The 115343-nt window shown below is 39.2% G+C and carries 103 protein-coding genes and 1 other annotated feature (2 of these 104 only partly in view); of the genes, 79 read left to right on the top strand and 24 right to left on the bottom strand.

The window, feature by feature from the left end:
- The 19 genes from PO903_RS19345 to PO903_RS19255 form a co-directional block, all read left to right on the top strand.
- Positions 1 to 341 carry the final stretch of a CheR family methyltransferase gene (locus PO903_RS19345; RefSeq protein ID WP_069327918.1) on the top strand. 463 nt of this gene lie to the left of the window's left edge, so 341 of the gene's 804 nt are visible here — the last part of the coding sequence; its start codon lies off the left edge, out of view; the stop codon is at positions 339 to 341.
- A gap of 313 nt (positions 342 to 654) precedes the next feature.
- Positions 655 to 1824 carry a chorismate synthase gene (aroC, locus tag PO903_RS19340; protein WP_273594334.1) on the top strand — a complete coding sequence of 390 codons (1170 nt, stop codon included), beginning with the start codon at positions 655 to 657 and terminating at the stop codon, positions 1822 to 1824.
- A gap of 8 nt (positions 1825 to 1832) precedes the next feature.
- Positions 1833 to 2927, top strand: coding sequence for a 3-dehydroquinate synthase (gene aroB / locus PO903_RS19335; protein ID WP_273594688.1), 1095 nt, complete (start codon positions 1833 to 1835; stop codon positions 2925 to 2927).
- Positions 2928 to 2930: 3 nt separating this feature from the next.
- On the top strand, positions 2931 to 3302 hold the full coding sequence (gene aroH / locus PO903_RS19330) for a chorismate mutase (RefSeq protein WP_137220632.1): 372 nt from the start codon (positions 2931 to 2933) through the stop codon (positions 3300 to 3302).
- A 623-nt stretch (positions 3303 to 3925) separates the two neighbouring features.
- Complete coding sequence (gene trpE / locus PO903_RS19325) at positions 3926 to 5482, top strand: anthranilate synthase component I (RefSeq protein ID WP_069327921.1); 1557 nt, start codon at positions 3926 to 3928, stop codon at positions 5480 to 5482.
- 74 nt (positions 5483 to 5556) lie between these two features.
- Positions 5557 to 6597, top strand: a complete 1041-nt coding sequence (gene trpD, locus PO903_RS19320) for an anthranilate phosphoribosyltransferase (protein ID WP_069327922.1) — start codon at positions 5557 to 5559, stop codon at positions 6595 to 6597.
- On the top strand, positions 6587 to 7402 hold the full coding sequence (gene trpC / locus PO903_RS19315; RefSeq protein ID WP_137220631.1) for an indole-3-glycerol phosphate synthase TrpC: 816 nt from the start codon (positions 6587 to 6589) through the stop codon (positions 7400 to 7402). Before trpD ends, trpC begins: the two co-directional genes overlap by 11 nt.
- Complete coding sequence (locus tag PO903_RS19310; protein ID WP_273594333.1) at positions 7395 to 8066, top strand: phosphoribosylanthranilate isomerase; 672 nt, start codon at positions 7395 to 7397, stop codon at positions 8064 to 8066. The genes trpC and PO903_RS19310 overlap by 8 nt, the downstream gene beginning before the upstream one ends.
- Positions 8066 to 9259 carry a tryptophan synthase subunit beta gene (gene trpB, locus PO903_RS19305; RefSeq protein ID WP_069327925.1) on the top strand — a complete coding sequence of 398 codons (1194 nt, stop codon included), beginning with the start codon at positions 8066 to 8068 and terminating at the stop codon, positions 9257 to 9259. Before PO903_RS19310 ends, trpB begins: the two co-directional genes overlap by 1 nt.
- Positions 9256 to 10083, top strand: coding sequence for a tryptophan synthase subunit alpha (gene trpA / locus PO903_RS19300; RefSeq protein WP_371748180.1), 828 nt, complete (start codon positions 9256 to 9258; stop codon positions 10081 to 10083). The genes trpB and trpA overlap by 4 nt, the downstream gene beginning before the upstream one ends.
- A gap of 78 nt (positions 10084 to 10161) precedes the next feature.
- Positions 10162 to 11259, top strand: a complete 1098-nt coding sequence (gene hisC, locus PO903_RS19295) for a histidinol-phosphate transaminase (protein ID WP_273594332.1) — start codon at positions 10162 to 10164, stop codon at positions 11257 to 11259.
- A gap of 114 nt (positions 11260 to 11373) precedes the next feature.
- Complete coding sequence (locus tag PO903_RS19290) at positions 11374 to 12471, top strand: prephenate dehydrogenase (protein ID WP_069327927.1); 1098 nt, start codon at positions 11374 to 11376, stop codon at positions 12469 to 12471.
- Positions 12472 to 12875: 404 nt separating this feature from the next.
- Positions 12876 to 13325: an ASCH domain-containing protein gene (locus tag PO903_RS19285; RefSeq protein WP_273594331.1), complete on the top strand. Its 450-nt coding sequence runs from the start codon at positions 12876 to 12878 to the stop codon at positions 13323 to 13325.
- Positions 13326 to 13862: 537 nt separating this feature from the next.
- Complete coding sequence (locus PO903_RS19280) at positions 13863 to 14462, top strand: RNA polymerase sigma factor (protein WP_069327929.1); 600 nt, start codon at positions 13863 to 13865, stop codon at positions 14460 to 14462.
- Positions 14459 to 15085 (top strand): anti-sigma factor family protein, encoded by a 627-nt coding sequence (locus tag PO903_RS19275; RefSeq protein WP_069327930.1) that lies wholly within the window; start codon positions 14459 to 14461, stop codon positions 15083 to 15085. The genes PO903_RS19280 and PO903_RS19275 overlap by 4 nt, the downstream gene beginning before the upstream one ends.
- 162 nt (positions 15086 to 15247) lie before the next feature.
- Entirely contained in the window at positions 15248 to 15829 is a 582-nt protein-coding gene (locus PO903_RS19270; RefSeq protein ID WP_273594330.1) for a histidine phosphatase family protein, read from the top strand.
- Positions 15830 to 15926: 97 nt separating this feature from the next.
- On the top strand, positions 15927 to 16433 hold the full coding sequence (locus tag PO903_RS19265) for a gamma carbonic anhydrase family protein (protein ID WP_273594329.1): 507 nt from the start codon (positions 15927 to 15929) through the stop codon (positions 16431 to 16433).
- Between the two features lie 24 nt (positions 16434 to 16457).
- Positions 16458 to 16697 (top strand): IDEAL domain-containing protein, encoded by a 240-nt coding sequence (locus PO903_RS19260; RefSeq protein ID WP_069327933.1) that lies wholly within the window; start codon positions 16458 to 16460, stop codon positions 16695 to 16697.
- Positions 16698 to 16995: 298 nt separating this feature from the next.
- The gene (locus PO903_RS19255) at positions 16996 to 17634 is read left to right on the top strand and encodes a DUF1405 domain-containing protein (RefSeq protein WP_273594328.1); all 639 of its coding nucleotides are present in this window, start codon (positions 16996 to 16998) and stop codon (positions 17632 to 17634) included.
- 208 nt (positions 17635 to 17842) lie between these two features.
- On the opposite strand, the gene PO903_RS19250 is transcribed toward PO903_RS19255, so the two are convergent.
- Positions 17843 to 18715: a YitT family protein gene (locus PO903_RS19250; RefSeq protein ID WP_273594327.1), complete on the bottom strand. Its 873-nt coding sequence runs from the start codon at positions 18713 to 18715 to the stop codon at positions 17843 to 17845.
- Between the two features lie 210 nt (positions 18716 to 18925).
- Here PO903_RS19250 and PO903_RS19245 point away from each other — a divergent pair, with 210 nt between their 5' ends.
- From PO903_RS19245 to panD, 10 genes are all read left to right on the top strand, one after another.
- The gene (locus PO903_RS19245) at positions 18926 to 19273 is read left to right on the top strand and encodes a nucleotide pyrophosphohydrolase (RefSeq protein WP_069327936.1); all 348 of its coding nucleotides are present in this window, start codon (positions 18926 to 18928) and stop codon (positions 19271 to 19273) included.
- A 36-nt stretch (positions 19274 to 19309) separates the two neighbouring features.
- Entirely contained in the window at positions 19310 to 20113 is an 804-nt protein-coding gene (dapB, locus tag PO903_RS19240; RefSeq protein ID WP_273594326.1) for a 4-hydroxy-tetrahydrodipicolinate reductase, read from the top strand.
- A 23-nt stretch (positions 20114 to 20136) separates the two neighbouring features.
- On the top strand, positions 20137 to 20556 hold the full coding sequence (locus PO903_RS19235; protein ID WP_069327938.1) for a methylglyoxal synthase: 420 nt from the start codon (positions 20137 to 20139) through the stop codon (positions 20554 to 20556).
- Positions 20556 to 21257 (top strand): bacillithiol biosynthesis deacetylase BshB1, encoded by a 702-nt coding sequence (gene bshB1 / locus PO903_RS19230; protein ID WP_273594325.1) that lies wholly within the window; start codon positions 20556 to 20558, stop codon positions 21255 to 21257. Before PO903_RS19235 ends, bshB1 begins: the two co-directional genes overlap by 1 nt.
- A 125-nt stretch (positions 21258 to 21382) precedes the next feature.
- Positions 21383 to 22543, top strand: a complete 1161-nt coding sequence (gene bshA, locus PO903_RS19225) for an N-acetyl-alpha-D-glucosaminyl L-malate synthase BshA (protein WP_069327940.1) — start codon at positions 21383 to 21385, stop codon at positions 22541 to 22543.
- A gap of 12 nt (positions 22544 to 22555) precedes the next feature.
- Complete coding sequence (locus tag PO903_RS19220) at positions 22556 to 23878, top strand: CCA tRNA nucleotidyltransferase (protein ID WP_273594324.1); 1323 nt, start codon at positions 22556 to 22558, stop codon at positions 23876 to 23878.
- Positions 23875 to 24846 (top strand): biotin--[acetyl-CoA-carboxylase] ligase, encoded by a 972-nt coding sequence (locus tag PO903_RS19215; RefSeq protein ID WP_273594323.1) that lies wholly within the window; start codon positions 23875 to 23877, stop codon positions 24844 to 24846. The genes PO903_RS19220 and PO903_RS19215 overlap by 4 nt, the downstream gene beginning before the upstream one ends.
- Before the next feature lie 611 nt (positions 24847 to 25457).
- A complete protein-coding gene (gene panB, locus PO903_RS19210) occupies positions 25458 to 26330 on the top strand; it encodes a 3-methyl-2-oxobutanoate hydroxymethyltransferase (protein ID WP_273594322.1) in 873 nt (290 codons plus the stop codon).
- Entirely contained in the window at positions 26327 to 27232 is a 906-nt protein-coding gene (gene panC, locus PO903_RS19205) for a pantoate--beta-alanine ligase (protein ID WP_273594321.1), read from the top strand. The genes panB and panC overlap by 4 nt, the downstream gene beginning before the upstream one ends.
- Entirely contained in the window at positions 27225 to 27608 is a 384-nt protein-coding gene (gene panD / locus PO903_RS19200) for an aspartate 1-decarboxylase (protein WP_069327945.1), read from the top strand. The genes panC and panD overlap by 8 nt, the downstream gene beginning before the upstream one ends.
- Positions 27609 to 28094: 486 nt before the next feature.
- Here the strand turns inward: panD and PO903_RS19195 are convergent, their stop codons facing one another.
- On the bottom strand, positions 28095 to 31805 hold the full coding sequence (locus PO903_RS19195) for an S-layer homology domain-containing protein (protein ID WP_273594320.1): 3711 nt from the start codon (positions 31803 to 31805) through the stop codon (positions 28095 to 28097).
- Positions 31806 to 32259: 454 nt separating this feature from the next.
- On the opposite strand from PO903_RS19195, the gene dinG reads away from it, so the two are divergent.
- Genes dinG through PO903_RS19175 form a run of 4 tightly spaced genes read left to right on the top strand, consistent with a single transcriptional unit; the run spans position 32260 to position 37677 of the window.
- Complete coding sequence (dinG, locus tag PO903_RS19190) at positions 32260 to 35154, top strand: ATP-dependent DNA helicase DinG (RefSeq protein WP_069327947.1); 2895 nt, start codon at positions 32260 to 32262, stop codon at positions 35152 to 35154.
- Positions 35151 to 35798, top strand: a complete 648-nt coding sequence (locus PO903_RS19185; protein ID WP_069327948.1) for a redox-sensing transcriptional repressor Rex — start codon at positions 35151 to 35153, stop codon at positions 35796 to 35798. The genes dinG and PO903_RS19185 overlap by 4 nt, the downstream gene beginning before the upstream one ends.
- Positions 35791 to 37098, top strand: a complete 1308-nt coding sequence (locus PO903_RS19180; protein ID WP_069327949.1) for an amidohydrolase — start codon at positions 35791 to 35793, stop codon at positions 37096 to 37098. Before PO903_RS19185 ends, PO903_RS19180 begins: the two co-directional genes overlap by 8 nt.
- A 30-nt stretch (positions 37099 to 37128) precedes the next feature.
- The gene (locus tag PO903_RS19175) at positions 37129 to 37677 is read left to right on the top strand and encodes a cell wall elongation regulator TseB-like domain-containing protein (protein ID WP_069327950.1); all 549 of its coding nucleotides are present in this window, start codon (positions 37129 to 37131) and stop codon (positions 37675 to 37677) included.
- Positions 37678 to 37773: 96 nt separating this feature from the next.
- Here PO903_RS19175 and PO903_RS19170 read toward each other — a convergent pair whose 3' ends face one another.
- Positions 37774 to 39462 carry a methyl-accepting chemotaxis protein gene (locus PO903_RS19170; RefSeq protein WP_069327951.1) on the bottom strand — a complete coding sequence of 563 codons (1689 nt, stop codon included), beginning with the start codon at positions 39460 to 39462 and terminating at the stop codon, positions 37774 to 37776.
- 24 nt (positions 39463 to 39486) lie between these two features.
- Complete coding sequence (locus PO903_RS19165; protein WP_273594319.1) at positions 39487 to 40512, bottom strand: sugar ABC transporter substrate-binding protein; 1026 nt, start codon at positions 40510 to 40512, stop codon at positions 39487 to 39489.
- Positions 40513 to 40859: 347 nt separating this feature from the next.
- On the opposite strand from PO903_RS19165, the gene PO903_RS19160 reads away from it, so the two are divergent.
- The 7 genes from PO903_RS19160 to PO903_RS19130 all read left to right on the top strand — a co-directional run bounded on the left by PO903_RS19160 (position 40860) and on the right by PO903_RS19130 (position 49023).
- Positions 40860 to 41387: a hypothetical protein gene (locus PO903_RS19160; protein WP_069327953.1), complete on the top strand. Its 528-nt coding sequence runs from the start codon at positions 40860 to 40862 to the stop codon at positions 41385 to 41387.
- On the top strand, positions 41387 to 42889 hold the full coding sequence (locus PO903_RS19155) for an AAA family ATPase (protein ID WP_069327954.1): 1503 nt from the start codon (positions 41387 to 41389) through the stop codon (positions 42887 to 42889). Before PO903_RS19160 ends, PO903_RS19155 begins: the two co-directional genes overlap by 1 nt.
- Before the next feature lie 263 nt (positions 42890 to 43152).
- Positions 43153 to 44025 (top strand): 3-hydroxyacyl-CoA dehydrogenase family protein, encoded by an 873-nt coding sequence (locus tag PO903_RS19150; RefSeq protein WP_069327955.1) that lies wholly within the window; start codon positions 43153 to 43155, stop codon positions 44023 to 44025.
- Positions 44022 to 45221 carry an acetate kinase gene (locus tag PO903_RS19145; protein WP_069327956.1) on the top strand — a complete coding sequence of 400 codons (1200 nt, stop codon included), beginning with the start codon at positions 44022 to 44024 and terminating at the stop codon, positions 45219 to 45221. Before PO903_RS19150 ends, PO903_RS19145 begins: the two co-directional genes overlap by 4 nt.
- A gap of 218 nt (positions 45222 to 45439) precedes the next feature.
- Complete coding sequence (asnS, locus tag PO903_RS19140) at positions 45440 to 46735, top strand: asparagine--tRNA ligase (protein ID WP_273594318.1); 1296 nt, start codon at positions 45440 to 45442, stop codon at positions 46733 to 46735.
- A gap of 51 nt (positions 46736 to 46786) precedes the next feature.
- The gene (locus PO903_RS19135; protein WP_137220615.1) at positions 46787 to 47488 is read left to right on the top strand and encodes a DnaD domain-containing protein; all 702 of its coding nucleotides are present in this window, start codon (positions 46787 to 46789) and stop codon (positions 47486 to 47488) included.
- Positions 47489 to 48591: 1103 nt separating this feature from the next.
- Positions 48592 to 49023 (top strand): LysM peptidoglycan-binding domain-containing protein, encoded by a 432-nt coding sequence (locus PO903_RS19130; protein WP_241669238.1) that lies wholly within the window; start codon positions 48592 to 48594, stop codon positions 49021 to 49023.
- A gap of 465 nt (positions 49024 to 49488) precedes the next feature.
- On the opposite strand, the gene mtnB is transcribed toward PO903_RS19130, so the two are convergent.
- The 7 genes from mtnB to PO903_RS19095 all read right to left on the bottom strand — a co-directional run bounded on the left by mtnB (position 49489) and on the right by PO903_RS19095 (position 57031).
- Positions 49489 to 50133 carry a methylthioribulose 1-phosphate dehydratase gene (gene mtnB, locus PO903_RS19125; RefSeq protein ID WP_069327960.1) on the bottom strand — a complete coding sequence of 215 codons (645 nt, stop codon included), beginning with the start codon at positions 50131 to 50133 and terminating at the stop codon, positions 49489 to 49491.
- Positions 50130 to 50807 (bottom strand): 2-hydroxy-3-keto-5-methylthiopentenyl-1-phosphate phosphatase, encoded by a 678-nt coding sequence (locus PO903_RS19120; protein ID WP_137220613.1) that lies wholly within the window; start codon positions 50805 to 50807, stop codon positions 50130 to 50132. The genes mtnB and PO903_RS19120 overlap by 4 nt, the downstream gene beginning before the upstream one ends.
- On the bottom strand, positions 50804 to 52018 hold the full coding sequence (locus tag PO903_RS19115; RefSeq protein ID WP_273594317.1) for a 2,3-diketo-5-methylthiopentyl-1-phosphate enolase: 1215 nt from the start codon (positions 52016 to 52018) through the stop codon (positions 50804 to 50806). Before PO903_RS19115 ends, PO903_RS19120 begins: the two co-directional genes overlap by 4 nt.
- Positions 52015 to 52887, bottom strand: coding sequence for a pyrroline-5-carboxylate reductase (gene proC, locus PO903_RS19110; RefSeq protein WP_502921696.1), 873 nt, complete (start codon positions 52885 to 52887; stop codon positions 52015 to 52017). The genes PO903_RS19115 and proC overlap by 4 nt, the downstream gene beginning before the upstream one ends.
- Positions 52888 to 52996: 109 nt before the next feature.
- Complete coding sequence (locus tag PO903_RS19105; protein ID WP_273594315.1) at positions 52997 to 54244, bottom strand: glutamate-5-semialdehyde dehydrogenase; 1248 nt, start codon at positions 54242 to 54244, stop codon at positions 52997 to 52999.
- A gap of 47 nt (positions 54245 to 54291) precedes the next feature.
- Entirely contained in the window at positions 54292 to 55428 is a 1137-nt protein-coding gene (gene proB, locus PO903_RS19100; protein ID WP_350339089.1) for a glutamate 5-kinase, read from the bottom strand.
- Positions 55429 to 55492: 64 nt separating this feature from the next.
- Positions 55493 to 55718, bottom strand: a binding site (T-box leader).
- 92 nt (positions 55719 to 55810) lie between these two features.
- On the bottom strand, positions 55811 to 57031 hold the full coding sequence (locus PO903_RS19095; protein WP_273594313.1) for a pyridoxal phosphate-dependent aminotransferase: 1221 nt from the start codon (positions 57029 to 57031) through the stop codon (positions 55811 to 55813).
- Positions 57032 to 57286: 255 nt separating this feature from the next.
- On the opposite strand from PO903_RS19095, the gene PO903_RS19090 reads away from it, so the two are divergent.
- The 3 genes from PO903_RS19090 to PO903_RS19080 all read left to right on the top strand — a co-directional run bounded on the left by PO903_RS19090 (position 57287) and on the right by PO903_RS19080 (position 60082).
- Positions 57287 to 58102: a carbon-nitrogen family hydrolase gene (locus PO903_RS19090; protein ID WP_273594312.1), complete on the top strand. Its 816-nt coding sequence runs from the start codon at positions 57287 to 57289 to the stop codon at positions 58100 to 58102.
- A gap of 386 nt (positions 58103 to 58488) precedes the next feature.
- Positions 58489 to 59436 (top strand): ring-cleaving dioxygenase, encoded by a 948-nt coding sequence (locus tag PO903_RS19085; RefSeq protein ID WP_273594311.1) that lies wholly within the window; start codon positions 58489 to 58491, stop codon positions 59434 to 59436.
- Positions 59437 to 59458: 22 nt separating this feature from the next.
- On the top strand, positions 59459 to 60082 hold the full coding sequence (locus tag PO903_RS19080; RefSeq protein WP_069327967.1) for an alpha/beta hydrolase: 624 nt from the start codon (positions 59459 to 59461) through the stop codon (positions 60080 to 60082).
- A 166-nt stretch (positions 60083 to 60248) separates the two neighbouring features.
- Here PO903_RS19080 and PO903_RS19075 read toward each other — a convergent pair whose 3' ends face one another.
- Positions 60249 to 60962, bottom strand: a complete 714-nt coding sequence (locus tag PO903_RS19075; RefSeq protein WP_069327968.1) for a DsbA family oxidoreductase — start codon at positions 60960 to 60962, stop codon at positions 60249 to 60251.
- Between the two features lie 179 nt (positions 60963 to 61141).
- Positions 61142 to 61513, bottom strand: coding sequence for a winged helix-turn-helix transcriptional regulator (locus tag PO903_RS19070; protein WP_069327969.1), 372 nt, complete (start codon positions 61511 to 61513; stop codon positions 61142 to 61144).
- A 116-nt stretch (positions 61514 to 61629) separates the two neighbouring features.
- Here PO903_RS19070 and PO903_RS19065 point away from each other — a divergent pair, with 116 nt between their 5' ends.
- A complete protein-coding gene (locus PO903_RS19065; RefSeq protein ID WP_273594310.1) occupies positions 61630 to 62157 on the top strand; it encodes an NAD(P)H-dependent oxidoreductase in 528 nt (175 codons plus the stop codon).
- 129 nt (positions 62158 to 62286) lie between these two features.
- Here the strand turns inward: PO903_RS19065 and PO903_RS19060 are convergent, their stop codons facing one another.
- Positions 62287 to 63210 carry a LysR family transcriptional regulator gene (locus PO903_RS19060; protein WP_069327971.1) on the bottom strand — a complete coding sequence of 308 codons (924 nt, stop codon included), beginning with the start codon at positions 63208 to 63210 and terminating at the stop codon, positions 62287 to 62289.
- A gap of 244 nt (positions 63211 to 63454) precedes the next feature.
- On the opposite strand from PO903_RS19060, the gene leuC reads away from it, so the two are divergent.
- The 18 genes from leuC to gyrA all read left to right on the top strand — a co-directional run bounded on the left by leuC (position 63455) and on the right by gyrA (position 87648).
- Positions 63455 to 64876 (top strand): 3-isopropylmalate dehydratase large subunit, encoded by a 1422-nt coding sequence (gene leuC / locus PO903_RS19055; RefSeq protein WP_273594309.1) that lies wholly within the window; start codon positions 63455 to 63457, stop codon positions 64874 to 64876.
- Positions 64877 to 64893: 17 nt separating this feature from the next.
- Positions 64894 to 65496, top strand: a complete 603-nt coding sequence (leuD, locus tag PO903_RS19050) for a 3-isopropylmalate dehydratase small subunit (protein WP_069327973.1) — start codon at positions 64894 to 64896, stop codon at positions 65494 to 65496.
- 269 nt (positions 65497 to 65765) lie between these two features.
- Complete coding sequence (locus PO903_RS19045; RefSeq protein ID WP_069327974.1) at positions 65766 to 67193, top strand: N-acetylmuramoyl-L-alanine amidase family protein; 1428 nt, start codon at positions 65766 to 65768, stop codon at positions 67191 to 67193.
- A 320-nt stretch (positions 67194 to 67513) separates the two neighbouring features.
- A complete protein-coding gene (gene nth / locus PO903_RS19040; RefSeq protein ID WP_069327975.1) occupies positions 67514 to 68227 on the top strand; it encodes an endonuclease III in 714 nt (237 codons plus the stop codon).
- A 16-nt stretch (positions 68228 to 68243) separates the two neighbouring features.
- Positions 68244 to 68522, top strand: a complete 279-nt coding sequence (locus tag PO903_RS19035; protein WP_069327976.1) for an NAD/NADP transhydrogenase alpha subunit — start codon at positions 68244 to 68246, stop codon at positions 68520 to 68522.
- Between the two features lie 209 nt (positions 68523 to 68731).
- Positions 68732 to 72454: a dynamin family protein gene (locus tag PO903_RS19030; RefSeq protein ID WP_273594308.1), complete on the top strand. Its 3723-nt coding sequence runs from the start codon at positions 68732 to 68734 to the stop codon at positions 72452 to 72454.
- Positions 72455 to 72838: 384 nt separating this feature from the next.
- Positions 72839 to 74656, top strand: a complete 1818-nt coding sequence (locus PO903_RS19025) for an ABC transporter ATP-binding protein (protein WP_273594307.1) — start codon at positions 72839 to 72841, stop codon at positions 74654 to 74656.
- Positions 74649 to 76514: an ABC transporter ATP-binding protein gene (locus tag PO903_RS19020; protein ID WP_273594306.1), complete on the top strand. Its 1866-nt coding sequence runs from the start codon at positions 74649 to 74651 to the stop codon at positions 76512 to 76514. Before PO903_RS19025 ends, PO903_RS19020 begins: the two co-directional genes overlap by 8 nt.
- A gap of 262 nt (positions 76515 to 76776) precedes the next feature.
- Positions 76777 to 77964 (top strand): formate-dependent phosphoribosylglycinamide formyltransferase, encoded by a 1188-nt coding sequence (gene purT, locus PO903_RS19015; protein ID WP_069327978.1) that lies wholly within the window; start codon positions 76777 to 76779, stop codon positions 77962 to 77964.
- Positions 77954 to 78409: a GNAT family N-acetyltransferase gene (locus PO903_RS19010; RefSeq protein WP_161594173.1), complete on the top strand. Its 456-nt coding sequence runs from the start codon at positions 77954 to 77956 to the stop codon at positions 78407 to 78409. The genes purT and PO903_RS19010 overlap by 11 nt, the downstream gene beginning before the upstream one ends.
- Before the next feature lie 144 nt (positions 78410 to 78553).
- A complete protein-coding gene (locus tag PO903_RS19005; RefSeq protein ID WP_241669237.1) occupies positions 78554 to 79081 on the top strand; it encodes a CAP domain-containing protein in 528 nt (175 codons plus the stop codon).
- A 207-nt stretch (positions 79082 to 79288) separates the two neighbouring features.
- Positions 79289 to 79561 (top strand): DUF1450 domain-containing protein, encoded by a 273-nt coding sequence (locus PO903_RS19000; RefSeq protein WP_273594305.1) that lies wholly within the window; start codon positions 79289 to 79291, stop codon positions 79559 to 79561.
- A gap of 225 nt (positions 79562 to 79786) precedes the next feature.
- Positions 79787 to 80605, top strand: a complete 819-nt coding sequence (locus tag PO903_RS18995; protein ID WP_273594304.1) for a GDSL-type esterase/lipase family protein — start codon at positions 79787 to 79789, stop codon at positions 80603 to 80605.
- A 43-nt stretch (positions 80606 to 80648) separates the two neighbouring features.
- Positions 80649 to 81668, top strand: coding sequence for an ABC transporter ATP-binding protein (locus PO903_RS18990; protein WP_273594303.1), 1020 nt, complete (start codon positions 80649 to 80651; stop codon positions 81666 to 81668).
- Positions 81661 to 82650 carry an ABC transporter permease gene (locus tag PO903_RS18985; RefSeq protein ID WP_069328538.1) on the top strand — a complete coding sequence of 330 codons (990 nt, stop codon included), beginning with the start codon at positions 81661 to 81663 and terminating at the stop codon, positions 82648 to 82650. Before PO903_RS18990 ends, PO903_RS18985 begins: the two co-directional genes overlap by 8 nt.
- Positions 82651 to 83016: 366 nt before the next feature.
- The gene (parE, locus tag PO903_RS18980) at positions 83017 to 85002 is read left to right on the top strand and encodes a DNA topoisomerase IV subunit B (RefSeq protein ID WP_069328539.1); all 1986 of its coding nucleotides are present in this window, start codon (positions 83017 to 83019) and stop codon (positions 85000 to 85002) included.
- A gap of 51 nt (positions 85003 to 85053) precedes the next feature.
- Positions 85054 to 85176 carry a hypothetical protein gene (locus tag PO903_RS18975; protein ID WP_273594302.1) on the top strand — a complete coding sequence of 41 codons (123 nt, stop codon included), beginning with the start codon at positions 85054 to 85056 and terminating at the stop codon, positions 85174 to 85176.
- A gap of 9 nt (positions 85177 to 85185) precedes the next feature.
- Positions 85186 to 87648 carry a DNA gyrase subunit A gene (gene gyrA, locus PO903_RS18970; RefSeq protein WP_502921656.1) on the top strand — a complete coding sequence of 821 codons (2463 nt, stop codon included), beginning with the start codon at positions 85186 to 85188 and terminating at the stop codon, positions 87646 to 87648.
- 677 nt (positions 87649 to 88325) lie between these two features.
- On the opposite strand, the gene PO903_RS18965 is transcribed toward gyrA, so the two are convergent.
- From PO903_RS18965 to PO903_RS18955, 3 genes are all read right to left on the bottom strand, one after another.
- A complete protein-coding gene (locus PO903_RS18965; protein WP_273594301.1) occupies positions 88326 to 89096 on the bottom strand; it encodes an RluA family pseudouridine synthase in 771 nt (256 codons plus the stop codon).
- A gap of 9 nt (positions 89097 to 89105) precedes the next feature.
- Positions 89106 to 89975 (bottom strand): class I SAM-dependent methyltransferase, encoded by an 870-nt coding sequence (locus PO903_RS18960; RefSeq protein ID WP_069328786.1) that lies wholly within the window; start codon positions 89973 to 89975, stop codon positions 89106 to 89108.
- A 192-nt stretch (positions 89976 to 90167) separates the two neighbouring features.
- Entirely contained in the window at positions 90168 to 90770 is a 603-nt protein-coding gene (locus PO903_RS18955; protein ID WP_069328785.1) for a TetR/AcrR family transcriptional regulator, read from the bottom strand.
- 156 nt (positions 90771 to 90926) lie between these two features.
- Between PO903_RS18955 and PO903_RS18950 the strand changes: the two genes are divergently transcribed.
- The 3 genes from PO903_RS18950 to PO903_RS18940 all read left to right on the top strand — a co-directional run bounded on the left by PO903_RS18950 (position 90927) and on the right by PO903_RS18940 (position 93179).
- Positions 90927 to 91616 carry an SDR family NAD(P)-dependent oxidoreductase gene (locus PO903_RS18950; protein WP_137220593.1) on the top strand — a complete coding sequence of 230 codons (690 nt, stop codon included), beginning with the start codon at positions 90927 to 90929 and terminating at the stop codon, positions 91614 to 91616.
- Between the two features lie 242 nt (positions 91617 to 91858).
- Positions 91859 to 92311 carry a flavodoxin gene (locus PO903_RS18945; RefSeq protein WP_273594300.1) on the top strand — a complete coding sequence of 151 codons (453 nt, stop codon included), beginning with the start codon at positions 91859 to 91861 and terminating at the stop codon, positions 92309 to 92311.
- Positions 92312 to 92396: 85 nt separating this feature from the next.
- A complete protein-coding gene (locus tag PO903_RS18940) occupies positions 92397 to 93179 on the top strand; it encodes a hypothetical protein (RefSeq protein ID WP_273594299.1) in 783 nt (260 codons plus the stop codon).
- A gap of 238 nt (positions 93180 to 93417) precedes the next feature.
- Here PO903_RS18940 and PO903_RS18935 read toward each other — a convergent pair whose 3' ends face one another.
- From PO903_RS18935 to modA, 3 genes are all read right to left on the bottom strand, one after another.
- Positions 93418 to 94269 (bottom strand): GNAT family N-acetyltransferase, encoded by an 852-nt coding sequence (locus PO903_RS18935; RefSeq protein ID WP_273594298.1) that lies wholly within the window; start codon positions 94267 to 94269, stop codon positions 93418 to 93420.
- Positions 94270 to 94425: 156 nt separating this feature from the next.
- A complete protein-coding gene (gene modB / locus PO903_RS18930) occupies positions 94426 to 95106 on the bottom strand; it encodes a molybdate ABC transporter permease subunit (RefSeq protein WP_069328780.1) in 681 nt (226 codons plus the stop codon).
- The gene (modA, locus tag PO903_RS18925; protein WP_273594685.1) at positions 95103 to 95945 is read right to left on the bottom strand and encodes a molybdate ABC transporter substrate-binding protein; all 843 of its coding nucleotides are present in this window, start codon (positions 95943 to 95945) and stop codon (positions 95103 to 95105) included. The genes modB and modA overlap by 4 nt, the downstream gene beginning before the upstream one ends.
- A gap of 249 nt (positions 95946 to 96194) precedes the next feature.
- Between modA and PO903_RS18920 the strand changes: the two genes are divergently transcribed.
- The gene (locus PO903_RS18920) at positions 96195 to 97361 is read left to right on the top strand and encodes a helix-turn-helix transcriptional regulator (RefSeq protein WP_069328779.1); all 1167 of its coding nucleotides are present in this window, start codon (positions 96195 to 96197) and stop codon (positions 97359 to 97361) included.
- Between the two features lie 29 nt (positions 97362 to 97390).
- On the top strand, positions 97391 to 97999 hold the full coding sequence (locus tag PO903_RS18915) for a hypothetical protein (RefSeq protein WP_069328778.1): 609 nt from the start codon (positions 97391 to 97393) through the stop codon (positions 97997 to 97999).
- A gap of 194 nt (positions 98000 to 98193) precedes the next feature.
- On the opposite strand, the gene PO903_RS18910 is transcribed toward PO903_RS18915, so the two are convergent.
- Complete coding sequence (locus PO903_RS18910) at positions 98194 to 99042, bottom strand: AraC family transcriptional regulator (RefSeq protein ID WP_273594297.1); 849 nt, start codon at positions 99040 to 99042, stop codon at positions 98194 to 98196.
- Between the two features lie 156 nt (positions 99043 to 99198).
- On the opposite strand from PO903_RS18910, the gene PO903_RS18905 reads away from it, so the two are divergent.
- Positions 99199 to 99534 (top strand): antibiotic biosynthesis monooxygenase, encoded by a 336-nt coding sequence (locus tag PO903_RS18905; RefSeq protein WP_273594296.1) that lies wholly within the window; start codon positions 99199 to 99201, stop codon positions 99532 to 99534.
- A 148-nt stretch (positions 99535 to 99682) separates the two neighbouring features.
- Here PO903_RS18905 and PO903_RS18900 read toward each other — a convergent pair whose 3' ends face one another.
- Complete coding sequence (locus PO903_RS18900; RefSeq protein WP_273594295.1) at positions 99683 to 100567, bottom strand: SDR family oxidoreductase; 885 nt, start codon at positions 100565 to 100567, stop codon at positions 99683 to 99685.
- Positions 100568 to 100710: 143 nt separating this feature from the next.
- On the opposite strand from PO903_RS18900, the gene PO903_RS18895 reads away from it, so the two are divergent.
- The 5 genes from PO903_RS18895 (at position 100711) to cydC (ending at position 107307) form a co-directional block, all read left to right on the top strand.
- Positions 100711 to 101049, top strand: coding sequence for a winged helix-turn-helix transcriptional regulator (locus PO903_RS18895; protein ID WP_241669234.1), 339 nt, complete (start codon positions 100711 to 100713; stop codon positions 101047 to 101049).
- Positions 101050 to 101335: 286 nt separating this feature from the next.
- Positions 101336 to 102703, top strand: coding sequence for a cytochrome ubiquinol oxidase subunit I (locus PO903_RS18890; RefSeq protein WP_069328774.1), 1368 nt, complete (start codon positions 101336 to 101338; stop codon positions 102701 to 102703).
- The gene (locus tag PO903_RS18885; protein ID WP_193555924.1) at positions 102700 to 103713 is read left to right on the top strand and encodes a cytochrome d ubiquinol oxidase subunit II; all 1014 of its coding nucleotides are present in this window, start codon (positions 102700 to 102702) and stop codon (positions 103711 to 103713) included. The genes PO903_RS18890 and PO903_RS18885 overlap by 4 nt, the downstream gene beginning before the upstream one ends.
- Positions 103714 to 103783: 70 nt before the next feature.
- Positions 103784 to 105583, top strand: coding sequence for a thiol reductant ABC exporter subunit CydD (cydD, locus tag PO903_RS18880; protein ID WP_273594294.1), 1800 nt, complete (start codon positions 103784 to 103786; stop codon positions 105581 to 105583).
- A complete protein-coding gene (cydC, locus tag PO903_RS18875) occupies positions 105580 to 107307 on the top strand; it encodes a thiol reductant ABC exporter subunit CydC (protein ID WP_273594293.1) in 1728 nt (575 codons plus the stop codon). The genes cydD and cydC overlap by 4 nt, the downstream gene beginning before the upstream one ends.
- 90 nt (positions 107308 to 107397) lie before the next feature.
- Here the strand turns inward: cydC and PO903_RS18870 are convergent, their stop codons facing one another.
- A complete protein-coding gene (locus PO903_RS18870) occupies positions 107398 to 108339 on the bottom strand; it encodes a HEAT repeat domain-containing protein (protein ID WP_273594292.1) in 942 nt (313 codons plus the stop codon).
- 178 nt (positions 108340 to 108517) lie between these two features.
- Here PO903_RS18870 and PO903_RS18865 point away from each other — a divergent pair, with 178 nt between their 5' ends.
- From PO903_RS18865 to PO903_RS18850, 4 genes are all read left to right on the top strand, one after another.
- On the top strand, positions 108518 to 109477 hold the full coding sequence (locus PO903_RS18865) for an NADP-dependent oxidoreductase (RefSeq protein ID WP_273594291.1): 960 nt from the start codon (positions 108518 to 108520) through the stop codon (positions 109475 to 109477).
- 271 nt (positions 109478 to 109748) lie between these two features.
- Positions 109749 to 110888, top strand: a complete 1140-nt coding sequence (locus PO903_RS18860; RefSeq protein WP_273594290.1) for an ABC-three component system protein — start codon at positions 109749 to 109751, stop codon at positions 110886 to 110888.
- Entirely contained in the window at positions 110870 to 111382 is a 513-nt protein-coding gene (locus PO903_RS18855) for a three component ABC system middle component (protein WP_273594289.1), read from the top strand. The genes PO903_RS18860 and PO903_RS18855 overlap by 19 nt, the downstream gene beginning before the upstream one ends.
- Positions 111379 to 113307, top strand: coding sequence for a DUF3732 domain-containing protein (locus PO903_RS18850; RefSeq protein WP_273594288.1), 1929 nt, complete (start codon positions 111379 to 111381; stop codon positions 113305 to 113307). The genes PO903_RS18855 and PO903_RS18850 overlap by 4 nt, the downstream gene beginning before the upstream one ends.
- A gap of 46 nt (positions 113308 to 113353) precedes the next feature.
- On the opposite strand, the gene PO903_RS18845 is transcribed toward PO903_RS18850, so the two are convergent.
- On the bottom strand, positions 113354 to 113704 hold the full coding sequence (locus PO903_RS18845; protein WP_273594287.1) for a helix-turn-helix domain-containing protein: 351 nt from the start codon (positions 113702 to 113704) through the stop codon (positions 113354 to 113356).
- A 153-nt stretch (positions 113705 to 113857) separates the two neighbouring features.
- On the opposite strand from PO903_RS18845, the gene PO903_RS18840 reads away from it, so the two are divergent.
- Together PO903_RS18840 and PO903_RS18835 are read left to right on the top strand one after the other, a co-directional pair.
- On the top strand, positions 113858 to 114181 hold the full coding sequence (locus PO903_RS18840; RefSeq protein WP_273594286.1) for a hypothetical protein: 324 nt from the start codon (positions 113858 to 113860) through the stop codon (positions 114179 to 114181).
- Between the two features lie 558 nt (positions 114182 to 114739).
- Positions 114740 to 115343 carry the 5' portion of an SDR family NAD(P)-dependent oxidoreductase gene (locus PO903_RS18835; RefSeq protein WP_273594285.1) on the top strand. The gene runs 185 nt beyond the window's last position, so the window shows 604 of its 789 coding nt (coding positions 1–604); it begins with the start codon at positions 114740 to 114742; its stop codon lies beyond the right edge, outside the window.

Genomic DNA, 115343 nt, shown 5'->3' with positions numbered 1-115343 from the left:
ATCTAGAACGTTCACTTAAAGATGTTCCTGCTGATGTAGCCAAACGTCATTTTACAGCAGATGGTCATATGTTCCATATCAGTGACTCGCTGAAAAAAGCGGTTAATTTCCGTAAAGGTAATCTACTGACCGATACGTTTGAAACAGGATACGATCTAATCGTATGTCGCAATGTTATGATTTATTTTACAGAAGAAGCCAAAAACATGCTGTATCATAAATTCGCTAACAGTCTGCGTCCTGGTGGAGTATTATTTGTAGGCAGTACGGAGCAGATTTTCTCTCCGGCACAATATGGGTTTGAGACATCAGAAACATTCTTCTATTACAAAAAAGGCTAATTATTGCCTAGACTGCAATAGAAAAAGTGCACATGATTGAGGCTAGTACTACGCGATACTTATCTATGTATAGAGTGATCTGTTATGTTCTACATGCAGAAAAACGATACAATAACTTTAAATAAAAACACGCTGCTTGTATCGTCGATGACGAAAAGGTAGCGTGTTTTTTATGATACACAGGGAGAAAGAACACTTTAAATCAATGTTTTGCGCTTTCTTGTCAAACCGCTAGATGCTGTACTATAATAAGCAAAGATAATTACGGATTTTAGCAATGCACAGTTTAACAGTTTAAAGGGGGAACGCAACAATGAGTTTACGTTATTTAACAGCAGGGGAGACACATGGTCCCCAATTGACTGCGATTATTGAAGGATTACCAAGCCAGCTTGAGCTGGATTTTGAAGCATTGAATTTCCAACTAGCACGTCGTCAGAAAGGGTATGGACGAGGTCGCCGGATGCAAATTGAAAAAGATACAGCTGATATCGTAGGCGGTGTACGTCATGGATACACAACAGGAGCGCCTGTAGCTCTAGTTGTAGCGAACAATGATTGGAAACACTGGACAAAGATTATGAATATTGAGCCGATGGAAGGTACAGATGAAGAAAAACGTCGTGTACACCGTCCACGTCCAGGTCATGCGGATCTGAATGGCGGTCTTAAATATAATCATAAAGATTTGCGTAACGTATTAGAGCGCTCCAGTGCGCGTGAAACTGCTATTCGTGTAGCTTGTGGAGCAGTAGCACGTCAGTTCCTTGAAGCATTCGGAATCAAAGTAGCTGGACAAGTCATTCGTATCGGTGAAATTGCAGCTCCACCTCACAATCTTCCACTGGATGAGCTGGTTGCTCAGACAGAAGAGTCTTCTGTACGTGTAGTGGATAAAGAAACCGAGCAAAAAATGGAAGCTTATATTGAGCAAATCAAAAAAGAAGGCGACTCGATCGGTGGCGTCGTTGAATGTATTATCGAGGGCGTGCCTGTAGGTTTGGGAAGTTTTGTTCAATATGATCGCAAGCTCGATGCACGTATCGCTCAAGCTGTAATGTCGATCAATGCTTTTAAAGGCGTAGAGATTGGCATAGGCTTTGAAGCAGGTGAACTTCGTGGTTCACAAGTGCATGATGAGATTTTATATAATGAAGAGCGTGGATATCACCGTGCAAGCAATCGTTTAGGCGGATTTGAAGGCGGAATGACAAATGGTATGCCTATCGTGGTTCGTGGTGTCATGAAACCTATTCCTACTTTGTACAAACCGCTACAAAGTGTAGATATCGATACCAAAGAAGCATTTACAGCTCAAGTCGAGCGTTCAGATGCTTGTGCTGTACCTGCCGCTAGTGTTGTGCTTGAAAGTGTTGTTGCTTGGGAAGTAGCCAAGGCTTTCCTTGAGAAATTTGGTGGCGATTCGATGGATGAGATTCGTAATAATCTTAAAAATTATTTAGCTCAAGTGGAGCAATACTAATGTCTGCGGTGAGAACCGTTGATGTCCAACTTGGCGAACGCTCTTATCCGATTTATATTGGAGAAGATTTGTTACAACAGGCAGGAACGTATTTAGACAATCATCGCATTTCCAAGCAAAGCCCGATACTGATCGTTACCGATGAACATGTGGCTGATCCTTATCTTGCTATCGTGGAGCAGTCTTTGACTGCTTCTGGATTTACAGTGGTGACAGCGATTGTAGGTGCAGGTGAACAATCCAAATCGATGTCTGTATTTGAAGAAGTGATGACCAAAGCCATTCAAGGCGGTCTGGATCGCAAATCGACTGTAATTGCACTCGGTGGGGGCGTAGTGGGCGATCTAGCTGGGTTTGTAGCTGGTTCATATATGCGCGGGATTCGTTTTATCCAAATGCCCACCAGTGTACTTGCCCATGATAGTAGTGTGGGTGGTAAAGTAGCAATTAATCATCGTCTGGCGAAAAATATGATTGGTGTTTTTCATCAGCCGGAGTTCGTATTATATGATCTGACAACACTTCAAACATTACCCAAACGTGAAGTTTATGCTGGACTTGCAGAGATGGTGAAGCATGGTTTAATCTGGGATAAAGAATTTGCTTACTGGTGTCTGGAACACGCTGACGAACTGAAATCAGTCGATATGACAGCGATGGGTTATGGTCTGGAAAAAGGCTGTTCTATCAAAGCGATCGTGGTTTCTCGTGATGAGCGTGAGAACGACTTGCGAGCTATTCTTAATTTGGGACATACGATAGGGCATGCCATCGAAGCTGTAGCAGGGTATGGCGAGATTATTCACGGTGAAGCGATCTCTATCGGTATGGTTGGTTCTGCGCTTATCGGTGAACAATTAGGTGGAGAACCGGGTCTTGTTGATACGACCCGTCATATGTTGACAGCTCTTGGGTTACCTATAGTATTGCCTCAGCGTCTAGATGTCGATCAGATTATGGAAGCAATGATGCATGATAAGAAATTCCAAGAAGGATCAATGACATTTGTGGTTCCCAAATCAATCGGTGTTGTGGAAATCAATCACAACGTAGATTATGATCTGGTACGCCGGGTTGTTGAGCAATTAAAGGAAGAGGTGTAAACGATGTACAATCGAGGAATTCGTGGGGCTACTACAGTGATCAATAACGACAAAAAGGAAATATTGGATGAAACCGTAGTATTGCTGAAGGAGATTGTAGACCGTAATCAATTTGAACCTGAAGATATCAGCTGTATCTGGATTACGATGACCCCTGATCTGGATGCTATTTTTCCAGCACTTGCTATTCGTGAGATGGAAGGTTGGAATATGGTTCCTTTAATGTGTGCGGTAGAAGCAGCGGTACAGAACAGCTTACCTCAATGTATCCGGTTAATGATTCAAGTGAATACGACGAAATCACAACAAGAAATCAGACATGTGTATTTAAACGAAGCCAAGCGATTACGTCCTGATTTGGCACTTTCAGAATAGGGATAAGATGTAAGGGTTGCGTTAGACGTTTCTTTTGCTGTATAGTAGTCGTTAAGATAAATAGTAAGAGCCGTGTAATGAGCTGAGATGCAAGTTAGAGGTAGAGAAGAGTATAGATGAGAATGAAACGTAAGCCTTGTCGGCGGGCAGAGCGGATTGATCCATAGGTGTGAAGACACTGTATGTTATTCAATTCGGATCGTGTGCCAGCAGGAAGACAACAGCGAAGACGTTTCAAGCAGTATAACGTAGTATAGCTAGAAATAGAATCATAGAAAGAACTGTATGGTGAGATAGTCATCATCGATTGGATTATTATTGTATTCATTATTTATAGATAACGAGAGGTACAAGAGTGTATCGCTGTTATGCTAAATAAACAATAAGAGATTCATAGATGCTAACTTGATCGCTAACAGATTATAAGTCAGCCGTATACATAGATATGTTATACGATTGCTACTTTCTTTATACTATTTGTAGTGTAATACTTCGGGTCTGCCAGAATCTGAGGTAGTCGATTCTGACATTTGTACATTTTGTACGTCTATTGCAGCCTTCATGCGTCAACACGCGTGAAGGCTTTTTTAGTACCCAAAATACAAATCTGAGGAGCGACTTCTATGATTCAACCTAATATCGAACAAGTGATTGCAACATCGAAAGAATATAATTTGATTCCTATTGTCAAACGTTTGCTAGGAGATATGGAGACACCGATTCGGATTTTTCAACGTTATGCTGATCATAAGCGTGCATTTCTGTTGGAAAGCGTAGAGGGCGGTAGCAAATGGGCGCGATATTCATTTATTGGTAGTGATCCATTTTTATTGATCTCCGGGAAAAAGGGCAGAATCAAGCTTGAAATCAATGGTCAGGAAGCTGAATTAGCAGGTAAGCCGATTGAACAACTCAAAACATTATTACAGCGTTATCGCAGTCCCAAAGTAGAAGGCTTACCTCCATTTACAGGTGGAGCTATTGGTTTCTTCGGTTACGATCTACAGCAATATTATGAAAAATTACCTGCTCATCGCATAGATGACATGCAGATGGATGATATTCAGTTTATGTTTTGTGATCAGATTGTCGTCTTTGATCATGTGAAGCAACATATTTTGCTAGTTGGTAATGTGCATGTACCGGATAACGCAACAGAACAACAGATTCGTGAAGCGTATATCAAAGCTAGTCGTAAGCTAGAAGCAACAGAAGATTTGTTGAAAACACAACCTTCTATAAGCACGATGGGACGTAGCCCGGTATCGGAAGATGTAGAAATGGGCGAAATTCAATCCAATATGACCAAAGAAGAATATATAGATGGTGTACATCGTGCCAAAGAATATATTCGTGCCGGTGACATTTTTCAAGTGGTGTTGTCACAACGTTTTCATATCGAGACTGAAGTTTCACCACTTGAAGTGTATCGGGTGTTACGTACGATGAACCCGTCGCCTTATATGTATTATTTGAAAATGGATGATGAGATTATCGTCGGGACATCACCAGAAGCGCTTGTCAAAGTAGCGGGTGATCGCTTAGAGACTCGACCGATAGCAGGCACACGTCCTCGCGGTAAAACAGAAGCGGAAGATCAAGCTTTGGCTGAAGAATTGCTTCAAGATGAAAAAGAACGTGCAGAGCATCTTATGCTTGTCGATCTAGGACGTAATGATCTAGGACGTGTCTCTGAATTCGGAAGTGTCAAAACAGATACGTTTATGGAAATTGAACGTTATTCGCATGTAATGCATATTGTGTCTGGAGTATCAGGTACACTGCATAAAGATAAAGACTTTTTCGATGCTTTCTTATCTTGTCTACCCGCAGGAACCGTATCAGGTGCACCTAAGTTAAGAGCGATGGAGATTATCGCTGAGATCGAAAATGAAGCACGGGGTGCATATGCAGGTGCTATCGGATATCTTGGATTCTCTGGCAATATGGATGCTTGTATCACGATTCGGACGATTATTTTCAAAAATGGTAAAGCTTATGTGCAAGCCGGAGCAGGCATTGTATGGGATTCGGTTCCAGAAAAAGAATACGAAGAGACGGTAAATAAAGCAAAAGGGATGCTCAAATCGATTCGTGTAGCGGAAGCGATGTTTTTACCTAAACCACAAGATCATGATTCTGAAATTAATCAAGATTATATGTACGGATATGATCGTTAAATAGCATTACATCAAGTTATTAAGTATTACATCGATAAATATAGAAAGATAAAAGAGTTAAAGGAGAGACAGAGATGGTTGGGAATGAACTGATGCAACAAGCGATAGCTACAATTATAGAAGGCAAGCACTTAACACGAGAACAATCCAATCAAGTGATGCATGTGATTATGAGCGGTATTGCGACACCTTCACAGATTGGAGGGTTACTGACAGCCCTTCGTATTAAAGGAGAAACGGTCGAAGAAATCACAGGTTTGGCTGAAGCAATGCGTACAAATGGTGGGAGTGTTCCTGTACTATCCGATGGATTATTAGATACATGTGGAACAGGCGGTTCCGGGATTCACAAATTTAATATTTCAACTGTATCGGCGATTATTGCTTCTTCGATCGGTGTAAGGGTAGCAAAGCATGGTAACCGCTCTGCTTCAGGTAAAGCTGGAAGTGCAGACGTATTAGAAGCTTTGGGTGTGAATATTAGTCTTAATCCGGATCAAGCAGCTAAGTGTCTAGAAGATATCGGCATCTGCTTTATGTTTGCACAGGTCTTTCATCCATCAATGAAGCATGCCGCAGCGACTCGTCGTGAATTAGGCGTACGAACGGTATTTAATATGTTAGGGCCTTTAACCAATCCAGCAGGAGCAGATCGTCAATTGATTGGACTGTATGATATTACAAAAATCGAGACCGTAGCACATACCCTTCATTTATTAGGGCTAAAACGTGCACTGGTTGTCGCAAGTCTGGATGGTCTAGATGAGATCAGTATATCTGCACCTACAAGAGTGGCTGAATTAAAAGATGGACACGTACACACATATGAGATCAGTCCTAGCGATTTTGGATTACCGACTCATCCGATTGAACATACATTAGGCGGAGACGCCATGGAAAATGCAGATATTATTCGTAGTGTACTTCGTGGAGAAGAAAGTGCTTATCGAGATGTAGTCGTAGCGAATAGCGCAGCTTGTATTTACCTTTCAGGGCAAGCAGAGACATTGGCTCAAGGAGCGATTATAGCAGCACAAGCGATAGATTCAGGTGCGGCTGCTCATAAGTTACAACAATTAATAGACACAACGGAGGGATTAAGTTATGTATCTTGATCGTATTGTAGTGACCAAACAGCAGGAAGTAGAACTATTGAAAAAAACATTTTCGGTAGAACAAGCCAAAGAACAGATTAAAGCATTGCCTGCAACTAAAGGTTTTCGCAAAGCTTTAATTCAGCATCCTCATCATTCAATGGGCTTGATTGCAGAAGTGAAAAAAGCTTCACCGTCTAAAGGTTTGATTCGTCCTGATTTTGACCCTGTTCAGATTGCTCAAGCGTATGAAGATGCAGGAGCTGATTGTATTTCTGTATTAACTGATGTTGACTATTTTCAAGGAAGTAAAGAGTATTTAACGGCTATTCATCAAGCGGTAAAGCTTCCGTTATTGCGTAAAGATTTTATTATTGATGAAGTACAGATTTACGAAGCACGCTTAATCGGTGCAGATGCTATTTTGCTTATCGCGGCTATTTTGACACCTGAACAATTGCAATCCTATTTCGATCTAGCATTATCAATTGGGCTAGATGTATTGATTGAAGTTCATGATCATGAAGAATTGGCAACCGTCCTGCAAATAAAAGGTGCTGCTGAACATGGATTGATTGGTGTAAACAATCGCAATCTCAAAACATTCGAAACTTCACTGGCGACAACGGTTGAACTGATTAATCTTGTTCCTGAACATGTTCCTTTGATCAGTGAAAGTGGTATTTCTGGTGTGGACGATATGGTCTATTTATCGGGTGCAGGAGCTAAAGGAGTATTGGTAGGCGAATACTTTATGCGTAAAGACGATATTCGTGACGCTGTAAAAACACTTATGGAACCTACCAAAAAACAAAATCATGACTGAAAAAAAATACGTAAAAATTTGTGGACTTCAAAGCGTTGAAGTGCTAAAATCTATGATACAATTACCGATTGATTACATCGGTTTCGTTTTTGCTACAAGTAAGCGTCAGGTGAATGCTGAACAAGCCTCTATTCTGATTCAAACACTTCAGGAATGGGAAGATTACCCTGCTCCTCAAAGTGTTGGCGTGTTCGTTAACCCGACGCTGAAACAACTCAAAGAGATTGTTGAGATCGCTCCACTTGATGTGATTCAGCTTCATGGTCAAGAAAGTCCTGAGCTATGCAGACAGATCAAGGAACAATTGCATAAGCAGGTATTCAAAGTGGTTTCACTCACACAGACAGACCAACCACAACCGGTAGAACAACAACTTTTACCTTACAAAGGCGTAGTCGATGCCTTTTTATTAGATACGTATGACCCTCTATATGGAGGAGGCTCAGGTAAGACATTTGCTTGGGATCAGATACAACCTTATCACCAGTGGACAGTGCAACAAGGGATTCCATTGCTTGTAGCTGGAGGATTAACACCGGAGAATATATCTTCTCTATTGGACAACCATTTGCTTGAAGGCGTTGATGTATCGAGCGGCGTGGAAACGGATGGTATCAAAGACATCATGAAAATAACAACATTTGTAGAAAGGGTGAAGGCATAATGACTACATTACCAGATGCAAAAGGACGTTTCGGCGATTTCGGAGGAAGATATGTGCCTGAGACTCTTATGAATGCACTTATCGAATTGGAGCAGTCTTATTATCAATATGCAGAAGATGAAGAATTTCAGACTGAGCTGAAATATTTGCTCAAAGAATATTCAGGTCGGGAAACGCCTCTTTATTATGCACAACGCTTAAGTGAAGAATTGGGTGGTCCTAAAATTTATCTCAAACGTGAAGATTTAAATCATACAGGTGCACATAAAATCAATAATGCGCTTGCTCAAGGGTTGCTTGCGAAGCGTACCGGTAAAAAGAAAGTTATTGCTGAAACGGGTGCAGGGCAACATGGTGTGGCGACAGCGACGGTAGCTGCATTGTTTGGACTTGAGTGTAAAGTATTTATGGGTGAAGAAGATATTCGCCGTCAGCAATTGAATGTATTTCGGATGAAGTTATTGGGAGCAGAAGTGGTTCCTGTGACTTCAGGTACGATGACACTTAAAGATGCAGGAAATGAAGCATTACGCTACTGGGTAAGTAATGTTGAAGATACGTTTTATATTCTAGGCTCAGCGGTAGGCCCTCATCCATATCCGATGATGGTGCGTAATTTCCAACGTATTATTGGAGATGAGACACGCCGTCAGATACTTGAACTTGAAAATCGCTTACCGGATACAGTCGTAGCTTGTATCGGTGGCGGTAGTAATGCAATCGGTATGTTCTATCCATTTATTGAAGATACTGAGGTTAATTTGATCGGTGTAGAAGCAGCAGGACGTGGGATTGATACGCCTTTGCATGCGGCAACGATGAGTCTGGGAACCAAAGGTGTTTTTCAAGGTTCTATGAGTTATTTACTACAAGATGAATATGGACAAGTACAGCCTGCACATTCGATTTCAGCTGGTCTCGATTATCCGGGTGTAGGTCCTGAACATTCGTATCTTAAAGATATCAAGCGTGTTCAGTACGTGCCTGTAACAGATGCAGAAGCGCTAGACGCTCTAAAATTATTGTGTCGTACCGAAGGTATTATCCCTGCACTCGAGTCTTCACATGCAATTGCCCATGTGGTTAAAATGGCGAAAGATATGAATAGTGATCAGTTGCTAGTGATCTGCCTTTCCGGTCGTGGCGATAAAGATGTAGAGTCAATTATGCAGTATGAGGAGGGCGTACAATGAGTATGACTGATCAAAGTCAGAACCGTATGGATGCTACATTTGCTAGACTCAAAGAAGAAGGCAAAACAGCATTGATTCCCTTTCTCACTGTAGGCGATCCTGATCCACAGACAACGATCGATATTATTGTAGAATTGGAAGCAGCAGGTGCCGATATTTTGGAATTAGGCGTTCCTTATTCTGATCCACTGGCAGATGGCCCTGTCATCCAGCGTGCTTCTCAGCGTGCGCTTACCCATCATGTAACAATCAACACTTGCCTTGAAGTTGCTGACGGAGCACGTCAACGCGGGGTAGAAATGCCTTTTATTTTGTTTACGTATTATAATCCGATTTTGCAATTTGGACTGGAACGCTTTTTTGAGACGATGCAAGCTCATGGCATTAGTGGCATGATTATTCCAGATCTACCAGTTGAAGAATCCGGTGAAATGAGAGAGCGTTCCAAAGCCGCAGGTGTTAGCTTAATTCCGCTAGTGGCTCCTACATCGAATGATCGAATTGCAGCCATTTTAGACGGTGCACAAGGATTCGTCTATTGTGTATCTTCACTTGGAGTGACAGGAGAGCGAGCTTCTTTTCATAACAACGTAGAGCAATTTATCCGTGATGTGAAAAGCAATACCGATCTTCCCGTTGCTGTTGGGTTCGGTATTTCAAGTAGTGAGCAAGTGAGAGAATTTTCAAAATTCTGTGATGGTGTTGTTGTAGGTAGTGCGATTGTACGCCAGATCGAATCACAAATACCTCTTCTAACTAATCCAGAACGCAAAATCGAAGGATTATTGCAAATTCGCAAATTTGTGGCAGAATTAAAAGAATAACAATAGTCATTACTATATCCAATAAAGATGGAGCCCTATATTAGTGGCTCCGCCTTTTATATGAAGGAGTCAAAAACCATGAAGCCAAAATCTCGTATTGTCAATATTCCTGTATACCAACCAGGTAAGCCTTTAGAAGAAGTAAAGCGTGAGTTAGGTCTAAGTGAAGTCATTAAGTTAGCTTCGAATGAAAATCCATACGGTTCTGCTCCATCTGTTCAGGCTGCGATTGCTCAAGAATTAACGCAACTACATATCTATCCTGATGGTGGAGCTGTAGAGCTAACTGCACAATTAGGGTCGCATCTAGGTGTTCAGTCGGATCAGATTATTTTCGGTTGTGGATCAGATGAGATTATTGCATTGATCACACGTGCTTTTTTAGAGCCCGGCGACGAGACAATTATGGCAGATCAGACATTTTCAGTTTATAAAAGTAATGCCGATATTGAAGGAGCGCTTGTTCATGAAGTGCCTTTAAAAGACGGAGTACATGATCTTGAAGGGATGATGGCACAGGTGAATGGTCGTACCAAAATCATCTGGGTATGTAATCCTAACAATCCTACGGGTACGATTGTATCTCACGAAGAATTAATTGGCTTTTTGGAACAGGTGCCTAGTAGCGTAATGGTGGTATTGGACGAAGCATACTATGAGTATGTGACCGATGCGGCTTACCCACAAAGTCTTAAATTGCTTGAAAAATATACAAATCTAGTGATCTTACGTACATTCTCCAAAATCTATGGTCTAGCTGCACTCCGAATTGGTTATGGTGTAGGACATGCCGATGTTATTAAATTGATCAATCAAGTGCGCGAGCCGTTCAATACTTCACGTATTGGTCAAGCAGCTGCACGTCAAGCTTTGGCAGATCAAGATTTCGTACAAGAATGTCATAACAAGAATAAAGAAGGTATCGAGTATCTAACGGCTGAATTTGACCGTCTAGGACTTCATTACTTCCCAACACAGACAAACTTCATTATGGTCGATGTGAAGCATCAAGCATTAGAATTGTTCCAATCGATGCTTCGTCGTGGAGTCATTGTACGTGCAGGGCATCAGAAATATCCAACGTATATTCGTGTTACGGTTGGAACAGCACGTGAAAATGAAATCTTTATTCGTGCATTAGAAGAGTCGATGCAAGAACAATCAACAACTGTTTAATTTCTTAAGCAAGTGCGTTCGTATCAGGATCAATGCAAGCAGAAAAGATCTAGCTAAGCATGGTCCTGATATGAACCATACTTGATATCAGATAAAGAATGAGTGGGATATGTGATGACAACTAAAATTGCAATTTTCGGTGTAGGGCTGATTGGTGGCTCGCTTGCACTATGTTTTAAAGGCAAGCCTGATCTATATGTAACGGGCTACACGCACCTCCCTGAATTAATACATACGTATCAAGAACGGGAAGTTGTTGACCATGCTACACTTTCGATAGAAGAGGCGGCGTTAGATGCCGACTTTATTTTTTTATGTGTGCCTGTTAGCTTGATTGGTACTTATTTGGACAAGTTAAGTCATTTGCCACTTAAAAAGGGTTGCATTATAACAGATGTAGGCAGTACCAAAGCATCTGTAATTGCTCATGCAGAACAATTGAATTTGGATTCCGTGTATTTTATAGGTGGGCATCCTATGGCAGGTTCAGAACGTGCAGGGGTAGGAGCTGCCTCAGCGCTTTTATTTGAAAATGCATATTACGTACTTACACCTCCAGAAAATGTACCACAGGACGTTGTAGACCGTTTAGGTCATCTTTTGGAACAGACAACAAGAGCACAAATTGTAAAAGTAGAACCGGTTATGCATGATGAAATTGTGGGGGCGATTAGTCATTTACCACATGTTATTGCAGTCGCACTGGTTAATCAAATTCGTCAATACAATCAGGATAATCCATTGTATCGTATGTTAGCCGCAGGTGGATTCCGTGATATTACACGTATCGCTTCCAGTGATCCGATCGTATGGCGAGATATTTTACTGAATAATCGACAGATTATATTGTCTTTGTTGGAAGATTGGAATAGCGGTGTAGCTGACTTTATTGAATTATTGAATCAACAAGACTCTCGTGGGATTGAAGAACAATTTGAAAAAGCAGGCGCTTTCCGTGATCAATTGCCTGAACGTCGTAAAGGTATGATTGCTTCGCTTTATGATCTTTATCTCGAAGTACCCGATCATCCAGGGATTATTGGTAAAATCACAACTGAAATTGGTAATCAAGGCATTAACATTAGCAATGTTCAGATTGTGGAGAGTCGAGAAGATGTACCGGGTGTAATGCGGTTATCCTTTAGACAAGAGCATGATATGGAAAAAGCGAAGATTATGCTACAAGATCAGCAATATAGTGTATTTGTATAAAATAGAATCATAAGTGTTAGATAAGATATAAAGTTAGAATAATTGAAGTAAACATTAAGGAAACCAGTCTACATCTACAATTTACTGTACCGTAAACTGGCTTCCAAAAATGGATTTTTAAATTATTTATAGAAAAATATGAAAAAAGTAACTAAGAGTGTTGACAGAATGAAAGCGTATACAGTATACTAAAAGTACAGTATGGTTTCTCTCCACTCCTATCCAATACTAGCTCCCCCTTATTAGGTGGGAACAAACCGCTAACTTATGTTAGCGGTTTCTTTTTGTGTTTTGAGGGAAAATTAGCTATGGTAATATACAATGACTAAGAATAGACACATCGAAAATATATCAATTATAATCATTGTGGATTCCAGTGTATCAATGTAACAGGAGGTCAATTCATGAGAGCCGTAACGATTAGACAACCGTGGGCAACTTTGATTGCGCTAGGAGAAAAAAGATTTGAAACCCGTAGTTGGGCAACCAAGCATCGTGGAGCCATAGCGATTCATGCAGGTAAATCAGTAGACAAAAAAGCGTGTGCACATCCAGCAATAAAAACGATACTGTCAAAGCACGGGTATTCTACACCTAACGATCTTCCAATAGGTGCAGTCATCGCTAAAGGAGTGTTAATGGATTGTTGGCAATCTTTTACACAGGAAGATCAAGTGATACTTGAATCAGCAGGTAAAATTAAAAACATTACTGCTTTTGAAGAATACGTAGGAGATTATACCGAAGGACGATATGCTTGGGAGTTAGATCAAATGAACATACTACAAAAGCCTATTCCAGCTAAAGGATACTTAAGTCTTTGGAATTGGGAAGAAAGTATAGAAGGGAACTAAAGCAATATAAGTATAATAAGTGTGAATTGAACATATACCCTTGCTAAATAACTTCATCAGATATACAGGTCTAACCGATAACTATGTATAGTCAAAAGGAGACACTACATAAAGAAGCATAAAAGTAGCCAAATTGAAGGTATTGAGTACCTGTTAGACGAACCTACTCCAAGCTTCAAATCGATTTTCAAAAATAAATTCGAATTTTTTTAAATTTTTTTGCTAAAATCAGCAACCTTTTTGGTACATGCTCCGTCTGATAATTAGATAGGTTATAAAAGGGCATTTTTCTGAGGCTTATTTTAAATCAATAAAGCTCTCTCAATCGTAACAACTGACGATCATTCATCGCTTATTATATTGCAGTTTAGTGACATTCGTAATTTTTATCATTCAAATACATTTCAAACTAGAGAAGTTGTTGTAAAGTTGTGGAAACTTGGTTTTCTACCGCAACTTTTGCCGTTCGTTTCGGTATTACATAGTATACATGGAACGGAAAGATGCGGCGGCAGCAACGAGGAGGGTCGCATTAGAATGACAGATGATTCCCTGTTGATTCAGGAAATTAAAAACGGTGATGTGGAGTTATATTCAGAGCTGATGCGTCGTTATCAGCGCAAAATTTTGGCATTTGTGTATCACATGCTCAAAAACTCCAGTCTCGAAATGATGGCAGAGGATTTATGTTCAGAGACGTTCTACAAGGCTTATAAAAGCCTTCATTCCTTCCGGGAAGTAGATGCTTCGTTCTCGACATGGTTGTATACAATTGCACGCAATACTGTACTTAGTGAACTGCGCAAACAAAAAAATGGCAGTGTACCGCTTGAAGAAAGTGGTTTTGTTCCATTAGCACCGAATAGTATGGTGCCTGAGCAAGCTGCATTGCGTAATGAACGTGTACAAATGGTACGTGAAGCAATTGATCTGTTACCTGAAAAGCAAAGATCTGCATTGATCCTCCGCGAATATGATCAGATGGATTATCAGGAAATCGCTGAAATCCTTTCTCAGAGCGTAAGCTCCGTCAAGTCTCTTTTGTTCCGGGCAAGAGCGAGTGTGAAAATTCGGTTAGAACCGTATTTTTATGATTCGGTCTATGATGAGCCTATTGAAGGGATGAAAAGAAAATGAATTGCAGAGAGGCCGAAGAGTTATTCGGGATTTATCACGATCTTCCGAAAAATGATTCGCGCCGCCAGGCACTTGACCGTCATATAGAAGAGTGTCCGGCTTGTGCGGCGGAATTTCAAATATGGCAGGAAAGTTATGATTTAATTCAAGCTCAGGTTGCAGAAGATGAAGCTGCTGAGCTGATGATGAATGCTGAGGCAGAGAAAGTAAACCTTAGCGTCATGGATCGTATTTACGCTGAATCTCCATGGGTATTACAGACCGATCGTAAGCATGGACCTATTTTGCGTTTGTTCCGCCGTCGTTTATCGGCCTGGATTCTCTGCTTGTTTGCTATATTTATATGTAGTTCGTTATATTTAACACTTGATTTTTCAGGCACATTTGATCGAGATGCGGCGCAAGAGCGTGTATCAGGGATTGTACCTACGGCTATTGCCACAAGCGATAGCGCAACAGTAGCTAATTCTTCTCTACATTTTGTAGGCTCTGAACGTGGTCTAATCGATCCTTTGGTCATTCCTATGAACCCAAGCCATCCTCAATACTGGATGATTTTGTCGGTAGTAGGTATGATGCTTGCTTTACTGTCATTACGCTGGCTTGCCAAAGCACGTCATTAATCATTTGCTGATATTCCAAACAGTTCACAATCGTAACCATGAACGGAACATGGGGATTGTGAACTGTTTTTTGTTTGGAATACATGTAAATTGTGTTAGTATAGATTATTGTTTTGTATTTAGAGTGACATGGAATAAAAATAGAAAGTAGGGTAATCACTAATGCGTATAGGCTTAATAAGACATGGACTCACTGATTGGAATGCTTTGGGACGGATTCAAGGACATAGTGATATTCCTTTAAATGATGAAGGCAGACGACAAGCGGGATTATTAGCAGAACGTCTTGTGACTGAACGTGAATCCGTACAATGGGATTTTATCGTAGCAAGTGAATTGTCTCGTGCTCAAGAAACCGCTCAAATTATAGCAGATCGTTTACATATTCCTTTGTTGGAACCGGATCAACGATTGAAAGAGCGTTCTTTTGGACAGGTGGAAGGATTAACATGGCAAGAACGAGAAGAAAAGTGGGGCGCTGATTGGGAAACATTAGAATTGGGTCAAGAAAAAGTAGAAGATATTCAAGCGCGTGGATTGGAATTTTTGAATCATACGATGGAACAATATCCAGAGCAAAATATTCTCGTTGTCAGTCATGGTGGATTTTTATCACAGTTATTTACATTACTACTAAAAGAAGATCACACCGAGCGAATTGGCAATCTTTCTTTGACGGTTTTGGAGCGTACAGAGCAGGAGTGGACGACCATTTTATATAACAATATACAGCATTTACAATAACCCTTCTTTAGACGGGTTATTTTTTATTTTATTTTTTTGTATAATTAGTGATGCGCTTACAAATAAATTGGTTAAATGCCATTAAGGAGTTAATCACATGTTATTGCCTTATCATAATCAACTACCGAATATCGATCCCACTGTTTTTGTTGCAGAAGGTGCCAAATTAATTGGTCATGTAACTGCCGGCAAAGACAGCAGTATATGGTTCAACGCTGTACTTCGTGGCGATCTTGCTCCAGTAATCATTGGAGAGCGTTGTAATATTCAAGATTTAGTTGTAGGACATGTACATGAGAAACATCCGTTATGGATTGAAGATGATGTCTCTGTCGGACACTCCGCTATCATACACGGTTGCCGAATAGGTAAAGGTTCTCTCATTGGAATGGGAGCTATTATTCTGAACGGTGCTGATATTGGAGAGTATGCTTTGATTGGTGCAGGTTCACTCGTCACTGAGAACACAATAATACCACCTTATACTCTTTCTTTAGGTTCACCAGCACGTGTAATACGCGAGCTTACCGAGCAAGATTTGGAACGGATGGCACGTACTACACAGAGCTATGTGGACAAAGGAGCAGAGTTCAGGAATCCATGAAATAGCATTATGGAGGTGCGCCCTATGTACAAGATGAAAGTAACCTATGAAGTTATGCTGGGACTAGCGGCTGAAATGGTATGGGATCAAGTACTACGTGAGCATCGGATGAATGAATTACATCTTTTAATTGATCAAGCACTTGCGGAAAGAGATGAAGATTCTTTTCAACGTCTAACCGATGAGTTACGTACTCTTGCTTCTACAGTTGTTGTGGAAGAACCGGTGTTAGAAATCGTTGAACGAAAATCATTATCTTTTTAATCAAAAAGTGTGTAAGATCCTGATCTGTTTGTAAGCGTAGCAAGCAGAACAATAATAATTCGTATGGATGCCGTTGTCGGACATAAGGAAGAAACGGAATTTGATTATAAAAAGTTAGTGTATGCTAACTGTCGGAGTCTGCCTATATCAGGCAGGCTTTTTTGTGTATATGAATCGCAAATAAAACGGTTGGCTCTAGGTATAGTACTTGCGCCTGATCTCACATCCTATTAAAATGATATAGATTCATGGCTAACCAAGAATACAGCAGAGTGGTAACAGATAAAGGGGAATGTTGATGTCGATTTCATTATTGTGGAGTAAAGCACTGTTAACAGATCGTAGAGTGCTCTGGTTACTACTTATCTGTAATGCACTGGGGACAGTGTATGGATACATATGGTATGGATTGCAATTAGAATATACATTAGAGATCAAGCCGACATGGATGATCATTTTTGTACCTGATAGTCCAACCGCAAGCTTATTTTTTACGGTAGCTTTAGCTTTTATTTTATATCCACCCAAGCAAAAAGCATGGATTGTGATTCGGAAATTGTTCGAAGCACTCGCAGTGGTCACTTCTGTAAAATATGGAGTCTGGGCAGTGGTAATGATCTTCTGGGGCGTAGCGTTAGGTGATCCATTATACTGGCAAGATTGGATGTTAACCGCTTCTCATTTAACGATGGCAGTCGAATCGTTATTGTTTGTACGCTTTTTCGTTTTTGGCTGGAAATACCTTCTGATCGCTTTGGCATGGACACTGCTAAACGATTATATGGATTACTCGCAACATATTTATCCATGGCTCAGTCCGCTTCTTGTCGACCGATTAGATCAAGTTCGGAATTTTACAGTCATGCTTACTTTCGCGTCTGCTTTGGCAGGAGCTCTAGCATTAAGACAAGCCCGTAAAATACGGTTGTTTAATTAATAGACTTTGTTATATCTGTATACGTCGAAAAAATCTGTACATGAAAGAACACGTTAAAAAGATTCACTAAAACAGTATATTCAACAAAAGAACCACAAACCTTTTTAAGGATTGTGGTTCTTTTGTTTTATAGCGACCATAAGAACAATGATTTTGATGGAGTGGATGATGCAAAAGCGACTACTTCTATGACTTGAATGGTACCAACTCAGCTATCCTCACGAAATCCTTCACCATGTACATCATTTACTTCATTAATAATCATGAAAGCACGCGGGTCCACAGAACGAACAATCATTTGCACCCGTCGAATCTCTTGCCTTGATACGACACAATACGCAATTTCTTTGGCGTGTTTAGAATAAGCGCCAATTGCTGGAATTAAAGTGACTCCACGATCCAATTCTTTCATAATAATTTCAGCAATCTCACCGGCATGATCACTAATAATAGTAAACGCTTTACCTGAATACGCACCATCTTGAATAAAGTCGATTAACTTGGAGGCAATATAGACAGTCACTAAGGTGTACAATACTAATTCTTTACTGATAAAAAATAATGAAGATCCAATAATCACAATATCAATAACTAACATAATCTGACCCATACTCCAACCGAACTTTAAATGAAGAATACGAGCAATAATATCTGAACCACCGGTAGTGCCTCCAAAGCGGAATACAATCCCAAGTCCTGTACCTAACGTTACACCTGCATAAAGCGCAGCTAAAATATAATCATTTTTGGTCTGAAATGTACCGATCCAACCCATTTTGATCATTCGTTCAAATAACCATAAGAAAAAGGTAAGCGAAGCAATCCCTACGCCAGTATAGATCATCTGACGTTTACCTAATAATTTAAGACCAATTAGAAATAAAGGAATATTCAAAATAAGTGTAGATAAGGAGGGCGATATACCAAATGCATAATTCAGCAGTACGGTGATTCCTGTGACTCCACCTTCCATCAAGGTGTTGGGAATAATAAAATAGAGCAAACCAAATGCATACAAGCCGGCTCCGAATATAATCGGAATAATCAATCGAAGTTGATTCCAATATTTGTGCTTTGACATCGCCAATACCTCCGTAAAATAAACTAACCTTTAACAGTATACATTTTTTCGTGCATAATTGCATAAAAGTTATTGCAATGAGTATAGTCACAAATATTGATTTGTGTTCAAAATCGCTTTAGGATAACATTGTAGTAACAATGAACATCGTTAATTTGTTGGAAATACAGGGTACATAAGATTGAAAATGTGTAATGGAGGCTATAATTAATGACAGAGAAATCTTTAGCAGAAATGCAGCGCGAAGTTGATGCGTATATTTCACAATTCAAAGAAGGTTATTTTTCTCCACTTGCCATGTTAGCACGCATGTCTGAAGAAGTGGGTGAGTTGGCACGTGAAGTCAATCATTCTTTTGGCGAAAAACCGAAAAAAAATGATGAAGATGATAATTCTATCGAATTGGAACTGGGTGATATTTTATTTATTACGATGTGCTTTGCCAATTCATTAGGAATCGATCTTACACAAGCACACAATCAAGTGATGCATAAATTTAACACACGCGATAAAGATCGCTGGACACGTATAGACGAAAGTAGCACTGAAGAACAATAATATCAATCAAGCATTTTAAAGTAAAAGGAGTCTGTTATGACAACATTGATCAAAGTAATCGTCGCCGGAGCTGGCGGGCGTATGGGTAAAGAAGTCTTGAAATTAGTACTAGGTGACAAACAATTGGAATTAGCAGCGGCAATTGGTCGCTCTGATGCGGGCAAAGACGCAGGCGAATTAGTAGGTCTGCCTACAGCACATATCACAGTCGTTGCTGATCTGAAGCAAGCATTAGCAGACTATCCAGCAGATGTATTAGTAGACTTTACGACACCTGAATATGCGTATGAGCATGCTTCATTAGCTATCGAAGCAGGTGTGCGTCCAGTGATGGGTACAACAGGATATACAACCGAGCAAATTCAGGAATTAGATCAGAAATGTCAGGCAGCTGGTCTAGGTGGATTGATTGCACCGAACTTTTCGATCGGAGCTATTTTAATGATGCGTTTTGCAACACAAGCCGCCAAACATTTTCCGAATCTAGAGATTATTGAATATCATGGCGATCAGAAATTAGATGCGCCTTCAGGCACAGCTGTCAAAACAGCAGAAATGATCTCAGAAGTTCGTGAATCGATGAAGCAAGGTAACCCGAATGAGAAAGAAAATATAAAAGGTGCTCGTGGTGGAGAATATGACGGATTCCGTATCCACAGTGTTCGTTTGCCAGGTGTATTTGCACAACAAGAAGTGATTTTTGGCGGTGCTGGAGAATCACTCAAAATCCGCAATGATTCGTATGAGCGTTCTAGCTACATGCCAGGTGTAAAGCTAGGGGTTCAAAAAGTAATGGAATACAGCGGTATGATCTATGGATTTGAGCGTTTTATCGATTAATTTGAAGAGTAGGGGAGATTTCGATGTTTAATATCGCTTTTATTGCCCATGACCGTAAAAAAGATGAGATGGTCAACTTTGTGATTGCTTATGAAAATGTTTTTGATGGACATCAATTATATTCTACAGGTACCACAGGAATGCGTATTATGGAACACACCCAGTTGAAAATTCATCGTTATTTATCAGGTCCACTAGGTGGAGATCAACAGATCGGTGCTATGGTTGCGCAAAATGATATGGATTTGATTATCTTTTTACGTGATCCATTGATGGCACAGCCGCATGAACCGGATATCAGTGCTTTGCTTCGTATCTGTGATGTACAAGGGATTCCTGTAGCTACCAATATTGCAACCGCTGAGATTCTGGTTAAAGCGTTAGATCGTGGCGATTTTGCATGGCGTGAGCTTGTTCATAAATACAAGCCGGAGGCACTGTAATGAGTCAGTCTGTTGATATTCTTGTATTTGGCGCGCATGCAGATGATGCAGAGATTGGCATGGCGGGTACGATCGCTAAGCATGCCGCAGCAGGTCTAAAAGTAGGCATTTGTGATTTGACCGAAGCAGAGATGTCTTCGAATGGGAATGTGGAGTTGCGTAAGCAAGAAGCAGAGGCCGCAGGTAAAGTATTGGGATTAGCTTATCGTAGTAACTTAGGATTGCCTGATCGCCGTTTGGCACGTTCTACAGAGCAATTGGATGCGATTACTGCTGAGATTCGTAAGCTATCTCCCAAAATTGTATTTGCTCCGTATTGGATCGATCGTCATCCAGATCATATGATCTGTAGTCAACTGGTAGAAGAAGCTGTATTTAATGCGAAGTTGCGTCGTTATATGCCAGAACTTCCTCCAGTAACTGTGCAGCAGACCTATTATTATTTTATCAATGATCCTGCGCCTACCGATCTGCTTATAGATGTCACGGATGTATATGAGCAGAAAGAACAAGCTTTACTTTGTTATCGTTCTCAATTTGGTGGATTAGGTGCAGATATCGATATGGTTGAGACACCGCTAACACAAGGGTATGTCGAACGAGTACGTTATCGGGATAGCTTAGCAGGTCAACGCAGTCAGATTAAGTTTGCTGAAGGATTTGTAACGAAGACTCCTTTTGTCGTTGATCTTTTTCGCTAAAATCTCTTTTTTTTGCTAACACAATTATAAAGAGTATGTATATAATATAAAGTAATGAACTTACCTGATATAAAACGTAGAGCTTACATCATGATAAATGAGGTAAGTGAAAGGAGACAGCCCTTATGGACACGATGCTCAAAATCGGCATCACATGTTATCCGTCGCTGGGCGGCTCCGGCGTCGTGGCAACAGAATTAGGCAAATTACTTGCTGAAAAAGGGCATCAAGTGCATTTTATTTCGCACAGTGTTCCTTTTCGATTAGGAACATTTCACAAAAATATTTTTTATCATGAAGTTGAAGTGAATGATTATTACGTGTTTAAATATCCGCCGTATGATCTAACACTGGCTAACAAAATGGCTCAAGTCGCTAAAATGCAACAGCTGGATGTTCTGCATGTGCATTATGCTGTGCCTCATGCAGTATGTGCTTTTCTAGCGAAGCAAATGGTTGGCGATCATCTGAAAGTCGTTACCACTTTGCATGGAACAGATATCACAGTGCTCGCACAAGATGAATCGTTAAAAGATTTGATTCGATTGGCGATCAACGAAAGTGATGCTGTAACAGCTGTATCCAAAGACTTGATTCGTGAGACGCACGAATTGTTAGATATTACACGCAATATTGATTTGACGTACAATTTTGTAGACAAACGAATGTATTATCCACGAGATACGACTGAATTGCATAAAGATTATGCTTTTGGTGATGATCGTGTACTGATGCATGTATCGAATTTTCGCCCGGTCAAACGTGTTAGCGATGTGGTAGAGATTTTTGCCAAAGTCAATGAGAAGATACCTTCCCGATTGTTACTTGTAGGTGAAGGGCCTGATCTGCCTAAAATTCAATTTCAGATTCAAGAATTGGGCTTAACCGATCGTGTGATGTTTCTCGGTAAGCAAGATGATATCCCGCAAGTGATCTCGTTAGCTGATATTTTGTTACTGCCTTCGGAAAAAGAAAGCTTTGGCTTGGTAGCGTTAGAAGCTATGGCATGCGGTGTACCCACTGTAGGTTCACAAGCAGGCGGTATTCCTGAATTGATTATTCACGGAGAAACGGGTTATCTTGCGCCGATTGGTGATACAGACAAAATGGCAGAACATGCCATCGAATTATTAACCAACCATCAGTTGATGCAGACGATGATCAAAAATTGTCTGGATCGTTCGCAACGTGAATTTAGCAACGAACGCATGATGGCTGAATATGAACAAATTTACTACCGGGTACTTGGACGTGAGTTGTCTCAGCCTTCTCCGGTATGTGGTTGAGGGGATTATACCATGCAATGGAAATGGGTAGATCCGCAAACGGCGGAGCAGGGACAATCTCTGCTCCGCCGTTTGACTGATCAGGGATATGAAGGATATTTTGTAGGTGGATGTGTACGTGATGAATTAATGGGGCGACCCGTCAATGATATGGATATTGCAACCAATGCAACACCAGAGCAGGTGATTGCTTTATTTGAACGTACCATTCCAACAGGATTAGAACACGGTACAATTACCGTTTTGATTGAAAATGAGCCTTTTGAAGTGACTACATACCGTACGGAAACGGAATACGTCGATCATCGTCGCCCAGAACAGGTACAATTTGTGCGTGAACTGAGTGAAGATTTACGCCGGCGTGATTTTACAATGAATGCTATTGCACGGGGGATAGATGGAGAGTACGTCGATCCTTTTCATGGCATCGAAGATTTACGCAATGGAATTATTCGCTGTGTAGGTATAGCGGATGAACGGTTTGAAGAAGATGCATTACGGATGGTACGAGGGATTCGATTTGCTTCGGTGTTTGATTTTGAGATTGAACAGCAGACATGGCAAGCGCTTCTCAATCATCAAGCTTTAATCAAACATATTGCTACTGAACGTATTCGTGTCGAAATGGAAAAAATGATAGCAGGTCCATATCCGTATCATGGAATTGAATTGCTGTTAAGCAGTGGATTGGTTCCTTATATGAAAGTCGGTGTACCTTGCGAAAAGTTGAATCTTGATTTACTACGCTCATTAGAATCATTACCCTCATCGCCATTGGTTTTGCGTTGGACATTGATTGCATTAGCGTTAGGTATGGATGAACAACAGATCAAGCAATATTTCAAATCATGGACATTTCCAAATACAATCACAGATCAAGCATCTAAAATCATACGAATGAATCAGCGCTTATATGATGGAATAGTAGAACAAGAATCTGTATCACTGACAGAGAATGAAGTGGTTATAGAGTCAACATCCAGCATCGATCAGTCTTATGTGAGATTTGTCAGTTGTGTATTGGATTATGGGAAAGAGATTGCTCAACACTGGCATACACTGTATCCTGTTTTACCATCAACATATCAACAACGATTATCTACCATCGGACAGCAAGCAGATAGTTGGTTAGAGCAGTTAACGATTTACAGTCTAGCTGATCTACCGATTAAAGGACAAGAAGTGTTGGAATATGTAAAGATTCCCGCTGGAAAATGGTTGGGCGAATTATTTAATGAGATTCTACTTGTTGTTGCTACAGGGCAATTGGAAAATAACAAAGAGGCTATATTACATTATGCAGATCAAGCCTTAGTAAGGAAGGGATTACGATGAATGATGAACATCTGCTTCAATTGCTGAATGAACATCCAGGACAATATATTTCAGGTGAAGAAATCAGTCGCCGCATGTCGGTGAGTCGAACAGCCATCTGGAAAGGAATTAATCGTTTGAAGGAAAAAGGGTATGAATTTGACTCGACTTCTCGCAAAGGATATCGGATCACACGTCGTCCAGATCGATTCGATGTCACAGCTCTACAATTAGCATTAAGTGAAAAAGGTTCGTGGGGTCAGCCTCTACATTTATTCGAATCTGTACTTTCTACACAGGATGAAGCACGAACTCTTGCAGAACAACAGACTGCTGAAGGGACATTAGTAATTGCTGAAGAACAGACCGCAGGTCGTGGCAGACAAGGAAGACCTTTCTTTTCCCCATCCGGTAGAGGCATCTGGATGAGTCTGGTGATGCGTCCGACACAACCATTACAGTATATGTCTCAATTAACATTACTGGCTGCTGTAGCGGTATGTAGAGCGTTACGTAACATCACACAATTAGATATCGGCATTAAATGGCCGAATGATCTATTAATAGATGGACGCAAAGTATGCGGTATTCTGATCGAATCGGCGGCGGAAGATGGACGTGTACGTTATGCGATTGCAGGTATCGGTATAGATGCTAACTTAACAGCAGAAGATCTGCCAGAACATTTACAGCCGATTGCCACTTCTCTACGAATTGAATCCGGTCAGATCGTAGATCGTACAGTTGTTGTTGCTGAAGTGATCTCTGAACTAGAAACATTGTATCAATTGTATGCAGAAGAAGGATTCACACCCATTGCAGCTTTATGGGAAAGTATGGCGATTTCAATCGGCAAATCGATTCAAGTCCACAATGCACAAGGTTCTTTACAAGGGATTGCTCAAGGTTTAGGGATGAACGGTGAACTGTTACTACGCCTTGCTGATGATCAGGTGGTTCCTATTTATTCAGGAGATATCGAATTTTAATTTAAAAATAATTGTGACCCAAACTAGTGAATTTAAGTATTTGTTCTGTTATACTATATCGGAAGACGGTATCGGCAAGACCGAACCGTACTTTTTGATGTTAACTTGATGTTACCAGCGCTTGGCAATATAAGCGCGCCCAAGTTCAATGAGAAAATGATTTTTGCGAAGCAAAATATCTTTCTACCAGCGCTTGGCAATATAAGCGCGACTAAGTTCAATGGAAAATGATTTTTGCGAAGCAAAATATCTTTCTATCAGCGCTTGGCAATATAAGCGCATTATGCAAGCCACTCTAATGTTCACTCAATTACCGAGGTTATCTGTCTGTTGAAAAGATCACTGTTATTCAGCAGAAATAAACCTACAATTTTTGAGTCGCAGATTAGAGTACTAACTGAATAGGTATCCCATCTAGGATACACATGTGAAGCGAGGTGTTGGCTTACATTCAATTCTGCTCTGAGCCGTTTTATAGGACCGAGACAGGAGAGATGATCGCAAAGTGACTCTTTTTTGGACTCAGGACCTTTTTAGTGAACGACTAGACTAAAAGGTTTTTTATTTTGTCCGAAAGACTATACCCAACTTAAAAGGAGCTTGATGTCACCATGGCAGCCAAAATGCCGCTTAATATTTTGAAAATGAAAAAAATGAAACAGGAAGGTCATCCGATTACAATGATTACCGCCTACGATTATCCAACAGCTCAGCTTGCCGAAGAAGCGGGAGTAGATATGTTATTGATTGGAGATTCGTTAGGTAATGTCGTGCTTGGATATGATTCGACGATTCCTGTAACTATAGATGATATTGTATACCATTCGCGTGCAGTTGCTCGTGGCGCAGGATCTACGTTTATCGTAGCTGATTTGCCTTTTATGACGTATCACGGAAGTATTGACGAGACATTAAAAAGTGTTCGTCGATTAATGCAAGAAGGTCATGCTCATGCAATCAAACTTGAAGGTGGGGCAGAGATTGCAGATACCGTCAAAGCGATTGTACAAGCAGGTGTGCCGGTTATTGCGCATATCGGTCTAACTCCACAATCGGTACATCAGATTGGCGGATACCGGATTCAAGGGAAAGACGAGAAGGATGCACAACGTTTATTGGACGATGCTCTGGCATTAGAAGCGGCAGGCGCATTTGGAATTGTGTTAGAGCTTGTTACCGAAGAAGCAGCGATAACCATTAGCCAAAAGTTATCGATTCCAACAATTGGTATTGGAGCAGGTCGTGGTTGTGATGGTCAAGTGCTAGTGTTCCATGATGCAGTGAAATACACATCGTCTTACCGTGAAAAACGATTTGTTAAAACGTATGCGGATATAGGCGATACCATTCGTACGGCTTTGCAAGAGTATGTCAATGAAGTGAGAAGCGGCGCATTCCCAGCAGAACAGCATGTGTTTAGTGGAGATCAAGAAGCATTAGGATCATTGTATGGAGCCAAACGGAAGGTGGAGACTCAATCGTGAAAGTAGTACGTAGCATCACCGAAATGAGAACCGAAGTCAAACAATTACGCAAACAACGTTCGACGATAGATCATGAAGCAACAGTTGGACTTGTTCCAACAATGGGATTTTTGCATGATGGACATGCTAGTCTAATGCAAAAAGCAACAGAAATGAGCGATATTGTAGCGATCAGTATTTTCGTTAATCCGATTCAATTTGGACCGAATGAAGATTTCGAACGTTATCCTCGTGATGAGAAGCGTGATCTTGCATTAGCTGAAAAAAATGGAGTCGATCTGGTCTTTATGCCAGATGTTGAAGATATGTATCCTACACCAATCAAAACCCATGTCACTGTTGCTGATCTCACAGATACACTATGTGGTGCTTCGCGTCCAGGTCATTTTGATGGGGTATCGACTGTAGTCACCAAGCTTTTCAATATTGTAAAGCCTGATTATGCGTTTTTCGGTACAAAAGATGCACAACAAGTTGCTGTGCTTCGTCAAATGGTGACTGATTTGAATATGGATGTGGACATTGTCCCTTGTCCGATTGTCCGTGAACAAGATGGACTGGCACTAAGTTCTCGTAATGTGTACCTATCTCGTGAAGAACGCGAACAAGCATTAGTGCTTTCACGTTCCTTAAATAATGTACAGCAACAGATTCGTGATCAAGAGGATATGACAGCAGGGCAAGTACGTGAATTCCTGCGTACATCGATTGCTCAATCAACCATTGCTGAGGTTGATTATGCAGATATTTTAAGTTTTCCACGGTTAGAATCGTTGGCAGAGCATACTGTTTTAGCTGAGTTGGATCATGAAGTGATTATTGCATTGGCTGTCAAATTCGGACGTACTCGTCTGATCGATAATGTTATTCTGGAAGCGAAAGGTGTTGCGCTACATGTATAGAACAATGATGAAATCCAAAATTCACCGTGCTACAGTAACGGAAGCAAACTTGAATTATGTAGGTAGTATTACGATAGATGAAGATCTAATGGATGCGGCAGATTTGCTTGAAAATGAAAAAGTACAAATTGTTAACAATAACAATGGTGCTCGCTTGGAAACGTATGTGATCGTAGGTGAACGAGGTAGTGGAGTAGTGTGCCTAAATGGTGCAGCAGCACGTCTGGTTCAACCAGGTGACACTGTGATTATTATTTCGTATGCGATGATGAGTGCTGAAGAACTAGCCACTCACCGTCCGACCGTAGTATTTGTCGATGAAACGAACAAAGCAGTTATGGAAGCTCACAAAGAAGTTCACGCAACAATTATGTGAGAATGAGAGTTGAATAAGGCTTGGTGGGGGCGTTTTTAGTTACCTCGCTTCGGGAATAGAATTGTTCTTGTCGTCGCTGATTGACTAGAATCCCTGTTATATACCGCATAGCGGTAGGGATTATAGTCAAAAGGCGATCGCTTCGCTCTTTCAGAACAATTTCCATTCCCTTCGCTAGAGCGGGTAGCTAATACGCTGTTCACAAATAGTTTATTCAGGTTGGCTTGCCAAGGGCATTCTTGGTAGAAGAACATTTTGTGGATTGAAGGATTGAAGGATTGAAGGATTGAAGGATTGAAGGATTGAAGGATTGAAGGATTGAAGGATTGAAGGATTGAAGGATTGTGTTAGTGGGAGGATCTGGTGGGTAAGGGACTAGGTTCTTTTTTGTTTTGAAATGATAGAAATGAGGTTGGTCGATAATGCAAAAAGAAGAAGTATCCTTTTTAGGATGCTTCTTCTTTTTTTATGGATAGAGGATATATGTTAATCAGTGATGGTGTAGTTAGATGAAGCGGCTATAATATCTGCTTTTGCCCAGTGAGTGGATGGAACGTCAGTCCATGGGGTTGTTGAGTTTTGAGTTTTATCTAATTTGAGTACACGGTTAAGAGTGGTTACGGCTTCAGCACGAGTGAGTGGTTGATTAGGTTTAAATGCTGTTGGCGTTAGACCTTGCATAAATCCAGCTTGATTCACTCGTTTAATATCAGCAATAGCCCAGTTGTTTTGAATATCTGTAGCATTTGATGTTCCTGTGCCACTTAGTTTTTGCCAGCGACTAATAATAGTTGCCATCTCAGCACGTGTAATGGCTTGGTTGGGCTTAAATGTACCATCAGGTAGTCCACTCATCAAGCCATTGGTTTGTACATCTTGAATCGCTTGGTGAGCCCACAGCGAACTCGGAACATCTGAGTAAGAAGTTGTAGATGGCTCAGATGTAGAATGTGTACTTAATCGAGATAGCATAGAAGCCATTTCAGCACGAGTCACTTTCTGATTCGGACGGAATGTTTGATCGCTATATCCTTGAATATACGCTTGATACACATTCTGGCTAACTGTTGATAGATTAGCTGGAACTGGAGTCGTTGCTTCCAATTTTGGAGATGGTATATCCAAAATCGTAAATGTGCTAAACGCAGTCACTGTAAATTTCAAACCTGTCTGACCGTTAGCTTCATTAACTACAGTCGGTTGAATTAACTCATGCTCTCCATTGCTATGTTCTACAAAAATGCGAAGTTGGTTTAACCATTCTGTTTTGGCAATCGCATTTTGAGGAATAGCATTAGTATCTACAGGCATAACCAGATCTACTGACTGATTTTGCAAATTCGTTTCAATATTCATCGGTGTACCAACGACTGTGATATTTCCATCTTTGGATACATTTTTAACAAGTGATTGTTGTTGTGCACGTAACTTCACAGCATTTTGATCAGTAGAAGAGGTTAAAGGAATGACTTGAAATTGCAAATCGTTTTTCAACGATTGTAATGATGCTGTTGGAATAGCCAATTGAACATGTTCTGTATTAAAATCCAAGTTCATATTAGCTTGATTTAGACTGTTTAAAGCTGTTTGCGGCATCGTCATTTTCAATGAATTAGCAGTGTTTGGAATAGTAATAGTTGCTGTTTTTTGATTATTTGCCTGTAATTTATTAATTTCTGTTTGTAATTTGTCTGTAGAAAATAAAATACTGGATTGCGGCTGTCCATTTGCTGAAGATATTTGTGTTGTGCTACTTATATTATTAGCAGATAGTACAGTTGATTTACTAGTATTGGTTGCTACATTAGAATTACCATTTGTATTCGATGAATTGGTATTTTTATCATCGGATTCTTTGACGTTCACTGTTGCAGTTGCTTTAAAATTGCCTTCTACAGTTGTTGCTATAATGATTGCAGTTCCTTTAGCGACAGGTGTAACCACTCCATCTTTCACCAGTGCTACTTTCTCATTGCTACTCATCCAAGTGATATCCGCTTGAGTTGCGTTAACAGGAGCAACCGTTGCTTGAAGAGTTACAGGTTGATCTTTCTTATTGATTGTAAGTGTAGAAGTACTTAATGTAACACCAGTAACATCTACAGTTTGCTTAGGATCTGTAAAGTCTAGTTTTTGAATAGCTGGTCTCCCATTGAAACTACGATCAAAACTACTTCCATAAGCAGTACCATCAGGTAAGAAAACAATACTATTATCATTATTTTTTTTAATTTCCTTTAAATCATTAATGTTTAACGGCAAGGTAGTTAATGATGAAGATTTGGCTTGAAATAGATACCCATTATTTGCGTTGATGTATAAATTTCCAGCAGGACTCACATCAATATCATTTGTTTGATTAGGAAAATCAATCACTAATTTTGGAGTGTCAGCAGTAGTCCCATCCATTTTCAAAATTTGACTAATTTTATTTTTAGTTACAGACATATAAAGCTGATTTTGATGATCAAAAGCTAAACCATTTATATACAATCTATCTTCATCTGTAAAATGATAATAAGGTTGGCTTAATATTGAAAGCTCTTCTTGGGTTAATGGTGTTGAACGATTTAAATATTGAGCATCTAATTTAAATATATAATGGGTAGCATACAGCGTGAAAAATAAATTTCCGTGTTGATCTACAGCCACAGCATTTGCCAAAGGTGTTGCAGCAAGTAACGATCTTTTGTAACCATTACTTGTTTTAATAACCTCATAAAATCCTTTTTCATGATTAGTAATATATAAATGATCTTTCCAAGCCGTCATAGCAACTATATGAGGAATATCTAATCCTTCTATACTTAAAGGAAGAGGTTTAACAATTACTTGTCTGGTTACTTCTAATGCTGCAACATTTGCAGGGTTAGTTGCATTATAGTGAATAATATAATGACCTGGAATAGAAGTATTTAAAGAATCCACAGGTTTGCTATCAAGTGTATAAGTGATTTTTGTTGTGAATTCAGAATATGTCGCATCCTGTACAGTTATACCTTCTTCTACATAAGTATCACCAACAAAAAGACTAGGATTATAATCTCCTTTTAATGTGATTATAGGTTTAGAGCGAGGATAAATAGCTTTAATTTTTCCGTTATCGTTATAATAGCCTCGACCATCAGGAAGGAAAACCATTCCTTTGGCATTAGGATACAATGAACCGATATCACGATATAATTCTGAAGCATCATCAGATACGGGTAATTGTTTTAATTTATCAGCAGGTATTTTGAAGAAGCCATGTTTTGCAAAGTCAGGTCGAGATACATTTCCGTTAAAGTAAAAATTATCATTTTTATCTAAAGCCATAACTTGAAAATTTTCAACATCTGATTGTATGATTGCTTCTAACTGTTGACTATTTTGATTCCATCTATACAAAACAGCATCAAAATAAAAAACAGGATTAGCAATATAAAGTTGATCTTGAGAATCAAATGCGATATTAGAAATATTTTCTATAGGTTCCTGACCAGCAGGCGCTTTGTCGCTAAGATCTAAATAAATAGAGCTATAATTACGAAGCTCTTCTGAATTTAGAGGAGAACTTTGCAAGTATTTGGCATCTACTTTGTTAATCTTTGCTTGATTTTCTAAAGTATAAAATAGGTCGCCAGCTTGGTTGAAAGCAACAGTGACAATAGTATCAGCATAGTAACCACCATATACGATAGAAGTAACTGTCCCAGAGCTTAATTCAACTTTTGATATGCCTGAACTACCTTTTGCAAGATAAACAGAACCGTTGTGATAAGTCATACCCAAGTTACTAAGGATATTCAATTGATCAATATCATTTTGATTTGCAGTAGCAACAACATCAACTGTACGTTTTGAAGGATAAGATCTTTTTCCGGCTGGATTCTCTGCAACATATGTAATGACGTATACTCCAGGTATATTAGTATCAATCTGACTTACTGGTACAGAATTTAAAGTATATGTAATATCAATTTTTAATTCATCTTTACTATATACACTATCCGATACATTCCAGCCTTCTTCAATAAAAGGTTCTCCTTGCTTTAATGTTATATCATAGTCTCCAGAAAGACTAAAGTTAGGCGTACTTATAACCTCATTACTTGCTACCAAATTACTTGTTTCTTCCTCACTTGCAAAAAGCGTAGCAGGCGCTGACCCCATTAATGTCACCACCAACACTAAAAACATCATCATAAACTTTCTCATTTTACTTTAATTCCCTCCATTTATAATTATATTGAAATCCTTTACTAATATAACAGATGCTACTCAATATGGGTAAATTAAAATTCACACAATTTAAAGCTATATGATATTTTATGTAACTCTATATATGTTCCTCATTTCCTGCTTCTTCCTAAACGAGTTATTCAAAATTATGCTTATGCACCTACACCAGCGGAGAGGAGAAAATCATTCTGAAAGAGCGAAGCGCTCGCCTTTGTAAATGAATCCTGACTGTGAAGCAGTCATTTAAAGGATTCATTTACAACAAGCGACGACAAGAACGATTTTCTCCTCGCAGCGCCACCCCTAGAAAAGCTAAAATTTAAATAACCACCCACCCTTTGATTTTCAAAACCGTCTTCTTCTGGTATGCTGATAGGTGAACATTTCGACATCAGGTTGAGACGACAGCAAGGAGAGGATTTAGACATCCATGAAATTTGCCGTACTGGATTTTGAGACCACAGGTACTCAGTCCACCGATGATATTATTCAAGTTGGGCTTGCCATTATAGATCATGATTTAAGTATTTCCACCGTATATTCTTCTATGGTGAAGCCAGGAGTGCCTATTCCTCCTTTTATAGAAGGTTTAACCGGAATTAAAAATGAAGATGTAGTCGACGCTCCAGAGTTGGATGATGTCATTTTGGAGATGATTCCTCTACTAGAAGACGCTGTGCTTGTTGGGCATAACGTTGGGTTTGATTTAGGATTTTTACAACGAGCTTTGGATCAGACAGGATATTTGGCTTTTACAGGTCGAGTACTAGACACTATGGATTTATTGCGTATTTTTTTCCCGAATCTTTCAAGTTACCAGTTAAGTATGGTCAGTAAAGATTTAGGATTTGTCCATGATCGTCCTCACCAAGCAGATAGCGATGCGTTAGCGACAGCTCATGTATTTCTGAAATGTTTGGAAGAATTGAATGACCTCCCATTGATTACGGTACAACGATTATCCGAACTATTTGATAATCAGGATAGTGATTTAGGTTGGTATTTTGATGGAGTACGGATGGAGAAAGAAGCACAACCGATTCAAGATTTAGACGAACATCGCTTTTTCCGTCAATTGGCGTTAAAAGTAGGCGATTGGAATGAGATTTTACCTGCTCATGAAGAGCGTGGAAATATGCCACTTGCCGATGTGTCATTTGATGAATTTTTGGAGCAAGTGAAACAGAATTTGCGTAATTTACTTCCTCATTATGAAGAACGTGAACCGCAGAATCGGATGTTTGAAGAAGTGATCAAAGCGATGACGGATGATAAACATCTATTGATTGAAGCAGGAACAGGAACGGGCAAATCGTTAGGTTATTTATTACCTTCGATCTATCATAGTGTAAAAGAAAACGATCGTGTGATGGTAAGTACACATACGATTAATTTGCAAGAACAGTTACGAGAACGGGATATTCCATTACTGACTCAAGTGATTCCATTTGCATTTCGTGCTGCCGTATTTAAAGGACGCCAGCATTATTTGTGTCTGCGCAAATTTGAGCATAAAATAAATACAAAAGAATTTCAAAGTCCTAAAGAAGATGTATTGATTGCTGCTCAAATGATTGTCTGGTTAAATTCGACGGAAACCGGTGACGATGAAGAGCTGAATATGGGTAACCGTGGAGCCGATTTCTGGGAAACGGTAGCGAGTGATACCGATTCTTGTCTTGGTCGTGCATGTCCGTGGTTCCGCAAATGCTTCTACCATCGTGCGAAGCATGAAGCAGGTACAGCTGATGTCGTTATTACGAACCATTCCAAATTATTTACCGATGTCAAAGCAGGGCATCAATTATTGCCTGCTTACGATCGATTGGTGATTGATGAAGCGCATCATTTAGAAGATGTAGCAGGTAAGCACTTGGGTATGCATATGAAATATTTCACATTGGTTCATCCGCTACTTCGTTTGTTCAAAGACAGTAAAAATGGTCAGCTGGCTATTTTGCGCCAACAGTTAGGTTCATCTGGTAATGAGCGTGGTATGGATTGGGCGATAGCGATAGATAATCTATATCCTGAAATTGTAGATGTCAAAGAAAATTGGGACAAATTGAGCGAATTATTATTTGCTTTATTACCTCAGCGTAGTGATGCCGCTCCAGGAGAAGCTGGACAATTTACATTACGTTTGTTACCTGAGAAGCAACCGACAGAATGGACGGTAATTACGGATTTGGAGAATCAGATCCATATCGGACTGAGTCAATTGATTCGTAAAGGCGAACAAGTAATGAATCAGATCAAAGAAAGCGATGAACAGTTGGGCACAGATAGTCTGGTGACTGATGTATCGGGTCTATTCAAAGATTTGACTGTCGTTCGAGACGATCTACGTCAATTTGTGAAGCTGGAAAGTACAGATACGGTCTACTGGTATGAAGCCAATGGAAATTACCGTAGCAAGTCTTTACAGATGTATGCTGTGCCTGTGGATGTGAGCAAGCAATTGAAAGAGTACTTTTTCGATAAAAAGAAAAGTATTATTCTAACATCCGCAACCCTATCAATAGAAAAGAAATTCCAATATATGATTGAACAACTGGGACTTGTCGAAGCGGAAAAAGAAGGCAGATTGATGACTGAACAGTTATCTTCACCTTTTAATTATCGTGAGCAATCGCTATTGTTGATTCCACGTGACTTTCCAAGTGTCAAAGGCAGTGTCGGTGATGCCTTCTTTGTAGATACATTAGCGAACTCGTTAGCAGAGACTGCCAAAGCAACGCAAGGACGAATGATGGTTTTATTTACCTCATATCGAATGCTCAAGCAGGTGTATGAGCCATTAAAAGAGAAGTTATCACATAGTGATATTGCTGTATTTGGTCAAGGCGTTGATGGAGGGAGTCGGACGAAGCTTACTCGTAGATTCCAGGAGCGTTCTGCTTCTGTATTGCTTGGAACAAGTAGCTTCTGGGAAGGTGTCGATATTCCGGGCGAAGCATTAACATGTCTGGCGATTGTACGATTACCTTTTCAACCGCCCAATCATCCATTGCTAGAAGCCAAAAGCGAACGGCTTAAAAAAGAAAAGAAAAATCCATTTATGAAATTATCTGTACCGCAAGCAGTTATCCGTTTCAAACAAGGTTTTGGTAGATTAGTACGGACATCTAGTGATCGGGGAATCGTTATTGTCTATGACACTCGTGTGATCGAGTCCTATTATGGCAAGCATTTTCTATATTCATTACCCGGTCCCAAAATGGAACATATGCCGACAGAGCAGATGGTACCCCGTATTACAGAATGGCTTAGCCAGGCCGAACCTGAAAAGGAAACTGTAAATCAAGAGGGGGAGCAAGCATGAAATCCGACAAAATATCAGAAGCAGTCGTGCGAAGACTACCTGTATACCTTAGATATCTGAACGAACTTCACACCCGTGAAGTTCCCACAGTGTCTTCGCAAGAATTGGGACAAAAATTAGATTTGAATCCAGCACAAATTCGCAAAGACTTAGCTTATTTTGGAGATTTTGGACGTAAAGGAATCGGGTATGATGTATCTTATCTGATTGAGAAAATACGTCATATTTTAAAATTAGATCAACAGATTAATGTTGCACTTGTAGGTGCAGGTAATCTAGGACATGCCCTTTCGAACTATAATATGTATTTGAAAGAAACGATGAAAATCGTAGCTGTGTTTGATTCTCTAGAACCCAAAGTCGGTTCGATGATCAATACATTAGTTGTACAACCGATCGAAGAACTTGGAGCAACAGTCAAAGCGAAAAGTATTCGTATTGGTATTATTACTGTGCCTAATATTGAAGCACAGCGTGTAGCAGATCAATTGATTGAAGCAGGGATCGAAGCCATTTTGAACTTTGCACCGATTATTTTGAAAGCTCCACCGCATATTCGTGTACACACTGCTGATTTTACAACGGACTTACTAAGCCTTGCCTATTATCTGGAAGATGGAAAGGAACATGAAACTAATGAATAACACCTCGAACAAATGGGTTATCAAAAACGGTATGTTTGCTGTAATGAGTGAAGAAAAATCGATGCTTTTCGGACATATGGTGATTGAAGATGGATGGATCACTTATCTTGGAGAAGAAGAGCCTGTGATTGAAGAAGGAACAACAGTAGTCGATGGTAATCATTTGTTCTTTATCCCGGGTCTAGTGAACAGTCATGGTCATGCGGCAATGTCTTTGCTACGTGGATATGGCGACGACCTTGCACTACAAGTATGGTTACAGGAAAAAATGTGGCCGATGGAAGCGAAGTTTACTAGTGACGATGTATACTGGGGAACATCATTATCTGTACTTGAAATGTTAAAAGGCGGTACTACAACATTCTTGGATATGTATGATCGTTCAGAGCGTGTTGCTGAAGTCGTAGAGCAATCAGGAATGCGTGCTGTATTGATGCGTGGTGTTATCGGCTTATGTTCAGAAGAAGAACAAAAGCAAAAGTTACAACAATCTATCGACTTTGCACGGGATTGGCACGGTCAAGCTGATGGACGTATTACAACGATGATGTCTCCACATGCGCCGTATACATGTCCTCCTGCATACATCGAACAATTTGTACAAGCAGCACATGACTTGGATTTGCCGCTGCATACACATATGTCTGAGACGTTAGCTGAAGTACAATTAAATGTAACTGATTATGGATTACGTCCTGTAGCTCATTTAGAGAAATTAGGATTTTTCACGCGTCCAGCCCTTTTGGCACATGCTGTTCATTTGAATGATGAAGAGATCGAAATGCTTGCGCAACATAAAGTAGCTGTTTCGCATAATCCGGGTAGTAATCTGAAATTAGCAAGTGGTGTTGCTCGTGTTCCTGATTTATTGCGTGCAGGTGTAGTCGTTTCTTTAGGAACAGATGGCCCGGCAAGTAATAACAACTTGGATATGTTTGAAGAGATGCGTTTGGCAGCTCTTATTCATAAAGGAGTATCCGGAGATCCAACAGCAGTACCTGCATTAGAAGCATTGAAAATGGGTACAGAATACGGTGCGAAATCTGTATTTTTGAATGACGTAGGTACATTTGCTGTCGGTATGAAAGCCGATATTACGGCATTAAATGTAGATCAACCGCATTTCTTGCCACGTACTGATTTTATCTCACATACCATTTATTCTGCATCAGCTAAAGATGTATTGCATGTCTGGGTAGATGGTAAGCAATTAATCAAAGATGGTATATCATTAACACTGGATGAAGAAAAAATTCGTCATGAAGCCCAAAGTGCTTTTGAAGGTTTGCTCAAACGCTAACCGGAAGTCGACAGGAAAGGATGGCGTGTTTTGCGAAATTTGGGAAGTGGAAAATGGATTGCAATCATTATTGTAGTAGTAGGATTGCTTGTATTAGGTGTTAATCAATTTTATGTTCATGTTATGGCGCAGCCATGGAGTAAAGAGCAGCTGGCGATAAACAGTGCACAGGAAAAGGCTGATATCGTATCTGTGACACGTACATTTAATTCTGTCTGGACAGATACTTCAACGTATTGGGTAGTTGAAGGTAAGAACACAGCACAAGAAGACCTTATGGTCTGGGTGAAGTTCAATATTGATGGCTCAGTCGCTGAAGGTGCTAATGCCGTACATGTTGAGAAAACAGCAGGTACAGTGACATATGAAAAAGTAAATGCTTTACTACAAAATGATCTGCCTGGAGCAGAAGCTGTACGTATTGTTCCCGGTTCATTCAAAGGAAAATATGCATGGCAAGTCTTTGCCAAACTCAATGAACGTTACTATTATATTTTTTATAATTTCCGTGATGGAGCTAAATTAAGCGAACCCATGGAACTGCCCGCAACATTAAAAGGAACAGGTCAAGAAGATTGACACAAGAAGAGTAAACCAAAAAAGCATGATCTTTTGAATTCAGCGTATGAATTCATCCAGATCATGCTTTTTTTGTTGCAGTGGAGGTATATAGGATTATAAGCGGAATTGTAAAACAGTGCTTTGTAATTTCTCCGCCATCGCATGAAGTGTAGCCGTATGCGCTGTACTTTCTTCAAGGAAAGCTAACTGCTCTTCTGTAGCCGCACTTACACTTTCGGTATTTGAAGCGACATGATCGGTTAATCCTGAAATGTTTTCCATCGATTTTACAATTTTCTCCGAATGACCGGATAAATGATGAAGCGAATCAGTGACTTCTTTAATCTCGGCGGTTGTATGATCGGTCAAAGTTTTGATCGTATTGAACAGATTGCCTACAGAATGGGCAGCCGTGATACCTTGACTCACTTCTTTAACCATACTTTCAACCGATTCAGTTGCACCTCTAGTCTCATTCTGAATCGTATTCACGAGTTCTTTAACACGTTTAACAGAATCATTGGTTTCATTGGATAGTTTGCGAATTTCGGAAGTTACTACAGCAAATCCACGTCCATGTTCTCCAGCCCGAGCCGCTTCAATCGCAGCATTCAGTGATAATAGACCTGTTTGAGAAGCGATAGAAGAAATAGCATTATTGATTTCTTCGATTTCACTAGAGCGTTTGTTAAGCGACGAAATAATGATTTCCAGCTTACTCATCCGTTGCTGAATTTGATCCATTTGATTCATAACATGAGATATTTCTTTATCACCTAGTAAAGCTTGTGTCTGTGCTTGTTGAGCGACATTCATTGCTTGTTGACTGCTTTGATCGATCTGCTGAATATCTTTATTCACATCATATACAGCTTGTAGACCGCCTTCAACAATTTTGACCTGATCTTGGGTACTATTTGAAAGGTCTGACATAATATCAGCTACATGTTCTGCTGCTTTGCCTGTTTCAGACGTTCCACTTGCTACATCTCTAGAAATAGAAATGACCTGTGCTGCATTATCATTAATTTCATGAACGAGATGCCGCAGATTATTTTTCATACTGTTAAAAGAAAACGCTAGCTCGCCTAGTTCATCTTTTTGCTTGACGGTTACATCTTCAATATTAAGATCACCTGTAGATATCGCTTTAGCCGCTTTATTTAATTTCTGTAAAGGCTTGGAGATTAGACGAGAAATAATGATACCGATGATAATAGCTAGAGCAAAGTTAATAACGCTGATCGTAATTGCCAGTTGACGAGCATGTAATACTTTTTGAAGATTTTCATTTTTAGCAGTTTCCATAAGAGCATCTTGCTGATCTGAAAATTGTTGAGCAAACTTAACAATAACACTACCTACAGGAATAACGCTTGTAATGATATCGAGATAAGACTGATCCAGTTGTGTAGGAGGAAGGTTAAATAATTCTTGAGCATGTGTTTTGTAGTAGTCATTCATTTTGAGCATATAATCTATTTTTTCAGTATCTTCAGTAGAGACGACTAGACTTTTCATATCTGTTAAAAGTTGAGTCGTCTGATCGTTGGTACTTAATAATTGAGAACCATAATAAGAATCACGACTTAACATATAGGTCTGCATATATCCATTTTGACTGGTCGCATAAAATTTCAAATTATCAGCTTGCGATTTAAGTGTGACATAACGATCTAGAATTGTACTCATTGATTTTTGTATTTGTTGTAGAGACATAATATAAATGACTCCTGCACAGCCAGCAATCAGGGCAATGGCAAGAAATCCAGCTAAAAGCTTATGCAGGATAGATAGACGCATCAGAGACCACTCCTTTATATATAATCATTTCCATTTGGCAATATACTTTTCTGTATTGGCTTCGGTAATTAATTCATAAGGAATAATGATTTCTTTTTCGACTTGTTTACCATTTGCAGCTTCGATCGTAGTTTTGAGCCCTTGAGATCCTTGAGCAGCCGCATTTTGATAAACAGAGACGTTTAACTTATTGGCTTTCATAAAATTAAGAGCGTCCATCGTACCATCGACACCGGCAAATATAATATTTTGATCTTGACCTTCCACTTGTGCCGCCAAAATAGCGCCAATAATCATTTCATCGTTATTGGCTACCACCGCATCAATTTTTTGACCGGATGCTAACCATTTAGCCATCAATGCCATACCTTTAGCACGATCATAATTAGCGGTTTCTTCAAAAACGATCTTCATATTCGGATATTTGGCAATAACGTCCTTGTTACCTTGAGTACGGTTTATCTGTGCATCACTGCCCATATCGCCGTTCATAATGGCAATATTACCTTTGCCACCTAACAATTTAGCCACTTCGTTCATTTGAAGTGTACCGGCAGTCAAAGAATCAGAGCCGATGTAAGATGTGGTAGTTGTTAATTCTTTAAATGTACGATTTACCGCAATAATAGGAATATTCGCTTGATTAGCTAAATCTACAATCGTTTTGGAAATAGTAGCGTCCATCGGTAAAAAAGCAATTGCTTTGACATCCTGAGCAATAAATTCTTTGATTTGTTGAAGTTGAATAGAGGGATCATTTTTGGCATCTGCATAAGTGACAGTGACATCAGGTTGTGTTTTGGCATAGTCTTCCATACCAGCCTCTACATAACTGATAAAGCGATCATTCATATCTGGAATAGATACACCAATAGTGATCTTTCCTGCTGTGTTAGTCGTAGTTGTAGGAGTTGTTGCTGTTGCTGTAGTAGAAGAGGCAGTAGAATTGGTTGAAGCAGGAGCTACAGAAGGGCTAGAAGTACAACCCGAAATAAGCACAATCAGAGCGATCAACAAAAGAGCGGGGGGAAACCGAAAAAATACGCGCATTGCCTAACCTCCATACTATTCATTTTTAGAAATATATAACGTTTACATTTTGAGAACAATTTAAATGAGGACAAAATGTGACAAGATATAAAGTATATCGACACAGGGTGTATTTTTAATAATAGGGAGTTTTATTTATTTTAAAGGGGAAAAGAGAAAGGGCTGAATATTACTAAAAGTAGTGCTATTAGAAATCAAAAAACACATATGATATACTAGATATAGATAAATAAATGTGAACATAACAAAAAACCTATCCATTAACTGTTACCGATAGGCTAGAAGATGCCGAAATAAAATATATGTTGCTATGTACATCATGTTGACTACATTAAAGGAGGACGTATATGAAACTCCGTATCATGCCTATTTTTATTACTGTAATCGTATCTGCCACTGTACTTTTTGGTGGATGGTTTACGTATCGTCAGCTGACTCTCTACAGTCCGCTAACAAAAATTGTACAGAACTATCCTGGGGTCAATAACTCTCATATTAGTATTAACCCAAAAGAAGTCATGTTGAAACTCGATCTTGCACCTTCCGCAGATTTAGGTGGTTTGGTACAACTATTGAATAAGCAAGGAACAGATATTTGGGGAAAACGTACACTTCAACTTGAAGTCACTGATCACTCCAATACAGAACTAGATAAAGTATGGGAAAATGCAATGTTCTCTGTCTCTCAAGCAATGGCTACTCAAAAATACACTGAAATTCCGCAAACGGTTGAAAATATTATGCAAGCCAATAAAGATATTCAAGTGAAAGCAGAAATGGATGAACGTAATGTATACGTATCTTTGAGCAATGGTAAAGGAAGCAAATTCCTGATCTTGCCACGTCATTCCCAAGTCACAGGAGGAAGCGCCTAATGCCTAAATCAACAAAAGAGATTGTTATTGGATTTGTACCTGTATTACTCATTTTTCTTATTTTTATAGGGTATAATATTTTACCATTACTATTGATTGCTGCTCTGGCTGGTGGAACATTTTTGGTTCTGCAAATGCGTGGTGGATTAGCTGTAGGTGCTGCTCAAGAACGCAAACGTAAAAAAAATGGTCCGCTCAAATTAACGTTTGAACAAATTGGTGGTCAGGACAATGCTAAGCGCGAATTGCGTGAAGCCCTTGATTTTCTTGTTCGTCATGATGAAATGAACAAATTCGGAATTCGTCCGTTAAAAGGTATCTTGCTGACAGGTCCTCCGGGGACAGGTAAAACATTGATGGCCAAAGCGGCTGCTCATTATACCGATTCTGTGTTTGTAAGTGCTTCAGGTAGCGAATTTGTAGAAATGTATGTCGGTGTTGGTGCAGGGCGTATCCGTGATCTATTCAAAGACGCTCGTACTCGTGCCGCCAAAGAAAATAAGCAAAGCGCGATTATTTTTATCGATGAAATAGATGTTATTGGTGGTAAACGTGAAGGTGGACAACAACGTGAGTATGATCAGACGTTGAACCAGCTGTTAACCGAGATGGATGGGATCTACAGTAATGAAGCTCCACGTATCCTAATTATTGCAGCAACCAACCGTAAAGAAATGCTTGATAGTGCATTGTTACGCCCGGGTCGTTTTGATCGTCATATTCAAGTGGATCTACCTGACAAAAAAGGTCGTAAGCACATTCTAGAGCTTCATGCAGCAAACAAACCGCTTGGAGAAGAAACGGATCTGGATAAATTAGCAGAAGAAGCATATGGATTCTCTGGGGCTCAATTAGAAAGCGTGATGAATGAAGGTGCAATCTATGCGATGCGTCAGAATGCAGATCATATTTTGCAAAGTCATTTATCTATGGCGATTGATAAAGTCATGATGGGTGAAAAAACAGATCGTGAATCCAGTGTCGAAGAAAAGCGTCGTGTCGCTATTCATGAACTAGGACATGCGATTATGGCTGAAGTGGTTCGTCCGGGCAGTGTAGGACAAGTAGCGCTTAGTCCACGTGGACAAGCACTGGGTTATGTACGTCATAATCCTGCGCAAGAACAATACTTGTATACGAAGCCATTTTTGGAAGAGCAGATTATGATTGCTCTAGCTGGAGCGGCGGCTGAGGAAATGTATTATGAAGGACGGAGTACAGGTTCTAGAGGTGATTTTGATCAGGCACTCAGTATTGTACAAACGATGATGGAATCGGGATTGACCAGACTTGGAATTGTAAGTATGAATATGGTTCCTAAAGAACAACTAATGAAAGAAAATAATACAATTCTTGAAGATTTAACCAGACGTACCAAGGAAATTCTAGATAGTCGCCGTCTTATTTTTGACACATCTTTAGACATTTTGTTAAAAGAAGAAGTGTTATCTGGCGAACAATTTCGACAACAGTTCAAGAAAAGTTCAAATGTACCAGCATAATTTAAAATGCTGGTACTTTTTTTTTACTTTTTGCCTGCGCTACGCTATTATTAGATGTTGGAGAGCATATCAAAGCCTGACGTTACGTTTTGATTTTTTAAGCTTTAATATACGTGTACATCCGATCAATTGCAATCGATCGATGTATTAGGTATGAACGTAAGCTATAGAAAAGAAGATAACTAATTAAAGGCTTCAAAGGATATAGACGGAGTAAAATGAGTCTATACACTTTATGAATATTGGAAGGGTGGAAAGAAACCATGAATTTTAAAAAAGTCGGCGTTATCGGCGGCGGTACAATGGGACAAGGTATTTCTGAAATGCTTGCTAAGAAGGGCATCGAGGTCTTACTTGTTGAGAAAACACAGGACAAGCTGAACCATGCTTGGGATATGATTGAGACGAGTCTAGACAAACAAATGGAGAAATGGGCATTAACTCATGCAGAGAAAAAATTGATTTTGTCCAAAATCGCTAAAGTGACTCATTTTGCAGATCTAAGTTCATGTGAATTGGTTATTGAGACCATCAGTGAAGATCCAGAAGCGAAAAAAGAAGTCTTTGCTCAATTGGATCAAGTATGTCCAAGCAACGTTATTCTGGCAAGTAACACATCTACACTGAGCTTAACAGAATTGGCTAGTTCTACAATGTACCCAGAACGCGTGATTGGGATGCACTTTATTTATCCAGTATCCAAAATTGATCTTGTAGAAATCATTCGTGGTCTTCGTACATCGGATCAAACGTTTGAAGTGACAAAGAACTTTATTGAGCAAACAGTAAACAAACGCGGAATCATGGTCTATGAATCTCCTGGATTTGTAACAAGCCGTATTATCTGTTTATTGATCAATGAAGCATTGCATGTACTTGAAGAAGGTGTAGCTTCTGCTGAAGATATCGATGATTCGATGCGCATTGGTTACCAATTCCAATATGGTCCGCTTGAAATGGCTGACCGTTTCGGATTAGATTCAGTCAATGCAGCACTTGAGCGTATGTTCCGTGAATATGGAGAGCTGAAGTACCGCCCGGCAATCATTTTGAAAAAAATGGTGCGTGCAGGTAGTCTTGGCGTGAAAACAGGCGAAGGATTCTTCAAGTATGACAAGGATGGTGACCGGATATGAAAGTACTCGTAATTAATGCAGGTAGTTCTTCTCTAAAATACCAATTGTATAACATGACAGACGAAAGTGTTCTAGCTAAAGGACGTGTAGAGCGAATCGGAATGGATTCTTCTATCCTTGTGCATGAGCCTACAGGCGGCGAAGAATACAATACAGTAAGCGAAATTCTAGATCATACGATTGCAATCCGTCGTGTACTAGAAAGCTTAACAGATGAAAAACATGGTGTTATGAAATCTGTAGATGAAATTGACGCTGTAGGACACCGTGTAGTACAAGGAGCAGAATCATTTAAAGAGTCTGTTCTTGTAGACAAAGATGTAAAAAAAGAAATTCGTCGCTTATTCGATCTAGCACCTCTTCATAACCCTGCACATATTATGGGGATTGAAGCTGTTGAATTGAATATGCCTGATGTACCACAGGTGGTTGTATTTGATACAGCATTCCACCAAACGATGCCTGAAAAAGCATATTTGTATGCTATTCCTAAAGTACTTTACAAAAAACACAAAGTACGTCGTTACGGATTCCACGGCACTTCTCACTATTATGTAAGTCTAGCAGCAGCTGAATACCTCAAACGCCCGTTAAAAGAACTTAAAGTCATCACTTGCCATATTGGTAACGGTGGTAGCTTAACAGCGGTTAAAGATGGTATTTCTGTAGATACATCTATGGGTATGACACCGCTTGAAGGTTTAATCATGGGTACACGTAGTGGTGATTTGGATCCAGCGATCGTACCTTATGTCATGAACAAAGAAGAACTGAGTATTGGCGAAGTTAACTTTATGTTGAACAAACATAGTGGACTGATGGCTATTTCAGGTTCAAGCAGTGATATGCGTGAAATTACAGATGCGATGGCAGAAGGCGATGCAAATTCAACACTTGCTTTTGAAATGTTTGAATATCGTTTGCGTAAATACATCGGTTCTTATGTAGCTGCTATGGACGGTGTAGATGTAATCGTCTTTACAGCAGGTATCGGTGAAAACTCTGCAATCGTTCGTGAAAAAGTATGCGAAAACTTAACGTATCTTGGTGTGAAATTAGATCCAGAATTGAACAAAATTCGTTCTGGTGACCCACGTCGCATTTCTACACCGGATTCTAAAGTAGAAGTACTGGTTGTTCCTACCAATGAAGAACTTGTGATTGCACGCGATACGTACAAGTTGATTCAAAAGTAAGAAAAACTACAGATTATAAACAAGCAGATGTTTATTGTATAATGATTTAAAATAGGTAAATGGATGTTATTCAAATGATTTAAATCATGTTAACATAAGAGATTCCCAGTAGAAATCAAAGCAAAGTCGTTTTTTGCTTTGATTTCTTGCTGAGAATGACCTTTTTCATATACCTATTTCATTGATATGGCTCAATAAACAAAAGGGAGAGTATATAAATGTCGACCAAAACCGTTATAAAAAAAGTAAATGAGCATGTTGAACAGACTGTCACGATTGGCGCATGGATCAACAATAAGCGCTCTAGCGGTAAAATCCAGTTTTTACAATTACGTGATGGTACCGGTTATATTCAAGGCGTTGTTGTAAAAAGCGAAGTATCTGAAGAATTGTGGAATGATGCTAAAAGCTTAACGCAAGAAAGTTCTTTGTATGTAACAGGAATCATTCGCGAAGAACCACGTAGTAAGTCTGGATATGAAATGACTGTTACAGGGATTGAAATTATTCATTTGACTGAAAACTATCCGATTACACCTAAAGAGCATGGTACAGATTTCTTGATGGATCATCGTCATCTATGGTTACGTTCCAACAGACAACGTGCTGTTATGGTGATTCGTGCAGAAATTATTCGTGCAGTACAAGAATTTTTCAACGACAATGGATTTACGAAAGTCGATCCACCTATCTTGACTCCGTCTGCGGCAGAAGATTCTACAGAATTGTTCCATATCAAATACTTTGATGAAGATGCTTATCTGACTCAAAGTGGACAGTTGTACATGGAAGCAGCAGCAATGGCATTGGGTAAAGTGTATTCATTTGGTCCTACATTCCGTGCAGAGAAATCCAAAACACGTCGTCACTTGATCGAGTTCTGGATGATTGAGCCTGAAATGGCATTTACAGATCATGAAGAAAGCTTGCGTGTACAAGAACAGTTTGTAGCTTATGTGGTACAATCTGTACTTAAAAATTGTCGCACTGAATTGGAAACGTTGGAGCGTGATATTTCTAAATTAGAAAATATTCAAGCGCCATTCCCACGTATTTCATATGATGAAGCGATTGAATTCTTAAAAGGTAAAGATTTTGATATTCCTTGGGGTAATGACTTTGGTGCGCCACACGAGACAGCGATTGCTGAAGCCTATGACAAGCCTGTATTTATTACCAACTATCCTAAAGATATCAAAGCTTTCTATATGAAACCTGATCCTCAACGTCCTGAAGTGGTATTGTGTGCGGATATGATCGCACCTGAAGGATATGGAGAGATTATTGGTGGATCACAACGTATTGACGATCCAGAGCTAATGAAGCAGCGTTTTGAAGAACATAACCTGACTGAAGAAGCTTATAAATGGTATCTTGATCTACGTACTTACGGAAGCGTACCGCATTCTGGCTTCGGTCTAGGTCTAGAGCGTACGGTAGCATGGATTTGTGGATTGGATCATGTCCGTGAAACCATTGCATTCCCACGTATGTTGTACCGTCTGTACCCTTAGTCTCTGCGTAGGATGATGTCTAATCGTAGAGCAATAGAAAGGGTGAATCACATGGGCGGAGAACAATGGAAGTCCTGGTCTAAAGGTGCTGCCTTTGCTTTGGGCTTGCAGACGGCGAATGTGCCTTATGCATTGCTCAAATATTATCAGGCATTAGATCTGGATGATGCGGAAGCAATGTTGCTCATTCAAATTCTATCTTTTCGACAAGTTGAAAATAATGAATTCCCGACACTTGAAGAACTACAATGGAGAACAGGAGCAGATGCTTCTCTGATCGCTACTCGTATCCAGAAGTTAATGAAGTCAGGGTTTGTATTAATTGAAGATGAAGAAGACCCGTTAACAGGCATTCGCTATGAGCGTTATGATCTAAGCGGATTGTATGAGAAACTGGGCACTGTACTGGCTACAGAGCAGCAGGATATGATTGATTCTTCAGACGTCTTACCTGAACCTGTCAAACCGATGTCCAAAGCAGATAAACAAGCAGAGAATGAGCGCAACCTTTTTATTATTTTTGAAAAAGAATTTGCTCGTCCGTTATCTCCAATGGAATGCGAAACGATCTCCAGTTGGATCGATCAGGATCGGTATGCTGAAGAATTGATTTTAATGGCGCTCAAAGAAGCTGTATTTGCAGGTAAGCTTCATTTTAGATACATTGATCGTATTTTACTGGAATGGAATCGTAACCGTGTACGTACAGTAGAAGACGCTAGAGCACACACACAGAAATTCCGTCAACGATAAGTTGGTAGGATCTGTTTCATGGCTATTAATAAATAAAGTGTAAAAAAACAAAAGGCTGTTTCCTCGATAATATTTGGGGAAACAGTCTTTTTTTGTGTTAGATCTATTTATCTAATGTATAGAAGATCAAATATAGAAATTTATGAAATAGAAGAAGAGCAGATTTGTGCTCATTTAGATGAATAAAAAGACTACATATTTTAGAAAATATTTGGAGAATCTATATGAACAAAATAGACTCAAAAAGGTAAAAAAGAAGATTTTCTAAAAACTTTTTAAATATTTTTTATGCTCAAAATCTTCTTTTTTTGGAGTCATTTTGATATAAATATAAGGAGGATCTAAAAGAAAATATTTAAGATTATTTATTCAATAAAAAGAATGAATATACATTATCCTATATTTGGAAAAAGGAGTTTGTCTGTAATAAAAGAAGATTGAAAATTATAGCTAGCTAGTTAGGTGTGAGGTATATATAACATGAAGAGTGATGTAGTAGATTGATTGCTAGTATAAATGATAAAAGAGAAATGTAAAAATAAAAACAACTGATTACAGAGTAACCAAGGGATTTACATAGGGTAGCAAACCTAAAAAGGATATTTTTCAAGTGAAATGCAAGAATATAGAGAGAGATTTATAACTTTAAAAGTATTTATATGATAATATTTTTATATAAATAACGCTTGATATGTTAATTAATATAACATCATTACTAAAATGTGTACAGAATATGTACAAAAAAGAAGCAAATCAGAAATGTAAACGGAATGTGAAAAAATATACAGTAAATATTAAAATGGTAAAAAGTTTATGAAAAATGTAAGCGCTAAACTAATTAGGTATGTTTCTATTATGTAGTTACATTTAATTTTGCAAAATATAATAAAAATCATTTCAGTAGGGTTGCAATTTATTTGAAATAGGAGTAAAGTTACTTTTGCCCTGATAAACAAGTACTGAATACTTACAAATACATGACTACTACCTCATAATTATTCATAAGAAGCTAAAGTGGTTAGCGTATAGAGTGATCTAAAATCAACACAAACACGTAACACATAGTAATACAAAATAAAACATTCAATTAGGAGAGATACAAAATGATGAACAGCAAAATTCAAAAAGTATTATTGTCTACAGTAGTAGCAGCAAGTTTGGGAGCAGTATCCGTAGTAGCACCTTTGGGAGCACACCAAGTATCTGCTGCAACTAACGATTCTAACCATGAGAAAAACAAAGACAAAGCAGAAAAACGTGCTGACAACGCTGCTTACCAAGCTGCTGTATCTGCACAAGTAAATGCAATGTTCGGTTCTTCTAACGAAACAACAACTGCTCCAGAACAAGAAAAAACAGATGCCGCTAAGACACCTGCTACTGAAGCACAAGCTAAAACAAATGTAACTGTAGTTGTTCCACAAGGTGCTAGCCTTACTGAAATCGCTGCTCAATATGGTGTAACTGTAGATGAGTTGATTGCTGCTAACAATCTTCTTCCAGCTGGATACCAATTGACTATTCCGCAAAAATAAGATTTATCCATCTGATCGGCCAAGAGCATAGGATAGAAAAATACCAATAAAGATATACATGAAGCCATCTACTGCCATAGATGGTTTCTATTATGGTATTTCTTATACGAAATGCAACATATTCAAGTGAAGCAATGCAGATCAATTCGTTCATCTGTACGCTTGTTGTTAATTTATAATCAGTATACGGGTATTTGTGATGAAGGGCAACAACAAATTGTGTTTTACATACAAAAAAAGCTGACATTAACCATAATGTCAGCTTTTTTGTACGTTTTTTTCAAATATTTCCAAAATGATAACGCTTCATTTAAGAAAAATGACCCTAATATTGATTTTTATATCTTCAAACACGAACGGATTACATGTAAGAGAGAGATTAATTTCGTCTATAAGAGTAAATCATCTAATCCTATAGACGAAATCATCACTTCATCGATCTTTTAAAAGGCACAGAGACCCTTTTTATTTTCTTAGCAGCAAATCACGATAGATGTACTCAAAAATAAACTCAAATGCTTCTAGATGGCGTTTGGCTTCAAATGCGTTTTGACCCCAAGCATAGATACCATGTCCACGTAACAGAATACCTGGAATCGATTGATTCAACACACCCGATACCAATTCAGCAATTTTAGGAATTTCAGCATAGTTAGGAAGAACAGGAATCGTAATCGCAGCATTTTCTTCCCAGATATTGAATGCTTTTATTAATTCTAATCCTTGAATCGGAACTTCACCTTGTTCACCAAAATATTCGCTTACTAGATTATTGAATACGGTGTGTACATGGAATACGGCACCACAACCGGTTTCACGATAGATTTCGCAATGAATTAATGTCTCTGCACTAGGCTTCAGCCCGGTAGTCTCACAAGGACGACCATCTTGATCTACAAATAAGAAATCAGACGGTGTACTTACTGATTTGTCTTTACCACTTGCTGTAATGGCAAAATGGAAGTTCTCAGGCGTGTAGTCGCCTACACGAAGCGATAAGTTACCGCTTGTACCTGGAAACCAATGTCTTGCAGCGAATTGCTCTTTGATGCCACTTAGCTCTTGTAATGCCGCTTGCTTATGCTCTAAAGGAATATTAACAAAACTCATGAATGTATCGCTCCTATTCGTTGTCCAAAATCTGAAATAATATCATGGAAAGTATGGAAAGGTACATGATCAACCCCTAGTTCTACACATTTGTCTGTTAAGACAGAGCGTGAGTAGACCAGATCAGCAATCTTAGCTCCTTCAAAATCAGTTAAGCTATCTCCAATAAGGATACGCTCATATTGATCCGGTGAAAATTGACGCATAACCGTCGTTTTACACATTCCGCAATCATTTTGACAATGTTCATCACAAGGATGAGTCCATACAATCTCAATATGTTCACCACTAAAGTCAGCACCGTTACAGAAAATATGATCTTCTGCAATATCAAAAGGAGCTAATAATGGTTTTAAGAAAAAGTCGATTCCACCGCTGGTCACATAAAAAGGAATTTGGTGGCGATGAACTAAAGCTAGAAAATCGCTAAATCCTTCACGAATACCGGCTGTATTCATCACATAATCCACAATTTCTTGCTTTTGTGAAGAAGGCAGTAGTGCAAACATTTTACCTACACCATCACGAATCGAACGTTGACCTCCGACGACTTCATTCATAATCTTTTCATATCCAGGAGGAGAGAAATGTTTCATAATCGCAACAATATTGTCGGAATTGGTAATCGTACCATCAAAATCACAAAAAATAATCGGTTGTTTACTTACACTCATCGTTCTCCACCCCAAAGTTCTAATGCTTGTCTAAGTTCTTGATGTCCTTGAGCGGCATGATCAGCAAGTGAAGTACCTGCCAAGGCAGCATCTATAGCTTGTTGGAAAGCTCTACCACCCGCGCTAGCACCTTCGGGATGACCGTGAATACCGCCACCAGCATTAATAATTACCTGATGACCAAAGTCTTTCAGAATCAACGGTACAAGCCCTGGATGAATACCAGCCGAAGGTACAGGGAAGCTATGCTGGAAAGGCAAGGCTGGGGATACCAGTTGCTCCCGAATTGCCATATTTTCTGCTTTGGGCATAACTACTGAGCCATAAGGAGAAGGGAATAATACAAGATCAGCACCCGCAATACGCATTAATTGACCCAGTAACACCGAAGCTGAAATCCCATAATAAGTCGATGGGTAATAAGCGCCTGCAAGCGATGGATGTGCCATAATTGGAATATTGATCTCAGGATCACGTGCCAGTTCATGAAGCACATCGTAACCATAAGCTAATACATTAAGAAGTAGAGCATTGGCTCCTGAATCGATTGCTTTTTTGGCTTGTTCTTTTAATTTAAAAGTATGACCGGTTAGATTGGCAGCATATAGTACTTTTTTGCCTGTTTGTGCTTGTACATCATCGGCAGCTTTACGGCAAGCAGCCACACGTTTTTCGATCGGTGTTAATTCATTTTCAAATAAAATTTCATCGTCTTTAATTAGATCCACGCCACCTAGAGCTTGTGCTGTAAATTGACGTGTTAATTCATCCAGATCATGACCGATCACTGATTTGAAAATACTCATTAATAACGGACGTTCAGGAATACCTAGAATATCACGTACCCCTTGGATGCCAAATTTAGGGCCCGTAAAAGCACTTAAAAACGTATCTGAGAATTGTAAGTTGGTTAATTTGATCTGACCATCCATCGAAATTTTACCAAATACCGTAATTAATAATGCAGGAATATCGGAACTGAAGTTAGCATCAGGGTAAGCGATCTGAATATCCGCATAACGCTCACCTTGTTCGGATTCATTCACCTCAACAGAAATGACTTCACCTAGATGCTTTTTCATAGATTCTTGCTTGGCGGCAGGTAATTCGGTCCAGCTACCGACCGTCATCCCAATTGCAATTGAAGAAGCTTTTTTATGAAAATCAGCTTGGCTATCATAACAACGATAAGAAGCTATACAATAACTCATGAATTGTCCTCCTTGAGTGCAGCACCCATCTCACGAGAACGTTCTGCACAGCGTTCTACACCACGTACAATCGTGTCTTGCATATGTGCATCTTCAAATACTTTGATCGCCGCTGCGGTTGATCCATTAGGAGAAGTAACTTTGGCACGCAGAGCAGCAGGTTCTTCACCGGTTTGTTGTACCATATGAGAAGCACCAATTACGGTCTGAATCGTAAGTTCACGTGCTTGCTCAGCAGATAATCCGCCTTCGATCCCTGCACGAATCATCGATTCCATCACATAATAAATATAAGCAGGGCCACTTCCTGAAATACCGGTCAACGTTTCCATTTGAGATTCTTCAATCTCAGTTACCGTACCGACAGCTTCAAATAGATGATGAACTAATTGACGTTGTTCCAGACTCACTTCTTCCGAAAAGACTAGACCTGTGGCTCCAAGTCCGATACTACTTGAAGTATTGGGCATGGTACGTGCTACAGGTTGCTTGCGACCGAGTAAGTGCTGAATCGTACCTACTTCCAAACCTGCAATCACAGAAACAATCAACTGATCTTCTGTCAAAGTAGGTCCTAACTGACGAAGTGCATGAGCTGAATCGACAGGTTTTATCGCTAGTACAATCACTTTGGCTTGTTGCAAAGCGGCTGTACGTGTCGATTCTTCTCCAGCGACAGCAACACCGTAACGTTGTACTAAATAATCTAAACGTTCCTTATTTCCACGGTTTAGCATTGTTACGTGAGCAGGAACCACAACAGCTCGATTCACTAACCCTCGTAAAATTGCTTCTGCCATAGATCCTGATCCATAAAAACAAAGAGGTTCTGTTATTAACGTTTGTAAAGATTGAGGGTGACTCATCATTTTCATCCTTTCAAGCACTTGGTATTACAAGCGCTACATCTTCTAGTTAAATCAAATATGATTTTTGCAGAGCAAAATATCTTTTATGAACCTATGATTCATATTTATATTATTGACGAATTTGACCATTTCCGTAAATACGATATTTGGTCGAAGTGAGCGCAGGTAATCCCATAGGACCGCGTGCATGTAGTTTCTGTGTACTGATGCCAATTTCAGCCCCGAATCCGAATTCGAATCCATCAGTAAAGCGAGTAGAAGCATTATGGTACACAGCAGCGGCATCGACTTCTTGCATAAAGCGTTTGGCATTATTCTCATCAGCGGTAACGATACATTCCGAGTGCATCGTGCTATAGGTCGCAATATGTTGCAATGCTTCATCCAGATTAGCTACAATTTTGATATTCAAAATATAGTCATTATATTCGGTAGCATAATCTTGTTCAGTCACTTCTTTTGCCCATGGAATCAATTGACGTGTTCCTGCGCAACCCCGAATTTCTACCTGATCCTCACGTAAAGCTTCAGCAAGCGCGATAAAAGCAGTCTGGTCATAGTCTGTATGCACTAATAGTGTTTCCATCGAGTTACAGACGGAAGGACGCTGTACTTTAGCATTGATCGCTATGTCTAATGCCATCTGATGATCTGCTGTAGCATCAATAAAGGTATGGCAGATGCCTGCTCCGGTTTCAATTACAGGAACAGTCGAATTTTGAACCACATTTTGAATTAAAGAATGACCGCCACGTGGAATAATAACATCGATAATACCATTCAGCTTCATCATTTCATTGACAGAAGCACGATCTGCATCTTCGATCAGTTGTAAGGCATCACGTGGAATAGCAGATTGTTCAAGCGCTTGATGAAGCACTTCAACCATTTTACGATTAGAAGAAAGGGCAGCAGAACCACCACGTAGAACAACAGCATTACCGGTTTTGAGAGATAATCCTGCCGCATCGACAGTGACATTTGGACGAGCTTCATAGATAATTCCGATCACTCCAATAGGGACACGAAGCTTCTCGATAATCAATCCATTAGGACGTTCTAACGTTTCCAAAAGATCACCTACAGGATCATCCAGATCAGCGATTTGACGTAGAGCAGAAGCTATTCCTTCAATCCGTACGCTATCCAGACGTAGGCGGTCTAACATCGATTCCGATGTTCCTTGTGCCCGTCCACGTTCTAAATCTTCGATATTGGCTGTAATAATCTCATCTGTATGAGAGATGAGCGCTTTGGCCATGATCAATAACGCTTCATTTTTGTCATCAGTAGATAATGCACCTAGTCTAGTCGAAGCTTGTTTGGCAAGAGTGGACTTGTGTAATACTTCACTCATAATAAAAAACCTCCTCTATCCTAATAAGTTAAAGTATAAATCAAAGATTATAATGAAACCCATTCATCCCGATGGACAGCTTCTAAGCGGTGGATATCTTCAATACCTAATCGCTTCGATACCTCAGAACTAGGTAGACCACAGATTAATTGTAATTGATCATGATCATAATTGACGATGCCCCGCCCTAGTACTTCACGCTGAAGATTCACCACTTCAATCACATCTCCGGCATGGAATTGACCTTCCACTTGCTTAATCCCAACAGGTAATAGACTACGATATTCGCGAGTCAATGCTTGAGCTGCACCATCATCAACAATAAGGGTGCCCAGTGGAGTAGATAAGAAGCCAAGCCATTGCTTTTTAATCGAAAGTGCAGAGACATGTGTCGCAAAATACGTTCCTTTACCATGATGATCAATCGTTGCTTTGAGATCACCGACTTCACGTACACGACCAACAAATACAGGTACACCGCCGCGAGTAGCTATTTTGGCGGCATCAATCTTAGAACGCATACCACCTGTACCTACCGCAGAACCGGAACCTCCAGCAACCGCATAGATTTCATCGGTAATCTCATCAATGCGATCATATCGCTTAGCCGTTGGATCATGACGGGGATCAGCACTATACAATCCTTCCATGTCCGTTAGAATAATCAATTGCGAAGCACGCGCTAGATTAGCAACCAGCGCAGATAATGTATCATTATCACCGAATTTCAATTCATCGACAGATACCGTATCATTTTCATTGAAAATAGGAATAACCCCTTGCTTCAGCAATTCTTCAATAGTCATGGTTGCATTGCCTGTTCGTTTCCGATTGTTAAAATCACTGCGGGTTAATAATACCTGTCCACTAACTATGCCATGACGTGCAAAAGCTTGTTGATAATCACGCATCAGCAGGGCTTGACCGACCGAAGCGGCGGCTTGCTTTTCATGTAATAACTTGGGACGTGAAGGATAGCCTATTTCTCTAAATCCTGCGGCAACAGCTCCCGAGGTGACCAAAAGCACAGAGTACCCTGCACGCTGTAACGATGCGATCTCATCTGCAAAAAAATCAACAGCTTGATGATCAAGTCCTCCTTGTGGTCCGGTTAGCGAGCTGCTCCCAATCTTGACAACAATACGCTGATTTGACAATATGTTCACTCCTTTATAACTGCCTATCCATTTCTATATTTAGTTAGAATATAAACAAAAAAGACTTTCATCCTCTACATCAACATACAATGCAAAGGACGAAAGTCTGAGCTCCCGCGGTACCACCTTTATTGACAGAATCTATCGTTCTGTCCGGCTTAAATATCCAAGATAACGGTAGGTATCCGTTCAGCGTTATAGGCGCTAAAAGTTCGGGGGTAGGTTCGGTAAGAGCTGGTGGCGAATCCTTTCAGCCGCTGGGATTCACTCTCTATACACACCGCAGGTTTACGTACTGTTCCCGTCATCACAATCATTCGTATCCATAGCGTATCCATGAAGATTACGCTAACTGTTTGTTGCAAACTAGAATAGCATGATCAAGCGCTTTTGCCAAGCACCGCATCACTTACTTGAATAATCCTAGCTTGCCAATACGGCGTACCGCTTCTTGCAACCGTTCTTCAGAAGTGAGTAGACCGATACGTACATATCCTTCACCTTTGGTTCCGAAGCCAACTCCTGGTGCTACAGCTACATGTGCTTTTTCTAGCAGTAAAGTGGCAAATTCTTCTGAACCCATGCCGTTAGGTGTAGGCAACCAGGCGAAGAAAGAACCTTTAGGTGCTTGAGCTTCCCAACCGATTTTTTCTAATTCAGCAAAAAAAGCATTTCGGCGAGATTCATACGTAGCTACCAGATCAGTCACACATTGTTGTGACTCTGTTAAAGCTTTGGCTGCCGCTGCTTGAATACCTCCAAACAAACTCACATACACATGATCTTGCATTAAGTTGATCAGACGAATGATTTCTTTATTTCCTAGAGCAAAAGCAACACGCCAGCCAGCCATATTATACGTTTTGGATAACGTATAGAACTCAACGCCGACTTCTTTGGCACCCGGAATCTGTAAAAAGCTCACCGGTTGTTCTCCGTCAAATCCTATCGCTCCATAAGCAAAATCGCTAGCAACAACAATATTATGCTTAGCTGCAAATTGTACTGTTTCTTCATAGAAAGAGTAAGGAGCTGTCGCCGATGTAGGATTGTTCGGATAATTTAGAAACATCAACTTGGCTTTCTCTAATATTTCGGGTGCAATTGCATTATAATCCGGTAAGTATTTATTTTCTTCTGTCAAAGGCATAAAGGACATCTCTGCACCAGATAGTGCAACACCAGACCAGTAATCAGGATACCCCGGATCAGGAACAAGACATATATCCCCTTGTTCAAGCATAATTTGGCTAATTTCGATCAGACCTGTTTTGCCACCGAATAAAATAGCAACTTCTGTCTCAGGATCAAGATCGACATTATAATCTTCTTTATAACGTTGTGCCGCCGCTTCTTTGAGAAAAGAATAACCGGAAAAAGGCGAGTACTTATGATATTGTGGATTTCCAGCGGCTTCACGCAATTCTTCTACAATATGCGGAGGGGTTGGTTGATCAGGATTTCCTTGCCCCAAGTTAATAACATCATGCCCTGCGGCAACCTGACGATTAACATTTTGAACAAGCTTGGCAAAAAATTGTTCAGGCAGTTGATTCATAACACTAGCAGGTTGTATTGATATACTTGGTAATTCATTTGTATTTGAGTTTGAGTTTGAAGAAGTAGTCATCGTTATCACTCCGTATCCGCTAAATTCATGGTATGATTGTTAAAATTTAAAAAAACCTCAAGTGTTCCTAATCTATCATGATTTTTCCGATCAGTATACAGGAGATTTAAGGGAATCGAAAGTCAGAAGGGTTCGTTGCCCATTCTATATTACTGATTCTATATAGAGGATATCCAAAATAATAAACTCATGCTACATTAAAACTAGCTTAGATTCAGCTAGCTACTCAAGCTGTGATAAAGGGGATTATAACCAATGAATAAGACACGTCAATTACATATTGCTTTGATTCAAATGGATATTGAGCTTGCGAATCCTAAAGTTAATCAACAACGTGCTGAACAATGGATTACACAAGCAATGAGTGCGGCGCCAAGACCCGATGTAATCGTACTTCCTGAAATGTGGAATACCGGTTATGCTCTCGATCGCTTAGAAGGATTAGCTGAACGTGAAAATGGCAAGCTGACCGCATGGATGAGTCAAATCGCTAAGCAACATCAGATTGTACTGGTAGGAGGTTCGATATCAGAACAACGGGAGAGCGGTTTTTATAATACATTATATGTGTATGGAGCAGATGGCGAGCGTACTGCCAAATACGATAAAATTCATTTGTTCAAATTAATGAACGAAGAGAAATTTATGCAACCGGGTGAGCAGAAAGCATTATTTCCTCTACATGATGTGACGGCTGCCGCTTCGATTTGTTATGATCTTCGCTTTCCTGAGTTAGCACGCAGTCTAGCTCTAGCTGGTGCACAGATCTGGTTCGTGCCTGCGGAATGGCCTCATCCACGTATGCATCACTGGCGTACACTACTGACTGCACGTGCGATTGAGAATCAAATGTATGTGGTGGCTTGCAATCGAGTCGGACGGGACGAGAAAAGTGAATTTTTCGGACATTCGATGATTATTGATCCTTGGGGTGAAGTATTAGCTGAAGGGGATGAAGTAGAAGGAATCATTAGTGCGACGATAGATCTTGATCTAGCGGATGAAGTGCGTGGACGTATTCCTGTATTTGCAGATCGCCGTCCTGAATTATATATTCATGAACAAAAGTAAAACAGCATACGAGGTAACACATAGATTCTACAGAAGCGGAAATAATACAGCATATATCGTGTGCTATTATTTCCGCTTTTTTTATGCTGTCATTTAGAAAGAGTAGATGAGCATACAAATGAACGATCTCGCATAAAAGAAGAAAACAATCCTATTTAAATCTTTTTACTTACTAAAAGTTAGTTAGTTCGGTGTTCAGCAACATTCTTCCCTAAAGGTCTTTTGTTATTGTGCAAACTGTTTATAATAAGGATATACAACACGAGCTTACAACTTACATTCGTACACGTAATTAGTTTAACTTAAAGATATTTCAAATAAGGTCATTCAAAAATCATTTAAAATCAAAATTAAAAAAATGAATTAACAAAAAGGAGATTATTATTATGACACTTCGCACAGCAGGTATTCACCACATCACTTCTTTCGTATCTGATCCACAACGTAATGTTGATTTCTATGCAGGCGTACTTGGATTGCATATGGTTAAAAAAACAATTAACTTTGATGCACCCGATGTATATCATTTGTACTTCGGAGATGCTGGCGGTAGTCCAGGAACGATCGTTACCTTTTTCCCACAACCAGGTGCACGTAAAGGAGCCGTTGGAGCAGGTCAACTAGGAATTACAGTATTTGCTGTTCCAACAGGATCACTTGATTTCTGGAAAGAGCGCTTAACTCGATTAGGTATTCGCTTTGAACCGGTTCAACGTTTTGGCGAACAGTTATTGCGTTTTGAAGATCATGATGGTCTACGGATCGAATTGGTAGAACGTGAAGGCGGCGCACAGAGTACATGGGAATGGGACGGGATTACGGCTGCTCAAGCAATCAAAGGATTCGGTGGTGGTGTATTATTTAGCGCAGCACCAGCTAAAACATTGCATACAGTAGAGCATGTACTGGGATTAACCAAAATTGCGGAAGAAGATGGATATGTTCGTTTTCAAGCCGATGGAGAGATTGGTAATATTATTGATGTCAATTCTCGCGAATTACCACGAGGGATTGCTGGAGCAGGAACCGTTCATCATATCGCATGGCGTGCGGCTGACTTTGCAGAGCATGAACTATGGCGTGAACAAGTACAAGCAGGAGGATTCCAACCTACACCTGTGATTGATCGTCAATATTTCAATGCAGTCTACTTCCGTGAAGAAGGTGGAATCTTATTTGAAATTGCTACAGATCCTCCAGGATTCGCTAATGACGAACCAGCTGATCAATTAGGACAAAAATTAATGTTACCTGAATGGTATGAACCACAACGTGAATTGATCGAAAACAATCTATTACCGATCGAAGTTCGTAAAGTATCAGCTCAATCGTAAATAAAGAATGGAGGAATAGAAAATGACACTGACTTTAAAGCATATTTTTAAACAAGGAAGCGACCCTTCACAACCATTACTCTTATTGTTACATGGTACAGGTGGAACAGAAAATGATTTAATTCCTTTAGCACAACGTCTTGCACCAACAGCTTCGATATTGGGTGTGCGTGGAGCTGTTTTGGAAAATGGAATGCCACGCTTTTTCCGTCGCTTGGCAGAAGGGGTATTCGATGAGCCTGATTTGATTGCTCGTACGCATGAATTAAATACGTTTTTGGATGAAGCCGCAGTCGAGTATGGATTTGATCGTCGTAATATTGTAGCTGTAGGATATTCCAATGGTGCTAATATTGCAGCAAGCTTACTTTTCCATGATAATCAATCGTTAAAAGGAGCTGTTCTGCATCATGCGATGGTTCCACTTCGCAGTGTAACCGTGCCTGATCTTTCAGGTATTCCGATCTTTATGGGTTCAGGTACCAATGATCCGATTATTCCTCGCGCAGAAACAGAAGAATTAGCGAAGTATTTTGTAGATGCACAGGCAAATTTACATTTGCATTGGGAAAATTACGGACACCAATTAACTGCAACCGAAGTGGAAGCAGCGGTACAATGGTATAATCAACAGTTCGTATCCTAAAAGTTCACCATGAATTTCAAAAAAAGGTTAAAAAAACGCTTCTGCTGTATTAAACGTAAACTCCTAGATAGGTTAGGCTTATCTCAAGGATTGTACGTTAATACATAACAGAAGCGTTTTTTGATGACCGATTATTATGAAATAAAGATGTTACTACGAATATAGCTTACGATTTTTGGTCCGGTACGATACATGAACCATCTACACATACATCGCCTTCAGTGCTATTGATCATTTGTAATGGATGATCTTCTGCCCATACATCTTGCAATGTATTTAGGAAGACTTCTGTCGGTTGTGCTCCAGAGATACCATATTTGTTATTAACAACAAAGAAAGGAACTCCAGTTACACCTAATTGATTCGCTTGTTGTTCATCTTGACGAACTTCTTTGCCCAATTGTTCGCTGTTCAAAAAGGTCTGTGTCTCGGTGCGATCCAAGCCTACACGTTCAGCGATATCAAGTAATGTATCATGATCTCCAATATGCAATGAATCTGTAAAATAAGCACGGAATAAAGCTTCGTTCATTTCTGCTTCTTTACCCTGTTTAGCGGCAAATTTGAGTAGACGATGCGCATCAAAGCTGTTGGTTAATACCATCGTATCAAATTGGAAATCCAAACCTTCATTTTTGGCTTGTTGCCATAAGTTAGCGCTATTTTGCTTCACTTGCTCTAACGTTAAGCCATATTTGTTCATTAACATTTCGTACATATTCATTGGAATATCTTTAGCAGCATTCGGGTCCAACTCAAAGCTACGGAAACTAACTTCTACTTCGTCCCGATTCGGAAATTGTTCTAAAGCTTTATTAAGACGTGCTTTGCCGATATAACAAAATGGACACTGATAATCTGACCAAACTTCAATTTTCATAGGTATAATCCTCCAGTAAAATAAATAGAATGCACATTGATAAATATAAATAAAACGATCTATAAGGTGTAATCATGTTAGTTGCACTATCTCCAGTATAAACGCAATCCATTGTTATTAATAGTATTTTTATTACTTTTTGTAATTAAGATATGATTACTATTGTTTTTGCTGTTTTTTTATAGTGGATTGGATTCTAATACATCCTGCTCTAACTGATTTTGTTCGCCCCAATCACACATCATATCCAAAATAGGTATCAAAGATTGTCCACGTGCAGATAAACGGTATTCTACTTTAGGTGGTACTTGTGGATATTCCGTACGGATGATTAGCTGATCTTGTTCTAATTCTTTCAGTGTAACACTTAACGTTTTGAAAGAAATCGTACCGATCGAGCGCTTGAGTTCATTATAGCGCATCACTTTATTTTCGCCGGCTAACCAGTACATCACGATCATTTTATATTTCCCACCTACCAGTGAGAGGGTGTAGCCAAATCCTGTATCTTTAAGGTCAACGCCTGTCAGACTATAGTTACCGATATGCATAACATACTCTCCTTTAGGTTAGTATCTAACATTAAAGTGCGTACTTTTTTTAAAATGTAATCCACCATACAATGATTGAAGCAACATAAATACGCGTAATCATGATGGAGGTTTATATGAAAACATTAGTTATTGTAACGCATCCCCATATGGAGGATTCTGTGATTAATAAACGTTGGGTCAAAGAACTGGAACAGTATCCAGATCAATTTACTATCCATGAATTGTATAAAGTCTATCCGGACGAAAAAATAAATGTGGAGCAAGAACAAGCACTAGTTGAAGCTCATGATCACATTGTTTTTCAATTTCCATTATACTGGTTTAATTCGCCGCCACTTTTGAAAAAATGGTTGGATGAAGTATTATTATATGGTTGGGCATACGGTTCAACAGGTAAAGTATTTACTGATCGTAAAGTCGCTATTGCAGTAACTGTAGGCGTAAGTGAAGCTGATTATCAACCCGAAGGAAAATATCGTTATACGTTAGAACAAATATTACTTCCTTTTGAAATGACATTCGATTATATTCATGCTTCGTATCAAGGCTTTACCGCTTTCTATAGTGCAGAACACGAATCTACTCCTGTACGTATTGAAGAAAGTATTTCAGGATATATTGATTTTCTGCAAAATTTTTAAAAGAAGAATCTTTTTCGTTAAGAAGATGAGCTTCGATAATAAAGTATTTACGATTCATCAAGTGCTAGTCTTCGTATAAAAATCCAAATGCAGAAATAGGGAGAGACCGTTGATGTCTTCTCCTTATTTTTATTGTTCAGGATTCACTACATTGATCATTGTTTCTTTAAAAGTCTGCACAAAAGCTTCAGCGGCTTTGGAGAGGTAGCGTCCTTTGCGACGTGCAATGACCAGAGTACGGCTTGGAATCGGTTCGGCTAAAGGCAAATAAATTGGTAAAAATTCACCACGTCGTGCCCGTGCAATATAGTGAGGCACAAAAGTAACACCCATTCCAGTAGCAACCAAAGATTGGATCGTCTCAATATTATTACTTTCAAATACCACTTGTGGCTCAAATCCTGCTTCTTTACAGACATCGAATACAATTTTGCGGAATCCTTGTCCTTTTTTGAGTACGATAAATGGTTCATGTTCTAATTCTTTTAATTGCACAGGTCGATGATCACCATTCGCAAAGCGCTGCGCTAAAGGATGATTAGGGGGTACAGCTAGGTCGATCAATTCATCGCCAACGGGTTCATAAGTTAGTGAAGGTTCTGTCAGTGGAAGAGCCAGTAGACTTAAATCAGTTTTACCACTTGCAGTTAACTTTTCCAGATTCAGCGAAGTATCTTCTATTAAGATAACTTCAATCTGCGGATAAGCAGCACGGAAAGCAGGTAATACATGAGGGAGTAAATGTGAACCGGTAATCTGCATACTACCAACCACAACACGTCCACTTTGTAATTGCGAAATATCTGCCATTTCTTGACGTAACTGTTCCACCGCATCAATAATCTTCTGCGCTTGTTCTACAAAATTAGCACCTGCATGAGTTAATTCTACAGTACTGGTATTCCGCTGGAACAAAAGCACCCCTAATTCTTTTTCTAATTTGGATAATTGCTGACTAAGTGAGGGTTGAGCAATATGTAATTTCTCGGCTGCACGTGAAAAGTTACGTTCAGCGGCTATTTGTAACGCATATTGCAATTGTCTAAGTTCCATGTTCAGTTGCTCCTTTGTACATCTATTGTTTTTATACATCTATTTTAATAAAAGTTCACTTATAAGTATAGCCTATAACTTCTATAGTTATTATATCTTGGAACAATATAGCACTGGATGTTATATTAGATTCAATATAAAGCGGTGCTTCATTCTCAGGTCCAAGATTTCATTGCAGCCATCGTAATCTGCTGCAAGAGAATGTTCGCTGACTTAGTCCGAATCTTATGATGGGGTGAAAATAATGAGTAAAAAAACATTGTACGAGAAAATTTGGGATAATCACGTTATTTTTCAACAAGAAAATCAACCGAGTATTTTGTATATTGATCTACATTTAGTACATGAAGTAACGTCTCCGCAAGCATTTGAAGGTTTACGTTTAAGCAATCGTAAAGTACGTCGTCCAGAATTAACATTTGCAACGATGGATCATAACGTACCGACAACAGATCGTTTTAATATTAAAGATCCAATTTCTAAGCAACAAATTGATACATTAAGTCAGAACTGTGCAGATTTTGGAGTCAAACTATTTGATCTTGATACGATTGATCAAGGGGTTGTCCATGTTATGGGTCCAGAATTGGGTCTAACTCATCCGGGCAAAACAATCGTGTGCGGAGATAGTCATACATCAACTCATGGAGCTTTTGGTGCTCTTGCTTTTGGTATCGGAACCAGTGAAGTAGAACATGTTATGGCAACACAGTGTTTGCAGCAATCCAAGTCCAAAACGATGGAAATTCGTTTTAATGGGTCACGCAAACCGGGCGTTACAGCAAAAGATATGATCTTGGGCGTTATCGCGAAATATGGTACTGACTTTGCAACAGGTTATGTATTGGAGTATACAGGTGAAGCGATTCGTGAGTTAACGATGGAAGAACGTATGACTGTATGTAATATGTCCATTGAAGGTGGTGCAAGAGCAGGTCTAATCGCACCAGACGCAACAACGATCGAATATCTTCGTGGTCGCCAATATGTTCCACAAGGCGCAGCATTTGAAGAAGCTGTAGCACGTTGGGAACAGTTAACAACAGATGCAGATGCAGAGTATGATACTGTGCTTGAATTTGATGTCGATGTATTGATTCCACAAGTAACCTGGGGAACAAGTCCGGGTATGGGTACAGATATTACTTCTTCCGTACCGAACCCTGCTGATTTCACCACTGAAAATGAACGTAGAGCTGCTGAAAAAGCACTTGAATATATGGATTTGGCTCCGGGTACACCGATGGCTGAAATTCCGGTTGATTATGTATTTATCGGTTCTTGTACGAATGGACGTATAGAAGATTTGCGTGCAGCAGCAGCTGTAGCGAAAGGATATACTGTTTCAGATCGTTTGACAGCTATCGTCGTTCCTGGTTCTGGACGCGTGAAGATTCAAGCGGAAAAAGAAGGCTTGGATGTGGTATTTAAAGAAGCTGGTTTTGAATGGCGTGAAGCAGGATGCAGTATGTGTCTAGCGATGAACCCGGATGTATTACAACCTGGACAACGCTGTGCTTCAACATCGAATCGTAACTTTGAAGGGCGTCAAGGACGTGGTGGACGTACGCATCTAGTTTCTCCAGCAATGGCAGCAGCAGCGGCGATCACAGGACACTTTACCGATGTACGTGATTGGAATTTCAAATCAGAAGTATTGAACTAGGAGAGGGGTAATTATCCATGGAAGAATTCAAACAATTAAACGGGATCGTGGCTCCTGTAGACCGTGTAAATGTCGATACAGATGCTATTATTCCTAAGCAGTTTTTGAAAAGAATCGAACGTACAGGTTTTGGACAATTTCTATTTTACGAATGGCGCTGGGATGAAGCGGGCAATGTGAATCAAGATTTTGAAATGAATAAACCTCGTTACGAAGGAGCTTCTGTACTGGTTTCCCGTGCGAACTTTGGTTGTGGTTCTTCTCGTGAGCATGCACCATGGGCGATTATGGATTATGGATTCCGTTGTGTTATCGCACCATCATTTGCAGATATTTTCTATAATAACTGCTTCAAAAACGGAATTTTACCTGTCAAATTGTCTGAAGAGCAAGTACAAGACATTTTCCAACGTACAGCCGATCATGAAGGTTACCGTCTAAAAGTAGATTTGGAGAACAAACAATTGTCCGATGATTACGGTCTAACGATTGATTTTGATCTGGATGAGCATCGTCGCCAATTTTTACTTCAAGGGCTGGATGATATTGGTCTAACTTTACAACATGAAGCAGATATTACAACCTACGAAAATAATAAAGCTCAGCATTTATTCGTATAATTCTTAAAAAAATGCATAACCCTGTCGATAGTACTTATGACAGCGGGTTGTGCATTTTTATTTTGTTAAAATCGCCTTGAATTTTAAGGTTACATTGACGTAACATTTTTAAATTTAAGGAAAGGTCGCGTTCATTCTGTTAAGATTGTAAAAGACTCGCAACTTTTGACCAAGTTGAGCGTCTAAACAATCGTCGGGTTGTATGTGAAAACCGGTAGGAGCCGTACAAGAAGTTCGGTAATAAAAAACGGGAATGGTAGGGGTGAAGAATGAAGAAATTTGCTTTTTTGTTATTTTTGTTTGCGTTTATGTGGTCCTTTCCCCACATCGGTGATGCTGCCACGAACACACGTGTTGTATTAAATGGACAGCAACTTAGTATTCCAGAAGAAGTACAGAATATGGATGGTTCGGTGATGGTGCCGATTCGTGTGATTTCTCAGGAACTGGGTTATCAAGTAACCTGGAATCAAGATGATGGTAAGGTTGCGATTGATGGCGAAGGTAAATCAATCACATTGAATATTGGCAAAAAATCGGCTTCTGTCGATAACCAAACGTATACGCTGAATACAGCACCGGTTGTTCAAAATGGTACTACATTAGTACCCATTCGTCTGGTTAGTGAACAGATGGGGATCAAAGTAAACTGGAATAACAGCGACAAAATTGTCACGTTGGCAACAACAGGCACGAGCACCGGCGGAGGAACGACTTCGGAATCAGGATCAAACGCCGAGAACGGTCTTGCACTGGTGAACGGTATTAGTTTTAGTGAAAGCCGCTTATTGGTTACACTGGACAAAAACGTAACACCAAAAGTATCCAAAATGGATTCACCGAATCGAATCGTTATTGATCTGCCTAATTCTGACTTTGGTGGCGGCTTTGCTCAAGGTCAATCTGCAAGTGCAGGACAAATTCAAACACTGGCTGTAGAGAACAATGATAAAGTTTCTCAAATCCGTTACTCACAGTACAGTACAGATCCATCTTCTATTCGAATTGTAATTGATTTGAACAATAAGCAGAATTACGAAGTCTTTAACGAAGGTGACGGATTGTTAATTGTCGATCTAACACCGGATAACGGAACCAAACCTACACCTCCAACAAGCACAGAAGGAACAACACAACCTGGATCTGCTGTAGGGAACTCCGGTAAAAAAGTAGTCGTAATTGATGCAGGACATGGATATCAAGATCCAGGAGCTGTTGGTTCTGTAAGTACAGAGAAAGCTTTGAATCTTGCTGTAGCCCTTAAAGTAGAAGCTATTCTTAAACAAGATCCAAATATTGATGTAGTACTTACACGTTCTGACGATACGTTCCTTGAACTGAAACAACGTGTGAAAGTAGCAGAGAAGCTAAATGCTGATCTATTTGTCTCTATTCACGCGAACAGCAGTAGTTCTTCTGCGGCTTCCGGTACAGAAACGTATTACCAACGCAGTAATAGTAAAAAGCTAGCACAGACAATTCACAAGTATCTGGTTGCAGCTACAGGTTTTAAAAATCGTGGCGTTCAATATGGTAATTTCCATGTTATTCGTGAAACGACAATGCCTGCGGTACTACTAGAAGTTGGATTTATTAGTAACAAATCAGAAGAATCCAAAATGAACGATGCATCCAGACAACAAGCTGTTGCTGAAGGGGTCGTTAAAGGAATCAAAGAATATTTAGGGGTATCCTAAAAGAAAATACATGTGTACCAAAAGATCAGTCTTATCTATATTTTAAATAGATGACTGATCTTTTGTTTAGGGAAAAAAGCAAATCCTTGATAACTTTTAACGATTTGTTGACGTAAGTAAAAAATTACTGAAAATTCATGTAAACGATGCGTGCAATTCGTCACAGAACATGTTAAGATACGAATTGTATTGTCATTGAAGATTGGGTACGAGATCTAATGCTAGACGCAGCAATCCCTATCATGCAGGTACAGTGAGACGATACCGTCTGAGTCGCGGAAAATGCCGTGGACAGGCGGTTTTTTGCAGGAGGAATACTAATGAATGCCACTACAGTGAGACATATTTTAGATACCATCGCTGGCATGTTCCCAGATGCGCACTGCGAACTTAATCATAACAATGCGTTTGAACTGACGATTGCTGTACTGCTATCGGCACAATGCACAGATGCAACAGTCAACAAGGTGACGGCAGATTTATTTCAGAAATATCACACACCACAGGATTATATCTCTGTACCTCTTGAAGAATTGGAACAAGATATACGGCGTATTGGATTGTATCGCAACAAAGCGAAGCATATCCAGAATCTATGCCAGATTCTGATTGAACAATATGGTGGAGAAGTGCCTGGTGAACATGACCTGCTTGTACAGCTCCCAGGAGTTGGACGTAAGACAGCGAATGTGGTCGTATCCAATGCATTTGATGTGCCGGCTTTTGCAGTAGATACTCATGTTGAACGTGTATCCAAAAGGCTAGGACTCGCAAACTGGAAAGACAATGTGACTGAAGTGGAAAACAAGCTGAACAAGCGTGTACCTCGAGAGGAATGGACGATTAGTCATCATCGTTTTATCTTTTTCGGACGGTATCATTGCAAAGCTCAAAATCCTGCTTGTCAGGTATGTCCACTACTGGACATTTGTCGTGAAGGCAAAAAAAGAATGAAAACGTCTTTAGTGATCAAAGAGAAAAAGGTCAAACCCAAAATCTCAAAATCAGTAAAGAAAAACAACACTACAACATAAAAAGAGGTCGAACGTTATGAAATGCATTTCTGTGTATACTGATAATTTTGAACAATTTTCTGATATCTTTGAGCAAGTGGTAGCAGAGGAATTGGCTGAAAACGAAGAAAAAGAAGTTGACGGTATTACAGTTAACTATTCTGGTGATGTACCTGATTATTATATCGAGCGTATGGCACAAAAGCGTGATGTTGTTGTTATGAAAGACAAAGGTAAAGGTATTACTATTTTACAACATGGTAAATTATTTGAAATTCTAGTACCTGTTGCTGAAACAGAAGCTAGCGTTATCTAATTGTACGGATAACATTATAGTAGAACATAAGGCTTTTTATGAATGCATGTATATATCTGTGAGTCAGGTATATAGAAGCTATTCATAAAAAGCCTTTTTTGTAGGTATAGATCAAGTGAATAATCCAATAGTTACATCCAGTGGGTCACAGTGGTACAATATCAGAAAAGTGATTTGGACAGAGATCATGCATGATGGAGGGCATACTGATGCAAGCGATTACACCGCAAACCAAAGATTCTTTAGATCATATACTTGAACAATTGAAAGCGACACTTCAACAACAAGGCAATACGTCTGCTGCTAATAAGGCGCAAGATTTAATCCAGAAGCATCGTTCTGAAGAATTGGTGCTCGCTTTTTGTGGACACTTTTCCGCAGGCAAATCCAGTCTGATGAACTGGCTCTGTGGCAAGCAGGTCTTACCGACAAGCCCGATTCCTACTACAGCTAATATTGCAGCTATTCGTGATGGTGAACCACGCGCAATCGTTCATCTTAATAGTCAGGAACCTTCTTTTGAAATCGGTCTGGATGCATTAGATGAATATTGTAAAAATGGTGGCGAGTACGAATCAGTCGATCTATGGGACGATATTAAGCTTCTAGGCGCTCATGGAGTATTGTTGGATACACCGGGTGTCGATTCTACAGACGCGGCTCATGAAGCGGCTACGTACTCTGCATTGCATCGTGCAGATGTTGTTTTTTATGTGATGGATTATAACCATGTTCAATCGGAAACCAATCTTTCATTTGCCAAAACGTTATCTGAGCGAGGGAAGCCTTTATACTTAATCGTTAATCAGATTGATAAACATGATGATTCAGAATTAGCTTTTGCTGACTATCAACGTGGAGTCGCTCAGTCTTTTGCCGGACGAGGTATTGAACCAGCAGGTATCCTTTATGTATCCAGACAGGAGCCTCAGCATCGTCATGGTAAGCTAGAGCGTCTACGTACCGTTATTGGTGAGTTGTTACTTGAGCGTGAACCCTTACGGATGTATAGCTTGTCTCAAGCGATCTGGGAATTAGCTGAAGAACATACCAAATGGTTGCAAGAGCAAATGAACAGCGAAGAAGAATCATCTTCGACTGTAGACCATGATCTGAACGATGAAATGACGATAGAACAATTGAATGCGCAACTTCAACAATTTGAACAACAGATTATTACTGCGCAGACTACAATAGAAAATTATCGCAAAACATGGAGTTGGGAAATTGGACGATTGGTAGATCAAGCCAATATCACACCTGCACCTGTACGTGATCTAGCTCAGTTGTATCTGGAAAGTCAACGTCCTGGATTCAAAGTAGGATTTTTTGCTTCCAAAGACAAAACGGCTCAAGAACGTGAGCAGCGCAAGTCTAATTTTTTGACATCATACCGGGAACAAGTGGCTGCTAATCTAGATGTTCATGTACGTGGATTGTTACGTGGCTGGAGTCAAGAACAACAATTATGGACTGAAGAACAGGAGACATTGTTAACATCGTCTTTGCCACAAATCACAGAACGTGATATCGAAGCCGGTGCAACTTCAGATATTGCGATTTCAGGTGAGTATGTATTGAACTACACGCGTGCGTTACGTGAAAAAACAGTCGCTATCTATCGGAGAGCTGCACTTGATGCGATGGAGCGTCTACTGGAACAGTTAGAGCCCAAGGTAGAAGCAGAGCAACAAGGATTACAGCAAGAGCGTGATCAATTAGCTGGACGGTATCAATCATTGATGCGTCAACAGCAATTAGAACAGCAAAAAGAACAAAATGATCAAGCGGTACGTCAATTACTGCCTGCCCGTGCACAGCTTCAAGCGCAGTGGTTGCCTGCTATCCTAGAAGAAACAGGTGAAGTGGATTCTACAGTTGCTATAGATGATCAGCTAACTTCATCGTCTACTGATACTTTACAATCATCTGAATCATCAGGAGGAAGCTCAGGATCTTCAACACACACAGATACTGATTCAAGTATTATCACGCCACCTATAAAAGAAAAAGTAATATCTTCTCATCGAAAAGAGCGCCTTGTCCAAACAGCTGTGCAGTTGCGTCAAGCTTCAGATATGATAGAACATATCAAAGGATTAAGCTTACCTGCTACTGAATTGCGTCGTCGTGCTCATGTAATGGAAAATGGTAAATTTACGTTGGCTTTATTCGGTGCATTTAGCGCAGGGAAGTCGTCGTTTGCAAATGCTTTACTAGGGGAAGCCGTACTTCCTGTTTCTCCTCATCCGATGACAGCTGCTATTACACAGATCATGGCACCTGAAGGGGAATATGGTCACGGAACTGCTCAAGTCTTTATGAAAAGTAGAACAGAAATGCAAGAAGATATTACTGGAGCTTTTCGCTTATTAGGATTACCAGAGATGACATTAGAACAGGACTGGGGAAAACAGATTGCTTCCTTATCACCTGGACGTATTCATCCATCTGCCCGTGCTCATTATAACTTTGTGATTGCAGCAGCAGCAGGATGGCAAGAAGCAGAGCCTTTGCTTGGACAAGATCTGAAGATCGGACTGGATCAATTTAGAGGGTTTGTATCGGAAGAGACCAAGTCTTGCTTTGTACGACGGATAGATCTGTATTATCATTGTGAATTGACCGCTCAAGGTATGGTACTGGTTGATACACCGGGAGCCGATTCCGTCAATGCCCGTCATACTGGAGTAACTTTTGAGTATATGAAGTCAGCAGATGCATTGGTATTTGTGACTTATTATAATCACGCATTTACACATGGAGATCGCCAGTTACTAGAGCAATTAGGTCGGGTTAAAGGAAGTCTAGCATTAGATAATATGTTTTTTGTAGTCAATGCATCGGATCTAGCTTCCTCGGAAGAAGAAAAGAATCAAGTGGTTGAACGTATAGTACATGAGCTTAACACGACAGGCATTCGCAAGCCTAATATCTATGCGTTATCCAGTCGTCGAGCTATTCAAGGTAATGATGATGGATTCAGACAGTTCCAGCAACATTTTATGAACTTTGCAGATGAGACATTAGCAGGGCTTGCGATTCAAGCGGCTTATGAAGAAGTAGAACGTGTACGCAAAACAGTACTCACATGGGAAGATGCGGCGAAGCGTGGAGAGGCTTATCGAGTAGAACGCATGCAACAGCTGGTGCAAGAACGATCAGCTGCTCATGCGGCAGCTATGCGAATGTTTCAGACCGAACCGGATCGACGGATTCAAGAAGAGAGTGGTGAATTGTTATTCCATGTTCGTCAACGTGTACGCTTGAAGGCGCTAGATTGGATGCCTGAAATTTTTAATCCTTCTTTGCTTAATAGTGAATCTCCTGATCTCAAAGCAGATTTTGCTGCTTGTGGACGGGAATTATTACGCCGATTATCTACAGAATTAGAGCAGGAAGTACTGGCTACAACGTTACGCATGGAGAAAGCTTCTGAGCGAGTAGTCGGTGAGCGTCAGGAAGTGTATGGACGTGAAGCAGAAGCGGCGGCAGCAGGTTTGACATTATCTAAGCCTGAATTAACCAAATGGCAAACTCCAGAACTGGTACAGATGAAAATAGCAGATGTACTGGATTGGAAGTCACTCTGGTCGTTATTCCGCAATCCTCGTTATTTCTTTGAACAAGGTGGACGTGAGAAATTCCGTGAAGAAGTATCGGGTCGATTAGACCAATTGATCGCTAGCATGTTGGATGAACAACGTGAGCGATTGTCACAATATTATATTGTTGGTCTGAACCAAAGACTACAAGAAGCGGCTGATGATATGCAACGTCAAATTGCAGAGTGGGTCGAAGGAACTGAAGCTTCATTGCAAACAGATGTGAGTGCAGATCGCTGGTCAGCATTAGCTCATGATCTAGAAACATTAATTCATTCTGTTTCAGCAGAAGATGAAGCTAGAATCAAACAAGCTTATGATTTATAAAATATAGACTTAAAAGTCATACGAATAATAATTAATCACCAAAAAGAGCGTGCTATCAGAAGATAGGCGTTCTTTTTTTATCTATATATAAATTCCATATTATTATATATGTGAAAATAGATACAATACTTATATTCAAAAATGATAGCGCTTTTACCAAATTATTGCATAAACAAGTTTACAAAATAAAATGAATGTTAAGAAATGCTCGTGAAATGTAGTATTTTGCATTATTTCATTAAAATTGACGGTTTATGTCTAAATTATGGCATAAATTTAAAGCGATTGCCGATAAACGAACGTGTATCCACTTTGCGGGCTTTTGAGGACGGTGGTAAGCTTCATTATGCTAATCATCGACAAGAGAATCAAAGGGGGAGACACATGGACGTTCTCAAACAATTGCATGACTATTATCGGAGTAAAAGAAGCTATTTATACCTCTCTATTTTATGTCTTGCAACCGCTACCGCACTCGGGCTAGTATATCCAAATTTACTTAGAATTTTGATTGATGATGTTATTAAGCTGAGGCGATTTGATCAGGTTCCAATGTTGGCACTAGCTATTTTTGGTGTCGCTATTCTGAAAGGTATCATGCAATTTCTTCATGGATTTTTTGGAGGACGTCTAGGTAATTATATTGCATACCGACTTCGCAACGCGTGCTATGAAAAGTTACAATTTCTATCCTTCCGTTATTATGACACAGCTAAAACAGGAGATTTAATGTCACGCTTAACCGGTGATCTCGAAGCGATTCGTAACTTTATCGGTTTTGGTTTTGCTCAGTTATTGAATGTATTTATGATGGTAGTCTTTGGTTCGATCGTCATGTTTTCGATGAACTGGCAACTCACATTGGTTACATTAATCTCTATTCCTTTTTTAGTCTTTGTCGCTCTCAAATTCGAATCCCGTATTCACCCTGCTTTTCAAGAAATGAGGCTTGCTTTAGGGTCTTTAACAACAGCTGTACAAGAAAATATTACAGGTGTACGAACCGTCAAATCTTTTGCTCGTGAACCTCATGAAGTTGATAAATTCGCTATACGTAATGAGCGTTATCGTACCAATCAGATTCATGCCGCTACACTCTGGAGTCGCTACTTTCCAGTTATGGAATTACTGGCTTCGGTCTGTGTCGTGATATTGCTTGGTTTTGGTGGAACATTAGTGATCCAAGGTTCGCTTACCCTTGGTGAATTGGTCGCCTTTTTCACCTTGATTTGGTACATTATTGGACCGATGTGGGGACTTGGATTTCATATCAATAACTATACGCAGTCCAAAGCCTCTACCGAGCGTATATTGGAAATTCTATATCAGCATGTAGATGTTAAAGATAAAGATACAACAAGTCACATGAATATTCATGAAGTGAAAGGTCATGTGACATTTGAACATATGACATTTGCTTATGGGAATCAATTACCTGCTGTAGTTGATATTAATTTGGATGCCCCTCCAGGGTCGGTTATCGGCTTACTAGGGGGTACAGGATCTGGTAAATCGACAGTCATTCAGTTATTGATGCGTGCGTATAATGTGACCGAAGGCAGTATCAAGTTAGATGGAGTGGATATTCGAGATATCCGAATTGAAGACTTGCGTTCTCAGATCGCTTCGGTTTTTCAAGAAACGTTTTTATTCTCTTCTACACTCAAAAATAACATCGCTTACGGCATGAGTGAGGTCACGATGGATGATATTATTCGGGCTTCCAAGCTTGCCAAAGCTCATGATTTTATTATGGAACTACCACAAGGGTACGATACACTTGTCGGTGAACGAGGTATGGGATTATCCGGTGGGCAAAAGCAACGGATTGCGATTGCTCGTGCACTACTCAAAAACCCAAAAATCCTGATTCTCGATGATGCTACCAGCGCTGTTGATATGGAGACCGAGCATGAGATTCAGTCGGGTTTTCAGGAAGTGATGAAAGGTAGAACTACATTTATTATCGCTCACCGTATTTCTTCTTTGCGCCATGCCGATGAGATTCTAGTGCTGCAAGAAGGACGGGTAGTACAGCGTGGGAAGCATGAGCAATTGATACATGTACCGGGCGCTTATCAGGATATTTATCATGTGCAATATGCAGACCATATTCAGCGACTTCAAAATATTGATGAGCCCTCTATTTCCCACGAAACAGCAAGTGAGATCAACAGTGAGCAGGTGAGAAGCTATGAGTAATCTATCCGCCAAAGAACCACTAGAAGAAAAGCAAAAGACATCCAGTTCATCTGCTATTACACGTGTCGAAGACCGATTTGTTTATCAAGATGATGAGTTGATTGATAAAGCATTTAACTGGTCTCAATTTGCACGATTGTTCGGTTATATCAAGCCGTATGCTAAGCAATTGCTACCCTTTATTATTTTGATGATGGTACTTGGCACGATTACCAAATTGGCGGTTCCTTATATTACTGGAGCAGCGATTGATAAAGCGATTCAACCTGTATCGGGTGCTCCTAGCCTCAAATTACTATACGGACTTACTGCATTGGCACTGGGATTATATCTTATCCAGTGGGCAGCGAATGCGTATCGGATCAAATATACGAATATTATTGGACAACGTGTGATCTATGATCTTCGTTCGGATTTATTTAGTCATATTCAGCGCTTATCTTTTTCCTTTTTTGATAAACGTCCCGCAGGTTCTGTATTGGTACGGGTAACGAATGATGTGAACTCTTTGCAAGATTTATTTACAAATGGTGCAGTGAACGTCATGATCGATTGTGTTCAGCTATTAGGTATCGTGGTGATTCTGATGCTAATTAATTGGAAATTAGGGCTTGCTGTGATGCTGACCGTACCGTTAATGTTCTTCGTCTCCACCAAGTTACGCAAAATTATCCGTCTATCATGGCAAGAAGTACGGATGAAAAATTCACGTATCAATTCTCACTTGAACGAATCAATTCAAGGTATCCGTGTAACGCAAGCGTATACACAAGAAAAAGAGAACATGAAGTACTTTGATAATATGAATGCTTCTAGCAAAAAATCGTGGGATAAAGCTTCTGCACTCAATCAATCGTTCGGACCGTTGATCGAGATTACGGGTGGATTGGGTTCTATGATTCTATTCTGGTATGGAGCCACATTGATCGCTAGCGGTGAGATTATGATTGGTACACTGGTCGCTTTTGCAAGTTATGTAGGGAATTTCTGGGACCCGATTAACCGTCTGGGAAATATGTATAACCAACTGCTTGTAGCGATGGCATCGTCTGAACGTATTTTTGAATTTATGGATGAAAAGCCTTCTGTAGCCGACAAGCCAGGTGCACAACCAATACCACGTATCAACGGAGATATTGTGTTTGACAAAGTGACTTTTGAATATGTAGCTAATCGACCTGCACTGCGCGAGATTGATCTACATGTCACCGCAGGGCAATCTATTGCATTGGTCGGACATACCGGTTCTGGTAAATCGACGATTATTAATCTGATTAGTCGATTCTATGATATTAAGAGCGGTACGATTAAAATTGATGGATATGATATCCGTGATGTGACTTTGGAAAGTCTGCGTGGACAGATCAGTATTGTGCTTCAAGATACGTTTATCTTTTCCGGAACAATACGAGATAATATTCGCTTCGGACGACTGGACGCTACTGATGAAGAAGTAGAAAATGCCGCCAAATCTGTTCATGCTCATGTGTATATTGAGAAGTTGCCTAAAGGCTATGATACAGAAGTCGAAGAACGGGGAAATGTGTTGTCGATGGGGCAACGTCAATTATTATCTTTTGCCCGCGCACTACTTGCAGATCCACGGATTTTGATTTTGGATGAAGCGACAGCCAGTATCGATACGGAGACAGAACTACGTATACAAGAAGCGCTAAAAGTGTTGCTTCAAGGACGAACTTCTTTTATCGTGGCGCATCGACTTTCTACGATTCGACATGCTGATCATATTGTCGTATTGGATCATGGACAGATCAAAGAAGAAGGAACACACGCAGAGTTGATTCAAAAACAAGGCATTTACAATGGTTTGATTGAAGCGCAATTCCGCTTTTTGTGACATTATTCGACTTAATTAAGCCTTGAAAGTAAGAATTATACGAGAATTGTCAAAAAATTTAGACAAAGTGACTTGCAATCTTGCTCATTAGATAAGAGAATAGAAAGTGTCATCACATTGTAAAGTTTAAAAGGAAATTCGTCGGAAATTTTACAATGTGCTATTCATTGTCGAATAGGTAATGATTCGATAAGCAAAATGACGTAAGCAGTACCTTGTAGGTTGCAGTGCAAAACATGTATATAAGGGAGTGCTGTCTATCATGTGGGGGGCCCCAAATTCTCGTCAAGCGAAACGGATGTTGATGCTTGGGAGTGGAGAACTTGGCAAGGAAGTAGTGATCGAAGCTCAGCGACTCGGCATTGAATGTATTGCTGTAGACCGCTATCCGGATGCACCTGCTATGCAGGTTGCTCATCGTTCTCATGTTATTGATATGCTTGATGGTGCTAAGCTACGAGCAGTCATTATCAGTGAACAACCGGATTTTATTGTACCTGAGATTGAAGCGATAGCAACAGACGTACTGGTAGAACTAGAGCAAGAAGGCTACAATGTAGTGCCTACCGCAGTTGCAGCCCAATTGACAATGGACCGTGAGGGGATACGCCGTCTGGCATCTGAGACACTTGGATTGCCTACTGCTGCGTACCGGTTCGCTGACAACTTGGAGCAATTGAAAGAAGCTGTTGCTGTACTTGGAACACCCTGCGTAGTAAAGCCTCTTATGAGCTCGTCTGGCAAAGGACAGAGCGTATGTCGCACACCTGAAGATGCTTCGGCATGTTGGGATGCGGCACTTGAAGGCGCAAGAGGCAAATCAGTTCGTGTTATTGTCGAAGCGTTTGTACATTTTGAAAGTGAAATTACACTGCTTACGGTGCGTTGTGCCTCTGGAACGTTGTTTTGTCCGCCGATCGGACATATTCAGCGGGATGGAGATTATGTTGAGTCATGGCAACCGCACCCAATGACTGCTGGACAGCTAGAAGAAGCACAACGTATTGCTGCAACCATTACAGAACGTCTGGGTGGATATGGGTTGTTCGGTGTCGAACTCTTTTTAACCCCAGATGGTGTTGTATTTAGCGAAGTGTCGCCAAGACCGCATGATACAGGTATGGTGACAATGATTACTCAAGATTTATCAGAGTTTGCTCTGCATGTTCGAGCTATTCTTGGTTTTGAGATTCCGAGTATTCATTTGTTAACTCCTGGCGCATCAGCGACACTGAAAGCAACACAAGCTTCCAAAGATTTTGTCGTTGGCGGAATAGATGAGGCATTGAAGTTACCCCGTACGCAAGTACGTGTATTCGGTAAGCCGGAGACTAAGCCGGGTCGCCGAATGGCGGTAGCTCTCAGTGCGGATGAAAGTGTGGAAATTGCGCGGAAGCGAGCCGTGCAAGCGGCAGCTCTGCTAAAAGAGGAGTATGTACATGTCGACTAGTGTATTAATGCCTGTTGCAGAAGTCCGTAAATTCGAAAGTAAAGATGTTCAAGCTCTAACTGCTCTAATGCGTGAACTTCGTTATCCGATGACGGAAAGTGTACTGCGCGACCGTATGGAAGCGTTGGAAGGCAAACCGCAATTTTTGACTCTTGTTGCAGAACGTGAAGGACAGGTCGTCGGTATGATCGCTATGTACCGTGAGACTTCATATGAGACAGGTCAACAGACTTCGCAAATCACAGGTCTAATCATTTCTGCGAATTATCGTGGTCAAGGTATCGGACGTGAATTGATTGCTCAAGCTGAAAAGCAAGCAAACGAAGCTGGAGATCACTCTGTCTATGTAACAGGAATGAACCGTGACGAACGTCTATCCTCATGCTCTTTTTATCAACATATGGGCTATGAGAAGATTGGATGCCGGTACATTAAAAAAATGTAATTCCGCTATACACAGCCACACCTTTCGAAAAGGCATCAGGTTAATCCTGGTGCCTTTTTGCTTTGATCATAGAGCGAAAATAGCAATTAAATACCAATAGATGGTAAAATATACGGTGATTCTGAATTTAAAGGAGGAACACCATTGAAAAACAATCGTACATTACTAAAACGAATCACCTCAACTGCTGCCGCAGCAGTACTTGTAGCAGTAACGATAGCAGCTCCTGCTCAAGCGGCTACTACACATCATGTGAAAACAACCAAACCTGTATATGCCAGTCAAAGTGCATCCGCAGACACCTCTACCTTTGTAGCGGAAGTGGTGCAATTGGTCAATCAAGAACGTAGCAAAGCAGGGCTAAAAGCATTAACGGTAGACACCAAGCTTCAAACGATGGCACAAGATAAAGCTATCGATATGGTGAAAAATAATTATTTTGATCATACGTCACCAACTTATGGAACTCCTTTTGAAATGATGAAAACGTATGGAATTAGTTATCGTGCAGCTGGAGAAAATATCGCCAAAGGGCAAACATCTCCTGCTCAAGTGATGCAATCATGGATGAATAGCTCCGGTCACAAAGCCAATATTTTAAGTTCTAGCTTTACATCAATCGGTGTAGGGTATCAAAATGGAGTATGGGTACAAGATTTTATCGGAAAATAATACGCTACAAAATGCAATAATGAAATGTGACAGATGCAGTCGAAAATCAGATTTATAGAATAAAAAGTGCCTGTTTCCTTTGTTTTTAGAAGGAGCAGGTATTTTTATAAGCTCATAAGCAGTATAATCGTTACATATTGGTCTTCATTAGGGTAAATAAGATGATATCCATAGCAATAATGCAACAGATAGAGGAGCCAACAAGCGATGAAAACGATCAAATATTGCACGAAAAATGAAAAGCTCGGTACCAAACAAGTCTATAAAACACTTAAAAAAGAGTTCCCTGCTGTGAAGCAAAAGCAAAAAAGTTGCTTAAGCGAGTGTAAAGCTTGTCGCAAACAACCGATCGCTTTAGTGGGAAAAAAGACACTGATATGCGAAGAAACCCCAGAACTATTATATGCCAAATTGGTCGAAATGATTCATGCATCTAATGATAAAAAAGGTAAAAAAGAAAAGAAGAAAGTAAAACAATAATTACTTTTAAATAGATCATTCTATGTATAGAAGATGGTGGATTGATAATATAACCATCTTCTTTTTGCTGTCTATCGATTTAAAAATAGAAGTGATAGTTTCTAACTGTTTGGAAGTTGTACACGTACTGTATATAATAGATAGATAACCTATATTAAAATGAACCGCGAGTCATCATACCAAGTGGCAGATGTTGTTCATATTTCTAACACAGGAGGCCAAATAATGAAATCATCCAAATCGTCAGTGCGTATCTGGCGAATCACAGGCATCACATCCATTGTAGCCACGATTGTATTGATTGGCGGCTTTATTTATGCCATTTCTGATGTATTAAACCCTGTAGGGAGCACGTATACATCCGACTCAACAACAAGTGGAGCAAAACCAGCAACGACTGTTGCAACAGACGGATCTTTTCAAATCGCTGTTTTAGGAGATTCACTTGCTAAAGGTACAGGAGATGACGACGGTAGTGGATTTGCTCGTCGAACCATAGACTTATTGCAAAAAAACGGCAAAGAAGCTAAATTAATCGCCAATTTAGGCATTAACGGTCAGAAAACAGCATCAGTACTTTCTTCATTAGAAGAACCCGGTGTCCAACATGTACTGAAACAATCGAATATGATTTTTGTATCGATCGGTGCTAATGATTTATTTAATGCTGGAGAAGCCCTTGGTAATACACAACAAGCGCCAAGCAAACAACAATTGCTTGCCAATTTACCGAAAGCCAGCAAAACATTACAACAAATCTTAGAGCGAATCGCTCAAATTAATCCAGACGCTCATATTTTATACCTCGGACTGTATAACCCATTCTCTGATTTGCCTGAAATACGTGTACCTGGTAATGAAGCTGTAACCGCATGGAATACTACCGCACTGAATATTATTAATAGTCAATCCAATATGTCGCTTATTCCTACGTTTGATTTATTTCAGCAAAATCTAAATAAATATTTATCTTCTGATCATTTCCATCCTAATGGTACAGGTTATGAACAAATTGCAGAACGTGTCGTCCAGAGTATCGAATAATGAGGTATACCCTGTATGGAAATGAGAGAGGAGCTAGATCATAATGGATTCTAAATTAACAACAACCCATCCCATAGCAACGGCTGATTCGCAGTCTGTACCATCTCAAGAAGAGATTGTATTATCTGTCCAACATGTCAAAAAGAAAATCGGCAAAAAGTGGATTATCAAAGATGTCACTTTTGAAGTCAAAGCAGGTGAAATCTTTGGCTTTCTAGGACCGAACGGTGCAGGTAAAACAACAACGATTCGAATGCTTGTGAATCTGATTCGCCCTACAGAAGGAACGATCAATATTTGCGGTTACGATGTGACCAAGCAACCGGAGAAGGCTTTGGCTTATGTCGGTTCAATTGTTGAAAATCCTGAAATGTATCCTTACCTGACAGGATGGGAAAACTTAGAGCATTTTGCACGGATGCAGCCCGGTGTCGATGAAAAACGGATTCAAGAAGTCACCGAGATTGTCCGTCTGGATGAGCGTATCCACGATAAAGTAAGCAAGTACTCACTAGGTATGCGTCAACGGCTTGGGATCGCTCAAGCGTTGTTAGGTCGCCCTAAATTGCTTATTTTAGATGAACCGACCAATGGACTTGATCCTAAAGGGATTCGAGATATGCGTATTTTTATCCGCGAACTGGCATCGCAAGGTATGGCTGTGTTTGTATCCAGTCATTTACTCAGTGAAATTCAATTGCTTTGTGATCGAGTGGCGATTGTGGGACGAGGAAGTGTTATTGCTGTAGGCGGAGTAACAGAGCTGGTAGAAGATACACAGCATCTTGTGATATGGGAATTAGAACCTCAAGCACAAGGAGAACAGATTCTTCAATCAATACCTTCTATTCAAGTGCTTGATCTGGAGAGTTCTAACTTGGATAACGATACAGCAGCATCACTTCGACCGCATTCTATTATCACCGCAACCCCTGAAGAATACATTTCGACAACGATTGCTACACTTGTGCAAGCAGGGATTCAGATTCATAATGTACGAAAACTTAGCCCGACATTGGAACAACTATTTCTGGGCGTGACAGAAGGTGAATTTATTGAATAGTATATGGCCATTGGTACAGAATGAAACGATAAAAATTATTAAGAAAAAAAGATTTTATGTCGTGCTATTGGTTTTATTAGTACTGGTACCGATGTTTACTTATGCGCAGATGCGTCAAGCCCAAGAAAATCGCACCAAGTTCGGTGAAGATTGGCGTGTTGAATTACAGCAAGCAATCACAGATAACCAGAACTCATTAGGTAGTGATCGTGTACCTGAAGAATGGAAAAAATACCGTCGTGTGTTTGTTCAACAGATGCAATATTATTTAGAAAATGATGTGAATCCGAATGAACCGGGTGGCGTTACATTTACTCGCGAATTTCTAGATAACTCCAGTAGCTTATTTATCCCACTGCTTATTATGACGATTGCTTCTGATCTGGTATCGGCGGAACGAACAGGCGGAACGATCAAAATGTTGCTTACAAGGCCGATTCGTAGGTGGAAAGTATTGTTAAGTAAACTCATTACGCTGACGATGTTTGTCTCGCTGATTGTCGTTTCAACCTTTATTATTTCCTACGTCATCTCAGGGGCAGCATTCGGATATAGTGGATTTAACATTCCTGTATTTACCGGATTCCAGCCGGGTGATACAGGAACCGATATGAGTAGTGTACACGCTATAGCCCAGTGGCAATTTATTTTGATGCAAATGGGATTGATCTGGTTTGTCGGTTTGACCGTCGGATTACTTGCCTTTATGGTATCTGTGTTAGTACGAAGTACCGCAGCCAGTATTGTTATTATGATGGCGGCATTGATTGCAGGTACCATTTTGACCAATATGGCGGCTTCGTGGAGCACAGCTAAATATTTATTTATGGTTAATTTGGGACTGACTAATTATTTATCAGGAAGCCCGGCACCGATTGAAGGCATGACATTACCATTCTCGCTTGGCGTATTGGCAGTATGGGCATTAGCGTCAGTTATTGTTTCGTTTGCTGTATTTACCAAAAGAGATGTGCTCAATTAAAAAGTATAGTATGATTGCCTGCTTATCTTATGAAGATCAGCAGGCAAGTTTATTTACAAAAGATCATTATAGCTAATATAATGGGAAATCGTAGAATAATGTGACAAGTGGGTTTACGAAATGAAAAGATTAGATTACACTTAAGGAATAAAAGGAACATGTGTTTGCATTATATATTTATCTGCCGAATAAATTACATTTTATGTAAATCAAAAGTGTCGACAAAATAAAAGCGTATGATATGATGGTTCGGGGTCAAGCGCGATTATTGATTTACCTATGGTATAATTTTCGACTAAGATTTATAATGCTAATCGTAGGTCAAACAGAACAAAGCAATATTTAGATTAAAGAGGGGGACCATGAATGGTCGAAAAGATCGATTCACTCACAAATTCATCCCGTGGTAATGTTAATCCGCCAGTTTCCGGGTATGATGCTGACGACATTCAGGTGCTTGAAGGGCTGGTTGCCGTACGGAAACGTCCGGGGATGTATATCGGTAGTACAAGTTCATCTGGGCTTCATCATCTCGTATGGGAGATTGTGGACAACGCAGTTGACGAGCATTTGGCAAAACATTGTTCAAAAATCGAGATTTCACTGAACAAAGATGGTTCGGTTACGGTTTTTGATAACGGACGTGGTATTCCGACAGGAATGCATAAAAGTGGAGTACCTACACCACAAGTTGTATTTACTATTTTGCATGCAGGTGGTAAATTCGGCGGTGGAGGATACAAAAAGTCCGGAGGTCTACACGGAGTTGGTGCTTCAGTAACGAATGCATTATCCGAGTGGCTAGAAGTAGAAATTTATCGTGATGGTGGTATTCACCGTCAACGTTTTGAATATTGGGTTGATAAAAAAGAAAAAGAGCATGTAGGTGAACCTGTAAGTGGTCTTGAAGTCATTGGCAAAACCAAAATTACAGGAACAAAAGTTACATTCAAACCAGATATTCGTGTGTTCCAACAAGGAATTGCATTGAATTACGATACACTTGCTGAGCGTCTGCAAGAAATTGCTTTTCTGAATTCAGGCTTAGAAATTTTACTTAAAGACGATCGTAATGATAAAGAAGATCGTTTTTATTATGAAGGCGGAGCTAGTCAATTCGTAGAGTTTTTGAATGAAGGCAAAGATGTTCTTCATGATGTGATTCATTTCAATGTCGAACGTGAAGATATCGAAGTCGAAGTAGCGATGCAGTACAATGCAGGGTATACTGAAACGCTTGCTTCATTTGTAAATTCCATCCCTACACGGGGCGGCGGTACACATGAGACAGGATTTAGAGCAGCATATACTCGTGTATTGAATGATTATGCTCGTAAAACAGCACTGATCAAAGAAAAAGATAAAAACCTCGAAGGTGGAGATTTACGAGAAGGCATGATGGCGGTTATAAGCGTCAAAATGTCAGATGTAGAGTTTGTCGGTCAGACCAAAGACCAATTGGGTAGTTCTTCCGCACGTGGAGCAGTAGATGCGGTAGTCGCTGAAAATATGCAACGCTTTCTCGAAGAAAACCCACAAGTCGCTCAAAAGCTGATCAAAAAAGCAGTTCAAGCTTCTCGTGCACGCGAAGCGGCTCGTAAAGCGCGTGATGATATGCGTACAGGACGTAAACGTAGCGAAAGTTCGAATCTGAACGGTAAGCTAAGTCCAGCGCAATCGAAAGATTTTTCCAAAAATGAACTGTTTATTGTCGAAGGAGATTCGGCAGGTGGTTCTGCGAAACAAGGACGAGATTCCAAGATTCAAGCTATTTTACCACTCAAAGGTAAACCGATGAATCCAGAGAAATCCAAACTTGCAGATGTAATGAAAAATGAAGAATATCGGGCGATTATTTCTGCTATTGGTGCAGGAGTAGGAACTGAATTTGCCATAGAAGATAGCAATTATTCCAAAATCATTATTATGACCGATGCGGATACCGATGGTGCACATATTCAAGTGTTGCTATTAACATTCTTCTATCGTTATATGAAGCAATTGATCGATAACGGTCGTATCTATATTGCTCAACCTCCGCTGTACAAGATTTCTCAACGTGCCGGCAAAAAATCGCAAGAACGTTATGTATGGACAGACGAAGAGTTGAATCAGTCGATGAAAGAGTTCGGCAAAAATGTAGATTTACAACGTTACAAAGGATTAGGTGAAATGAATCCAGATCAATTATGGGAAACAACGATGAATCCTGAAAGTCGTACATTACTTAAAGTACAGATCGAAGATGCTGCCAAAGCAGAACGTCGTGTATCTACATTAATGGGCGATAAAGTTGATCCTCGTAAACGTTGGATCGTCGAAAACGTAGACTTTACAGAATACGTGGAGTAAATAATTGTATCTGTGATATAGAAAAGTAATCTTGATGGATGATCAAACTAAATGAGCCGCTGCTTTAGTGCAGATGGAAGTGAGCATCATACCGTGCTTGGTTGGAATGGTATTCACTTCCCTCTGTACTCTGCGGCGGCTTCAAAATTATCCGGCGATAAGCTCGGAAGGTAAGGTGAACGGATGGCTATTGAAAATAACGATAAATTTTTACCAGCATTTCTAGAAGAAATCGTTGGAGACCGTTTTGGTCGCTACTCTAAATATATTATTCAAGACCGCGCGATTCCTGATGTTCGTGATGGATTGAAACCGGTACAACGTCGTATTTTGTATGCGATGTACGATTCAGGCAATACACCGGAAAAAGGATATCGCAAATCAGCTAAAACAGTCGGTGATGTGATGGGTAACTATCATCCTCATGGTGATTCATCGATCTATGATGGTATGGTACGGATGGCACAACCTTGGAAAATGAGTCATACGCTTGTCGATGGGCATGGTAACTGGGGATCGCCTGATGATGATCCAGCAGCAGCAATGCGTTATACCGAAGCTCGTTTATCTTCGATTGCGATGGAGATTTTACGTGATATTGATCGGAATACGGTTCAATTTAAAGACAACTTTGATAATACGACGCAAGAACCTGTCGTTTTACCAGCTCGTTATCCTAATTTATTAGTCAATGGCGTAAGCGGAATTTCATCAGGTTTTGCAACAGAAATTCCTTCGCACAGCCTGCGTGAAGTGATCGAAGGTTGTATTGCATTGATGGAAAAACCTGAAATGGAATTGCCTGAACTGATGAACTATATCAAAGGCCCGGATTTCCCAACAGGTGGTACGATTATGGGTGGAGACGGGATTCGTGATGCCTATTCTACAGGCAAAGGGCGTATCTACATACGTTCTAAAACAGAAATTGAAACACTACGCGGCGGTAAACAGCAAATTGTGATTACCGAAATCCCTTATCAAGTGGTAAAAGTACGTCTTGTCACAGCGATGGAAAATATCCGTTTGGAGAAAAAAGTAGAAGGTATTGCTGAAGTACGTGATGAGAGCGGACGTGATGGACTACGGATCGTGATCGAGCTTAAAAAAGATGCAGATGCGCAAGGCATTCTAGCGTATTTGCTCAAAAAAACGGATCTACAAGTGACCTATAACTTCAATATGGTAGCTATCGTTAACAAAGCGCCTCAACAAATGGGAATAAAAAGTATTCTGGAAGCGTATATTGCGCATCAACGTGAAGTGGTTACCCGTCGTACACAACATGATCTGGATAAAGTAGAAGATCGTGCTCATGTACTTGAAGGTCTAGCTAAAGCACTCAATGTACTAGATGAAGTCATTGCAGCGATTAAAGCGTCTAAAAACCGCCAAGATGCACAAAATAATTTGCAATGGATGTTTGGCCTCACTGAGCGCCAAGCCGATGCGATTCTAACCTTACAATTGTACCGCATTACTAATTTAGAAATTAATCAAGTTGAAAAAGAACTAAACGATATTCAGAAGAAAATCACCAATTTCCGTGCTATTCTTGGTAGCGATAAAAAGCTAGTCGGATTGATCAAAAAAGAATTGATGGAAATTCATGATAAACATGGTATTAGTCGTCGTTCTATTATTCAAGATGAAGTTGAAGAGTTGAAAGTTAATCTGGAAGTCATGATTAACTCGGAAGATGTGCTAGTGAGTCTTTCTAATGACGGTTACATTAAACGTACGAATATGATGTCTTTCAATCGCTCGGGCGGAGAACGTAGTGGATCAGGTGCCAAAGAAGATGATTATATTCGCGAAGTGATGAATGTAAATACACTAGATAATCTACTTGTCTTTACACAGCGGGGACAATACTTCTTACTGCCTGTTCACCAGATTCCTGATTTCAAATGGAAAGAAACAGGAAAAGCGATTGTTAATATTATCCCGATGACTCGTGAAGATCGAATTGTGGCGATGGTTCCTGTTCGTAATTTTGAAGAAGAACAAGCCGATCTGATCTTTGTGACCAAGCGAGGACAAGTGAAGCGAACAGAGATCAAAGAGTATGCGACCAAACGTTCAGGAGCAGTAGCCGCTTGTAAGCTTGGAGAAGGAGATGAAGTTATCTCTGTAACCCGTTCAGGTCAAGCTAGAGATTTGATGTTAATTACTAAAGACGGTATGAGTATTCGCTTCCGGGCAGAAGAAGTCAATCCAATGGGTCGGGTTGCTACAGGTGTACGTGGAATTCAACTGGTTGGAGAAGATGAAGTCGCCGCAGTCCTATGGGTAGATGGAGAAGACGGACAATTGATGGTCATTACCGATCTTGGATATGCCAAACGTACTTCATTATTGCAATACCAGACTCAAAGCCGTGGTGGTAAAGGATTATCTACCTTTGAGTTCAAAGAAGGTAAACGATCTAAACCAAATGGTAATCGTATTATTGGTGCTTTTATCTGTGAAGAACATCGCTCATTTATGGCTATTTTACCTCCAAATCGTATGATCGGATTTAATAGCAAAGCCGCACTTCAAACCGATGAACGTAGACATATCGGTAAGCAAATTGTTGAAATGGATAAGGCAGATACGATTATTGGTATCATAGAAGATTTATCTTCTAATGGATCAGTCTGACTTTGAGTAAAAATAAAATAATGGTATAAAAAACTTCTCTTTCTATCTACAGATAGTCAGAGAAGTTTTACATAATAATCGGTTAACAACCGTATAGATCATAAAATATAGGATTACTTTAACCATAGAGTAGTAAGAACGATTTGTTTTTAATGCTGTTATTAAGTAAATTTTGATATTTTGTTTTGAATATTAGATAGTCGATAGTTGGTTTTAAAGTCGCTCATTATACTTTTTTAGAATGAATAATCACCTTATTCTCACAAATTTAAGCTCTACAAAACGTACTTTATATTTATTTTATACTATTGATAATCTTTTAATTTTTTTATATTTGTTAGTATATAAACGTAAACTACCTTCACACACCAAGCGGAGAGAATAGATGATTCTGAAAGAGCGAAGCGCTCGCCTTTAAGAACGGATATTTACTGCTATAAGCAGTGATTCAAAATATCCGTTCTTAACAGCGACGAGAAGAATATCTATTTTCGAAGCGGATTTTACACTAAACCACCAGCACAAATCCTTAAGCTAATTCTCTTCTAAATTCGTTTTCTAATATCAATGAAAAAAGCTTTCCCATTACCTTGTAATCAAGGAACGGAAAAGCTTTTTTGCATCTTATTTATAAAACACAAGTAAATATTTCATACATCATCTCGCTCTTATACCACTTACTTTAACTTCGTTTGCTCCAATTCAAGCTCTAAACGTTCCTTCAATTGCTCATAGATATCACTCGACCATTCGATCCACGGCTTAGTCTGCGGAGGAAGCGAGATCATAGAGATCATGCGACCGCCGACAGGATGAGGAATAGCCGTTAATACAGACCATAAGGCTAATTGCTCACCACGACGGTTCACTTCAGCACCATACTTTTGATCTCCGAATAACGGATAACCTGCATGAGACATTTGAATCCGAATCTGGTGAGAACGTCCGGTATGCAAATGAATCAGGACTAGTGCTAGATTCAAATCCTCATTTTGAGCTAGTACTTCGTAATCGAGTACTGCTTCTTTACCACCCGTAGTACCTGGAGGAACTACGGAACCTGTATTGGTGCGTGCATTTTTAAGAAGTACGTCTTTAAGTGTTGCTTTAGTAACAGTAGGAATACCACGCACGACTGCTACATAGCGCTTCACCATCGTACGACTACGTACAGATTCAGACAAGCGAGAAGCAGCTTTGGATGTTTTGGCAAATACCATCGCTCCGCCAACCGGACGATCCAAACGGTGGATCAATCCTAGATATACATTGCCTGTTTTATTGTAACGTTCTTTCAAGTCTTCTTTGATCAAAGTCAACATATCTGGATCGCCTGTTGGATCTTCTTGGGAAGGAATATTGACAGGCTTAACAACTCCAATAATATGGTTGTCTTCATATAACACAGGAATCGGCGCTCTACCTTTAGTATTTGAATGTGGTTCCATTGTTATGCCTCAGCTTTCCCAGCGTCCAAGAATACCGCATGGCAGATTCAGACCCGAGTTCGTGATAGGTAGACCAATTTCGCCAGAAGAAAGGGTACCACCGTAACGTTGTTGCATCGTCATATTCAAAATATTAGACAATACCGTCGGTGCAATCCCTGTTGTATACGAGTTGATCAGCATAAATAATGGGTTATCCGACATAATCGACAAGCAAGACTCTAAGAAAGGATACAGACTGGATTCAAGTTTCCACATTTCGCCACCGGGTCCGCGTCCATACGAAGGAGGGTCCATAATGATCGCATCGTATTTGTTACCACGACGTTGCTCACGTTGAACAAATTTGAACACATCATCTGTAATAAAGCGTACCGGACGATCGCCAATCCCTGATAATTGATGATTGTCTTTAGCCCACTGTACCATTCCTTTTGCCGCATCAACGTGTACCACATCAGCGCCAGCATAAGAAGCAGCTGTTGTTGCTCCACCTGTGTACGCAAATAAGTTCAAGACGGTGATCGGACGGCCAGCATTTTTGATTTTGTCCATCATCCAGCTCCAGTTCGCTGCTTGTTCAGGGAATAGACCGGTATGTTTGAAATTAGTAGGTTTGATATGGAAATTCAAATCGCCATAACGAATATTCCAGCGTTCTGGAATTTTGCGTTTCCATTCCCATTCACCACCACCTGAAGCACTGCGGTGATAATGACCGTGTACTTGATTCCAGCGTGGGTCTCTATCTGCGGATTGAAGAGGCCAGATAATCTGTGGATCTGGGCGACGTAACAAGATTTCTCCCCAACGCTCCAGACGCTCACCTGCGCCCGTATCAATTAATTCATAATCTTTCCATTGATCAGCAATATACATGTAATAATCCATCCTTATATTTTATTTCTCGATAGATATTGTAGAGTACAATCATCTATATACAGAGTAGCCTAAAAAGCCATCTTTATCAGTTTACCGCATTTCATTGTATAACAATAGATGAAAGGAAGCTATATTTGATTTAATAAGCAAAAAAAGAAAAATCGTTATATAAACGATTTTTTTTCCTTTTTATTGAACACTATGACCGTTGATGCTACGTATAAGATCCAAAATATTATTAAAATGAATGTTACTCAGTTGCTCAATCCATTCATCTATAGAATAATGTTCTGGTTCTTTGATCCATAAAGAGATCGCACCGACTAAGCCTGAAACCATATATTCAAGGCTAATCTGTATCTTGAGATTATCGGGAGGAGTATCAAGACCAGAGAGAATAATTTGTTTGAAATGGTCTTTAAGATAACTAGAAAAGCTAGGCTCAATCTCATGAGTTAACATCGTTCTAAAGAAAACGACATGTTCTTCTAGGATAAGAAATAGACTTTTTAACGCAATCACCATAAATGAAGGATCTTCATTTTGAACATCCTCAGTATACTCAGGTAAGCAAATATTCAATAGATCGATATGTTCTATACATAATTTCTCCATCAAATCAGGTTTATCTATATAGTGCAAATAAAAAGTGTTTCGATTAATAATCGCTTGATCTGCAATATCTTGTATTGTGATACGATCATATCCTTTAGTTTGAATTAAAGTCAGAAAAGAATCTTTGATCGCTTTTCTTGTTTTAACAATACGTAAATCAATTTTAGGTTTGTTCATTCTAAATTCCTTTCTTCAAGATAATAAGCAGATTCAATACATTTGCTTATTAAATGTTAAATTGATGAATATCCACCATTGAATGCATTAAGCTTAAATTCTACAATAAAAACCATTACATGAATACAATATATGGATGGATAGAGGAGAATAGCAATGAAAACATTAGTTATTATTGGAGCAGGAAAAGGTTTGGGATTGTCATTAGCCAAACGATTTGGTAAGGCAGGATTTCAAATAGCTTTGGTCTCGCGCAATGCTATCAAGCTGCAAGAAATGATAAACGTATTAAAAGAAAATCATATAGAAGCTTCTTATTTTATAGCAGATGTATATCAAGCAGACCAAATGACAGAGGCACTTGCTAACATTAAAAACAAATACGGTTCGATTGATGTGTTGGAATTTAGTCCTACTGCTGGAAAGTATCCACCTACTTCTGTATTGGAATTAACAGCAGAGAATATCAAAGACCTATATGAAGGATATATTTTCAGTGCTATTCATGTGGTGAATACAGTAGTACAAGATATGCTTGCACGCAAAGAAGGAGCTTTACTTTTTACTACAGGATTATCAGCATTATACCCTGTGCCTATGATGGGAAATGTCGGTATTATTATGGCAGGTTTGCGAAATTATATCACTAATCTGCATACTGAATTGTCACCTAAAGGCATTTTTGTAGGTCATCGATCGTTAGGTTTATTTATCAAAGAATCAGGTAATGGCACAGTGAATGATCCAGATATAATTGCAGATATGTGGTATCAGGCTTATACAGACCAAGCAGTATGGGAAGAAGAGTATCCAAAAGGAGTTACGCCAGCAACCATACAGTATTAAAGCACGACAGAATTAAGTAATATTTTCGAATCTACAAAAATGCTGAATTCAAATGTATACACTAAAGAAGTCACTTAATAAGCGGCTTTTTTATTTGTGTAAAAGAAACTAAGTTGAAAATATAATCGATATCAAACACACTCGAAAAGAAATAAACTAAAAATTTAAAATTCGTTGTTGACAATGAGAATCATTATCAAGTATGATCAATCCATGGAAAACACATATGCGGGAGGATTACAATGTCTAAAATATTAGTGGTGTTCGCCAGCATGACTGGGAATACAGAAGAAATTGCAGATTTGATTGCCGAAGGAATACAATCCACAGGTGGAGAGGTTGAACTCAAGCAAGCAATGGACTGTGATGCGGATACTCTTTTGGAATATGACGCAGTACTCCTTGGCGCCTATACTTGGGGAGATGGCGAATTGCCAGATGAATTCCTCGACTTTTACGAAGATATGGATCAGCTAGACCTTGCTGGTAAAAAAGCAGCTGTATTTGGAAGTGGAGACACTTGTTACGAACAATTTGCAGCAGCAGTTGATATTCTCACAAACAAGTTACAAGAGCGTGGCGCAGATATCGTGTTAGAAGGGCTGAAGATCGAATTGAATCCTTCATCCGACGAGAAGGAAACTTGTCGTGAATTCGGCAAAAAATTTGCGGGCGTAGCAGTAAGCGTAGTGTAATTCGAGCTTACTTGATCACACGATCAATATTAGAGTAGATGTAATTAAAGACTTCGTATGACTGGAAAGCAGGTGTTAAGCATATATGAATTATTCTACGGATCAGGCTTCACCTGTTTTGCAGGATTATAAGCTGGAAGAATGGCTACGGATGACCTATCGTACAAATGATCAGTCACTACCTACACGCCAAACGTCACGTAAGCAAGCTTCACAGATTCATTGGAAGCAACGTGTACAATTTGCGATAGGACATGCGATTAATCGTTATTACAGTATGTCGCCAGAGCTTAGAGGGATTACAGATATTGGCCAGCTGGTTGATTTCCGTTGGCCCAAGCGTATCTCTTACTTCGATCATGAACAGCAGTACTGGCAGGTTAAAGATCTAGTTACGGCAAATATTCGTAAGCTTCTTGCAGCCAACGAATATGCACCTTATCCTATGATGTTGTATGAACAGCATCAGACTTTGGTTCCAGAACTGCAAACCGATTTGTCTGTTATTTTTCAAGTGGCATGGCAAGTATCTGAACAAAAAGCGCAACCGGATGATGTAGCCGGACACAAGAGCCTGATTGTTCAGAAGTTTATAGTCGATGATGATCCTTACACAGCAGAAGCTTTTATTCATCTATCTTCCGTGTTTTGCCAGTCTGCTTTTGGTAGACTTCCTGAACGAATTGATATCTTTTCGATTATGGAAGGCAAGGTACAGCGTCATTATCCTTCACCGGAAAAAGTAGGTGCATCGATCGATTATCTTCATTTGCTTCAACATGTCGTACCAGGCGGAACTCAAGTCTGTGAACATTGCAGACAGAACGCTGGTGTGACATCCCTAGCTCCTTCGTGGAGCCTCATGTAGGTGGACCAAGAAACGGGTCAAAATCCCCCCATCTTTTTGACCCGGATTCTTTTCACAATATAAGTAAGACCAACGAACATACGGCTTTCCTGTTACAGGGAATAGAGATCATCTATCTTTTCGTCCCAGTCACATGATTCGATAACATAGATGATTCTCTAAGAAAAAGCGTTTATCCATGCATGGACCGGACCTCCGTGCTTGGTATAAACGCTTTTTCTGTGTTTGTATAAATGATTTAAATTTCAGGCATAGGTGGAGAATACAAGTAATAGTCTTGAATATCTTGATGCTGGAAGCCACACGATTCATACAGATAGAGCGCACGATCATTATCAGATACTACATTGAGCCAGACACTATGACCTGCCTGACTTTCAGCAAGAGCCACCTGACGCAAAGCACTACGTCCAATCCCGTGTCCACGTAATGCAGGATCGATGACGAATCCATAGATCCAACTGTGTTCTCCCTCATAATCCACTTCTATTTTACCGACCGCGATACCAGCATGTTCAATCACTAGCATTTTGCGTGTTTTGGAACGATTGGCATTGGCTAGTGTAGCTGTTGTAGAAGCTTCACTAATCGCAAATGCATCTGCATCCAGTCGTATCCACAACGGAATATCGCTATCGTTAAATGGACGTAATACCGCAGATTCAGGTTCGTCTATACGTAACGAGTTATGTTCTTTATCGAGCTTGAGCGTATATTCAATACTTTGCAGCACAACAGGTCTTGTATGTACCCATGCTTGACCTGCAACCGAATCACGAGGCACGTTTAATAACACTTGATTGGCATCGACCAATTGACCACGACTGACTGCTTGTTCCCACAATTTTGTAAATACACCCCGTCGACGATAAAGAGGATGTGTCATGCCGCATACTTCAATATTTTGTCCCATTCGGTAGATACCTAGAAAACCGATCAGTAATTTACCTTGATAATGGAAAAAATCTTCTACACTGCCAGGCGCACGATTTTTGAGCATGTCCCAGTTTAATTTAAGCATAATATGATCTTCTTTTTCACAAAGTGCCTGTAATTCTAATATATCTGATAACTGCTGAAGTTTGAGCATAGCGGTACCTCTTTTTTCTGTATTTAATAGAAAGAGATGGAATGAAGTCGTCCCCAATCGATCTTCTTTTGGTCAATCTATTTCTAATTATATAAGGAATATACTAGATAAAGCTATCTAAGTTTTACAAATAAAAAAAGCATCCGCAGCTACCGATCAGGCAGAACCACGAATGCGTCCAGTGACTAATAATAGAATAAATGAAATCAGAATCGTAATGATGGTTAAACTCCAAGCCAGTGGCATATTGTTAGCATCGACAGCAAAGTAAATCGCAGTTGGTAATGTCTGTGTTTTGCCTGGAATATTACCAGCTACCATTAAAGTAGCCCCAAATTCTCCTAAGGCTCTAGCAAAAGCAAGCACAAATCCAGTTACCAGTGAACGCCATGCAAGCGGTAAGATCATATACCAGAGTAATTGCAATTCACTGGCACCTTGAGAGCGTGCAGATTCCAGTACATCTTTATCTACCAGAGCGAACCCTGTTTTGAGTGTCTGATAAGCCAGTGGAAAAGAAACGACAGTTGCAGCAATAATCGCTCCAGTTGCGCTGAACACAAGCGGCTGATGAGTAAGCCATTCAGCCGCCTGACCAATCCAACTACGCCGACCCAGTATAGTCAGTAGCAAAAGACCGACAACCGAAGGAGGCAGAACCAGGGGTAACATAAATATCGTTTCAACGATTGATTTCCCTAGAAAGGTATGCCGATTCATCCACATGGCCATCACAATACTCAGTAAAAAAGCAAGCGAACCTGCTACACAAGCAATTTGCAAAGACAACAGAATAGGCGAACCGATAACGTCCCATGACCAGTTTAACGAATTCATGAACCCGCAGAAGCCTTCATAAAGCCGTGTTTGACAAAAATAGCTTGTGCTTCATCGGTCTGTAGATAGTCATAGAAAGCAGCAGCTTCTTCAGGATGAGTAGTATCAGATACGATTCCTGCTGGATATAGAATTGGATCATGACTATCAGTAGTAGTTGTCAAAGCCACCTGTACTTTATCTGAATCCATGGCATCCGTTTTGTAGACAAATCCTGTTTCAGCATTACCTGTTTCTACATAAGACAAGACTTGTTTGACATCTTTAGTCAGCACGATTTTGGATTGTAACTTGTCCCATATTCCTGACGACTCTAATGTTTGTTTGGCATACATACCCGCAGGAACCGATTCAGGTGTACCGACAGCTAATTTTTTGATATTGTCACGAGTCAAATCTTGCAATGAAGATAATGTTAATGCGCTATCTTTGGGTACAATAAGTACAAGATCATTAGCGAGCAGGTCTTTCTCATGCGTTTTATCAATAAGATTAGCACTGAGTAGAGCATCCATTTGTTTACTACCTGCTGAGAAGAATAGATCCGCAGGAGCGCCTTGTTCAATCTGTTTCTGTAATGTACCTGAAGCCGCAAAGTTAAATGTAAGGTTAACATTAGGATGTTGCTGTTGGTATAACGTTTGGATTTCCTGTAGACTATCCGTTAAGCTTGCAGCAGCTGAAATAGTGAGTTGTACAGGAGATTCACTGGTAGCTGTAGCATTAGTCTCAGAAGAAGGTGTAGAACCGTTGGCGCTATCTGTACTGGATGTAGTTGTCGTGGACGAACAAGCACTAAGTATTAAGATCAGACCTAACAGAAGCGCAGGTAGATCCATCCGGGAAGTAGAAGTATGATTTCGATGTGAAAATAAAGAAAGTATAGATTTCAACACATATTCCTCCTTAAAGTTATAATACAACTATGTATTATACTGAATAATATATATTAGATCATACTAAATCATTCTAATTATATCTAGTTATAATTAAACATCACATTAAATTGGATATAGTACGATTGTTTAAATTGAAAACTCATATCATCCACGTTAAGATAAATGTATCTTGTTAGGGAGGAACTACCTATGAATGAGCAGGTGTCATACACAACCGAAGAAATTGCCAAATTACTTAAAGTCTCTAAATTAACCGTTTACGATCTGATCAAAAAAGGCGATTTACCCGCTTATCGTGTAGGGAAACAAATGCGAGTGGATCATTATGATCTAGAAACGTATAAACAAAAAGCGAAAAATGGAATGATTCGTGAAAATCGAGAAAATGCGGGACAGCTTCATATGACAGCAACCCCACTAAATAGCATATTACCAACTTCGTCCTCGGAGCCGTCAGAAGTGTCTCCACTTCAGCCTGGCATCGGGAATATTCCCCATATTGATTATCAAGATCATACGCCTGATCCAGACGCTACAGTGACACCTGAATTTGTGCATGCAGCTTATGCACGTCCAGAAGAAATTTTGCGAAATACAGGCACGATGAACCCGATTACTCAAGAACCGATCACTCCACCGACGACTGGCAAAACGATTGTGATTACAGGGCAAGATACTAGTCTGGATATTCTAGCTCGTTATATGGAAAAAGAGGACAATCGTTATCGTCCGCTTCGTTCTTTTGCCGGAAGTATGGATAGTCTAGTATCGATGTATATGGGAAATTCAGATATTGTCAGTACTCATTTATTTGATGGGGATACAGGAGATTATAATTTACCGTATATTCGTAAAATGCTTGTCTCGCATCCATGTACAGTGATTAATCTAGCTTCAAGGCGTGCAGGATTGTATGTGGCTAGAGGAAATCCAAAAGATATTCGTTCATGGCAAGATTTGGCTCAAAATGGAATAACGATTGTGAATCGAGAACGTGGAGCAGGAGCGCGTGTATTATTGGATGAACAATTACGATTGAATGGGATTCGTACTTCTCAATTACAAGGATACACGCAGGAAGAATCTTCTCATATTGCTGTGGCAGGTAAAGTAGCAAGCGGTCAAGCAGATGTAGGGGTAGGAAGTGAGAAAGCCGCTGCATTGGTCGGAGTGGAATTTATTCCATTGACAGTAGAACGATATGATCTGGTTATTTTAAATAAAGTAGAAAATGCAGAGTGGATCGCTACATTAAAAAGAATATTGTCATCCGATGATTTCAAACGTGAATTACAAGCGATCGGTGGATATGATCTATCTCGCACCGGAGAGATTTTGTACGCTAGCGAATATTAATACATTTACCTATAAAGGAGTGAGCAGGCATGAAAGACAAAGTTAAAGGATTAGTATTAGGTATAACGATCGGTTCATTATTGACAGGTACAGGTGTAGCAATGGCAGCTAATACAACCAGTATTCAAGTGGCTTTTAAGCAAGTAGGGTTATATATCGATCAAGTTAAAAAGTCAGATGCTAATGTCATTATTTATAAAGGCACTACGTATGTACCGGCAAGAACGATGAGTAATGCAATGAGCAAAGATATTCGTTTGTCCAATAATAATTTGTATATTGGAAGCAATCAGGCAAATAGTACAGGTTCATCGTCATCTTCTAATTCGACGACTACTCCGACGATACCGACTCCAAGTGTACCTACAGTGCCAACCACACCTAATTCAAATTCCAATACGGCAACAGGTACATCAGCAGTCAGCAGAGCACAAGCGATTCAACTGGTCAAAGATAAATATAAGTTAAATGGTTCTTCATATCTGTTGACAGATGTAGATCATGAGGAAGATGATATGTATGTTGTCCATGTGTATGAAGATGTGGTCGATGATGAAGCTACAGGAGAAGGTCATACATCTACATATGGCTGGTATTATGTAAACAAAAATACAGGTGAAATTACCTCAATGTTCTAAATAGATCTGTACTATCATAAAAATACCAAAGCAAAAAGCTGTAGATCGTTGGAATACGAGCGATCTACAGCTTTTTTATAATGATTTGCAATTCTTTTTGTATAAATCATTCATACTATGAATCAGTAAAAGGGGCTTGCAACGACCAGTTGAATAAAAGATAAATATATTGGAATATACTCAGCCATTACCTGCTAGTTTTTAATTGGAATCCAGATCTGCGGAGCAACGTTAGGACCACCGTATACTTCCAGTTCAGGCAAGTATGCATGTTCATAAGGATTAGAAGGAAACCATTCTGAAATAATCTGTTTCCAGAGATTTTGCATACTTGCTGGCATCGGACCTTCCACTTCAAATACACTCCATTTGGAAGCAGGAATCTGTAAGTGGGATAATCCTTCTGGAGTATCTCCATTGTAAGCAGTAGCAATCCAGTATTCCATTTGTTTATCTTGAAGTTCACTTTGATCAACACAGACACCAAGTATTCCTGAGATCGCTCCATTGTTGAGTTCAAATAACTGATCTTCGATACCATCATGATACGCTTTTTGCCACATTTTTGGAATTTCACGTAGATTTTCTCCATCTTCATAAGAGAATGTTTGCTTGATACCTACTAATGAGAATCCCGGGTGCTCTATAATTTTGTAATTCATCGGTTCGACTCCTTTCAGATTCACTTGAATCACCAAGCGATTGTAAGACTTAAGCGAGGTACTATGCTTGCGGGTTTCACTAGGGGCAATCCCATGTTGTCTACGGAACGCTTTGGAAAAAGATTCAGGTGTATCGTAGCCATACTTATGTGCCAGATCAATAATTTTGTGATCGCTATGTACCAGTTCATGAGCGGCTAGAGTTAATCTTCTTCGTCTCAAGTATTCGGCTACGGTCACATCGGTTAACAACGCAAAGTTACGCTGAAAATAAAAAGGCGATAGATGAGCTTGATCTGCAATGTGTTGAATCGTAATCGGTTCTAACAAATGTTCTTCCATATAATTAATCGCATGTTGTAAAGATTCGATCCAGTTCATAGTAGTTATTCACTCCTTGGTGTTTATTATAAGTCAAAAGTTCAAGCTAATCCTGTCATTTTATGCGCCAAATTGTCAGGTGAATATAGTTGTTTTGACAATGATAATGATTATCATTTATAATAAAAGAATAAATGGTTTGAAGGAGGTTTAACAATGTTTGCAATTATGCGTAGTATTACAGTCACAGAAGGTAACTCTCATCAAGTCGTAGAACGTTTTAACCAAGCCGGTATTTTGGAAGAACAGCCTGGATTTGTTGATTTGAATATTATGGTGAAGCAGACTCGTAAAGGGGAAGAAGAAGTGGTTCTTTTATTCCGTTGGGAGTCTGAAGAAGCATGGAAGAACTGGGAGAAAAGTGATGCTCATGTACAAGGACATCGCCAAAAAGCAGGTCAACCTAAGCCCGAGTATGTTGTTGATTCGACAAATGCCAAATATGATATCAAAGCGATCAAAACAGGAACATCCAATATCACCAAATCTTAATGTCTGTTAGACTACCTTTATAGTATAAAAATATGCAATAGAAAAGGGATGAACGACGATAACACGTCGTTCATCCCTTTTTGTTGTGCCTTTTGAATAATATTAAAAGACATTATGACTATAATCCGTTATTCTAAGGGTAGCTTGTTTAAGCCTGAAGAATAGATTGTATATGCGGTTGTTGCAACCAATCTTTGAGTGAAGTCAGTTGAAGATCAGGTACGATGACACGATCCTCCACATTATAGTAGTTCAAAGAATCTACATTTTCTCCAATCCAACGATAAAAATTCGCAATACCTGTAGCTTGTTGAGCACCCATTACAGGGGTGAGCGAAGCTTGAAAGTCATCATAATTTAGAGACTGGAAAGTAATATCTTTTCCCAAAGCTTGTGTAAAATGATACCCCAGTTCTTCACCTGTCAATGCTTCTGGCCCAGGAGCTAAAAGAGTATGACCTGCTAATTCAGGATGATTTAATGCATAATAATGATATTGAGCGGCGTCTTCAGAACTGATCCACGGAATAGGCTTGTCCGCAGGGACAGGATAGAAAAGTATGCCTTGATTGATGAGTCCTGGAATTAAAAAGTTTTCCATATACAAAGTAGGTTTTACCAAAATAGTCGGAATACCGCTTTGCTGTACGTATTGAATCATTTCGCGCTTAACTTCTAACGTTGCAGTGGCTGTATGCTGTTCTGGCAAAAATCCATTCGAATTCACAACGATTAGTTGTACATTAGCTTGCTGAGCCGCTTGTACTGCATTGGTAATCTGTTGCTTCATTAGTTCTGTATCATACTCAATCGGCATATTTAAAAATATTTTATCTACATTGCTATTTGCTTCATGTAAAGTCTCTAATACAGACAAATCTCCAACAAATGCTTCTATTCCTTGTTCCTTCAAAGTCGCTACATTTTTTTCTTGGCGAGTAAGTGTGCGAACAGTAATTCCTTTAGATGTTAATAATCTAGCGACAGCTCCACCTTGTACACCTGATGCTCCATAGACCAAAATTGTTTCCATATATAAAACAGCTCCTTATCATCAGTTCATTTGTTCAACATCGAACGAAATGTTATATTTATCATAATCAAGTTACACACTTTATGTAAGTACGCACATGTAAGATATCAGGTATCTTTAAGGATACTGTTGGAGGTAAATCAATGGAAATGAAGGTAACGGAAATTAAATTAATGGAAAATTGTAAATCATGTCCTGTAGAATTTGCAATCAATACGATTGGTGGAAAATGGAAGATTTTGATTGTATATCAGTTACTGCAAAACGATAAAATTCGATTCAATGAACTTCAAAGAGCACTTTCTACCGTGACACATCGTACACTTACACGCCAATTGCGTGAATTGGAAGCAGATGGATTGATACACCGAGTCGCTTATGCTGAAATGCCTCCTCGTGTGGAATACTTTCTAACAGACAAAGGAAAAACGTTGACTCCGATTTTATTGCAACTACAAGAATGGGGTCTACAACATATGTAAGACTGTTGAAAATTATATTGATCAGGCAAAGTCGCTAACTTAGCGACTTTTTTTGCGTGTTCAGGACACGATCTTTTGTCATTAAAGGGATAAGCCAAATAACACAATAGCCCATTCGAGTATTTTCGCTATTTTTCACTAACTTGTCAGAAAGATATGTTCCTTCTTGGAACGATTAGGGACAAAAATGTGACTGTGATTGAATTGGTCGAAAATTAGAATACAATAATTTTAACTATCAAGACGTGCAGTCGCTTGATCTATTTTGAAAGGGGGCAATACAGGTATGGAAATCGATACGGTGTTATGGAGCAGACTTGTAACAGGGTTAACGCTCGGGTTCCACGTTATTTTTGCAACACTAGGTGTAGGGATACCGCTCATGATTGCAATAGCAGAATGGATGGGTATCCGTAAGAAAGATCAGCATTACATACTTATGGCAAAAAGATGGTCACGAGGATTTGTGATTTCAGTAGCAGTGGGTGTGGTCACAGGTACAGCGATATCGCTACAGTTGGCGCTCGTATGGCCTAACTTTATGAAATTAGCCGGCAATGTGATTGCATTACCTTTATTTATGGAAGTATTTGCATTCTTTTTTGAAGCTATTTTCTTAGGCATCTATTTGTACACATGGGATCGCTTCAAAAATCCGTATATTCATTGGTTACTGACTATTCCGATTGTAGCTGGAGCAGGCATGTCTGCTGTATTTATTACAACAGTGAATGGATTTATGAATGCACCGGGTGGATTTGTGATGGAAGCCGGGCAATTTATAGCTGTCAATCCTGTACAAGCGATGCTCAATACAGCGACATTTTCTAAAGTATTCCATGTATTAAGTTCGGCTTATCTAACAGGTGCTGCGTTATTAGCAGGCATTGCTGCTTTTGCGATGTTAAGAAAAGGCGTATCTGCTTATCATAAAAAAGGCTTAAATCTGATGATGGCTGTTGTTTTACTATTTAGTCTGTTGAATACATTAGCAGGCGATGTATCCGCTAAGTTCTTGGCAGAGCATCAACCTGAGAAATTAGCAGCAGCAGAATGGCATTTTGAAACAGAACGCGGAGCAGACTTGGTTCTGTTGGGGTGGTTGAATGCAGAGCATGAGATTATAGGAGCACTTCATTTACCGAAAATTCTTAGCTTTTTAGCATTTGGCGACTTTAATGCAGAAGTTACAGGGCTGAATGAATTCCCTATCGATGAACGTCCACCTCTTTTGGTACATTATTTATTTGATTCGATGGCAGGGATCGGATTTACGTTGCTGATGATCTCCAGTCTTTATTTCGTATTGTTATTCTGGAAAAAGCGCAATGAATTGAATAAGTGGATGCTTCGTATTATTGCACTATGCGCACCGCTAGCATTTCTAGCTGTCGAAATGGGATGGTTCTACGCAGAGCTTGGCAGACAGCCTTGGATTATTCGAGGATATATGCGAGTCGAAGAAGCAGCGACATCTTCACCGAGTGTCCGCATTTTGTTCTTTGTATTTTTACTTCTCTATATCGTACTTGGCACAATATGTGTTCTTGTATTAAGACGATTGTTCAATAATAATCCTGCTGAACTTGAGATGGAGAAATGGCTGAAAGAACAGCCTGAGCCACCAAGCGAGAAAGGTGGTCCTTTATCATGAGTTATGAATTGATTGGGATTTCGGTGCTATGGCTATTTTTGTACGGATATTTAATAGTCGCTTCGATTGATTTTGGAGCAGGTTTCTTCGCTTTTTATGCACGCTTAACCAAGCAAGATCATTTAATTAACCGCTTGATCTCACGTTATTTATCACCTGTCTGGGAGATTACCAATGTATTTTTTGTCTTTTTCTATATTGGTATTGTCGGATTTTTTCCAGATACGGCTTATTATTACGGGTCAGCACTACTGGTTCCGGGAAGTATTGCGATCGTTCTTCTGGCTATTCGAGGTTCGTTCTATGCTTTTGAAAATTATGGTTCCAAAAACAACATCGTTTATCTCTTTTTGTATGGTGCGACAGGATTGCTGATTCCCGCTTCATTATCGGTAGCACTAACTTTGGCTGAAGGTGGATTTATCCTCAAGCAAGGAGACGTTGTTTCTCTGGATTATTGGGCATTATTCACGAATCCATTATCTTGGAGTATTGTAGGGCTTGCGATTGTGTCAGTGTTGTTTATCAGTGGTACATTTCTAACCTTTTATGCTTCACGTGCAGAAGATGAGTCCGCATTGAAGCTGATGCGAGGATACGCTTTGTTTTGGAGTACACCTACGATTGTGCTAGCTTTAACAGCATTTATTTATCTCGGTCAACACAATGAACGACATTTTCAAAATATGATGGATCTATGGTGGTTACTTGCGCTATCTGTTGCTTTCTTTATGATCGCCATGTGGCTTTTATACAATGGACGTCGTTACGGCTTAGCGTTTATTTGTATCATGTTGCAATTTTTCTGCGCCTTTTTCGCTTATGGTATTGGGCAGTATCCATATATTCTTGATCCATACATTACGATTCAGAGCAGTGCCACTTCGCCATCTATGGGCTTTGCACTTGTAGTGGTATTTATTGGAGGACTATGTCTGTTAATTCCTTCACTGATTCTGGTATTTAAGCTGTTCTTATTTGATGCAGATTATGTAAAAGGAAAGAAATAACACTTGTGAATGGATAGTGGCATATGAGGAGATTCCTTGTATGCCTTGATGGATAAAGGAGGAGAATGCAATGAGTAGAACATCCGGTCTCATCAGTGAACAAATGTCGTTGCAACGGAAAAATAGGACTCTCCTTGCTATGATTTCGTTGGTACTAGGTATCACGATGATCGCTCAGGCGGTATTGCTTGCTGAAGTAGTACAGCGAATTTTTGTAGAAAAAGCTTCTTTCTCATCCGTAATCACACTGCTCGGTCTGTTGCTCGCAGTGATGGTTATACGTACATTACTCTTTTATAGCAATGGCAAAGTAGGCTTACATATGGCTGCCCGTGCCAAAACCAATATGCGATCTGCTGTCTTACAAAGTCTGATCTATACTTCGATGCCAAGAACTCTTCGTGGACAGACCGGTGGAAAAGTCAGTATCGCTCTGGATGCTGTAGATGAAGCCGATCAGTATTTTAGCCAATATATGCCTCGAATGATGGAAGCGGCTATGATTCCCATTCTGATTTTAATCGTTACATTTTACCTCCATTCCAATACAGGTTGGATTCTGTTGTGTACTGCGCCATTTATTCCTTTGTTTATGATTCTAGTAGGTCTCAAAACGAAAAATAAGTCTGAAGAAAAATATACACAACTCGCTGAATTTTCAGGTACTTTTCTAGACTCGCTTCAAGGGCTTGTTTCATTAAAAATATTCGGACGGGCTAATCATCAGCAACAAGAAATCGAACGTAGCAGTCTAGGGTATCGTGATGCGACGATGAGTATTTTGAAGATTGCTTTTACCAATACCTTTATGCTGGAATCGATTGTGATGTTAAGTATAGGCATTGTAGCGCTGGAACTGGCTCTGCAATTGCTGGTGTTCAAATCCATGGCGTTTCACACAGCTTTTTTTATTCTACTATTGATTCCCGAGTTCTATAGTCTGTTAAAAAATACAGGTACTGCTTTTCATAGTGGGCGTACAAGTATGGGGGCTATCCGCAAAGTCGATCAGATGCTTGCTGAATCACAGATAACAAGTGAATTAGAAGACATCGGGCAATCAACAAGTGCTTCTAATCAGCAGATTACGAAATCCCAAGATACATCAACCACTTTAGATCAATCTACACCTTTATCCATTGAACTGGAAGATGTTCATTTTCATTATGGTACTGATTCTTTTGAAATTCAGACTGGTAACATTTCTTTTGAAGCTGGAGAACATATTGCTATTGTGGGCAAAAGTGGATCAGGTAAAACAACATTGCTACATTTGATTGCCGGCTTGCTAAAGCCTACTTCAGGAGAAGTGTTGGTGAATCGAAAAGTATTATCGGAATCTCAACAATCGGCGTGGTTCAGACAGGTTAGCTATATAACACAGCATCCTTATATTTTTGCAGGGACAATTGCTGAAAATATCTCGATCGGTGCAGGTAGACAGGTTTCAACAGCTGAGATTGAACAGGCGGCTGAAGAAGCAGGGCTGACGGTACTTATTGATCAGTTGCAACAAGGGTTGGAGACTGTGATTGGAGATGGCGGTAGAGGACTCTCAGGGGGAGAAAAGCAACGACTTGCGCTAGCCCGCGCTTTTCTCAAACGACCTACTATTATTTTATTCGATGAACCTACGGTAGGGTTGGATCTGCATACCGAGCAGGTACTTCAGCGTTCGATTGCACTATTGTCTCAAAAGGCAACTATGATTACAGTCGCTCACCGATTGTATACGATTCAAGATGCGGATCAAATTGTATTTATGGACCATGGTGCAGTCGTAGATACGGGACGTCATGATGAACTTATAGATCGTCTACCTTTATACGCTGAAATGGTAAATGTTCAACAAAAAGGAGGTATAGCATGAATGAGTTAGCTATCATGTCCAAAGCGATGTTGCAAGAACGCAAAGATATTATCCTTTCTATACTGGGTGGATTTATTGCAGGTATCGCCGGAGTCGCTCTATTCTCGGCAAGTGGATATATGATCTCGCAGACTGTATTTGCGCCCCCGTTATATACGTTGATTATTATTACATCTATGGTTAAGCTGTTAGGTCTGCTTCGCGCAGGAAGTCGTTATGCAGAACGATTGTATTCACATCGAGCTACATTTTCTATGCTTAGCCGATTACGTACTGCTTTCTTTGCAAAGCTTATTCCAATAACGCCTGGCATATTAAACAAAAATCGAAGCGGTGATCTACTGGCACGTATCGTAGGCGATGTAGAAAGCTTACAAAACTACTTTTTGCGTGTAGCATATCCGCCTATTATTGTCGTGCTCGTATTTTTGGCAACGATGATATTTACGTCTACTTTTTCATTTTGGATTGCTGGTTTATTTGTAGTAGGAATGCTATTAATAGCTTTGGTGGTACCATCCATCGTATTATTCGGACAACGCAAAATCAATGGACGTGTTCGCGAAGAGCGAGCTTTATTTTCTACAGAAGTAACCGAAGTATTGTACGGTTTTCGAGATTTGAAAATTTATGGACAATTGATACAGCGCGAACAACAGCTTCAACAAACTTCTGCTACGTTAACAGAAGAACAACAAAAAGCAGCCGAGAATCTTCTACGTGGACAAGCAATGCATACATTTGTAACATATCTTATTTCGTGGGGAGTGCTGGCACTAGGAGCTTTTTTAATTATTGATGGAGCACTTGCAGGCGTATTTCTAGCAATGCTTATTATGGCTTCACTTACCGTTTTCGAAGAAGCAGCGGCGATGGCTACATTACCAGCGTACAAGCAAGATAGTGAACATGCCGCAAAACGTCTACAAGACACAGTAGGCAGTTCGGCATCTCTACCTGCACCATTGCTAAGAATAGAGTTAGATGATCAAGCCATCTCGATTGATCTGAATCAGGTGACTTTTCAATATGAAGATGAATGGAGACCTGCACTACAAAAAGTATCGTTACATCTAGATGCAGGTTCCAAAACAGCAATTGTCGGCCCAAGCGGATCAGGCAAATCCACATTGATCGACTTGTTGCTCAAGCTTCGTACCCCTACAGCTGGCGATATACGATTAAATGGTGTGGCTCTGAAGGAACTGGATGAGAACAGTATTTGGCAGAACGCGAATGTGGTATTACAACAAGGGCACTTTTTTAGAGGAACCATTCGTGACAATCTATTATTAGACAATAAAGAATATTCGGATGAGCACTTATTACATGTACTGCATCAGATGCAACTCCCTCATATTTTATTAAACGATATCGTCTATGAAAAAGGTGAAAACTTATCAGATGGAGAGAAACAGCGACTGGCTCTAGCACGTGCAATGTTGCGCAAAGGGAGATTATGGCTTCTCGATGAACCGACATCATCACTTGATTACGTGACAGAACAATCTGTATTACAACAGATTTTGGCACACAGCGCTGAAGACACGTTGCTTCTGATCGGGCATCGTCTTACTGGATTGGAAAAGATGGATCAGATTGTGGTGATGGATCAAGGAAAGATTGTAGAAATCGGTTCATATGCAGAACTTATGGATAAAAAGGGATACTTTTATGAAATGAAGAAAGTGGAGTGGCAAATGATCGGGGAAGTGGCTATATAAAAAATTTATCCTTTTCTCAAGTAATGTGTAAAGAAGTCATGATTTCTTGAGAAAAGGATATCAATAAGTAGCCAATAAGTAACTACAATATTACTCGGGCAATAATTCGTCGAGCCACTTTTGCTCATATTCAAACAGATTATCATACTTGGTGGTTCTGATTTCTTGTAACCATTTCACAACATCAGGATCGTCGCTAGCCACACGATGGAGAAAAGATATACCATACATCAACTCACTTGTAGGATGTTGTCTACTTGCACGAGGTCTAGAAACGATAGATTTAACTCGTTTAAGAACTAGCTTGACTTGAGAAGGAGTACCATGTTTGGCAATAGCCTGCATAGCATTCCATTTGACAGAAGAGGATAAGTCTTTGGCTAAATGATGTTCAAAAATAGATAGATAATGCTTACCGTCAAATGCAGATAAGATATGAATACATAATGCACGAATATCCACTTTGTTGGAACGCAAATGAGGAACCAGATAAGGAGCAGCAATATATAGGTTTGCATCCTGAATAGCCAGAAGGATATAAAATAAATCAAGATGGTTTTTGGATATCGATAATAGTTCAATAAGGCGTTCACCAACAACTTCACGATCACAATGACCTAATATTTCGATAGCATTATGACGTACTGAAGCTTTTTTGGCATAAGACAAAGATAAGAATGGCGTAGCGTCTGGAACAAAGGGCACATAGGTAAAGGTGTGCAAAAGCATCATTTGTTCACGAGGAGGGATAGATTGGAAATACAATAACATTTTGTCTACCGCTCTTGTGCCTTGAGTATGACGTGCAAGATGACTCCATATAAAAAAGAGATGTTTACGATCATCTACTTGGGTTGTCTGTGTCCATACCGTGTCTACGATATCAATCCAATGTTCTTCTTTCAATTGCTGGGCTTCTTTGCGAGCTTTCCACCCTACACTATCGCCCGAACTTCTTACAGCTTGGCCATGTTCATCGGTTTTTACACTCATTCGATAGACTAGATCCTGTATGTAATCGATATGTTCCATGAAATAACCTCCTTTAAAATACATATTTCAAGTATACGTCAAATGGCGATCCATCGTGTATATCTTATTGTTCATTGTATTACATCAAAGTTAAGCGTAAGATAAACCTAATGAGCAAATATTTGTAAGCGCTTATTTATTGGAATGTGCTACTCAATAAACCAAAGAGGTGTTCAATATGCCAGCTCCAGAAATGATGCACGCGATAAGAGTTCATGCTTACGGCAATAGTGAAAAAATGCACTATGAGAACGTGCTAATGCCAAAGATTGAAGCGGATGAAGTATTGATTAAAGTTTCAGCGACAGCTTTTAATCCATTGGATCATCTGATTCGAATGGGTGTCGTGCAAGAAACATTCCCTCATAAATTGCCTTATATTCCGAATGTAGAAGTATCCGGTACGATTACTGAGATCGGTAAAGGCGTGAAGAATCTGAAAGTAGGCGAATCTGTTTTTGCTTTACTGAATATTCTATCTAATGGTGCAGCTGCCGAATATGTGGCGACCAAAGCAGAATATGTAGCGTCTGCACCCAAAAAGATCAAACTGCCCGAAGTAGCAGCTATCCCTGTTGGTGCATTAACAGCATGGCAAGCACTATTCGATCACGGTAAGCTAGAAAGTGGACAACGTGTCTTAATCGCTGGAGCCGCAGGTGGAGTCGGAACATTCGCGGTACAATTGGCGAAATGGAAAGGAGCATATGTCATCGGTACTGCATCCGAATCCAGTGTTCCTATGCTTAAAGAACTGGGTATTGATGAGACGATAGACTACAATCAAGAAATGGTCGAAGAACGAATCGAAGATAAGCTTGATCTTATTTTCAATCTTTCGCCAGAAGGTACAAATGAAGTGAGTAACTGGCTCCATTTACTACGCGAAGGTGGAACGTTCGTCTCCATCACCAGCCCAGCAGATGAAAAAGTAGCCAAAGAGTTAAAAGTGAATGTAGTCAATATGAGTGTTCAGCAAAGTGGCGAACAATTGGCTCAGATTGCGAAGCTTGTCGATGAAGGTGTACTCAAACCTATCATTGCTGAAAAAGTAAAACTTAAAGACCTTCCAGAACTTCATCATCGTGCAGAAGTGGGAACTGTTCGGAGTAAAGTGCTAATTACTGTAGCTGAGTAAGACATACTGATGTGATCTCAAATACTTAAAAGTATCCCCTTCATTATCGAAGGGGATTTTTATTATGAGTTAAAATTAGTATCAAATATATTGTAATTTAAATATTTATTAAAGAAATTGCATAAGTACTTAATAATTTAATCGAATATATAATTTGTAAACTAAATAAAATTAATCCATTAGTTACAAAAAAGATAAATATAAATAAAAGAAGGAAATTAAATGATGAATAAAGAACTAAGTCTTATAGACTAAAAGGAGTGATTAATAATTGTCAAAAAATCTAAATAAACAAAAAAATGATGATACGAAAACAAAATTAGGTGATATTTACCATTATTATATTGCTTTATCCTATTGTCTTGATCTTCAAGAAAATGAAACGATTTTAATTGAGAAATATGGAGATATATCTTTGGAATCTAATGAAAATTCATTAAATATGGAAGTTAAACATCATGCAGAAAAACATGAATTAAATGATAGAAACATTGATTTTTGGAAAACTCTAAAAAACTGGATATTTTATCATGAAAATATGAGGAATTTCAAAAAATTAATATTGTATACAACTTCTGAATTTGGATCAAAAAGTAGTTTGGAATTATGGAATTCAAGTACTACTGATGAAAGATTAAAAATTTTAAAAGAAATTGGAAAGGAAAAAAAAACAAAAGAGGATACTTTTCGACCTTTATATACATTTGTATTTCAACAAGAAACTGAAATTATATTATCTATTCTTGAAAAAATAGAGATATATACAAGTCAAACAAATATTGAAAGTATAGAAAAAAAGATAATGAAAAATAGTTTTTTTAAAAGTATTAAAGCAAAGGATAGACAATCTTTTGTAAAATATTTAATGGGATATATTCTAACTATGCCTACTAGTAAACCTTATAAATGGGAAATAACTTGTGAGTATTTTGAGTCAATTGCTTGTGACATTAGAGATAGATTTACCGAAAATTCAGGTGGATTGAAAGTACCTTTAGAAAATAGTATATCGAAAGAAGAAGAAGAAAACTTTAAAAATAGGAAATTTGTAAGGGAAATTGAAGAGATAAGATACGATAAGAAAATCGCTACCGCAATTTCTAATTATTGGAGAGCTCAAAATACCATTTTAAACTCAGCTATAGGAAATCCAATATTTAATGTAGATTTAGGTGAATTTCAAGAAGACATAAAAGAGACTCTAGAAGAGAATAAGTTATCTTTTAAAGATGATTGTGACGAATTAGATCAAGAAGATATAATCTTAAAATCAAAAAGGCTTTACGATAAAGCAATGGATATGCCAGTAAATAATTATTGCTCAATTAATCCTAATCGGCCATTTTTTCAAAAAGGAATTATTCATAAAGTGGTTGAAGAGAGAGGTTTCTCATGGCATATGATGAAATAGATAAGAAAGATTATCCTGAATATATAGATCATATACAAAATATAACTTACAATCCATTTTTCACAAGTAAAATCATTCATGCTTTTCTTACAGGTTATGGAGAAGCTGAAATTCCTTATAACATCATTTATATTGTTTTACCAATTGTTTATTATCTTCCTTCCCGAAAATTATTAATTGTTGCAAAAAATACTAGTACTTTAAGAAGTTTATTTGTGGATGATATAGCAAAGTCAATTGCATTAGGAGGTCTTCAAAATAGAATTCTTTATTTTTCAGATATAACTAATCATTCAATTATTGTTGCTGCAAACGAAGGGAAAATTCAATTGAATGAGAATGGATGTATAGTTCTCTCTAAAAAGTTAGATTATAAAAAAGTAATGAATAGGAATGTAAGAGAATTTCTAAGAGCTGCATATTATTTAGGAGTAATATGTTCTAAAATGAATATTTCTTATGTATATCGTTTACTGGGGGTAACACTATCATGAATGTTTTTATAAAATCAATTTTAATATTTAATGAATATGGTGAAAAAAGACATGTTGATTTAACTGATGGATTAAATATAATAACTGGAGAATCAAAAAGTGGTAAAAGCGCATTGTTAGAAATAATAGATTACTGCTTTGGAAGCGCTAAATCTAATATTCCAAAAGGGGAAGTTACTAAATTCGGTCATCTATTTGTAATTCTTCTAAAATTTCCAACGTATGAACTTGCCATAGCTCGAAAAAAATTTGAAAACGAAGGTAAGAAACAAATGTATTTATATCGAACCTCAGAAAATGTTGTGGCTAAAGATATTGCTATGGAAATTTTTAATGAAAATTATGTGATGAATTTGGAGCAGGCAAAAGTTGAATTAGGGAAAGAACTTGGGATATCTGTTATTAATTCAAACGAAAACATTGATTCTAATAGAAACGAACCAAGACCAACCATAAGAAACATGACTTCATATATGTTTCAACATCAAAATTTAGTGGCAAATAAATTTGCTTTATTTTATCGATTTGAAGACTCTCAAAAGAGAGAACAAACTATTAAACAATTTCCAGTTTTTGCTGGGTGGGTAGACCAAAATTATTATAACTACCGTTTGGAATTAGATGAACTTTTAAAACAACATAAAAGAAATGAAAAGTTAGATATATTATTTAATAAATCGAAAGAAAGAATACGAGAAGATTTAGTAAACACATTTAAAAGATATTATATGCTAGTTGGTAGTAATTTAGAAGATGATCTCTCTTTGTCTAAATTACTAAAATTAAGAAGTAATTTACCTGATTTCACGAAAGAAAGTTATTTATCTGATGAAATGGAGAGAACGTATACCCATCTTAAAAAGAAACGAGAAGAATTAAAACAAAATAGATATGATATTGAAACAAGTATCAGTAATCTTGAATTAAGTCAGGGGTATGGACAAACATATTCTTCAAGTTTAAAGTCACTTACAGCTATATTAAATCATTCATCAAATGAACATAATTCGTACAATTGTCCTGTATGCAAACAAGAAGTCAAATCTTTAACACAAAAAACTGTATCTCTTAAAGATTCAAAAAAATGGCTTATTGAAGAGTTAGCAAGTGTTAAAGGACATGGAAATGAATTTTACTTACAAATTCGGAACTTGAATTCAGAAAAAAATAAAATCAATATTAAAATTAGAAAAATTACAAATGAAATTAATAAAATTGAGTTGATAACTGAAAGATGGAAAAAAGACAAAGAATTAAATAATGAAGTTATATATGCAAAGGCAGAAATCGATATAGAATGCAAAAGAGCAGAAAAGCAACATTCTGATTTATATCAGAATGATAATATTGATATGCGAATTAAAGAACTCAATGAACTAATATTAAAATATAATTTAAAAAATTATGAGTCACAAGCACATAAATTTTTAAATGAAAATATAAGTCGAATTATTGAAAAATTGGATTTTGAGGAAGAGTTTAGACCAGCTAATATGAATTTTCAATTAGATACATTTGATTTATATCATTATGATAAAAAAAATAGAACTTCAGTATATTTAAGTGAAATGGGAAGTGGAGCCAATTGGCTAGCATGTCATATAAGTTTATTTATTAGTTTTCTTCATTTTTTTGCTTTACAAGAAAAGTCGACTATTCCATCTATTTTATTTCTTGATCAACCTAGCCAAGTTTATTTTCCAGAAAACACATACACTAATGCTATGGAAAAATCTAATGACATTCGGAAAGTAGAACAGGTATATAAAACAATTTTAGAGGAAATAGATTTAATTGCAGAAACTACTGGTTTTAAACCACAAGTTATTGTTACAGACCATGTAGGTGAATTAGATCTTGAAGAGTATAATTTTAAAAAGTATCTTCGTAAAAATTGGAGAGGAAATAATAACAAATTAATTTAGAAGAGAATAAAAAAGAGATACACTAATATACTAGTGTATCTCTTTTTTATTTTGAGAAAGTCTTGAAAATCTCATTAATAATATTCTTTATCATAGTAATTTGACTGACATTCTTATTCTCAAGTAAGATGGTTAACTCATTTAAAAGATTTTGCTTTTCTTCTAAATTATTCTCATCTGTTTCTTGATGAAATTCAAATAATTTAGAAAGTTCAATATCTAAAGCTTTAGAAATCTTTGCAATATTTTCAATAGTAATATTTCGTTCTCCACGCTCGACTCCGCCAATATAAGAAAAATGAAATCCGCATAATTCTCCTAATTGATCTTGAGATAATCCTTTAAGATTGCGATATTCTCTTATTTTACTTCCTAATTTAATCAAAACCTCATCCATATACAACACCTCTCTAAAAGAGTAGACAATAAATCACAAAGGTGTAAGGAATATATACGTACTATTAAATGATATTTATAAGTATTAATTGTTTTAAGAATAGAGTATAATAATAATACTTAAACATATTTAATTTTAGGAGGACATCTACATATGAAACAAATCTGGGTCGTTCCACATGAAAAACATTTGCAATATCATCATGACAAAGCCCTTCTAATCGACAATCATTACGCTATCGTAGGCAGTGGACATACAGCAGATTCTCATATTCATCTGGTACAGATTGAACCGACAGATCATAAGGATATTTATAGAGCCGTACATAGCCATCAATATATGAAAGTGGCTCATGGAACAGATTCTATAGAACAATTGGAAAAGGTAGTCCATCATTTGCAAACGATCTCCGCGTATACTTTACTAACTAAATGCTATAATATGGAAGAAAGTAATTTCGATATTAATATTAAATAAATGAATAAGTAGGGCAATAACTAAAGCTTTTGAGAAGACTTACATAGTGGGCAAATTGAATTTTAGATCGAAAAAGAAAGGGAGATTATACATGTTCAGAAGCAAACGTTCTAAAATTGTAATTATTGGCATCTTATTTATACTATGGTTGGTATTAGCTTTTGTAGTTCGCAATGCAAGTTCAGGTTGATTAGAAAGAGATTAAAGTCCAACACAGGATGTAATTACAAATCACAATAATTGATGAGAGGTCTTTGGCTTGTACGAGCTAAAGGCTTTTTAATATCCAATTCTTTAACACATAGAAATTTAAAATATTTTTCTTTACCGATCGTTCTCAATATGGTAGAGTTTAAATCAGAAAGTCGCTAACTAACCCTATTTAAAGAATGGTCGTACGCAAATAAGATATTCAAAGAAAAGTTTATTTTTTTGATATTTTTAGAACGATCATTCTTATATTTTTATGTTAGCAACCATTATCCTTTGTAAAGACTTATAAATGAATACAACGAACACGTTTTACTTTCACTTATCATATGAATAGGAGCTATAACAATGAAAAAAACGGTATTAATCACAGGCGTATCCGGTGGGATTGGAAAAGAATTAGCTGACCTTTTTGCTAGAGATGGTTATAACTTGGTATTGGTAGCACGTAATGAAGTCAAGCTACAAGAAATGGCGAAAGATTACAAGCAAAAGCATGGTACACACTCAATGATTATCGCCAAAGATGTCTCAGTAACAGGAGTTCCGCAAGCTGTTTTTGCAGAACTTCAGGAAAAAGGCATTATCGTAGATTATCTGATTAACAATGCTGGATTTGGCTTGTATGGTACTTTTTTAGAAACGGATTTGGAACAAGAAGTGAATATGATTGATATCAATATCAAAGCTTTGACCGTAATGACCAAGTTATTTTTACCGGATATGGTGAAGCGAGGGCATGGTGGGATCATGAATGTATCTTCTCTTGTTGGATTTTTCCCGGGGCCGCTTATGTCTGTCTATTATGCGTCCAAAGCATATGTATTATCTTTTACAGAAGCACTTGAAAATGAACTACGTGGAACTGGTGTAACCGTGACAGCATTATGCCCGGGGGTGACAGCAACTGGATTTTTCAATCGTTCTGGTATGGAAGAAGCTCCGCAAATGG

Origin of the sequence: Paenibacillus sp. PK4536 (genome assembly GCF_028594455.2) — a bacterium.
Taxonomy (GTDB): Bacteria; Bacillota; Bacilli; order Paenibacillales; family Paenibacillaceae; genus Saccharibacillus; species Saccharibacillus nuruki.
Note: the sequence above shows the minus strand (reverse complement) of the source record. Positions and strands in the feature narration are given on the sequence as shown.

Bases quoted from the DNA above. Each gene is read 5' to 3' on its own strand.
- aroC (WP_273594334.1), top strand. From the start codon at position 655: ATGAGTTTACGTTATTTAACAGCAGGGGAGACACATGGTCCCCAATTG.
- aroH (WP_137220632.1), top strand. From the start codon at position 2,931: ATGTACAATCGAGGAATTCGTGGGGCTACTACAGTGATCAATAACGAC.
- trpE (WP_069327921.1), top strand. From the start codon at position 3,926: ATGATTCAACCTAATATCGAACAAGTGATTGCAACATCGAAAGAATAT.
- trpD (WP_069327922.1), top strand. From the start codon at position 5,557: ATGGTTGGGAATGAACTGATGCAACAAGCGATAGCTACAATTATAGAA.
- trpC (WP_137220631.1), top strand. From the start codon at position 6,587: ATGTATCTTGATCGTATTGTAGTGACCAAACAGCAGGAAGTAGAACTA.
- PO903_RS19310 (WP_273594333.1), top strand. From the start codon at position 7,395: ATGACTGAAAAAAAATACGTAAAAATTTGTGGACTTCAAAGCGTTGAA.
- trpB (WP_069327925.1), top strand. From the start codon at position 8,066: ATGACTACATTACCAGATGCAAAAGGACGTTTCGGCGATTTCGGAGGA.
- trpA (WP_371748180.1), top strand. From the start codon at position 9,256: ATGAGTATGACTGATCAAAGTCAGAACCGTATGGATGCTACATTTGCT.
- hisC (WP_273594332.1), top strand. From the start codon at position 10,162: ATGAAGCCAAAATCTCGTATTGTCAATATTCCTGTATACCAACCAGGT.
- PO903_RS19290 (WP_069327927.1), top strand. From the start codon at position 11,374: ATGACAACTAAAATTGCAATTTTCGGTGTAGGGCTGATTGGTGGCTCG.
- PO903_RS19285 (WP_273594331.1), top strand. From the start codon at position 12,876: ATGAGAGCCGTAACGATTAGACAACCGTGGGCAACTTTGATTGCGCTA.
- PO903_RS19280 (WP_069327929.1), top strand. From the start codon at position 13,863: ATGACAGATGATTCCCTGTTGATTCAGGAAATTAAAAACGGTGATGTG.
- PO903_RS19275 (WP_069327930.1), top strand. From the start codon at position 14,459: ATGAATTGCAGAGAGGCCGAAGAGTTATTCGGGATTTATCACGATCTT.
- PO903_RS19270 (WP_273594330.1), top strand. From the start codon at position 15,248: ATGCGTATAGGCTTAATAAGACATGGACTCACTGATTGGAATGCTTTG.
- PO903_RS19265 (WP_273594329.1), top strand. From the start codon at position 15,927: ATGTTATTGCCTTATCATAATCAACTACCGAATATCGATCCCACTGTT.
- PO903_RS19260 (WP_069327933.1), top strand. From the start codon at position 16,458: ATGTACAAGATGAAAGTAACCTATGAAGTTATGCTGGGACTAGCGGCT.
- PO903_RS19255 (WP_273594328.1), top strand. From the start codon at position 16,996: ATGTCGATTTCATTATTGTGGAGTAAAGCACTGTTAACAGATCGTAGA.
- PO903_RS19250 (WP_273594327.1), bottom strand. From the start codon at position 18,715: ATGTCAAAGCACAAATATTGGAATCAACTTCGATTGATTATTCCGATT.
- PO903_RS19245 (WP_069327936.1), top strand. From the start codon at position 18,926: ATGACAGAGAAATCTTTAGCAGAAATGCAGCGCGAAGTTGATGCGTAT.
- dapB (WP_273594326.1), top strand. From the start codon at position 19,310: ATGACAACATTGATCAAAGTAATCGTCGCCGGAGCTGGCGGGCGTATG.
- PO903_RS19235 (WP_069327938.1), top strand. From the start codon at position 20,137: ATGTTTAATATCGCTTTTATTGCCCATGACCGTAAAAAAGATGAGATG.
- bshB1 (WP_273594325.1), top strand. From the start codon at position 20,556: ATGAGTCAGTCTGTTGATATTCTTGTATTTGGCGCGCATGCAGATGAT.
- bshA (WP_069327940.1), top strand. From the start codon at position 21,383: ATGGACACGATGCTCAAAATCGGCATCACATGTTATCCGTCGCTGGGC.
- PO903_RS19220 (WP_273594324.1), top strand. From the start codon at position 22,556: ATGCAATGGAAATGGGTAGATCCGCAAACGGCGGAGCAGGGACAATCT.
- PO903_RS19215 (WP_273594323.1), top strand. From the start codon at position 23,875: ATGAATGATGAACATCTGCTTCAATTGCTGAATGAACATCCAGGACAA.
- panB (WP_273594322.1), top strand. From the start codon at position 25,458: ATGGCAGCCAAAATGCCGCTTAATATTTTGAAAATGAAAAAAATGAAA.
- panD (WP_069327945.1), top strand. From the start codon at position 27,225: ATGTATAGAACAATGATGAAATCCAAAATTCACCGTGCTACAGTAACG.
- PO903_RS19195 (WP_273594320.1), bottom strand. From the start codon at position 31,805: ATGAGAAAGTTTATGATGATGTTTTTAGTGTTGGTGGTGACATTAATG.
- dinG (WP_069327947.1), top strand. From the start codon at position 32,260: ATGAAATTTGCCGTACTGGATTTTGAGACCACAGGTACTCAGTCCACC.
- PO903_RS19185 (WP_069327948.1), top strand. From the start codon at position 35,151: ATGAAATCCGACAAAATATCAGAAGCAGTCGTGCGAAGACTACCTGTA.
- PO903_RS19180 (WP_069327949.1), top strand. From the start codon at position 35,791: ATGAATAACACCTCGAACAAATGGGTTATCAAAAACGGTATGTTTGCT.
- PO903_RS19170 (WP_069327951.1), bottom strand. From the start codon at position 39,462: ATGCGTCTATCTATCCTGCATAAGCTTTTAGCTGGATTTCTTGCCATT.
- PO903_RS19165 (WP_273594319.1), bottom strand. From the start codon at position 40,512: ATGCGCGTATTTTTTCGGTTTCCCCCCGCTCTTTTGTTGATCGCTCTG.
- PO903_RS19160 (WP_069327953.1), top strand. From the start codon at position 40,860: ATGAAACTCCGTATCATGCCTATTTTTATTACTGTAATCGTATCTGCC.
- PO903_RS19155 (WP_069327954.1), top strand. From the start codon at position 41,387: ATGCCTAAATCAACAAAAGAGATTGTTATTGGATTTGTACCTGTATTA.
- PO903_RS19150 (WP_069327955.1), top strand. From the start codon at position 43,153: ATGAATTTTAAAAAAGTCGGCGTTATCGGCGGCGGTACAATGGGACAA.
- PO903_RS19145 (WP_069327956.1), top strand. From the start codon at position 44,022: ATGAAAGTACTCGTAATTAATGCAGGTAGTTCTTCTCTAAAATACCAA.
- asnS (WP_273594318.1), top strand. From the start codon at position 45,440: ATGTCGACCAAAACCGTTATAAAAAAAGTAAATGAGCATGTTGAACAG.
- PO903_RS19135 (WP_137220615.1), top strand. From the start codon at position 46,787: ATGGGCGGAGAACAATGGAAGTCCTGGTCTAAAGGTGCTGCCTTTGCT.
- PO903_RS19130 (WP_241669238.1), top strand. From the start codon at position 48,592: ATGATGAACAGCAAAATTCAAAAAGTATTATTGTCTACAGTAGTAGCA.
- mtnB (WP_069327960.1), bottom strand. From the start codon at position 50,133: ATGAGTTTTGTTAATATTCCTTTAGAGCATAAGCAAGCGGCATTACAA.
- PO903_RS19120 (WP_137220613.1), bottom strand. From the start codon at position 50,807: ATGAGTGTAAGTAAACAACCGATTATTTTTTGTGATTTTGATGGTACG.
- PO903_RS19115 (WP_273594317.1), bottom strand. From the start codon at position 52,018: ATGAGTTATTGTATAGCTTCTTATCGTTGTTATGATAGCCAAGCTGAT.
- proC (WP_502921696.1), bottom strand. From the start codon at position 52,887: ATGATGAGTCACCCTCAATCTTTACAAACGTTAATAACAGAACCTCTT.
- PO903_RS19105 (WP_273594315.1), bottom strand. From the start codon at position 54,244: ATGAGTGAAGTATTACACAAGTCCACTCTTGCCAAACAAGCTTCGACT.
- PO903_RS19095 (WP_273594313.1), bottom strand. From the start codon at position 57,031: ATGACTACTTCTTCAAACTCAAACTCAAATACAAATGAATTACCAAGT.
- PO903_RS19090 (WP_273594312.1), top strand. From the start codon at position 57,287: ATGAATAAGACACGTCAATTACATATTGCTTTGATTCAAATGGATATT.
- PO903_RS19085 (WP_273594311.1), top strand. From the start codon at position 58,489: ATGACACTTCGCACAGCAGGTATTCACCACATCACTTCTTTCGTATCT.
- PO903_RS19080 (WP_069327967.1), top strand. From the start codon at position 59,459: ATGACACTGACTTTAAAGCATATTTTTAAACAAGGAAGCGACCCTTCA.
- PO903_RS19075 (WP_069327968.1), bottom strand. From the start codon at position 60,962: ATGAAAATTGAAGTTTGGTCAGATTATCAGTGTCCATTTTGTTATATC.
- PO903_RS19070 (WP_069327969.1), bottom strand. From the start codon at position 61,513: ATGCATATCGGTAACTATAGTCTGACAGGCGTTGACCTTAAAGATACA.
- PO903_RS19065 (WP_273594310.1), top strand. From the start codon at position 61,630: ATGAAAACATTAGTTATTGTAACGCATCCCCATATGGAGGATTCTGTG.
- PO903_RS19060 (WP_069327971.1), bottom strand. From the start codon at position 63,210: ATGGAACTTAGACAATTGCAATATGCGTTACAAATAGCCGCTGAACGT.
- leuC (WP_273594309.1), top strand. From the start codon at position 63,455: ATGAGTAAAAAAACATTGTACGAGAAAATTTGGGATAATCACGTTATT.
- leuD (WP_069327973.1), top strand. From the start codon at position 64,894: ATGGAAGAATTCAAACAATTAAACGGGATCGTGGCTCCTGTAGACCGT.
- PO903_RS19045 (WP_069327974.1), top strand. From the start codon at position 65,766: ATGAAGAAATTTGCTTTTTTGTTATTTTTGTTTGCGTTTATGTGGTCC.
- nth (WP_069327975.1), top strand. From the start codon at position 67,514: ATGAATGCCACTACAGTGAGACATATTTTAGATACCATCGCTGGCATG.
- PO903_RS19035 (WP_069327976.1), top strand. From the start codon at position 68,244: ATGAAATGCATTTCTGTGTATACTGATAATTTTGAACAATTTTCTGAT.
- PO903_RS19030 (WP_273594308.1), top strand. From the start codon at position 68,732: ATGCAAGCGATTACACCGCAAACCAAAGATTCTTTAGATCATATACTT.
- PO903_RS19025 (WP_273594307.1), top strand. From the start codon at position 72,839: ATGGACGTTCTCAAACAATTGCATGACTATTATCGGAGTAAAAGAAGC.
- PO903_RS19020 (WP_273594306.1), top strand. From the start codon at position 74,649: ATGAGTAATCTATCCGCCAAAGAACCACTAGAAGAAAAGCAAAAGACA.
- purT (WP_069327978.1), top strand. From the start codon at position 76,777: ATGTGGGGGGCCCCAAATTCTCGTCAAGCGAAACGGATGTTGATGCTT.
- PO903_RS19010 (WP_161594173.1), top strand. From the start codon at position 77,954: ATGTCGACTAGTGTATTAATGCCTGTTGCAGAAGTCCGTAAATTCGAA.
- PO903_RS19000 (WP_273594305.1), top strand. From the start codon at position 79,289: ATGAAAACGATCAAATATTGCACGAAAAATGAAAAGCTCGGTACCAAA.
- PO903_RS18995 (WP_273594304.1), top strand. From the start codon at position 79,787: ATGAAATCATCCAAATCGTCAGTGCGTATCTGGCGAATCACAGGCATC.
- PO903_RS18990 (WP_273594303.1), top strand. From the start codon at position 80,649: ATGGATTCTAAATTAACAACAACCCATCCCATAGCAACGGCTGATTCG.
- parE (WP_069328539.1), top strand. From the start codon at position 83,017: ATGGTCGAAAAGATCGATTCACTCACAAATTCATCCCGTGGTAATGTT.
- PO903_RS18975 (WP_273594302.1), top strand. From the start codon at position 85,054: ATGAGCCGCTGCTTTAGTGCAGATGGAAGTGAGCATCATACCGTGCTT.
- gyrA (WP_502921656.1), top strand. From the start codon at position 85,186: ATGGCTATTGAAAATAACGATAAATTTTTACCAGCATTTCTAGAAGAA.
- PO903_RS18965 (WP_273594301.1), bottom strand. From the start codon at position 89,096: ATGGAACCACATTCAAATACTAAAGGTAGAGCGCCGATTCCTGTGTTA.
- PO903_RS18960 (WP_069328786.1), bottom strand. From the start codon at position 89,975: ATGTATATTGCTGATCAATGGAAAGATTATGAATTAATTGATACGGGC.
- PO903_RS18955 (WP_069328785.1), bottom strand. From the start codon at position 90,770: ATGAACAAACCTAAAATTGATTTACGTATTGTTAAAACAAGAAAAGCG.
- PO903_RS18950 (WP_137220593.1), top strand. From the start codon at position 90,927: ATGAAAACATTAGTTATTATTGGAGCAGGAAAAGGTTTGGGATTGTCA.
- PO903_RS18945 (WP_273594300.1), top strand. From the start codon at position 91,859: ATGTCTAAAATATTAGTGGTGTTCGCCAGCATGACTGGGAATACAGAA.
- PO903_RS18940 (WP_273594299.1), top strand. From the start codon at position 92,397: ATGAATTATTCTACGGATCAGGCTTCACCTGTTTTGCAGGATTATAAG.
- PO903_RS18935 (WP_273594298.1), bottom strand. From the start codon at position 94,269: ATGCTCAAACTTCAGCAGTTATCAGATATATTAGAATTACAGGCACTT.
- modB (WP_069328780.1), bottom strand. From the start codon at position 95,106: ATGAATTCGTTAAACTGGTCATGGGACGTTATCGGTTCGCCTATTCTG.
- modA (WP_273594685.1), bottom strand. From the start codon at position 95,945: ATGGATCTACCTGCGCTTCTGTTAGGTCTGATCTTAATACTTAGTGCT.
- PO903_RS18920 (WP_069328779.1), top strand. From the start codon at position 96,195: ATGAATGAGCAGGTGTCATACACAACCGAAGAAATTGCCAAATTACTT.
- PO903_RS18915 (WP_069328778.1), top strand. From the start codon at position 97,391: ATGAAAGACAAAGTTAAAGGATTAGTATTAGGTATAACGATCGGTTCA.
- PO903_RS18910 (WP_273594297.1), bottom strand. From the start codon at position 99,042: ATGAACTGGATCGAATCTTTACAACATGCGATTAATTATATGGAAGAA.
- PO903_RS18905 (WP_273594296.1), top strand. From the start codon at position 99,199: ATGTTTGCAATTATGCGTAGTATTACAGTCACAGAAGGTAACTCTCAT.
- PO903_RS18900 (WP_273594295.1), bottom strand. From the start codon at position 100,567: ATGGAAACAATTTTGGTCTATGGAGCATCAGGTGTACAAGGTGGAGCT.
- PO903_RS18895 (WP_241669234.1), top strand. From the start codon at position 100,711: ATGGAAATGAAGGTAACGGAAATTAAATTAATGGAAAATTGTAAATCA.
- PO903_RS18890 (WP_069328774.1), top strand. From the start codon at position 101,336: ATGGAAATCGATACGGTGTTATGGAGCAGACTTGTAACAGGGTTAACG.
- PO903_RS18885 (WP_193555924.1), top strand. From the start codon at position 102,700: ATGAGTTATGAATTGATTGGGATTTCGGTGCTATGGCTATTTTTGTAC.
- cydD (WP_273594294.1), top strand. From the start codon at position 103,784: ATGAGTAGAACATCCGGTCTCATCAGTGAACAAATGTCGTTGCAACGG.
- cydC (WP_273594293.1), top strand. From the start codon at position 105,580: ATGAATGAGTTAGCTATCATGTCCAAAGCGATGTTGCAAGAACGCAAA.
- PO903_RS18870 (WP_273594292.1), bottom strand. From the start codon at position 108,339: ATGGAACATATCGATTACATACAGGATCTAGTCTATCGAATGAGTGTA.
- PO903_RS18865 (WP_273594291.1), top strand. From the start codon at position 108,518: ATGCCAGCTCCAGAAATGATGCACGCGATAAGAGTTCATGCTTACGGC.
- PO903_RS18855 (WP_273594289.1), top strand. From the start codon at position 110,870: ATGGCATATGATGAAATAGATAAGAAAGATTATCCTGAATATATAGAT.
- PO903_RS18850 (WP_273594288.1), top strand. From the start codon at position 111,379: ATGAATGTTTTTATAAAATCAATTTTAATATTTAATGAATATGGTGAA.
- PO903_RS18845 (WP_273594287.1), bottom strand. From the start codon at position 113,704: ATGGATGAGGTTTTGATTAAATTAGGAAGTAAAATAAGAGAATATCGC.
- PO903_RS18840 (WP_273594286.1), top strand. From the start codon at position 113,858: ATGAAACAAATCTGGGTCGTTCCACATGAAAAACATTTGCAATATCAT.